Below are 115343 nucleotides of genomic sequence, written 5' to 3'. Positions count from 1 at the left end.
AGTAGTCCTCCCAGACCGACTCGTCGCGGTCGAGCATCCGAAGATGCCGGTGGATCTCCTCATAGCCGTAGCGGGGAGCGGCACGCGCCCTCCCCTCCGGCAGAAGGGTCCCGTCCAGGATCCAGACACCGGTCTGCTCGGCCATCGTGTACGACACGGCCTGCCGCAACCGGTCCCTGCGCCGGATCCAGATGTACCGGGGTGCCTGGAGGACGTCGTACGGGTCGACCTCCAGGCCTGCGAGGTGCCCCGCGTGGATCCGCAGCCCGAACACGCCGTTGGGGCTGGTGCGGTACGTCATCAGTCGGCGCGCATAGCTCACTGCCAACTCCTGCGGATCGCCGGAATCGAATCCCCACCGCTCGAAGTAGTCCAGCACGAAGGCGTCGGCGAAGTAGTCCTCGGCGAAGCCGGCCAGCCCGGTGCGCCACAGGGCACGGGCGAGCATGTTGCTGCCGCAGCGGGGGGTCGACGCCAGCACGTAACGGACCGGCGGCAGACCGGGGAAGGGCGGGAAGTCGAACTCCGGACCGTTGGTCCGATAGCGCAGCACCATGCGAACACCCTCGCCCCGGCGCCGCTTGCTGTCACCGGGGACTCGGCCCTGGGTACGTGCACAACAGCGACGGCACTCCCTTATCAACCGCTTGGCCTTGTTTGGGTCGTACGGGTAACACCTCTCGACTGCGGGGGCTGTAGCCGTCATAGCCGGGCAGCGCGGGCCGGGATACCGGGGCCTCGTACTCGCCGTAGACCGCCCTGGTAATCGCGGCACGGTCGACGGCGAAGTCCAGGGCCTGGATCACCCGCACGTCGAATGTCCTCCGGATAACGGAACAGCGGGTTGTGTCCTTGCTGCGGAGTCAGGTGGCGTAGCCGGCCCAGAAGTCGACCGGGCCGGCAGCCGTTGGATCAGGGGCACAGGCCTCTGTCGGAGTTGTAGTAGATGTCGATCGCGCCGCTCCAGGTCATGCACAGGCCGGGTTTGGGGAGGTCCTTGTACACCGGGCCGGCGAAGGTCGTGTAGGAGCCGGCGTCCCTCGCCGGGGTACTGCTGGTCGGCCAGGTATCCAGAGTGACCTCCATGAACACGCGGGCGCCGGGCTTGTTGCGCACCGTGACGGCGCACCACTGCTTGTCCACGGAGCTGTAGGCCACGTACGTGGTGGCGGCCACGGTGGTCTGCGAGGACGTGATCGGAGTTGACGTGAAGACCTCGTACCCTTTGCCGCACGCTCCGTTGTACGCGCCGGCTGCAGCGGCCGAAGCCGGGGCAATCGCCGCGAGCGTGCCGCCCAGAGCCACAACGGCAAGAGCGCCGGCGGTGGCTGCCTTACGGCGGGTCGACTTCATGGTGTTCCCCCTGTTGGTCTCATGACGGGACGGCCGGACATTGCCGTCCGCGCAGAGTGGGATTGGTGTGATTCGCTGACGGTTCAGGGCTCTCATTCGCTGCCTCGGCGACCGAGCAGGCCCAGCTTTCAGCCCCGAGCGCCGAAGTTCTTGCAGGAAGAATTCCGTCCGGCCGCCCGCAGCGTGAGGCTTCGCGCTGCGGGCGGCCGCCCTGTCGGTCTTTTCCGGGATCATGTGCCGGTCGCCCGGCGCCGCAGGTGCTCCCAGCAGGACCGTTGCCCTATCAGTCGTGCGCTGTCCCCTCGCGGGCGAGCCACCGGCCAGTCGCGCCTCAGCAGGGCTTCACCCACCAGACCCAGGACCAGTCGGCAGAGGCATCCGAGTCGTAGGCACCGGCATCCGACCAGCGCGTCACGTGGTCGGAACTCCTGAATTGCGCGCGGGTCCCCGGGGTCTGGTTGTTGATCCACGACCCGACACCTGACCACGGAATCTCGTATTCGCGGCAATTGAACATGAGAATAGGCGTTCCGATGAAATTCTCTCCCGGGTACGCGCAGAAGTACTTGTACGGGCAGCTGACTGCCGCTGCGCCGGCCCCGGCACTTTCTGCGGCTGCATCGGCGGTGGAGGCCATTGTGAGAACGGCCGAAAAGCCGGCGACGACTGCCACCATGCTACGCACCCATGTCCGACGGCTCTCGCCGCGGTTTTCAGTCATAGTCAAACTCTCCTTGAAGAGACCCTGTCTGCTGACTTCACCGAATCTAGGAGTGCCGAAGGAACGACGCATCACCTTTCGGGCTCACCCGAATCGCAGGTCGTACCCGCGGCATCGTGCCGGCCATCGCCCGCGCGGTACGCGGCCCAGCACCGGCCTGAGCACGTTCGGGTGGACGATCCGTTTGGCTGACAACGGCTAACACAGTGAGCCGAGTTGTCGGTGGGTGATGAGGCAGCAGGCGAGTTTGAGGAATGCTTCGTGTATGTCGGCTCTCCGTTCCCACCGGATCCGCAGACGCCGGAAGCCGTGCAACCACGCGAGACTCCTCTCCACGACCCACCGGTAGGTGCCCAGTCCCGTGCCGTGCAGAGCGCCGCGTCTGCCGACGGCGGGCACGACCCCGCGGGCTCGGACCTGGCCGCGGTAGATGTCGTGGTGCCGTGCCCTTCGGTGATCAGATGGTGTTTCGAGCCGACTCGATCCAGGCAAGCCAGAGGTGGCATGTCGAAGGGGCCCACGCCTGGCAGAGCGCCTTCCAGCGTCTCGCCCGCCGCTATGAGCGCCGGGCCACCACTGTCATCGACGCCTTCTTCGACCTGGTCGACACCGTCATCGCCGTACGAAGACTGGGCTTGAACCGCTTTGACGGACATCCGAGATCAGGGGTTCTGCCCCGGGAGGATGTCCATCATGGAGAGCATGGGGAAGAAGAAGCCTCGGCCTCGCCGTTCGTTCACGCCGGAGTTCAAGGCCGAGATCGTCGAGCTGTGCCGGCGCGGTGACCGCTCGGTCGGTCAGATCGCCAAGGACTTCGATCTGACCGAGACGGCAGTGCGGCTGTGGGTCAGCCAGGCCGAAGTCGACGCGGGCGAACGCGACGGACTGACCAGCAGTGAACGCGAGGAACTGGCCGCGTTGCGGCGGGAGAACCGCCGGCTGCGCGAGGACGTCGAGGTCCTCAAGCGGGCGACAGCTTTCTTCGCGAAGGAGTCTCAATGACGAAGTCAAGCCGCTTGCGTGACCGGTGGGGCGGGGGTGAAGAGCCGTCCGTCACGCAACAGGGCCCACAGCACGCTCGCTCGTCGACGGGCCAGAGCGATGACGGCCTGGACGTGTTTGCAGCCCTCGCCGCGTTTCTTGAGGTAGAAGTCCCGGTTCGGTCCCTCGCGCATCATGCTGGTCTGCGCGGACATGTAGAACACCCGTCGCAGACGGCGGCTGTAGCGCTTGGGCCGGTGGAAGCTGCCCGTGCGGCGTCCGGAGTCACGCGGAACGGGCACCAGTCCGGCCGCGGAGGCAAGGTGGCCGGCATCGGTGTAGGCCGACAGGTCTCCAGCCGCGACGACGAACTCGGCTCCGAGTATCGGGCCCATGCCGGGCAGAGACTCGATGATCTCCGCCTGCGGGTGGCTGCGGAACGTCTCATGGATCTGCTTGTCGATCCGCTTGAGGCGATCGTCCAGGGCCAGGATCTGAGCTGCCAGGTCGGCGACGATCTGCGCGGCGACATCTTCGCCGGGCAGTGCGGTCGGCTGGGCCTGAGCAGCCTCCACGGCAGTCACAGCGACCGTGTCTGCGCCCCTAACGCTGCGGTTGGCCAGCCAAGCCGTCAGCCGGGCCCGCCCACGGCGGCGGATGGCTGCCGGGGTCTGGTAGCCGGTCAGCAGGACCAGGGCGCCTTTGTGATGCGAGTAGTCGAAGGCCCGCTCCAGAGCGGGGAAGACCCCGGTCAGCACGTCACGCAGCCGGTTGATCATCCGAACCCGGTCGGCCACCAGGTCCGATCGGTGGGCGGTCAGCAGAGCCAGATCGGCGGCCAGCTGGGCGGGCACGTCGATCGTGGCGAAGTCGCTGCGGTGACGGGAGGTCTCGGCGATGACGTAGGCGTCACGGGCGTCGGTCTTCGCCTCACCCCGGTAGGCGCCCGACATGCGGTTGACCGTGCGTCCGGGCACGTAGACGGCCCGCTGGCCGTGGGCTGCGAGCAAGGCCAGCAGCAGCGCGGAGGACGTCCCGGAGATGTCCACCGCCCAGCAGACCTCGTCCGCCAGGTCCAGGATTTCGCCAAGCGCGGCAAAGATCGCCGACTCGTCGTTGTCGATCTTCCTCGACCACAGCGTGGTACCGGTCTCGTCGACCACCGCCGCCCAGTGATGGCCCTTGCCGGCGTCCACGCCTGCCCAGACCTGGTGCCTTCGATCGCTCACTCGCCCCTCCTCAAGCCGAACAGCCTGCCGTCGGCCCAAGGAACACCCCGCTGTCATCTCCGTAATCAGCGACCGCACGAAGCGCGCACATCTCAATCAGCAGCCAGGGCGCCCCGGAGAGCCGGACGGCCACTCCTTCGGAGCCACAACTGGCAAGAACCGGTCAGCCACATCCGGCCCTCCCGGGCCGCCTAACAACTTACGGAGACCCGGTGACGGTACACCCGTTCATCGAGGCGGAAAAGCATGGCGGTCACAGCGTCAAGCGGGCGTGTGAACTGCTGCAGGTCTCCCGAACCGCCTTCTACGCCCGCCGCACCGCCAAGCCCGGTCCGCGGGCAGTCCGGGACACCGAGCTCACCGAGAAGATCACGGAAGTCCACGAGCGGTCCCGTGGAACCTACGGGGTCCCGCGGGTCCATGCCGCCCTGCAACGACAGGGCGAGGACTGCGGACGGCGCCGCGTCGCCCGACTGATGCGCGACGCCGGGCTGCAGGGCCGCCACCGCAGACGACGGCGGCTGACGACGATCCCCGACCCGCGGGCCGCCGCCCGGCCCGACCTCGTCGCCCGCAACTTCGCACCCGACCCGGACGGCCTCGACACCCGCTGGTGCGGCGACATCACCTACGTTGCCACCGACGAGGGCTGGCTCTATCTGGCCACCGTCATCGACATCGCCTCCCGCCGCGTGGTCGGCTGGGCGACCGCCGACCACCTGCGGACCGAACTGGTCGCCGACGCCCTCACGGCGGCCTGCCGCGAGCGTCGCCCCGCGCGGCCGGTGATCTTCCACTCGGATCGCGGCTGCCAGTACACCAGTCAGCAATTCGCCACACTGGCAAGGGAGTTCGGCGTCCGCCTGTCCGTCGGCCGCACCGGTCAGTGCTGGGACAACGCGCTCGCCGAGTCGTTCTTCGCCACCATCAAACGGGAGTTGCTCGACACGAGCTCCTGGCCCAGCCGGGCCGCTGCCCGCACCGCGATCTTCGACTTCATCGAGGGCTGGTACAACTTGCACCGACTGCACAGCAGCCTCGGCTACCGCAGTCCCGCCGAATACGAGACCGCGCTCGCAGCCTGACCGCCACACCGATGGTGTCCGTCAAAGCGGAACAAGCTCAGACAGATCCGTCGGGCATGGACGACCCACCGCTGGGACGAACGCCCCAACCGCCCTCCATGACCACACGCCTACCTACGTGACCTCCGAGCTCAGCGCATTCCGCTCCGCCTGGTCTCCTTCACACTGCGCCCGGGGCGGCGTGCTTCTCCTGGTGGTCTGCCAGGAAATCGGTGATCCGGTGGTTCGTCTGCGCCGGCGCGGCGGTGGGCATGGCGAAGTGGGTGAACTCGGCGAGGATCTCGATCCGGGCGTCCGGTACAGCCTTGCGGGCGCGGGCTGCGACGTTCGCGGCGTTGTGGGTGCCACTGCGGGCGGCGAGGAGGACCAGGAGCGGGACGTTCAGCGCCGTGGGGTCCGGGCGACGGCCGACGACCAGTTTCCGGTTCGTGAAGCCCGAGACCGCCAAGGCGTAGACCCGCTTCCAGTCCAGGTCGGTGTCGGTCCCCGCGGTCTCGCGGTCCAGGTAGGCGCGCGCACGGGCTTGGGTCGGGCGCAGCAGTATCGGCAGCGAGCGCAGCAGGAAACTCGGGCGGAAGTTGGCGAAGCACTGGGTCGGGTCGAGCAGTACCAGCCGATCGACCCGCCGTGCGGCGTGCAGGGCGTAGGTGAGAGCGATCCAGCCGCCGTAGGAGTGGCCCAGCAGGTGTGTGCGGGACACGGTGAGGCCGTCGAGCAGTGCGTCCAGCCAGGCCATCAGGTCAGCGGTGGTGCGCAGTGGGCGCCCGCCGGGGATGCTGCGTCCGGCGTCGCCGAGGATGTCGACGGCCAGTACCCGGTGGTGCGTGCCGAGTGCCGGGGCGTTGGCGAACCAGACCGCGCCGGTGGAGCCGCCGCCGTGCAGAAGGAGGATTGGGGTGGCGTCTGCAGGACCGTAGGCGTGGACACGGGTGGTGCCGTACGGGGTGGGAACGTCGATCTCGGTGGTGCCGGTGGGCCAGCGGGCGAGGAGTGCGTCGTAGGCGGCGAAGAAGTCTTGGGATGAGGGCACGGTGAGCCTCCCGAGGAATCGTCTCGTTGACCTAGTATCTCGCTCAGCGAGATACTAGCCCGGTGAGTGATCCCATCGACCCCGTGATGCGGCTGGTCCACCTGCTGCGCGCAGTAACCGTGGAATTCGATCTGCGCGGCGCCGAGTTCGCCGCGCGAAACGGCCTGCACCCGACCGATCTGCGGGCCCTCATCCACCTGCTTGACGCCGACCGGGCGGGCACCGACGTCACCCCGGGACGACTCGGTACGGCGCTGCGGCTCAACTCCGCCGGCACCACCGCCCTGCTCGACCGTCTGGAGCGCCTTGGGCTCGTCCGTCGCAGGCGCGATGAGAACGACCGACGACGCGTCGTGCTGACGGTGGAACAGAAAGCCGTGGAGCTGGGCCGGTCCTTCTTCGGCCCGCTCATCGCCAACCTGGTCGAGGCCGCCGAAGACTTCACTCCGGGCGAACTGGACATCGTTCACCGCTACCTGACCACTGCCCTTCAAGCAGCTGCTCCCGGCCACGACACGTCGACGCCTGCGGCCACCGCTGGGATGTCGCCAACACCACAGGCGTTCCCACAGCGGTTCGGTCAACCGTGATGGCGGCGCGGGCACAGGAACTCCGGTGGTCGCAGAGCGTCGCAACTCCATGATCATGCAACTGTGCCGGTCCCCGTCTGCCGACCGCCTGTACGCGCGACCTCCAAGAAGTTCCAGGTGTTGTCGCCGCGTCTCGAAGGTGCCTCGGCAAGGCCGACTCACCGTTCGTCTGGGCCCTGCCCCTGGGGGACCACTACTGTTCCTGTCGGCGGTCCTCCTGTGGCGGCGCGGGGTCAACCGCCATTCCAGCACCAGTTCTTGCGGAGCGTTCCGGTGTCGAGGTGGAGCAGCGCGGTGAGCTCGGGCAGGGTGTGACGATCGGTCTCCAGGTCACGGTGCCAGCCCTCCTCGGCCCTCAGCCCCATGGGCGCACTCGGGCGAACCCCATGTGGAAGTTGATGTCGGGTCCCTGAGGTACCGGGAGCGTTCCTCCTGGGTGAGGTCTCGGAGAACGGCGTCGCAGATCATGTCGATGGCCTGAAGCGGGCGGGGCAGCGCGAGCTTCCAACGCTGGATCGTGCCGTCGCTGTTGCCGGCCGCGAGTGTGTGTCCGTCAGGACTGACAGCCAACGCGTACACGGCATGTCGAGGCCCACTCAAGGTGGCGCGGACCGTGCGTGTGGCCAGGTCCCACACTCGCACTGTCCCGTCGGCGTGCCCAGCCAGGAGGGTGCGGCCGTCGGGGCTGAACGCCAGCGAGCTTGCCAGGTCGGTGAGGACGGCATGTCTCGCGCCGGTGGCGAGGTTCCATGTCTGTACCTTGCCGTCGGCGCCGGCGGAGGCAAGTATCTGTCCGTCCGGGCTGAAGGCGAGAGACACCACGACGTCTGTCTGTCTGTCGAAGACGGCCCGGCTCCTCCCTGTGGCTACGTCCCACAGACGCATACGCGCGCCCGTCCCGCCGGTGACGAGAACGCGCCCGTCGGGACTCAGCGCCGTCGCCAGCAGTGTGTCGGAAGGGGGGCGGCGGCGCACGACCGTGCGGAGCATGCGGGTTCGCGCATCCCATACTTGTACGGAGCGGCCGTCACCGGTGATCAAGGCGGCCATCGTCTGACCGCTCGGACGACGAATCAGTGACGACACGGTGCCGACACCAACAGTGCGGGTGCCGCGCGGCCGTTCGCCGGCCGTGTCCCAGAAACGCGCTGTTCCACGGACATCACCGGTCGCAAATGTGCGTCCGTCCTCAGCGAAGGCGATGCTCGACAACGAGGCGGACCCCGTTCGCCTGCTGTCGGGCGTCTGCCGAGCAAGATCCCACAGCCGGACTGTGCGGTCACGGCTTCCGGTGGCCAGCGTGCTGCCGTCCGCACTGAACGCCATCGACAAAACGCTGTCGAGGTGGCCGGTGAGGACGGCCCGACTCGTGCCGGTGGCCGCTTCCCACAGCCGCACCGTGCGGTCGTCACCGCCCGTGGCCACCAGGCGTCCGTCCGGGCTGAACGCCAGCGCCCGCACCGGCCCGTCGTGCCCGGCGAACCGGGTACGGAGATCCCCCGTCGTCACGTCAGACAGCTGCACCAGAGCGTCGACACCGCCGACGGCCAGTAGGCGGCTGTCGGGACTGAAAGCCATCGATGACACTGAGCCGGCCTCCTCTCGCCGGATCACACGGGTGGTGCCGTGAACCAGGTCGCGCAACCGGACAGTTCCACCCGAGTCGCCGACGGCCAGCAGGTGGCCGTCCGGGCTGAAGGCGATCGACGTCACGCCAGGCGGGGAGACGGAGAAGGCGTCGCGAACCGTACCCGTCTTCGTATTCCACAGCCGTACACGCCCGTCGGAACCGCCGGCAGCCACTGAACTGCCGTCAGAGCTGACGGCCGCCGGTCCCGGATCGCTTGCATGATCCTTAACGGTCCAGACCTTCCGGGCCACCGCAACGTTCCCCATGTGCAGCATCCCGTGGGCATCGCCGACGGCCAGGAGGCGGTCGTCCGGACGGTAGGCCAGACCTGTGACGCCTCCTGCGAAAGCGGGGTAGACCGTGCGAAGGCTGCCGGTCGCCGTATTCCACATCCGTACTTGGCCATGGGAACTACCGGCAGCCACCGAACGGCCGTCGGAGCTGAATGCCACCGCACTGACAGGGGCATCGGAACCGGTCAGCCGGTGCCGAAGCGGGAGGGCGGCCGCGGAGTACAGGGTGGAGACGGCCTCTGCCGTGGGACGGGTCTGGTAAGCCTGCACGGCCAGAAGCATGGCGAGATCGGGGTCGTCGCCCAGGAGAGCCGCTGACTGCGCGGCCAGCTGACGGGACACAGCGGTTTTCTGTGCGGTCAGGGCTTCATCCCGTCGATGTTCACTCACTCCATACTGTTTCCAGGCGACCGCACTCGCGGTGAGAGCGACCACGAGCAGGACGGACAGTGTGGCGCTGAAGCGGCGCAGACGGCGGGTCGTGCGCGCGGCAACGAAGCGCTCACGGTCGCGAGCGGTCGTGCTGCTGAAGAGGAAGTCCCGTTCCAGACCGTTCAGATCCTCGGCTGTGCCTGGATCGGCGAAGGCTTCCTCGGCGGCGGCGAGGCGGGCGCCGCGGTACAAGGCCCCCGGGTCGCGGCCCAGGGAGTTCCATGCGCGGGCGGCTTCCCTGAGCTGATGTTGGAGGTGAATGCGTTCCCGTGCCGCATCGACCCACCCCCGCAACCTGGGCCAGGCGGAGATAAGAGCCTCGTGCGCCAGGTCGACGGTGCCCCCGTCGACCGTGATCAGCCGCGCCTTGACCAACAGCTCAAGCACGTCCGCGGCCACGGGAGAGCTTTCGGCATCGAGTTCTTCGCGGTGCGCCGGGCGCCTTGTATCTTGCGTGCCTTCACCGGTGGCGATCAGGCGCAGCAGGAATCGGCGGGCGTGCCTGGCTTCGGGTGCTGACAGCCGAGCGTAGAGGTCTTCCGCTGTTCGGGCGATGGCGCCTTCGACGCCGCCCACCGCCTGGTAGGCGGCGAGAGTCAGAGCACGGCCTCTGCGGCGGCGCCAGGTTTCCAGCAGGGCGTGGGACATCAACGGTAGACCGCCCGGTCGTTCGTTGACATCCTCGATGATCTTCGCGGTCAGTTCTCGCTCGACGATCAGTCCCTCGGCAGTTGCCGGCTTGACGATGGCATCGCGAAGTTCGGCGGGGCCCATCGGGTCGACGAGCAGGGCGGAGTCACGTAATGCAGCAGCCAGTTGATGGTGTTCCGCGCAGTGGCCGAAGAAGTCCGCGCGCACCGCGATCACCACCCGCAGCCCGCTCATCGGCTCCGTGGCCGTCACCAGCCGGTCGAGGAAGGCCGAGCGTTGGGCGCGATCGGAGCACAGGGTGAAGAGTTCCTCGAACTGGTCGAGGATGACGACCGTGTCGCCGCGTCCCGGAGAGGGCGTGATCGCGGTGGCATGGACCGACATCGGCTGTGCCCCTGGGGTGAGGATCCGGATACCTGTCGGGCGGCGGTCAAGGGGCTCCTCCCGCTGCAGCGCGGGGATGAGCCCTGCGCGCAGCAACGAGGACTTGCCACTTCCAGAAGCGCCGACGAGGGCGACCAGACGGCGAGTGCGCATCCGCTCGACGAGCTGAGCCACCAGCTCGTCCCGCCCGAAGTACACACCCGCGTCCACGGCTTCGAAACGGGCCAGCCCACGGTACGGCGCCTGCATGTCCTCATCGGTTCTCCGCACGGCAGCCGCTTCCTCGGCTGCCGTGCGCCAGCGCCACTCCCATTCCGCCCCGTCCGCACCGCAGGCCCGCGCGTAGGCCAGTGCCACGTCGAGAGACGGCAGCTGCTCTCCGGCTGCCGCTCGTGACAACGTCGCCACGGAATAGCCCGCGCGCTCCGCCATGGTCCGGTAGGTCAAGCCGCCCGCTTCCTGGCGCAGCGTGCGCAACGCGAAAGCGAAACGTTGCACCGGACCAGCTTCCGGATCCAGTGCCCCCTCTCGGCGGCCCATCCCCATCCCCCTGTCGACCTTGTCGATGCACCCAACCTCGACCCACTGTGCATCAAGTTCACCTATGACCAGCGCGTTTCAGTCGAAGAGCAGCTCCGGCCAGCCGCCTGGCGAGTTGTTTCACGCGGCGCCTGGGTGTGCGCAACAAGGATCCCGCAGGGAAGCTGGTTTCCGGTCGGCACCGAACAGCAGTCCGAGGAGCCGATGTTGACACCGCATCTCCCTGCAGGGCCGCTAACGCTTGCCACCTCGCGGTGGGTTGATTCCCGCGCGGCATCCGTCGGCTTCTCGTCTTGACCTGGAAATCGCGCGCATCGTCTTGTTGGAGGTTTTTTGTCAGGCTCGGAGCAGTCACAACAGCAGGCAGGACCCCGGCCGTGCGCGACCTGGCGAAGTCCGGGCCTACGGGAGATCCGAACTGTTCGGTCTTCATTCCGGTCGACGCGATGGACGCAGAGGTGAACCGCCCAGACATCGGAGTGCCGGTCATTCCGGCCCACTTGTGGGGCTTCAGTGGGCACCGGCCAACCGTCGAAATCGGCCGGCCGGGCGAGCAGCGGGAACGTAAGCCGGACACCGTCGCGAGCCAAGGTGTCAGTGCAGTCCGCCTACCGGTACGTCGCTCATGCGGCCGACGCCGCCCGTGGAACAGCTGCTCCCTGAGTTCGCACACTGGATGGAGACGCCGGCCCACCTTGTGCATTTCGCCCGTGACCGCTCGATACGAACCCGGGTACAGCAGCCACCAGAACCGAGCCCGCGACGTCCATCGGCGTTCTCCGGGAGGAGAGCAGGACAACCCCGCGGTTGTCCTGAGGCCACGCACCACGCACGGGATCACTACGGGCGTGTTGCCGCCTTTCGGTGACCTTTCGCGCACCTTCGATCGACGAGTGATGCGCAAACTCAGTGACAGGCGCCATCCGTTGATGCCTGCGAGCCAGTCGGTGTCGGCCGCAGAACACACGAGGACTCGGCGGCAGCCAGCTGTATGTCAACGGGAGCCTGCGCCATGACATTTCGCATCGAATTCAGTCAACGGGACCTGGGCCGGCTGGCGATCGGCCGCCCGGTGCATCTACCCGTGAGCGAGGCTGTGATGAGCCTGCAGGTCCTGCGGCGCGGGGACCGGGCTATGCGCTTCCAAGCGTGGCAGGAGGCCATTCGTACGCGTGGCATCCAGCCTGGTGCGGTGCTCAAGGCCCTGGTACCTGCAGACGGGTGGGTGCCCGATTTCCTCACACCGGTTGACCGTGCCTGGCCCGAAGCAGGAGCGTTCGACGCTATCAGGGCCACACCCCGCCTACGCGTCCGCCGAGAATTGGCCCGGCTGTCCGGCCATCACCCGTTACCCGATTGGGGCGGCCGACTGGCCGAGGCCGGGGACCCGCAACTGGATGTCCTCGTCGACGATCTCGAGGCCTACTACGACGCTGCGGTACGCTCGTTCGCTCCCGCGATTCGGACGGTGCTCGACGCAGATCGTGCGCTGCGTGCCGAAACACTCGCCTCCAAAGGGGTGGACGCGTTCCTGCACACACTGCACCCGTCCGTCACCTGGAAACCTCCGTTCCTCGTCCTGCCGTCCCGTCACGAATCCACGTTCCGGCTGCAGGGGCGCGGTCTGATCATCAGCGGTCACTTCTTCTGCTGGCCGAGCCCACGGGTACAGCTGAACGACTGTGACACGCCGGTCCTCGTTCATCCCGCTTCCTGGGATCCAGCCCACCATTCGGCACCGGGCAGAGGCAGCCTCGACACCCGAATCGACCGGGGCCTGGCAGCGGCACTCGGGCGTACTCGGGCCCGTGTCCTGTTGGCCCTCGCGCAGGCGCCGCACAGCAGCACGGCCGAACTCGCCCGGCAACTGGACATCTCCGCGGCTTCCGCATCGGAACACGCGACTGTCCTGCGGCAGGCAGGACTTACCGACAGCCGTCGGCAACAACGCACCGTGCGCCACTCCCTGACCCCTTTGGGAAACGACCTCCTCAACCACCCGAGGCACCCGATCACGCGGCTCTCGGCGCATTGAACCGCGGCTGAGCGTCGGCATCGCACGTGGCGATGCGTTGCCGGTTATTGCCGGTCGTGATGCTTCACGGTGCTCAATCAGGGGCGATTTCGCAGATCAGAAGGGCGCACGGGACGACGCGGCGGATACAGACGGACTGCCGCATTTTCACAGGGGCCGCTTCCTGGATGAATGAGTCCAAGGGGTGCTGTTGCGGTCAGACGTCATCCGCAGAGGTCCATGAGGCCCGCCTCGCAGTGTTCCGGTGGGTCACCCGCTACCACGCCCCCCGGTCATCACAACAATGCTCATGACGCTTCCTTAAGAATGTTGGGCGGTCCGGGAGGACCGGGTGTGGCTGATGACGGTTTGCCGTTGATGGCTCCAGGAGAATGGCCGCCCGGTCCTCTGGGACGCTCCGACTGCTGATTGAGAACTGCGGGCATCGCTGGTTAAGGACCTGTCGGCGGAGTGTTCTTCGGGCCGTGGAAGTGCTGGTCACGGAGGAACGGAGCGACGCGGTTGACTACCCGGCACGCGCGGATATGGGTCGGCATCGACGCCGGCAAGGGCCACCACTGGGCGGTGGCGGTGGACACCGGCGGCGAGGCGCTGTTCTCGACGAAGGTGATCAACGACGAGGCCCAGATCCTGACTCTGATCGACACGGCCCGAGAGAAGGCCGACGAGGTGCGGTGGGCCGTGGACATCTCCGGCCGGGCCTCCGCCCTGCTGCTGGCCCTGCTCATCGCGCACGGCCAGCAAGTCGTCTACGTGCCCGGCCGCACCGTCAACCGGATGACCGGCGCCTACCGCGGCGAGGGAAAGACCGACGCCAAGGACGCCCTGGTCATCGCCGACCAGGCCCGCATGCGCCGCGACTTCACCCCGATCGAGACTCCGCCGGAGCTGGTCTCCACGCTGCAGCTGCTGACCGGCTACCGGCGCGACCTGATCGCCGACCGGGTCCGGCTCGTCAACCGGCTGCGCGACTTGCTGGTGGGCATCTGCCCTGCGCTGGAACGGGCCTTCGACTACTCCGCGGCCAGAGGCCCGGTGGTGATGCTGACCGAATACCAGACCCCGGCCGCACTGCGCCGGATCGGCGTCAAGCGGCTGACCACCTGGCTGGAACGCCGCAAGGTTCGCGGCGCCGGTGACATCGCGGCCAAGGCCGTCGAGGCCGCCCAGTCCCAGCACACCGCCCTGCCCGGCGAGGGGCAGGCGGCCAAGCTGGTGCGCGACCTCGCCCACCAGCTCCTGGCCCTGGACGAGCGGATCAAGGACAACGACCGGGAGATCCGCGAGACCTTCCGCGCCGACGACCGCGCCGAGATCATCGAGTCGATGCCGGGCATGGGCCCGATCCTGGGCGCCGAGTTCGTCGCCATCGTCGGTGACCTGTCCGGCTACCGCGACGCCGGGCGCCTGGCCTCGCATGCCGGCCTGGCCCCAGTGCCCCGCGACTCCGGCCGCCGCACCGGCAACCACCACCGCCCCAAACGCTACAACCGGCGCCTGCGCTGGCTGTTCTACATGTCCGCACAGTCCGCGATGATGCGACCGGGCCCGTCGCGGGACTACTACCTCAAGAAACGCGCCGAAGGCATGATCCACACTCAGGCGCTGCTCGCGCTCGCCCGCCGCCGGGTCGACGTCCTGTGGGCCATGCTGCGTGACATGAGGCTGTTCACCTCCGTCCCGCCGGTCACGCAGGCGGCTTGACACGGTCATTGAGATTCTCCTTGAGGTGTTTCGACAGCCCTCGAATGTCAGACGAGGTCGGCGAGGTCTTCTTCGCTGAGGGTGATTCCGGCGACGGCCATGTTCTCCTCCAGGTGGGAGAGGGAGCCTGTGCCGGGGATGGCCAGGGTCACTGGGGAGGAGGTCAGCAGCCAGGCCAGGCCTGTCTGCGACACGGTGACGCCGTGCCGGGCCGCGACCTTGGCCAGTCGCTCGTCGTCGAGTTCCCTGCCACCACCCATCGGGAAGAAGGGCACGAACGCGATGCCGGCCCTCTCACAGGCGGCCAGCAGCTGCATGTCATCGCGCTTGGCGGCGTGGAACTGGTTCTGCACTGCCACGACCGGGGCGATCTCGCGGGCCTCCGCCAGATGTGCGGTGTCGATGTTGCTGAGGCCGAGGTGACGGATCAGGCCCTCCTTCCGCAACGCGGCGAGCGCCTCGAAGCGCTCGGCGAGTGACTCGCCCTGCGGGGGTGTCATGCGCCCGATGCGCAGGTAGACGAGATCGAGACAGTCCACACCCAGGCGATTGAGGTTGGCTTCCACGAGGCCGCGCATGTCGGCCGGGGCGGCTGGGCGGAAGCCGTCGGGGCCGGCGATGGGGCCCACCTTGGTGGCGATGACCAGGTCGGACGCGTAAGGATGAAGCGCCTCACGGATCAGGGTGTTCGCGCGCACCGCACCACCGGCGCTGACGTAGAAATCGGCGGTGTCGATGAGGTTGACGCCCAGCTCGACGGCACGGCGCAGTACGGCACGGCCGGTCTCGGGGTCGCGGGCCGGACCACCCATGCCTTCCTTGGACGGGAGACGCATGGTGCCGAAGCCGAGCCGGTTGACGGCCAGGTCGCCGCCGAGGCGGAATACATTGCTCATGGCCCCAGCCTGCATGTCCCGCAACCTGTCGGCGAGGCTGTGGCAGCTTGCTGCCAGAGGCACAATGAGCGCATGCCCCAGCACATGGCCCTCAAAGGCGATCTTGAGCTCGACGCGCGGATCAAGCCCTTGGTGGAGTCGTTCGACGCGGAATGGGCGAGCGCCGCGCGGGACCTCGACACCTGGCCGAAGGCCCGCGAGTCCGTCCGCCTGCGGATACGACGTGACGGAACAGCTCAGGCCCGCAAGTTGTACAGTCCCGCCGTGCTCGCCGACGAGCGCGACCGGGAGGTACTGCGCGAGATGACCGCCTGCGGCATGCAGGTGCGGATCACCGCTACCCCGCTGTCCCAGGGAACGGTCTTCATCGACCGGCGAACCATGTTCCTCACCGACCCCGTGCCCTCGCCCTCGCCCACTCACGTTCGCCGGCACCGTACGTACACGATGAGCGCCGAACCCGCCCTGGTCAGCGGGGTGTACGCGCTGTTCGAAGCCGTGTGGGAGTCGGCCACCGACCTGGCGGCCTTCTTCGACGCCGACCGGCCCCGGATCGAGCCTCGAGCCCGCGAGGTGCTGTACGCACTGGGCTCGGGAATGACCGACGTGACAGCCTCACGCGAACTTGGCCTGTCGCTGCGCACCTACCGCCGCAGAGTCGCCGAGCTCCTTGTCACCCTGGGCGCGGACTCACGCTTCCAGGCCGGACTGCGCGCGGGCGAATTGGGCCTGACCCGCGGGTGAGCAGACCTTCGCCCAAGCCGAAGCGAGTCAGGCGTCGAGGTTCGGGCCGTAGCGGTGGAGGTCCCGTCCGACCGAAGTCGGCGGTGCCTCGGGCCCGACGTCCTCTGGTGTCCGGTGGTGTCCTGTCCGGCGACCAATCACCATCGCCAGGCCGACCGCATGCCCGGCGTCTTCTACTTCCGTGTGGTGACGGTCGCCGGGGTGGTGCCATCCGCCGACCCGGTTGCACATCCCGGCCTCAGTGCCTGTGTCAGGTCCTTGCATGACAAGTCGAGTGGTCTGTTGATGCAGTTCAGGGACTCGTTGTTTCGGGCGGACCCGCCCGGAGCGACGGCTGGGCCGCAGGTGTCGCTCGCCGTACGGTGGTCGTATGGGCAGGGACGGGGTACCCCGGCTGCGTCTGGTCGCCGTCGCGGTTGAGGGGCGCGGGCCGAGGTTGTGCCGAGGGTGCGGTGGGCCGTTGATGCCGTCGGCGAGGTCGACGGCGGTGTTCTGTGAGGACGCGTGCCGTTCGAGGCACTGGCGGCGGATGCGTCGGGCTCGGTCGAGGACCGAGGCGGTGAAGGCCGACTTGACGGCCTCGTGTCCGCAGTGCGGGGCGGTGTGGAGGGTCGGGGTCGACCATCCGGTCTCGGCGGTCTACTGCTCTCCCGCATGCCGCAAACGGTCCTGGCACGTGCAGCGCGCGCGGCCCGGCGATATGACCGGGATGGTCGGCAGTGTGACCCGGCAGCGCTACGACGAGCTGGTCACGCTGGGGCGGGACTGGGTCGGGACGATGAGCAGCGTCCAGTGGCAGCTCGGACGAGCTCTCAGACCTTGTGCCGCTGTTCTGCCGAGGCGGCAGACGCTGGTGGCTGCGTCCAGCGCGGCCGGGCAGGGCGATCACGACCTCATCGGTCGGATGGGGCTCAGACGAGCGAAACGGATCGCGACCTGCCACCCGCGAGCAACGAGTGGGAAACGAGGCGAGCATGTCCGTCTCGTCCCTGAGTACAGGGTGGGGGTATTCAAAAGGCCCCATCACCAACGCGCCGCCGCTGCCGTTCGGACCAGCGACCATCGACGCCCAGCCGAACGGCAAACGGGATCACTATCATCCTTCCTGCCTCGTGACCTGCGCAAAGAGGATGTGACACAGGCACTCAGCGGGCGTGATCGCCTGGGCGTCGTCCGGGCGGAGCCGCGAGCCCACCTTTGGTCATCGCCGGCCAGTTGCCTCTCCGTGGGCCGTTGTCTTGACCGCATCGTCGGCCGCTTCGCGAGGAAGGTCATCCGTCCTCCCCCGCGCATAGAATCTGCTCATGGTAGAGAACCGCCCCGTGAAGCGGACCCGCAGCGCACCCGCCGGCGAAGACAGCCCTGGCGCGCAAGCCGAGTCGGCAGGGGGCGGCGAGGCCGCGGAACCGATCCGGTGGCTGACCGAGGAGGAGCTCCACGCCTGGATGGCCCTGGCCGGCATGGTCACCAAGCTGCCTGCGGCACTGGATCGGCAGCTCCAGCGCGACGCCGGGCTCACGCACTTCGAGTACCAGGTCCTCGTAGGGCTGTCTCGGGCCCCCGAACGCACCCTCCGCATGAGCGAGTTGGCTGACTTCACCGGGGGTCAGCTGCCGCGTCTGTCACAGGTCGCGACCCGCATGGAGCGACGCGGCTGGCTCACCCGCCGCCCCGACCCCACCGACGGCCGTTACACACTGGCCTGCCTGACCGACGCGGGGACGGCCAAGCTCGAGCTCAGCGCCCCGGGCCACGTCACCGCGGTTCGCCGCCTCATCTTCGACTGCCTCTCCCCCGCACAGGTGCGTCAGATGGCCCAGATCGCGAGGCGCATCGCGCAGGCCGCGGGCAGCGCCGAGTTCCGCTGAGCCCGAGGCCGTGACGCCCCGCTTCGATCCCGTGGCATCACTTCACGCATGAAGTAGATCACTTCGCGGAATCAGTTGCGCCGTGAAGCGACATCCCGATATAACTTCACGCATGAAGTGATCGGCGGGGCGTGGCACCCACGCCATCACCCGCCGTTCGGGCCAGCCATCCATGGTCACGGGCATCAATCCGCCCGTCGACGCGGGCATGACGCCCAAAAACGGCCCTGAGATGCGTACGAGCCTTCCACGCAGAGACACAGGAGCAAGCCATGACAGAGGAATCCGGTAACACCGCAGCCACGAGACGCGGAATGCTCGGGATAGCGGGAGCAGTAGCGGGCGGGCTGGCGATCAGCCAGATGGCTGCCGGCAACGCCTCTGCCGCCACCGGCAGCGGTGGATCGATCGCGACGCGGACGATCAGCCTCGCCCAGGCTCAGCGGCTCACCGAGGCGGCCGTCCGGTACGTGCGGGACAAGAAGCTTCCCCCCATGTATGTGCTGGTCGTCGACTCCGCCGGTGAAGCCAAGGCGTCCCTTCGCATGGACAACAACAGCTCGGCGGCGGCCGAGTTGGTACCGCACAAAGCACACACCGCGCGCACCTACCGGACCGCCACCGCCGACCTGGCCACCAACATCAAGGACCCAGGCCAGATCGCCTCCTTCGTAGCCAGCGGTGCCAGCCTGCTGCCCGGCGGTCGGCCGATCTTCGAGAACGGCCAGTTCATCGGCGCCCTCGCCGTCGGCGGAGGCACCCCGGCCCAGGACGACGAGGTAGCCCGCGCCGCGCTGAGCGCACTCTGACTTTCGTCCGCCCATCGCCAGGCCGTGGGCGGGAGACCTGGAAGCCCCGCGCGGCCGGCTCCAGTGGCCAGACGTTCTCGACCGCACAGCTCGTCGAGCGAGGCGACCAGTCTCGGGCAAGAGTGCACGACTGAAAGTCACGAGGCCTTCCGGTTCGGTGCGGACCTCACAATCCACACCAAACCGGAAGGCCCTTATCTGTTCAAGATCCCTCAGCCGGTGTTGCGGCTGTGCCCGATCGAGAGGAAGTGTGCTGATGTCCGCACCGCCTGCGCCCACAGGAACGGGCACCGACAGGGTGCCCCGGCTGGAGGACGATCCGAGCATCGTCAAGTTCGTCCGCACCGACCCGGTTCAGTACGAGGGCGACTGGACGCCGGACAAGTACGACCCGGACCTTGCACAGGAGGCGATGGAGAGCGCGCTCGACGACGCGGTCGAGGCTGAACGGCTCGGATACGACGGGCTCATGCTCACCGAGCACCATTTCGACGCGTGGACGCTCGCTCCCTCACCCATGCTGTATCTCGCGGCCCTCGCAGCCCGGACCAGCAGGCTCCGGCTCGGCCAGTCCGTGAGCATCCTGCCGTTCCACAACCCGTGGCGGCTCGCCGAGGAGGCGGGCATGCTCGACATCCTCAGCAACGGACGAGCCGAGATCGGCGTCGGCAAGGGCAACTTCGCGGTTGAGCGTGCCCGCTACGGCCTGAGCGCAGAGGACAGCGAGGAACGGTTCAACGAGGGCATCGAACTCCTCAGGAGGGCCTTGAGCGAGCCCGGGGTGACGTTCGAGGGGAAGTTCAACCGCATCGACGTGCCGTCAACGGTCTATCCCAAGGCATTCGGCGACCCGCTCCGCCCATGGGTTGCGGGATTCAAGCCCGAGTCGGTCACCAAGATCGGCCGCGAAGGGGACAACCTCTTCGGCATACTCGGTCCGCACGCGGGGGCCATCCTGCAGCGCTATCTGGAGGCGGCCTACGAGGCAGGCCACGAACGCAGCGGCGCGAACTGCATGGCCGCGACCGGAATCATCGTCGCGCCGACCGACAAGGAAGCGGCGGAGATCGCCGAACGAGCCTACGAGTACGGCCTGAAGACAATGATCGACCGCAGAGCTCCGGAGTCCGACAGGTCCTATCTACCGGTATTCACCGGTGGCGGATTCCACGGTTCACCTTCGACGGTGCTCGACAAGATGGCAGGCAGCGTGCAGGCAAGCGGTATCCGCCGACTGATCCTTGTGATGCGCTCGCGGTTCATCCCGCGGGAGCAGTCGCGCCAGACGATGCATCTGTTCGCCGAAGATGTCATGCCACACCTGCGACACCTCGCGGCCCAGCCCTGACGGGTTTCCGGGTTCCGGCAGGCCGATTTCGGGCAAAGAGCATCCGTGGCCGTGTTCAATGCACTCACCGTGGTGTTCCTCGTGGTGGTGGGGCTCTTCGCCGTCCTGGGTTGCCTCGTGGCGTGCGGTGTTCTCAGGGAAAGCAGCCGACGCCGACGAGTTGTACGCATCGGCAGGCGCACTACGGCCCGCTGTGTCCGTTCCTGCCACAAGGCTCCCCAGCCTGCTCACGCTCAACCGGATCGGGTTCGTCCGCCAAAGAAGCGTTTCGTCCTCGAATTTGCTGGCCCTGATAGCGACCCCATACGCTTCGAAGACCCGTCACCCCCTGCGACAACCCGCGTAGGTGACGAACTGACGGTCGCCTATCTGCCTGACCAGCCTGCGAGCGCCGTGGTTGTGGCCGAGCGCGAAAGGACGGCCCTCGCTGAGTTGTTGCAGATCCTTGCCATCCTCGGTGTCTTCCTCATCGTGTTGGCGGGCATCGCCTCCATCGGAGTGATGGTTCTCCAGGCTTACGCGTCGGCCGCCGCCGATCCAAACATATGGATCGAACCATGAAGTGAGATGCCCCGGGAGTGTCCGGCCACGCAGGGCTCCGGTGGTAGCCGGGCGGCACCCGGTTCGTGACGATCTGCCAGTTCAGCGGTGCCCCGGAACGCGACAGGCGCGGCCTCCGAGATCTCCGAGATCATGGAAGTTCTCTACGCCCCGTGATCCGAGTGGAAAACCGTGCCTGTCGACGTATCGTCGTGATCCCGCCTGCCCTGGGACAGCTCCGCGAGCATCGAGAGGCCGTATCCGCCGAGGTGCCGGGCCTGCTGGAACGGCTGGGCGAGGTGCCCGACCCGCGAGACGACCCAGGCGGCCTACGGCACGCTCCGGTCACCGTGCTCGCGCTGACCGCGTGCGCGGTTCCGGCGGGGACGACCTCCCTGTCGGCGGTCGGCGAGTGGATCACCGACGCCCCGCCGAATATCCTGGTGCATCTCGGCATACGCCTCGCCCCGTTGTTCCCGAAGCGGCTCCTGCCTGCGGAAACGACGGTCCGGCGGCTGCCGGACCGCATCGACGGCGCCGCACTGGACCGGGCAGTCGGAGGCCGGCTCGCCGACCGACGCCTGGAGGCGACCGGGCTGCGCGGCCTCGCGGTCGACAGCAAAGGCCTGCGCGGCGCTGCCAAGGCGAAGGGCCGCAAGATCCACCTGCTCGCCGCACTGGAGCACACCACCGGCCTGGTCCTGGCCCAACTCGACGTCGGCGAGAAGACGAACGAGATCACCTGCTTCCAGCCACTGCTGGACACCGTCGGCGACCTGGCAGGAACCGTCGTCACCAGCGACGCACTTCACACCCAGCGCGAGCACGCCGACTGCGTCCTCGGCCCGGGCGCCCACTACATCGTGATCGCCAAGGCCATCCAGAGAAGGCTGCACCGACAGCTCAAGTCCCTTCCCTGGATGGACATCCCGCTTCAGCAACACACCCAGGCCACCGCGACCCAGCTCGCCGCTCCGATCCGCGGTCACCGCAAGATCGAGGCACCGCACCATGTCCGCGACACAACGTTCACCGAGGACCCCTCCCAGCTGCGAACCGGCAACGCACCCCACGCCATGGCCACCTGACGCAACCTCGCCAAGGGCGGGATGCCAGGATGAGGCCCTCTCCCACCGCTGTGACCAGGGTGGTCTCGCTGGGGTCGAAGGCGCGGAACGGCGGGCCCCGTGGAACGCGGTTGCCCTGACATGTGTCAGGACCCTCGGCGTCCGGTGTCTGGCTAGGGTCTGTCCACGTCGCCGGCCGCAGGTCAGCGACGTGCCCCGCCCGAACCACGTGTTCCGGGCCGTGCCCGCGCCGACCGTCACCACTCCCAAGGAGAAGTCACTCATGATCCGTTCCCTGAAAGCCGCCGCCGTGGCCATGGCATCCACCGTCGCCGCCACCGCGGGCCTCGTCGTCGGCGCGGCGGGCGCCGCCCACGCGACCGGTCACGGCGAGGGTTTCTACGGCGTGTGGGGCTCCGGTATCAACGTCCGGGCCGGCGGCGGAGAGCAGTGCTACCTGTACCCGTCGGCCTCCAACTGCCCGGATGTGCAGACCACGGTGGGCAGCCCGGCCCAGGTGTACGTGTACTGCCAGCAGGAGGGCGCGCAGGTCGTCGGCGGAAACCCGTACTGGGTGTGGGTCCTCACCGCGAGCGGCCACCGTGGCTACATGGCCAGCTACTACATCGTCAACACCACCAACTGGATCGACGGCGTTCCGGCCTGCTGACTCCGCGTAGCAAAACCCGGCCGCTGCACGGCAGTTCGCGAGCGACTGCCGGTGTGCCGGGCGACAGGGTCCGGACGGACATCACGGGCGACGGCGGGACGGGCCGGCTGCGGGGGTGCGGCCCGTCCCCTGCCTACGACTGCGAGTTCGGCGGGCTGTTGATCCTGCCGTCCCGTCCGTCCCGTTCCCGCCCGCACCGGAGATCGTGAAAGGACACAGCGCGGCCGACCAGATGGTCATCGAGGCACAGAAGTTCATCAACTCCCACTACGCGGCGGGAATACCGAGGGTCGAGGAGAACGGCCGCACCGGTTGACCCGGATTTCGGCCAAGGGATCCCCGCGCCTGCTCCCACTCGCGCTTGCGGGATTTGACGTAGAGAGCCCGGCGGTAGGTGTGGCGAATGGCCGTGTGACGACCCGGAGGCAAGACAGGCACGAGCCTGGGTGATCATGGAGTTCTTGACGCTCAGTGATCGCCAGAGGGCTCGTGCCTGTCCTGCCATCATGCCTGGTCAAACCTCTGTGGCACCAGTTCGCAGCGCTGCTGCCCGAGCACGTCGATACCCGTCCGCTCGGCTGCTACAACCCGCGCATCCCGGACCGGATTGTCTTCGAGCGCGTCATCGCCGCCGTGGTGCACGGCTCCGGATACGAGCGGATCGCCGACCGACAGTGCTCCGACCGCACCATCCGACGCCCCGTCAAGTACTGGTCACAGCTGGGCATGGCCGAGCAGGTCCACGGGCTGGCCGTGCAGGCGTACGACCTCATGACCGGCCTCCAACTCCATGAGCTGTCCGTCGACGGGTGCGTCACCAAGGCTCCCTGTGGCGGCGAGAGAGCCGGACGCTCCCCGGTCGACCGGGGCAGGCAGGGCCTGAAGCACTCGGTGGCCACCGAAGCCCGCGGCGTGCCGAGTGACAAGACCCGAGCCGCGCTCGAGGAACCGGGCTTCACCGGCGAGATCGGCCGCAAGGGCGTGCCCGCACCGTCCAGGCCGGCAAGAGGCGGGTCGTGGAGCGCAGCCACGCACGGATGAACGGCTTCGGCAAGCTCGGCCGCTGCACCGAGAAGCGCCAGTGCGCTGTGGACTTCTACCTCTACCTGTCCGCCGCAATCGTCACGCTCCGCATGCTCATCCGCCGCGCGACCCCGCTCTACCGCTGAGACGGACGGCCCACCACCAAGAGACTCAAGTGACGCCTGCCGACGGCCGTCCGTCTGTGTCGGGCGGACAAGCACTGCCGCATGCCTGGGGAAGGCGCGCTGCTCAACGAGGGCAGGGCCGGCCCGCGCTCCTGGCTGTGGCAGCCGTGGTGATGATGGCGTCGAGCCGGTCCCGGGTTTTCACCAGAGTGCTGACCTGCGTATCGATGCGGTCCCGCTCGGCCGACAGCCGGTCGAGCAGCGCGGGGGTCACGTCACCGGTCTCGACGCACGGCAGCAGTTCCAGAATCGCCCTGCTCGGCAGCCCTGCGGAGTACAACTGCTGAATCAGCTGGACGCGGTCGACCGCACTGTCCGGGTACTGCCGCTGACCGCTGGGGCTGCGCACCGAGGCGAGCAGGTCCTGCTCTTCGTAGTAGCGCAGCGCCCGCACGCTCACGCCCACCCTTGAGGCCAGCTCACCGATGCGCACCAACGCCCCCTCTATGACCTGGATCACGTTTCTTGCCTCTGACGTCAACGTCAGGTTCTAGCGTAGCCCGTGAACAGCCCGGACAGCACGGGCAGGAATCACCTCACCACTGCCAGGAGACTCCCCATGAAGATCACCGGTTCCGTCGCCCTCGTCACCGGCGCCAACCGCGGCATCGGCAGGCACTTCGCCCAACAGCTCCTGCACCGGGGCGCCACCAAGGTCTACGCGACCGCGCGCACCCCCCGCCTCGTCGACCTCCCCGGTGTGGAGGTGCTGCCGCTGGACATCACCGATCCGGCTTCGGTTGCCGCCGCGGCGGGCACGGCCTCGGACGTCACCCTCCTGATCAACAACGCCGGCGTCTTCACCCAGCAGAACCTCGTCACCGGGGACCCCGAGAAGATCCGGCTGGAGATGGACACCAACTACTTCGGCACCCTCAACGTGGTCCGGGCGTTCACCCCCGTCCTGGCCGCCAACGGCGGCGGGGCCATCCTCAACGTCCTGTCGGCGATGTCCTGGCTCGCCTACGACGGGGCCAACGCCTACAGCGCGTCGAAGGCGGCGGCGTGGAGCCTCACCAACGGCATCCGCCTCGAACTCGCGGGCCAGGGAACCGCGGTGACGGGCCTGCACCTGGCCAGTACCGACACCGACATGATGGCCGGGTGGGACGTGGAGAAGAACGACCCCGCCGATGTCGTGCGCGCCGCCCTCGACGGTATCGAGGCCGGGAAGATGGAGATCCTCGCCGACAACAACTCCGTCCAGCTCAAGTCGGCCCTGTCCGCCGACCCGAGCGTGCTCTATCCGCAGGCGGTTCCCGCCGCCTGACCCTCCGGCAGCAGCCCGCCCGGCCAGGCGTCAGCCGACGTTCGAGGACCTACGGATCAGCCGGGCGCGGCCATGTGTACTCGTCACGCTCCGCACGCGCGTCCGCCGCGCGTCCGCCGCGCGACAGCTGGGACACCTACCCACCACGAGAAGACTCAAGTGACGCCTACCGCCGGGCTCTCGTAGTGCCCTTGGCCGAGACATGGGCGACCAAGGGAGGCGGCACGGTCCAGTAACTGGCGGACGTGATGTTGACGATCCGTCCCGTGGCTTCGTAGGTGACGGTTGGGATCAGGCACACATTCCGTGAGGTCGATCACCGAGGTCGGGCTCTGTCCCATGGGCGTCGACGGTGTTCAGACTGCCCACCCGCCGGTGTTCGAGTACGACTCGTAGGAGTACCGAGTGCGGCGGTCCCATTCCTCGCCGGTGATGCGTTCGTAGGCGTGGTCTGGCGTGTAGAGCAGGCTATCGGCCCAGATGAGGTTGGTGGCGAACGGTTCGAAGGCCCTCGGATCCTGGAGTACGCCTTCGAATGCTTCACGGCCGGCGGCGACGACTGCGCAGCGTGTGTAGAGGAATGCGTCACCGGACAGGCCATGTCCGAGTTCCTCGCGGTCCAAGCGGTAAAGGGCCCAGGACAGTTGCTCGGCGAAGCCGGTGACGACGAACATCGGGGACTGAGCTAGGCGCTCTGTCAGCGCGACTGCCAGTTGTTCGGAATCAGGGTCCGGCCCGGTGGGTGTGCATTCCTCGATGAGCTGCCAGAAGGCGTCTTCGTTCATGCCGGCGAGCATGACGCAGGCGTCTGACACTCCGCCTACTTGGTTACCTGTTCGCTGCCGCTGTGAGGAGGACCCGCTTGCGGAGCAGGGGGAACTTGGCGCGGCCGAACATCTGACGTTTGATCATCTTGATGTGGTTGACCCGGCCTTCGACGGGGCCGGAGTTCCAGTGGGTGGTCAGTCCCTGGAGGACGGCGTCCCAGTCCTTCTCCAGGCCGTGCGCAAAACTGTGGAGTTCGGGGAGGTCCTCGGCCTGGGCGGCGAGGATCCTGTCCTCGCGCTCCTCGTCCCGCAGGCGGTCGGGGTGGCGCATCAGCCAGCCGGTGACCTGGCGGACGCCCGGCGGCGCCGATCCGACGACGCGGATGCGCCGTCGGCGGCGGGGCCGCAGGTAGTCGCTGATGATCTGGTAGCTGCCCTGACAGCCAAGCTCTTTGAGCTAGTCGTGCAGGTGGATGGCGTTGGTGTGGCCCTCGGCCCAGCGCCGGTCCAGGTGTGCCTTGAAGGGGTCAAGCTGGCTGGGCCGGGGCTGGTGACGGCCGTTGAGCATCTGCTCGGGTGTTTCCGCTCGGGCGGCCCGGCGGACGGAATTGCCGCCCATGTGCAGTTCCCGGGCGATCTCCCGGATGCCGTGTCCCTGGTCAAGGAGGGCGTGGACGATCGCGTGGCGTTCACGCTGTCGGGCCTCGATGGGAGACATCGCCTTCGTCGTGTTCTCCGGCTCGGCGAAGGAGATGTTCACGATGCCGTTTGCGTCGGCGTCAGGCGGTTTGAGGCATGCGTTGTGCTGGCGCACGCAGCGTTCCACCGCGGTGCCGAGGTTCTGCAGCAGGTGGAAGGGGTCTGCGACCTGGACCGCGTGGGGTGCTCCGGAGCGGGCGCCGTCGGCGTAGGACCCGGCCCGGTCCCGGCAGATGACCTCCGAGCCGGGATGGGCCAGCAGCCAGGCGGCCAGTGTCCCGGCGTCCCGGCCGGGCAGCAGGTCCAGGGGCTGACCAGTCTCGCAGTCGATGATGACGGTGCCGTAGTGCTGCCCGCGGCGTGTAGCGAAGTCGTCCACCCCCAGCGCCTTCGGAACAGCCCAAACGGGATCGGGCACGGCCATCACCAGCCGGAGCAACGTCATCCGGCTCACGACACTGTGCAGGGCCTTGGCGAAACGAGCCCCGGAGCGGCCGGCGAGAGCCACGGCCACCGCCTCCAGCACCCTGCGGAAGCCGGAGTCCGCCTGCCGTACCGCACGGTGAGTCCATCGACCTGCTCGGCGAACGTACGGCGCGGACAACCAGCGTTCTCGCAGTACAACCGTCGGACGGACAGATTGATCCGTACCGCCTGATCACCCACCGGGCCATCGGCAAGATGCCGTTCGTAGGTGCTGTGTATCCGCTCGGACGGCGTCGCGCGGTCGGGACAACTCACGACGACGTTCCGGGTTCTGGCCACAACGTGGACCGCACCGGCCGCCGGGACGGCCGAGGTGGTCCGGCAGTGACGCCGGTTCCTGCAGCAGCGCATCGCGCGCAAGGAGACGTCCATGGTTCAGTTCGATTCCCCCAGTGCGGCAAAGGGAGAGGGCGGCAGGTACACACTCGCTTCCGGCGCGGGCTGGCCTCCACCTGGGGCACCCTGCCCACCCAGGGAAAAGCCGTGTGGTTCTCGCTCCCCCCTGCCCTCCTCCTCTCACCACCGGGACGAAGCCACGTCGGCAGACACGAGCGGCGCTCCGGAGTCACCGCTGCTGACCGTGGCGCGAGTCCCGGTCTCCGCACCGCTTGCGGGGCTACTCCGCCCCTGGTCGGCTTGCGCCAGGCGGATCGATCGCCGAACATCGAACGGGCGTACGCGGGCAGCGGCAGGGCTCGTGGGACGATAACGCCCATGGGGAGCCTGTGAGTTACTCGATGTTCATCTTCCACGCCAACGCTGCGCACGCCCACGACCTGCAGCAGGACACCTTCATGGCGCTCGCCGCGATGTACGTCGAGGCCAGTCCGGCCTACCGGGAGGTCGCGTGGCTGCGGGACTGGCAGGCCTTCTGGATCGAGGCAGCGGGAAACCAGGGGAACGGCTGCAGCGATCTCGACCCTCAGAAGTATCTGACCGATGAAGATCGCATCGGACTGTTCCGGGAGTTCCTCAGCGACTACAGGTCCTGGGTGAAAGCCACCGCCGCGTCCCTGCGGTTGATCACCGGGTACGACGCGGACAAGCTCGTCGACTTCACCGAGACCATGGAAGCCGTGATCACCGGCGACAAGACCAACCCCAGAGTCGTTCCGAGCAACTCTGTGCCTTTCGGCGACTGGATGAACGAAACCTTCGCAGGCCCCTGAGGATGACCCGCTCGGCGGTCAGAGAATCGACCCGGCTTCCTTCGCACCACCGAACTGGAGCCCGCTGAGCAGGCCGCGCTCGGGCAGGGGTGACCGTACGGCGCGGCCAGGGCTGCACCTGCGCGTCACCGCGTTCTCCGCGATGGACCGTCGGCTCCTCGACGCTCCCGAACCTTCGACGGCACCCGGGGGAACACGGCGGTCCCGGCCCAGCGCAAGTACGCTGAACCGCGTCAGCACCCTCGCGGGCGACACCCCGTCTTCAGCCGATCCCGGGTGGACCGCAGGTCTGAGCCGCGTGGAGCGGCATGACCAGGGTCAGCACAACGGTGGCGGCAATAGTGGCGAGCCATACCGCGTACAGCGCTATGGGCCGCGCCCTGTGACCTGAGACAACCCAGGCGATCCACCCGGCCAACGAACCGGCGGCCAGCGCCGCCACGAGGCACAGGGCCACCATGTTCCACGAGACCGGATCCACGGGCGCGTTCCCCGTGCAGTAGTCGGCGTCGTTCGTCAGCGAGGTGTCGAGCACCACTACGAAGATCGCGAGCGCCGACACAGGCCAGGCCACGGCGGCCAGAACCCGGTACGGCTTCCTGGGCCAGGACCGCAGAGCGCCTGCCAGCACGGCGCACATCAGCAGGAGCGGCACCGCCATCTTCTTGAACGGCCACACCATCGCCTGCGTCAATCCCCCCAGGCCTTCGCGGTGCTGGCTGACCTGGGGGTCGTCAGCCCAGTAGAAGCCTTTGAACGCCGCACACATCGAGGCGACGACTACCAGTACGGCCAGCGCATACGCGTGGACCCGGGCGCGGGGCGCTTCCGGGAAGGTCAGGGGCCAGACGATGTCCTGGAACCGGCCTTCCACCCCCGGGCCAGGGGCAGCTCTACGGCGACCTGTGATCATCAGTCTCACGTCCCGCTCCTCCTTCGTCCGCGCCTACCCACACCGCGCTGCGGCCGTCGGTCTCGATCTCCCCGGATACCGCCTCAGTTGATGCGGCGGGCAACCACCCACTCGCCTGTCGGTGACTGCGCCGGTGCGGCGGGCGTCCCTGAGAAAGACACGCGGTCCCGCTCGCGGTCGGCGTGGCCGCCCCTCAACCGGAGAGGCTGAACTCACCCACAACGCACACCAGTTCAACCAGCCCTCCCCAACACCCCTTCTCCTATCGCGGACGACGACGCGCGGCAGCCTCGGCACCCTCCACCCAGTGGAGGTACCAACGTGCGAATCCCACCGGCGTCCGCGGCTCCCCGACAGGGCGGAACTCGCCGTCCCCCGGGCGGTCGTCCGCCCACATACGGCCGCTCTCCGGGCCCGTCAGCACAAGCCAGTCGCAGTAACCGCAGCCCTCGTGACTGAGCTTCAGCGCACCGGAAGTGACCCGGTCGAAGAGCTCGTCACCCGCGGTCATCCAGGCGCTGTACGCCGCGAAGTACGCCTCTTCGTCGTCGAAGCCGGACAGAAGTGGTTGCCTGTCGTCGTGCTCCGCCTGAACCCGCCACCGCTCCTCCTCCGTCAGAAACGGAAGCCGCAGGTAGTCGTGGCGCAGGGAGCGATCTACATTGGTCCACAACCATCCCCCGTCCGTCCGGCGCAGGACGCTGAGCCCGTAACCCGGCCCTGCACCGCCGGCACCGACCTCAAGCAGGAAACCCCGGTACTCCGCCGGCAGCGAGAGACCCCACTGCTCCTCCGCCTCGCAGACCTCCGGCTCCGACAGCGGATCCGTGAACCGGAAGTGATGACCCGATCCCCCGGCCAGGTCCCAGGCCCCGAAGACCTGCTGTGCCTCGTCCACCCGGGCCAGCGCCTCCACCCGCTCGCGGACCCCACTCCACATCGTCACCCCCATGAGTCGAACTGTAGACCGAGGCAACGGCGCTCTCACCCGATAAAGTCGCCCCGGGTGCGCTGGCGTAGGCGGCCGCCGCCTCGCCCGGAGCGTACGGCTCGGTCCGCTTCGCCGGGTCCAGACGCGCGTGACGCGCCCGCGCCTGACGGACCACCAGCTCGCCGCGCTCCGTCAGCACGGGCAGCCACAGCGCGGCGAGCGTGCGGGATCCGGCAACGGCAAGAGGCGGCCGCCCCGCCTCGTTCCGACTCGTGCGGTAGCCGACGCGGTCGAGGGCGGTCCGTCCCTTTTCCTCTCTGGTGTCACATCGTGCGACGCCGAACCGCACTCTCCACGTGCACCTTGTTCATGAGAGTGGGTCCCCTTCAGCCCTTGCCTTTGCCCGGCGCTGCGGCCGAACTCATGGTGTCCGCAATGGACTTGATGCCGCCGTGTGCGGTGAGGCCGCCATCGACCGGGATCTCTGCTCCCGTGATGAACGAGGACTCGTCGGACAGCAGGAAGACGACGAGCGGGGCGACCTCATCGACCGTACCGGTGCGGCCGAGCGGGGTCTCTCGGATGTTCGCCTCGCGGAAGACGGGCGCCGCGGAGGCGGTCATCTCGGTCTCGATGAAACCGGGGTGGATCGTGTTGACGCGGATGCCGCGCGGGCCGAGCTCCATGGCGGCCGTCTTCGACAAGCCGCGCAGCGCCCATTTACTGGTCGTGTAGGCGACCGCGTAGTGACCGGTGAGCGCGGCGGTGGAGCCGACGTTGACGACGGACGCTCCGGGCGGCATCAGTGGTGCGAGATGCTGGATACCCAGCAGCGGGCCGGTGACGTTGACGGCGTGGACGCGGGCGAGGTCGTCGGGGGTGACGTCGCCGACGCGGGCCCGCCAGGTGATGCCCGCGTTGTTGACCAGGCCGTGTATCCGCCCGTACGTCGCGTGCAGTTCGGCAGCGAGTTCCGCCCACTGTCTGTCGTCGGTGACGTCGAGGAGGCGGCAGCCGGGGGCCTCGGTCACGTCGGTGGCGATGACGTGGGCGCCCTCGCGCGTCAGGGCCTCGGCCTCGGCGGCGCCCTGGCCGCGCGCGGCGCCGGTGACGACGAGGACCTTGCCGAGCAGTCTCTTGGGGTGCGGGGCGGTCACGGCCGCTCCCGGGGGCGACGGCGGGCTGTCGGCAGCGGCAGCGGGTCGCTGCCGACGACCACGGTGTTGGAGACGGCGCCGATGCCGTCCACCGTGAGCGTGACCGTGTCGCCGGGCTTCAGGGGAGGCGGTGACTGCTCGCCCCGCACGCCCCACAGTTCAGCGAGGCAGCCGCCGTTGCCGCAGGTGCCCGATCCGAGTACGTCGCCCGGGCGGACGAGGGTGCCTCGGGAGGCGTAAGCCACCATCTCCTCGAAGGTCCAGCTCATGTTGGACAGCAGGTCCTTGCCGACGACCTCGCCGTTGACGGCGGCGGTGAGCCCGAGGCGCAGGAACCCGTCGGTGTCCCGGTACGACTCCAGCTCGTCGGCGGTCACCAGGTACGGGCCGAGGGTGGCGGCGGTGTCCTTGCCCTTGCACGGGCCGAGGCGGACCTGCATCTCACGGGACTGCAGGTCACGCGCGGACCAGTCGTTGAAGATGGTGTAACCGACGATGTGGTCGCGTGCCTGCCGGGCGCTGAGATCCCGGCCTTCCCGGCCGATGACGGCGGCGACTTCCAGCTCGAAGTCGAGCACGCTGCTCCCGGGCGGCACGGGAACGTCGTCGTGGGCACCGATCAGCGCGTAGGGGTTGGTGAAGTAGAAGGTCGGCGCGTCGTACCAGGCGTCGGGCACACCCCCCACGCCGTCCACGGACCGCCGTACGCCCTCGACGTGCTCCTCGAAGGTGACGAAGTCCCGAACGGTGGGCGGCTCCAGCGGCGGCAGCAGCCGCACCTCTGAGGCATGGGGCCCCGGCGGGAGGTCGAGTGTGGTGGCGCCGGCGTTCAGCAGTGCGCCGAGTCCGTCACCGGAGCGGATCAGCTCCGTGAGCGAGTGCGCCCCGGGAACCGGGTGCAGGGTGCCGTCCTCCGCGACGACGGCGACCTGGCGGTGGTCTCTGTGTTCATAGGTGGCGAAACGCATGGACGGCTCCGGGCTCCGACAGTTGGCTGGGGCGAATGGACCGGGGACGCGGCTGGGGAGTCAGGGGAGTTGACAGGGCCGCCGCGTCCCCGGGGTTCGGGGTTCGGGCCGGTGGTGGGTCAGACCGGCGGGGCGACGAACACGCCGCGGTCGACGTCGTTGAAGGACTCCTTGGCGACCAGCTCGTTCATCGGGTTGGCGGTGCCCCACTGGTCGGCGACCTCTGGCTGTGAGAAGTCGTAGACGTGCGGGTGCCAGGTGTCCTCGTCGAGCAGCTCCAGCTCGGTGGTGTACTCGACGGTGTTGCCGTGCGGGTCGAGGAAGTAGCTGAAGGTGTTGTCGCCCGCCAGGTGCCGACCCGGGCCCCAGACCTTCTTGACACCCGCCTGGATCACCCGGCCGGTGCCGCGCATGTACTCGTCGATGCCCCGCAGCTCGAAGGAGACGTGGTGCAGGGCGGTGTGCGGGCCCTGGGCGATGGCCATGGAGTGGTGCTGGTTGCTTATCCGCATGAAGTGCATCGCCTCGCCCATTCGCGGGTGCATGAGGGTGTCGGAGAGGCGGAAGCCGAGGTGGGTCTCGTACCACTCCCGGGTGCGGTTCAGGTCCGGGGAGTTGAGGACGACGTGGGACAGCTTGACCGGGATCGACTCCTTCTCCTCGATCCTGCGGTGCTGCCGTACGGCGACGTCCGCGGAGACCTCGATGGTGCGGCCGTCGATGTCGAAGAAGCGGAAGCCGTAGCCGCCGCCGGGGGTGTCGACCTTGTCCGGCTGGGAGATCAACTGCACACCCGACACGAGCAGTTGACCGGCGAGGGTGTCCACGTCGGCGACGCTCGCGGCGCCGTACGAGACGAGGTCGAGGCGCTTCTCGTCGGCCTTGCGCAGCCGCACGACGTACTGCTCCGGGGAGCCCTCGGCGGCCAGGAAGGAGATGCCGGAGTCCTCGGCGACCTTGGTCAGGCCCCAGACGCCGGCGTAGAAGTCGAGTTGCTTGTCGTAGTCGGGCACGGCGAGGTCGACGTGCCGGAGGTGGGTGAGCAGGCGTGCGCTCATGGTGGGGGTTCCTTCTCGTGTCGAGATTCAGGTCAGGCGCAGCAGGGTCGCCGCGTTGCGGCTGCGGACGGCGTGGAAGTCGGCGTCCGGGAGATGCGCGGCGCGCAACGCCCCGACGGGGTCCTCCGTGCCCATGTCGAAGGGGAAGTCGGAGCCGAGCAGGACCCGGTCGGCGCCGACGACGTGGATCAACTCCCGCAGGACGCGCGGGTCGTGGACCAGGGAGTCGAACCAGATCCGCTGGAGGTAGCTGCTCGGCAGGTGGGCGCAGCCCGCTCCCGCGTCCGAGCGAGCGGACCAGGCGTGGTCGGAGCGGCCGATGTGGGTGGGCAGGTAGCCGCCGCCGTGTGCGGCGATCAGCTTCAGTTCCGGGTGCCGGTCGAGGACGCCGGAGAAGATGAGATGGGACAGGGCGACCGCGTTCTCCGTGGGCTGCCCGACGGTGTTGGACAGGTACCACTGGTCGAGGCGCTCGTCGAGTGTGCAGCCGAAGGGGTGCAGGAAGAGGATCGCGCCCGTCTCCTCGGCCCGGCTCCAGAAGGGTTCGTACGCCGGGTCCGACAGCTCGCGGCCCGGCGCGTGGGAGGAGATCTCGACGCCCAGCAGGCCGGTTCCCATGGCGTGCTCGAGCGCTCGCACCGCCAGCTGGGGGTGTTGCAGCGGAACGAGCCCGAGGCCGCGCAGCCGGCCGGGCGCCTGCGCGCAGTGCGCGGCAGTCGCCTCGTTCGCGAGGAGGCACAGCTTCTCGGCCGTGTTCTCGTCCGCCCAGTAGTGGTAGTGCGACGGGGAAGGGCTGACCAGCTGGATGTCCACGCCCTGCGCGTCCATGGCCGCGAGGCGCACGGTGACGTCGGTCAGCTTCGGGATGCGCGCGCGCACCATGGGGCCGCTGACGGTGAGGGCTGCCTGTCCGTTGCGGCGGGCGTCCAGTGCCCGGGCCTCGGCGAGGCCGGGCTTGTCGGCCACCAGGGCCTCGGCCTCGGGAAGCAGGACGTGTGCGTGGACGTCGACCGTCGGGGTGGGGCGGGTGCCGGCGTCGGGACTGTGGACTGTCACGGCAGCTCCCTGAGCGTGGCCATGATGGGATCGATCAGCCCGGGCAGGTCACCGCGCACACCGTCGAGCTGCCACTGCCCGATCCGCACGGACGCGTCGACGACCATCCGTACCCGGTCGATCCGACGCTCGTAGTAGCGCGTGAGCGTCTCGGTGTCCCACGGGGGTCCCTCGGTCAGGATCTGGGCCAGCACCCAGGCGTCCTCCAGGGCCATGGCCGCGCCCAGCGCCATGGTGGGCGGACAGCAGTGCGCGGCGTCACCGATGAGGATGACCCGGCCGCGGTGCCAGGAACCCTTCACCAGCAGTTGATCGAACCAGGTGTAGTTGACCTGCGCGGGGTCGGTGATCGACTCGCGGATCTCCTCCCAGACACCGCCGTAGCCCTCGGCGAGTCGGCGCATCTCCCGCGCGTAGGTCTCGGGCGGGATCGTGGCGCGGTCCCGGGAGCGCTCCACCAGGATGGCGTAGATCGTGTTCTCACTGGTGGGGGTGTAGCCGGCGATGAAGCAGGGGCCTCCGAAGGTGAGGTCACTGCGTCTTACTCCGGCCGGGCGGGGCGCCGGGGTGCGCCAGATGGCCATGCCGGTCGGCTCGGGCTTGTCGTCGATGCCGATGGCGGCGCGGGTCGTGGAGTTGAGGCCGTCGGCGGCGACGACGAGGTCGTAGCGGCCCTCGGTACCGTCACTGAAGCGGACGGTCACCGACGCGTCGTCCTGGTCGACGATCTCGGTGCCGGTGCCGAGGCGGACGTTCGCGCCGGAGGCCCGGACGGCCTCGATGAGGATGCGCTGCAGCACCGGGCGTTGCATGCCCAGGGTGGCGGGCAGTTCGTCCCCGCCGGTGCGGACGACCTCGCCGACGTGGAACACTGTGCCGTCGGGCGCGGCCATGCCCAGGGTGTCGAAACCGAAGCCGTGTTCGCGGACCTCGTCCCAGACACCGGTCTCGCGCAGTACGCGCAGGGCGTTGCCCTGGAGGGTGATGCCGGAGCCGCGTACGTTCCAGTCCGGCTTGATCTCGACGAGGTCGACGTCGATTCCGGCCCGGCGCAGCAGGACGGTCAGGACGTTGCCCGACATGCCCCCTCCGATGACCAGGACCTTCTTCGCTCTCTTGCTTTCCATCGCCAACTCCTTTGTTGGACTGGTCATTTGACGGCGACCGGGTTGACGGGGGAGCCGACGGCGCCGGTGATGGGCAGGGGTGCGGCGGTGAGCCAGAACTCGTACACGCCGTCGGCCGCGCAGTCGGCGGCGAGTGCGTCCGGGTCCCACATCTCGCCGATCAGCAGCCCGATGTTGGGGATGGCGACCTGGTGCAGCGGCTGGAAGGCGCCGTCGAATTCGTTCGGGCGTACCTCGAAGCCCCAGGTGTCGGTGGCGATCGCGGCGATCTCGCTCGTGTGCAGCCAGCCGGCCGTGGTGAAGGACAGGCCGGGTGAGTCACCGCCCGCGTAGTCGCCCCAGCCCTCGCGGCGGGCGCGCGTCAGCCGTCCGGTCCGGACGATCACGAGGTCCCCGCGACCGACGGTCACGCCGTGCGCCTCGACGGTCGCGGTGAGGTGTTCGTCGGTGATGGCGAACCCGTCAGGCAGCTCTCCCCCACCGGTCCCGAGGACCCGTCCCACGTCGAGCAGCACGCCGCGGCCGGCGACGTACGGCGCCATGTGTTCGATGCCGGTGACGAGGTCGCCGTCGGAGGTGACGACCTTCTCGGCGTCCCGGCCGTTCCACGCCTTGCCGTGGTCGAAGATGTGCCCGAGCCCGTCCCACTGGGTGGAGCACTGCAGCGGCATCGCGATCACGTCGTCGGCGCCGCCGATGCCGTGCGGGAAGCCCTGGTTGCCGAGGGCGGCGTCGGTGCCGGTGTCGAGCATGGTGTGGACGGGGTTCGTGCGCCGACGCCAGCCCTTCTGCGGGCCGTTCATGTCGAACCGCTGCGACAGGGAGAAGCTGACGCCCCGGCGGACCAGGGCGGCACCCTCGCGGCGCTTGGCATCGTCCAGGAAGTTCAGGGTGCCGAGGACGTCGTCCGCGCCCCAACGCCCCCAGTTCGAGCAGCGCTTGGCCGCCTCGGCGATCGCCTCCTCGGGATCGCGCCGGTTCAGGCTCATGCCGGTCCCTCCGCCACACAGCGGGTGCGCTGCACGCCGAGCCCGGTGATGGAGCCCTCCATGACGTCGCCGTCGCGCAGCAGGCGTCCCCAGTGGAGGCCGTTGCCGGCGGGGCTGCCGGTCAGCACCAGGTCGCCGGGCAGGAGACGGGACGTCCTGGAGATGTACGACACCAGGCGGGCGACGCCGAAGAGCATGTCCTTCGTCGACTCGTCCTGCATGGTGCTGCCGTTGAGCGTCAGCGTGACCTGCAGGTCCGCCGGGTCGGCGACCGACTCGGCGGGGACGATCCACGGCCCGAGCGGCGTGAAACCGGGAGCGTTCTTGCAGCGCAGCCAGTCCGTTCCGATGGCCTTCATGTCCCGGCGGAACACGGTGGCGCGGTCGGTGAGGTCGTTGGCGATGGTGTAGCCGGCGACGTACTCCAGCGCCTCCTCGACGGACAGCCGGTAGGCCGGCTTGCCGATGACGGCCGCCAACTCCAGCTCCCAGTCGGGCTGTTCGGCCCAGTTCGGGAGTACGACATCGTCGTAGGGGCCTGCGATCGTGCTCGGGAGGCCGATGAACACGTACGGCAGGTCCTCGGCCGCCCGTCGGTCCATGACCGCGGCGATCTCGGCGCGCGCCTCCTCGACGGTGCGCGGATCGTCGGGAGAGCGGTGGGCGGCCTCCAGGTCGATCACGTGCTGCCGGTAGTTGGCACCGGACTGGAAGATCTGCCGCGGCTCGACGGGGGCGTGCACCCGCAGGCCCTCCAGGGGCTGCCACGCGGCCGACTCGTCGGACGCGAGGTCGCGCAGGCGAGGGAGCAGCTCCTCCCAGCGTTCGAAGACCTCCCGGCCGGTCAGGGCGGGTTCCTTGAGAGCGGTGCGCAGATCCAGCACACGGTCTCCGGGCACGACCAGACCGGGATACGGGGGTCCGTCGGGGGCGGAGAGGGTGCCGAGGGCGAAGGGTCCGGAGAAGGACTGGGAAGCGGCTGCGGGTTTCACGGGGATGTCCTCCAGATTGCGATGCACACAATCTGGCGCGCATCTCTTAATCTGGGAAATAGATTCTTTAGATGTTGATCATCTGCCTGGTAGATGCAACTGTGACCAGCAGCCACGCTCTGGAGGCGTCGTGTCCCTTTCCGGCCTCGACCTCAATCTCGTCATGTCCCTGCGGGCGCTGCTGGAGGAACGCAACGTCACCCGCGCCGGGCAGCGCGTCGGACTCAGCCAGCCGGCGATGAGCGCGGCCCTGGCCCGCCTGCGCCGTCACTTCGACGACGACCTGCTGTCCCGCGTCGGCAGGAGTTACGAACTGACCGCCCTCGGCCGCGCTCTTCTGGATCGCACCTCGACCGCCTGCGACCTGCTGGAACGCGTCTTCAGCAGCAGGGCCGACTTCGCCCCGGGCAGCGAGGAGTACGAGTTCACCGTACTCACCTCCGACTACGCGCTCACCGTGTTCGGCGCCGAACTCGCCCGGACCGTGCACGCCGAGGCCCCAGGAGTGCGGCTGCGTTTCCAGCGCACGCCCGGCGACGTCACCGAGGACACCGCCAACCTGCTCAGCACGGCCGACGGGCTCCTGATGCCGCACGGCGTCATCAGCGGCTTCCCCGCCGTCGACCTCTTCACCGACCGCTGGGCCTTCCTGGTCGCCGACACGAACGACGAGGTCGGCGACCGGCTCACCATGGACGACCTCGCGCGGCTGCCCTGGGTCGTCTACCAGCGCGCCCACGACGCCCCCGCCGCGCGGCAGCTCAGCATGCTCGGCGTCGACCCCCACGTGGAGATCTTCGTGGACAGCTTTCAGGCACTGCCCTTCATGGTCGCCGGCACCCGTCGGATCGCGCTGATACAGCAGCGCCTGGCCGAGCTGCTGAGCGGTGTGGCCCCGGTACGCCTCATGGAACCGCCCTTCTCGGTGGTTCCGCTCCAGGAGGCGCTGTGGTGGCATCCGGTGCACACCCACGACGCGGCGCACATCTGGCTGCGCGAGATCACAGCGCGTGTCGGGGCCGAGCTCACCGTGTCGGAGCCCGGCCGTCTTACCGCATCGCCATCGACATAGCGGGATCCACATGGCGGGATCGACACAGCGCGCTGTCAGAAGCGCCCAGCATCCAGACCTTGGATGATCCACATCTTGGATATCGATCGGACGAGGGCTAGGCAGGCCCTGCCCGTTGGCCCATAGTCGTCTCAACCCGGCGCCGGAGCCGCACCGTCACCCCGCTGCCGGGAGCGCGCAGGCGCCCGGCAGTCCTAGGCGCCCCCTGAACATCCTCCACGGGTGCCGGACGGCCGACCATGACGGCCGCACCACCCGTACCCTCCCGACACGCCACGTGGAGTTCCCGCATGCCTGCACCCCTGCTTCCGCTTCCCGGTCCGCCCTCCCATGCCGTGGCGGACACCCCGTCCGAGCAGGTCGTGTCCGGCCCCGGACATCGGCTTCGCGTCACGCTGCTGATGGCCGGCGCCTGTCTGCCCATCCTCGGCGCGGTGCTCATCGCCCCCGTCCTGCCCCGGATGCGGGACCACTTCGCCGACGTGCCGGGTGCCGACGTACTCGTCCCCATGGCGCTGACGATTCCCGCCCTGTCGCTGGCACTGCTGGCCCCCTTCGCCGGGGTTCTCGTGGACCGGCTGGGCCGCAAGCGCCTGCTCGTCGTCGCGACCGTGCTCTACGCGCTCCTCGGCACCGCCCCCCTGTGGCTGGACTCCCTCGGAGCCATCGTCGTCAGCCGCGCCCTCGTCGGCGTCACCGAAGCCGCCATCATGACCTGCTGCACCACCCTCATCGGCGACTACTACTCCGGACGGCAACGCGACCGCTACCTCGCGATGCAGACGATGTGCGCCGCGATCTCCGCGACGGCCTTCCTCATCCTGGGCGGGGCGGCCGGATCAGCCGGCTGGCGCGCACCGTTCTGGGCCTACGCCGGGAGCCTGCTGCTCGCCCCCGCCATGGCCGCCTTCCTGCCCCGGCCCCAACCCGACGACCACACGAACGCCCCCTCCCCCACCGTCTCCGAACCGACAGCCGGACGGCCCTTCCCCTGGCGTCCACTGGCCGGCACATGCGCCCTGACGGTCTTCGGCGCCGTCCTTTTCTACACACTCCAGGTGGAGATGGCCTTCCTCCTCGATGACATGGGCGTGACCGAGACCGGCAAGATCGGACTGGCCACCGCCATCACCAGTGCCGCGATCGTGGCCGGCTCCGTCGCCTTCGCCAAGGCCGGCCGCGGCCCGCAGGACTGGCTGCCCATCGCCTTCAGCCTGTGTGCCCTCGGCTTCGCGGTGGTCTGGCTCGCCCCCAACCCCGTCGTGCTGACCATCGGAGCCGTCATCAACTGCCTGGGCAGCGGCCTCATGCTGCCGAGCCTCCTCACCCTCGCCATGTCCAAACTCCACTACGCCGACCGCGGCCGTGGTACCGGCCTGTGGACAGGATCCTTCTTCCTGGGCCAGTTCCTCTGTCCCCTGGTGGTGCTCGCGCTGACCGCCCTCGTCGGCTCCACCGCGAACTCCATGGGCGTACTGGCCCTCTTCGGGGCCGTCGCGGGCGCCGTCCTCGGCCTCGCCGCCCGTCGCCGTGCCGTGGCCGCCTCCGCACCGATCCAGCAGATCGCGGGCATCCCCGCGATGCCCTCCCACCTCGCCCCCAGGAAGACCACCGAATGCTGACCCTGATCGCCGCCGTCCGCCGCAAGCCGGGCATGACGCGGCAGGCGTTCGCGCACTACCTCCGGCATGTGCACGGCCCCCTGTCCGCCGCGAAGCCGCTCGGGGTTCGGCGTTACGTCCAGAACCACGTCTTCGACGCGTCCTTCGGCAGCGAGGAGGACCTTTCGTACCTGACCGACTTCGGCCGGGACGCCGTCACCGAGCTCCAGTTCGACGACCTGAACGCACTGGCCGCGACGATGTCCGACCCGTACACGCGCGAGGTCATCGGCCCCGACGGCGCCCACTTCAACGACATGCCCTCCGCCCTGGCCCTGCCGGCCCGGCCCGTGGCGGCGACACCGCCAGCACCGTCCGAGGACGACGGACGGGTCAAGGTGCTGCACTTCCTGAGCAGGGCGGACGGTGTGAGCCCGGACGACTTCACCCAACGGTCGCTCGCCGCCCACGAGGTCGCCCTCTCCCAGGACGAGCCGCACACCAAGGTGATACTCGGAAACGCCCAGCACGTGCGGGTACCGGGAGCCGAGCAGGCACTGCGCCACTTCGGCGGTGCGCGACAGCCTGTGTACGAGGCGGTCACCACCCTGTACTACGACTCCGCGGACGAGGCCCTGACCCACTTCCCCGCGTACGAGCGGTCGCTGCGCGAGCTGTCGGCGGAGAGCGGCCGCTTCTACGACCCGTCCCGCTCGTTCGTTCTGTACTGCCGCGAGGTGACGATCTTCGAACAGCCATGACCGCAAGCGGGTTCGTCAGAGCCGTACGACAGCGGTCGAGAGGCCACCGCCCTGCGCGCCGCCGCAGTTTCTCCGCGGAGGTGGCGTGTGAGCGCCGGGCCAGGCCGCAGCAGGGCCGCTCGCGCAGGTCCGTGGGCAGGCAGACCTTCGTCGCCCGCACACACCGGGTGCTCAACGCCGTCCAGGAGCTGCACGCGGAGATCGCCTCGCTCGACGGGCCCGTGCGAGGGAGGCCGCAGATCGGCTCGGGACGCTCACGGCAGGGAACATCGACCAGCTCGGCCTGCTTCGGGATCCCAAGTCCGTTTCATCCAGCACTGATACACCGGTCGGCCGTCACGGTCGCCGATGGCCCGCAAGCTGTGCGACGACGCTGCCGGGTGGCTGCGCAGTGACCACTGTGCGGCCACGCCGGGCCAGGAACGCACCCCTGCTCAGGACCCCGGCGAGTCCCGAACCGGCTCGCCGGGCTTCGACGCCACCTTGTCGAGAACTGTCAGGACGACTCCCGGACGACCAGCTCTGTGCGGAGGATGACGTGGCGCCAGGCCACGGACTGTTCCTCCATCTCCTCCAGCAGCAGCCTGATCATGGCCCGCCCCATCTGCTCCACCGGCTGTCGCACGGTGGTCAGTGGCGGCTCGGTGCGCCGGGCCAGTGGAAAGTCGTCGAAACCGATGACGGCGACGTCCTCGGGTACCCGCCGTCCGGCCGCGCGCAGTGTGTGCAGTGCCCCGGCCGCCGAGGTGTCCGACGCGGCGAGGACGGCGTCGATCTCGGGGTGCCGTCCGAGGAGTTCCGCCATGGCGCGACGACCGCTCTCCTCGGAGAAGTCACCCTCCGCCACCCAGGACCGTGACGCCTTCAGACCGGCCAGCGCCAGCGCTTCCTGATAGCCGCGCAGTCGGCACTGCGCGACGTACATGTCCAACGGGCCCGTGATGGTGGAGATCGCCGTACGGCCCTGTTTCACAAGGTGGGAGACGGCGTTTCGGGCGCCGCCCACGTTGTCGGCGTCGACGTAGCTCACGTACTCGTCGCCCGAGCGGCGCCCCAGCAGCACGGTCGGCAGCCGTGCCTCGGCGAGCATGTCCGGCAGCCTGTCGTCCGCGTGTACCGACATCAGCAGGGCTCCGTCGACCCGGCCGCCGCGCGCGTACTCCAGGAAGCGCTGCCGTTCGGTCTCCGAGCGGACCAGGGTCAGCATCAGCTGCATCCCGGTGTCCGCCAGCGCGTCGCCGAGCGAACGGACGACCTCCGAGAAGAACGGCTCCGCGAACTGTCTCCAGTCCGGCTCCGTCAGCACGAGGGCCACGGCGTCCGCACGCTGCCCGGCCAGGGACCGGGCCGCGAGATTGGGCACGTACCCCAGTTCTTCGACAGCGCGTTGTACCGCCCGGCGCGTCGACTCCTTCACACCAGCCGCGTTGTTGATGACCCGGGAGACCGTGCCCCGTCCTACCCCGGCGTGGGTGGCCACCTCCTCCAGAGTCGGCGCTCCAGGTCGTCGCCTGGCCATGACCGTCTCCCCCCACCCGCCAGATCACCGATCTTACGGGGCGGAGGACCGGGGCACTTGCCTTCCGCACATGATCGACCGGTCTCGGTGGTGAGGGAAGCCTCGACAGCGGTGGTCCGGTGCGTCAGAGCCCGCCGAAACCCGGCAAGCGACCGCGGATCCACCCGGCCGGGCAGAGATGCCGGCCGAGTGGATCCGCGGTGCCGGGTGCGTGCGGTCGGACGCGGGCAGGCCGTCAGGACAGCGGCTCAGGCTGCCCGTCCCGGTACCCTCACGCGATGGCGCAGGACGTGCCCTTCAGGCTGAACGCGGCCGGCTTGGCGAAGGCGCCGTCATAGGTGCCCTGGAACCCGAAGGAGACCTGGCCGCCCGGTGCGATGGACGCGTTGTAGGCCATACCGCCGGCCGTCACAGCTCCAGACGAGGGTGAGATCTCGGCGCTCCACACACTCGTGACCTTCTGCCCGGCCGGCAACGTGAACCCGAGTTTCCAGGCGTCGACGGGTGACGAGCCCGTGTTGGTCACGGTGACGTCCGCCGTGAACCCTCCCTGCCACACGTTCGTGCCGTAGGCCACCTTGCAGGCCGGCGAGCCACCCGTACCGCCGCCACCGCCACCCGTACCGCCGCCGAGGTTCACACTGGACGAGAACGAGGTGACCGCCAGCCCCGCGCCGTTCTGCCAGGGTTCGAAGCCCGCCTGAACGCTCGTCAGGTACCAGTTGTCCTGGGCGAGTCCGCGGGAGACGGCCTGCCGGACGAAGTCCATGACGTCGAAGTTCCAGCTGTCGATCGCCGACGGCGCGACGAAGGACAGAACGTCGTTGGAGCCGTTGTTGCCGGACCACACCTGCCACTGGCGTCCGGCCACGGTGGCGGAGCCGACGGGCGAGCCCACCGGCTGCACGGACCCCACACGGTTGAACCAGATCATGATCTCGGTGCGGTTCACGCCGTCGGTACGGGGGGTCGGGTCCAGCCAGATGTCGTAGGCGGCGTCGTAGGCGGCGCCGCTCACGTAGCTGTAGGAGATGCCCGAGGGCGCGCTCGCGATGGAGCCGATCCGGGCCGGGAGGTTCGTGCCGGGCGAGCAGCTGGTGTAGTGGCAGCCGTTGTACACGGCCGGGTACGACTTCGGGGCGCCGTTCGTCGGGACCGAGCCGTCGGCCTGGGTGACCCTGAAGCCCGAGTCCGTGACCGAGATGCACTGGGCGGCGCTGGTGCCCCAGCGGTTGTTCATGACGACGTAGCGGCCCTGGATCGTGGTGGTGCCGAACGCCTCACAGATCGTGGTGTCGGCCTGCGACGCGGGAGCGGCGGTGAGAAGTGCCGCGAGTGCGACGAGAGAGGTCAGCACGGCGCCCCACAGGGCTCGCGTTCCTGACTTGTGCTGTACGGGTTGCATGCAGTTCCTCCGCGGGTGCTTTCAAGAACTGACAGATCATTGGCCAAAGATTTGGGAGCGCTCCCAAAACTCGGACGATTGCAATTATGTGCATGCCCCTGACAAGACCGTAAGGGGTGCGCCCTGGGGCAGTCCATGTGCGCTGTACCGGATTCCGGGGAGCCGGACGGCCCCGAAGGGTGGGGGCCGTCCGGCCGCGCGACCCCGTCCGCATGCGACGGAGTCAGGTACGCGGAGCCGCGGCGGGGGCTATTCGAGGAGCTCCGCGTACGAGCCCATGGCCAGTGCGATGTCGGCCTGGGCCCAGAACCGGTGGTAGGTGAAGACGGGGGCGGCGCCGCCCTTCAGGTAGGCCTCGATCTTCGACCAGGCCGGGTCGTTCTTGTAGAAGGACCGGAGGGAAAGGAAGGTCGACGAGGAGCTGATCGCGTCACCGTTCGGCATCTTGCCGGTCCAGCCGCTCGGCACGTAGACGCTGTCATTGAACCTGCTGTAGTCGGTACGGGTCTCGGGGACGGCGATCCCCAGGCTGTCCCGGTAGTTGTTCCACATGCCGTCCAGCAGCGCCTTCGCCGTCGCCTTGGCCACCGCGTCGCCGGATTTGGCGCCGTAGTAGCTCAGGGTCTTGGCGTACGCGGCGGCCACTCCGACATCGTTGGTGTAGTCGGCGACGGTGACGTGAAGCCCGCTGTTGGCGCCGGGACTTGAGGAGGTCCAGGTGTCCGGCTTGCCCGACCACTGGAGCGTGGAAGGAATCCGGTAGGTGCCGTCCGGGTTGATCGTGGTCTTGGACAGCGCCCACTTGACCCACTTGTCGAGGACCTCCTTCGCCTGGAGGTTGCCCGTCTGCTGGTAGAGCTCGGCCACCCGCTCCATGGACCACGCCTGGAAGCCGAACCACTGGTTGGAGGGCGGGTCGTGGTAGACGGGCTGCTCGTCGTAGTACATCCCGTAGAAGGTCGGTGTGCCCGACGGCGGCGTGGCGTAACGGCCCTGCCAGCTGTTGGTCGCGCCGCCCGCGATGGCCCCCTCGTCCGACTGCAGCCACCGGTAGAACTCGATCTGACGCTGCAGTGACTTGCTCCAGTCGCTCGCACCGGTCGCCGACTTCGGCTTCAGGTCGGCGTAGGAGCTGAGCGCATAGGCCGCGAGAGGGTTCTGGTAGCCACTGTGGGAGTGGCTCGAGCCGATGCGCCAGGCCCAGCCGGCGCTGGTGTCGGCGGCGCCGCCCCAGGCGTAGTACCAGGACAGCAGGTAGTGCGAGGCGTCCTTGCCGGTGCCGGCCGGGCAGGTGGTCGGGCCTGCACAGTTGCCGATCTTCTTGAAGTACTTGTCGAACATGGCGTACCGCAGGTAGTCGCCCATCTTCGACGCCTTGGCGACGGTGGCCGACACATCGCCGCCCTTGCCCTGTTCCTTCGCCCAGACGTCCGCCCAGTACGCGGCCTGCACCGCACGCGCGTCGGCGTCCGGGGCGTCCGTGTACTTCCACTGCTTGGCGTAGGAGCTGTCACCGGTGAAGAGGTCCAGATACCCGTTCCTGCCGCCGTACTTGAAGGCGTCACAGGTCGGCTGTGGCACCGTCTCCCAGACCGATTCCTGAGGACCGCGCTGGAAGGTGTTCAGGTACGACGCTCCGCTCGCCGTGGGCCCGGCCTCGCAACTGCCACCGGGCGTGTTCCCGAAGCCGTAGACGTTGTCGACGTCCTCGATCCAGTGCATGCCGTACACGTCGTCCGTGCCGTAGGCGGACTTCAGCTCACCGGCGATCGGGTCCGTCCCGACGGAGACCGACGAATCGAGCTTCACCGGGTACTCGTTCGGCGTGTCCGCCTCCGGCGCGTAGGTGGCCGGCTTGGAGGCGTTGTAGAAACCGCTGGTGGGCTGGTCGGCGTGGGTGGGAATCATGTACTTCTCCATCAGGGACCACGCACCGTTGAACTTGGACCAGTCCCCCGTGACCCTGCCGTACATCGCCTGCAGCCACAGCAGATAGCCGTAGGCCTCCGACGTCGTCTCGTGGCCCTGGTCCGGCGCCTCGACGATCAGCGTCTCCACCGAGTGGTACGGAATGCCCTGCGGAGAGAAGTAGCCGTTCGCCGGGTTGGTGATCTTGCCGTAGAGGTCCAGGAAGCGCGCGTCGTACGTCTTGGACGCGGCCAGCTCCGTGACGGTGACCGTCGCCTTGGCGTAGCCGGCGGCCGATGCCGTGAACGTGGCGGCGCCGGTCCCCGAGGCGTCCGCCGTCACCGTCACCTGCTGCGCGGTGCTCCAGTTGGACGGTGTGAAGGTCAGCGACGATCCGCTGGTCACCGACAGTCCCGTGTTGCCGCTGGAACGCTCCACGCTCACGGCCACGTTCGAGGTCGGCTGCGTCGAGAGCTTCACGGAGAAGTCTGCCGACTTGCCCTGCTGCACGGCGAGTTGACTGGGCGACAGCACAAGTGCCGGTCCCGTCGAGACGGTGATGCCGACCGGCGTGGACTCACCGGACGCGCCCAGGCTGTCGTACGCCTTCGCCACCAGGGAATGACCGCCCACGGCCAAGTCCGACACGGACAGCGAGAACGGCGCGCTCGAATCGGCACCGAGCAGGGTGGTGTCGTCGTAGAACTCGACCTTGCTGATCGCCGCGTTGTCGGCGGCCGCCGCGGTCGCCGCGAGCGGGACCGGGTCCCCCTTGGCGTAGACGGCACCCGGCTTGGGGCTGGTCAGGACGGTCATCGGCGGCTGGTGCGCACCGTTGCAGGGAGTGCCGTTCACCGCGAAGGAGGTGGGTGCCGCGTTCGCTCCGCTGTAGCCGAACTGCGCGCCCGCGGACACCGCGGCACCTGCGGCGATGGTCCCGTTGTACGAGGCGTTCTGCGCGGTGACCGTCTGCCCGGACTGCGACCAGGTACCGTTCCAGCCGTTCACGAGCTTCTGGTTGCCCGTGTAGCCGTATGTCACGGTCCAGCCGTTGATGGCGTCGGTTCCGCGATTGGTGAGGGTGAGATCGACCGTGAAGCCGGAGCCCCAGTCGTTGGTCCTGTAGTCGACACGGCACTGAACACCCGCCGCCTGGGCGGGTGTTGGGCCAGCGGCGAGCATCGACAGGGGCAGGGCGAACGCGGCCGCCACAGCGGTCCACAACCGCCGCGCGGCTCTGCGCTTACGTCCGGGATCCATGTGCTGGTTCCTCCTTGCCGTATGCGGCTCGGTGGGGGGTGAAGGCATGAACCAGTGGGAGCGCTCCCATCTTGAGGACGGACACCGTTCAGGTCAAGACGTTGAGGAAATGAATCGTTCGAACCGATTCGCCGTACAGAAAGTTAAGCAACCACCCTGTGAAAACGCGGCAGTTGGCGCTAGCGTCCGTCGCACCAGTGGGAGCGGTTCCATCACTGGGCGCAGCCATCACAACGCGCCCGGATGAAAGGAGTCGCTCATGCGACACCCTCCGCGTACAGCACCTTTCATCGCCGCCCATGCGGGCTGCGCTCACTTCGGCCTTGTCGGCCCGTGGGACACGTGCCGACGGTCGACGAACCCCCGTACGGCGGCCGCCTCGGTGCGGATCAGCGCCTGACAGCAGGCCGCACAGCACGCCATCACATCAACGTCTGTCCTCCAACGCCTGTCCTCCACAGGGCACATGGCCGGGGCACCGGTATCACGCGGGACGGCTTCGTTCCGTGTGCACCTCGCTCGAACGCCTGGCCGTGCCGTGCCCCGGTGGCGGCAGTTACCCCCAACCGCTCCGGGCACGCGATCGCCTGCTCGCTCTCAGAGCCGCCCGCACCCAGAAGAAGAAGGAACCCCTCTCATGAGTCGCACACGAATGTCACTGCTCAGCGCGCTGGCGCTGCTCGCCGGGACCTCCGGCGCCGCCGTCGTCGCCGGCCCGGCCGGTGCCGCCGCCGCAGCCGCGCCCTGCACCGTGGACTACAAGGTGCAGAACCAGTGGGACACCGGCTTCACCGCCGCCGTCACGATCACCAACAACGGTGCGGCCAAGTCGAGTTGGTCGCTGAAGTGGTCGTACGCCGGCAACCAGGCGATCAGCAACGGCTGGAACGCGAAGGTCAGCCAGAGCGGCACCGCCGTGACGGCCGCCAACGAGAGCTACAACGGCACGCTCGGCACCGGAGGTTCGGCCGCCTTCGGATTCCAGGCGTCCTACAACGGAACCAACGCCATCCCGGCCACGTTCACCCTCGACGGCGCGACCTGCAACGTCGACGGCGGCGGACCGACCGACCCGGGACCGACGGATCCGGGACCGACCGACCCCGGCCCGGGTGGGCCGAAGGCCGCCAACCCCTATGTCGGTGCCAAGGTCTACGTGAACCCGGAGTGGTCCGCGAAGGCTGCCGCCGAACCCGGCGGCAGCCGCATCTCCAACCAACCCACCGCCGTGTGGCTGGACCGGATCGCCGCCGTCAACGGCGTGAACGGCGGCATGGGCCTGCGGGCACACCTGGACGAGGCGCTGAAGCAGAAGGGGAGCGGGGAACTCGTCGTCCAGCTGGTCATCTACGACCTGCCGGGCCGTGACTGCGCCGCCCTCGCCTCCAACGGCGAACTCGGTCCGAACGACCTTGCCAAGTACAAGTCCCAGTACATCGACCCGATCACCTCGCTGCTGGCCGAGTCGAAGTACGCGGGCCTGCGGATCGCCACCGTCATCGAGCCCGACTCGCTGCCCAACCTGGTCACCAACGCCGGCGGCACGCCCACCACCACCGACGCCTGCGTGACCATGAAGAGCAACGGCAACTACGAGAAGGGTGTCTCCTACGCCCTCGACAAGCTCGGCGCCCTCTCCAACGTCTACAACTACATCGACGCCGGCCACCACGGCTGGCTCGGCTGGGACAGCAACCTCGGCCCGTCCGTGCAGGAGTTCGCCAAGGTCGCCACGACCAACGGCGCGAGCGTGAGCGATGTGGCCGGGTTCATCGTCAACACCGCCAACTACAGCCCCGCCAAGGAGCCCAACCTCAAGGTCACCGACATGGTGAACGGGCAGACCATACGTCAGGCGAAGTGGGTGGACTGGAACCAGTACGTGGACGAGCAGTCGTTCGCGCTCGGGCTGCGGGACAAGCTGGTGGCAGCCGGGTTCGACTCCGGCCTCGGCATGCTGATCGACACCTCCCGCAACGGCTGGGGCGGTTCCGCCCGGCCCGCCGGACCCGGTCCGTCGACCTCGGTGGACGCATACGTCGACGCCGGCCGCATCGACCGGCGTCTCCACGCCGGCAACTGGTGCAACCAGAGCGGTGCCGGAATCGGTGAGCGTCCCACCGCCGCTCCCGCCACCGGCGTCGACGCCTACGTGTGGGTCAAGCCGCCGGGTGAGTCCGACGGCAACAGCGCCGCCGTGCCCAACGACGAGGGCAAGGGCTTCGACCGCATGTGCGACCCCACCTACGGCGGCAACGCCCGCAACGGCAACAACCCCACGGGCTCCCTGCCGAACGCACCCCTCGCCGGACACTGGTTCTCCGCCCAGTTCCAGCAGCTCACGCAGAACGCCTACCCACCCCTGCCGTAACCCTGTGACACGGTGAGTGGCCGCCGGGGCCGGTCGTACGGCGACCGGTCCCGGCGCAGGCGTGCGGCATCTTCCTGACGTCAGCGATGCTCGGCGAAGACCAGGTGAAGCTCGGCTCGCCGGACAGAGCGGTGGTCCATTCGCCTGGTCATCGCCGTGGTCCGAGCAGCAGTCTGATTCCCGCTTCGTCGATGTGGACGGCGACGTCATGGTGGCCCGCTGCCCGTCGTTCTCGGCTTGGTGCCGGCCGAGAACGGCAGCAGGGCCTGACAGTTACAAGACCGACAGCGGACGACGAGGCCCAGGGCGGTTGTTGCTCACAGGAGCCACGGTCAGACGTGAGGGCGCATCCCGCGCCCGACGTCATGACAACGCACGGACAGGCATGAGGGAGATTATCTGCCTGGTCAGAGGGCTCCGGACTCCACGGCGCGATCGCGCAGGGTCCGCAGGCTGGTGCGCATGCCGCCTTCGTCCTCGACGTGCCATTCGTTCATGCCCTGGCAGGTTTTGGTGCCGCGGGCGACGGCGCCCGCTTCGTCAGCCCGTCCGTAGGGGGTGCCGCCGGTCGCGGTGAGGATGATGCCGCCACTCTCGTCGATGGTGGCCCAGTGGTCGGCGGAACGATAGGTGAGCACGATCCGTGTGCCGACGGTGAGGACTTGGGCGTCGATCATCCTGGCGACATCCGTGCGACGGCCCCCTGTGACCGGTCTGCGCCGGGATGTGGTCTGCCGGGCGTGGCTGGACGGCTCGTTGCGGTCGTTCTGCGCGGTCGGCAGGTCGACGGGCATACCCAGGCGCTGGGGGTCCCAGATGCGTTCGAACAGACTCAGGTACAGCTCCTGGCGAGTCGCGATGACCGTGGTCATGCTCTCGCTGGGCCCGAACGACCGGAGGGTCTTGTCGAGCTGGTGCGTCTTGACGAGATCGCGCAGGAGCGGGTTCCGGCGGTCGTAGCCAGGAGCGATGATGCCCAGCAGGACGTTGCTGCGGGCGTAGAGGGCGGCTTTGTCGTGGAGCGGCAGGTCGTTGATGCTGGAGTTCTCGCGTCCCATCAACAGGCCCAGGCCGCCGAGTTGGTTGCGCAGGCTGCGGAAGACGACCCCGTCGGGGATCTCCTTCTCCACCCTGTGGTGATGTTTCGCCCACAGGTGCTCGATGTGGAACCGATCCCTGTCGAGGTACGCGAGCACGTCGTAGGGCCGCCGGCAGGCCTCTTCGACGTATGCGGTGGCGCGGGCCAGCAGGTAGCGGATCTGGTGGGCGTTGTTGCCGCGCAGCCCCAAGGTGCCCGCGTCCCGGATCGAGCCTGCGTCGTGCAGTACCAGATCCCCCAGTACGCGGGCGACGTCGGTGACCGTGCGGCACCTGCGCAGGAGGGGGACGAGGGTGGCGTGGACGAGGGTGTCGGCATCCGCAGACTGGACAGGCAGGTCCTGGAGAACACGCAGGGCGTACCAGCGGTCCAGGTAGGCGGCGACGAGACGGCCCTTGTCCTTGGCGTCGGACGGCTGGTCGTCGGAACGCATGGCGGCGAGAACGGCGACGGCCTGGACACTGAGGCCGTTGCGTTCGTTGAAGAGCACCGCCTCCAGGCGATCGCCGTCCTTTTTGAGTTCACGGCCGGCCGCGAGGATGGGCCGAAACAGCCTGGCCGTCTTCAGCATGTCCTGGACGAACCGCACGAAGTTGTCGGGGCGTTCGGGGACCAGGCCGAGGTGGAGGGCGTTCTGTCGCACCCACACATTGAGGTTGGTTGCGATCTGCCGACGGTCGTCGTCAAGACCCTCCCGTGCGCAGCGGGCCAGAAGGTAGGCCTTGATGAAACGGGAGGCCGCTGTGGAATCCTCCCGGTCGGTGGTCAGCTCCCGCAGCATCTCGTGCCACTGTGCGTTGAGCTGGTCCTCGCCCGAACCGACGTGGGACAGCAGGTGGCTCTTGAGGAGGTCAACGGCGGTGAGGCGGGCGCCTCGGTCGTTCATCGTCTCGAACATGCGGTAGCCGTGGTCCGCGTTGGCCGCCCGGATCCCGACCAGGACCACCCGGTCCAGCAACCACTCGGTGAACCGGTGAAGCTTCTCCGCGTCGAGTTCCTCCACAAGCTGGGATTCGATCTGCTGGCCGCGTGCCCACACATTGCGGCGCGAGAGCGAGTCGCCCACGCCTGTCTCGTACTTGCGGCCCTCGCTGACTGCCCGCAGGACCGGGTCGTGATCGGTGATGCCGACCGAGAACTGGTCGCCATCGGTCGTGATCACGCGGTTCAACCGGTCAACCGCCCTGGGGTATCCGGCCTCCTGCGCCCACAGCCGCAGTTGCAGGAAGATCAGATGGAGGGTGACGAACCGCTGCTGCCCGTCGACGAGGTAGCGCTGGTTCTTCGACGGCTCGTAGTAGACGAAGGGCCCGAGAAAGTACTGCGGAGCTGTGTGGGGACGGCGCAGATGGACCGGATCCGCCGACCAGGTCCGGAAGGAGTCGCACAAGTCCCGTAACAGGGTGCGGACCTCGTCCTCGCCCCATGTGTAGTCACGCTGGTAGTAGTCGATCTCATAGGCCACATCACGGAACAGTTCCTTCAGGCTGAAGCCCTGGGATCTGATCTCGTCCGGACCCATGCAACCACCCCCACCTGCTCGGTGCACCTCCCTCATCGTCCCAACTGATCCCACCGCAGTACAGACGGCGTACACAGACCCGCGGGAAGAACTCCTGGTCTCACGGTCCGGCTCAGGGGGCGGGGCGGTGGGGACGAAGGGTGCGAGGAGAACAGTCCGTACAGGACGTTCTCAGGGGCGCGGACGGCGCGGTTTCCTGGGCCGGGAGACGGAACGCGCTGCGTTCACAGAGAACTTCGCCGTCGCCCCCAGGGGATGAGCATCATCGCATCCTGTTTCACATCGACCAGCAGTTCGGCCACTTTGGCCTTCCCTGTCCGCGCGCAGGTGACCACCCCTTCGCCCGTCACGGCATCACCAGCGCCCCCTTGGTGGTAGCCCCCGACTCGTCGGTACCCCTGGCCGGCTCAGGCAGCGGGACGAGCATGCACGCTGACCGCGTAACCGCCGTCCTGGTCAAAGGGATCGCCGCCCCAGGTGGCGTACCGGTGTCGCAGGGTCAGTCCGGCCTCGGTGCACCAGTGATCGAAGTCCGGCAGGGTGACGGACGGGTCCGGCAGTGGCAGGTGGGCCGCGTCCAGTCCCATGCCGGTGACCAGCAGTCCGCCGGGGCGCAGTACGGCAGCCAGTTGTCGGACGACGGTCGGTTCGGTGCCGGGGGCCAGCAGGGGGATGACGTTTCCGGCGGCGAGCACCAGGTCGAAGCCCGCGTTCAGACCCAGGGCGTCCAAGTGGGCCAGGTCGCTGTGGAGCCATTCCAGCGTGGGCGCGTCGCGGCGGGCCACGGCCAGCATCGAGGGGTCGACGTCGACGCCGACGCAGGCGTAGCCCAGTTCGGCCAGCCGGATCGCGACCCGGCCGGTGCCGCAGCCGGCGTCGAGTACCCGGGCGGGCGGCTTCAGCAGTGCGGCGCAGAAGGTGGCCTCACCGTGGATGTCGTGGCCCGATGCGGCGAGTTGCGCGAAACGCTCCGCATACTCTTCCCCGGCTTGTCCGCCGGTCAGTTCAGCCCACCGATCGCGTTGTCCGGTCATGTGCTCCTGTCCTCCTCGACAGCAGGGCCAACAAGGTTGTCCATGTCGCGATCCCTCCGGTCCGACCGGCGCCACCAGGGACGCCTACAGGGCTCGCCACCACTCAGGTCAGGCCAGCAGGACATCCTCGCCCGCCGTCACGGGGACAACCTGATCGGCCGGGGGCACCTCGGCCTTCACCGGCGTCCCGAAGTCCGACAGTGTCATCGTCGTCATCGCCTTCATACCGCCGAAGAAGGACAGCCGGGCCTGGACGGCGCGCCCCTTCCCGTCGACCCACACGTCTGCGTAGACGGGCATGTCGTCGCCCAGCTTCTCGCGCAGGTCATCCATCTTCTGCTTCGTCTCCGTCGCCATCCGGAGCGTCGCGGTGGCGTGGTCGATCGTGCCCCGGTAGTGCACCGCAGGGACGCCGTTCACCCGCTCGTCGCCCTCGTTCGACACCTGCCGCATCGCCTTCAGCTGGCGGAACAGATGCTCGGGGTCGTTCAGCGGCGCCCGCAGGAAATAGCGGGTCACGGCCTCGCTCCTGGCAGCCGCGGCCCATTTGCCCTCGTCCACCGCCCGCGAGCCCTGTACGTAGACGGTGTCGCCCGCGAAGACCTCCTCGACGGGGTCCATGCCGCTGTCCTTGAGTTCCACCGTGAGCCGGCCCCTGTCGCCCGCCAGGTCGAAGGCGCCGGCGATCGCGAAGACGTACGTCGTGGGGTTGTCCGCGGACCGCAGTTCGATCTGCTCGTCGACCCGGGCACTGGTCGCGCTCGTCTTCTCGATCGCGGCGCGCACGGCCGCCCCGTGGTCCACGGCCTTCTTCGCGCTCTGCGCCGAGTCGCTGTCCGCACCGCCGGAGCAGGCAGTGCAGAACAGAAGGACGGCGGTGGCGAGGAGGTGGGCGTGGCGCATGGGCGCTCCGGGGAATCGATACTGCGGCAGGTGGAGCCCGATGGGGCCTGTAGATCTTCGCACGAAATCCGTGGCAGGCCCCGAGGGTTTCGTCCCTGTCACCCACGCGTCCGTCCGCCGAAGCCCGCCCACCCGGCGCGGTCACCGCCCGGCGTCGTCCGGATCCACGAGCTTCTCGAAGAAGAACTCGTGCTTCAGGAACGACACGTCGTATTCGTGTCCCGGATACGGCGGGATCAGCTGAGACGCCTGGATGAGGCGCCAGCCGTCGCACAGGGCGGCAAGGCCCGTCTCGTAGGGAGGCTCGTCGCTGTCGCCGGTGGTGGGGGACGTGCGGCCGGTGCCGTCATAGAGCGACCAGCCGACGACCGGGGAGTCCAGGGCCGACGTGCCCAGGTACAGCACCAGCACCTGCTGGCGGACCGCGGAGGCGGCAGGGGCAGGGGCGGTTGGGGGTCCGGGGGTGGTCGTGGTCATGCGGAAACCTCCTGCGGTCGGTTGGAGACGCGGGTGACCCAGTGATCAAGGTCGAAGCCCTCGTCGCCGGTCAGCGCACGCCACAGCAGGACGCGGTTGATGAGTTCCAGGCGACCGGTCGCCTGCTCGTACCAGGGGAAGCCGGTGTTCAGCTCCTGGGCCACACCCGGGTCCGACAGGTCCGAGGTGTCCCACAGCCTCAACTGCCGTACCGTCGGGTTGAAGCGGATCTTGAACATGAAGCGGCGGGTGTCGCTGTCGTTGCGACGGCCGCCGTGCCAGAGGCCATGGTGCAGAAGCACCACAGTGCCCGCCGGGCAGACCAGCCGGCTCTGACCACGCAGGTTCTGGTAGCGGCCGGTGTCGCTCTCGTTCGTGCGCCGCAGATGGCTGCCGGGCACGCTGAGCGTGCCGCCCATCTCCAGCGTCACCCGCTGCGGGTAGTACATGAGCTGCACGTCGAACGCGTCGGGCCGGACGTCGATGACCGCGTCCCCGTGCAACGGCTGTGCCGCGCCCTCTCGGGGCTCCCGGACGTGCACGAAGTGATGGTCGATGTTCGGCTCGGGTCCGACGAGACTGCGCAGCGCGCCCGCGACCTCGGGTACTTCGACGAGCCGCCGTACGAAGGATCCCTCGGGGTATGCCTCGGAAACCGGCGTGCCGTAGGGCACCGACGGGATGCCGGCGGCGAAGACGTCCATGGCCTCGGTGTTCATCTCCGCGGGCACCACGGCGTCCATGCGCAGCGAGCCATGGGCGACGAAGTGCGCCATCCGCACAGAGCTCAGCAGGCGCTCTCTTGTTGTCGTCATGTCCACCACGGTAGGGAACGCGCCAGGTCCGGCGCGTGGGTCCGGCTCACCACCACTGGTGGATTTTCACCGAAGGTGACTTCCTGGTTCACCTCGGCTGATCAGTGCGCTTCGGCCCTGTCCACGCAGTTGCTCGGCCAGCCCGACAATGATGCCCTCCGGTCCGCGGACATAGCAGAGCAGATAGCTGTCCTCGTACTGGGCGATCTCTCCGACGAGTTCGGCGCCGTGAGGGCGCAGGCGGGCAACCGTGTCCTTGAGGTCGTCGACGGCGAACATGACGCGGTGCGTGCCCAGAATGTTGTGCGGCTGGTCGCGCGGGCCGGAGCTGACCGCCGCAGGGCTGCGGTACTTCGCCAGTTCGAGTCGGCTGTGACCGTCCGGGGTCCGGACCATCGCGATGTCACATCGGACGCCGTCGAGTCCGGTGCACTGGTCGGCGACGAGGCCCTCGACCTCCGCCCTGCCCTCAAGCTCCATACCGAGTTCCACGAAGAACGCGACGGCGGCGTCCAGGTCCTCGACGACGATGCCGACGTTGTCCATCCGCTGAATCGCCATGGCGGCTTCCTTAAGAATGTTGGGCGGTCCGGGAGGACCGGGTGTGGCTGATGACGGTTTGCCGTTGATGGCTCCAGGAGAATGGCCGCCCGGTCCTCTGGGACGCTCCGACTGCTGATTGAGAACTGCGGGCATCGCTGGTTAAGGACCTGTCGGCGGAGTGTTCTTCGGGCCGTGGAAGTGCTGGTCACGGAGGAACGGAGCGACGCGGTTGACTACCCGGCACGCGCGGATATGGGTCGGCATCGACGCCGGCAAGGGCCACCACTGGGCGGTGGCGGTGGACACCGGCGGCGAGGCGCTGTTCTCGACGAAGGTGATCAACGACGAGGCCCAGATCCTGACTCTGATCGACACGGCCCGAGAGAAGGCCGACGAGGTGCGGTGGGCCGTGGACATCTCCGGCCGGGCCTCCGCCCTGCTGCTGGCCCTGCTCATCGCGCACGGCCAGCAAGTCGTCTACGTGCCCGGCCGCACCGTCAACCGGATGACCGGCGCCTACCGCGGCGAGGGAAAGACCGACGCCAAGGACGCCCTGGTCATCGCCGACCAGGCCCGCATGCGCCGCGACTTCACCCCGATCGAGACTCCGCCGGAGCTGGTCTCCACGCTGCAGCTGCTGACCGGCTACCGGCGCGACCTGATCGCCGACCGGGTCCGGCTCGTCAACCGGCTGCGCGACTTGCTGGTGGGCATCTGCCCTGCGCTGGAACGGGCCTTCGACTACTCCGCGGCCAGAGGCCCGGTGGTGATGCTGACCGAATACCAGACCCCGGCCGCACTGCGCCGGATCGGCGTCAAGCGGCTGACCACCTGGCTGGAACGCCGCAAGGTTCGCGGCGCCGGTGACATCGCGGCCAAGGCCGTCGAGGCCGCCCAGTCCCAGCACACCGCCCTGCCCGGCGAGGGGCAGGCGGCCAAGCTGGTGCGCGACCTCGCCCACCAGCTCCTGGCCCTGGACGAGCGGATCAAGGACAACGACCGGGAGATCCGCGAGACCTTCCGCGCCGACGACCGCGCCGAGATCATCGAGTCGATGCCGGGCATGGGCCCGATCCTGGGCGCCGAGTTCGTCGCCATCGTCGGTGACCTGTCCGGCTACCGCGACGCCGGGCGCCTGGCCTCGCATGCCGGCCTGGCCCCAGTGCCCCGCGACTCCGGCCGCCGCACCGGCAACCACCACCGCCCCAAACGCTACAACCGGCGCCTGCGCTGGCTGTTCTACATGTCCGCACAGTCCGCGATGATGCGACCGGGCCCGTCGCGGGACTACTACCTCAAGAAACGCGCCGAAGGCATGATCCACACTCAGGCGCTGCTCGCGCTCGCCCGCCGCCGGGTCGACGTCCTGTGGGCCATGCTGCGTGACATGAGGCTGTTCACCTCCGTCCCGCCGGTCACGCAGGCGGCTTGACACGGTCATTGAGATTCTCCTTCTCCCTCGTGCGGCCGGTGGTGGCCGCTGATGCCCCTGGGACGGAGCCGATGGCACGTTATCGACATCCCCGGACCGCCGACCTCCGAAAATTCTCACCCTCTTTCAGGTCGGACCGAGGTGGACGGCTCAGGGCCGTCCGCGCCCGTGACACGCGATGTGGCCGTCACCGGTCGTAGTGATGGAAGCCCTGGCCCGTCTTGCGTCCCAGCATGCCGGTCTCGACCATGCGTCGTAGGAGCGGAGGCGGGGCGTAGTGGGGCTCCCGGAACTCCTCGTGGAGGGTTTCCGCGATGGAGGCGACCACGTCCAGGCCGATGAGGTCGGCGAGCCGCAGCGGGCCCATCGGGTGGGAGCAGCCGAGTGTCATCGCGTCGTCCACGGTGTCCGCCGACACGTGGCCCGACTCGACCATCCTGACGGCGGACAGGAGGTACGGGATGAGCAGGGCGTTGACCGTGAAGCCGGCCCGGTCGGGAGACCTGATGATCCGCTTGCCGAGGACTCCCGTCACGAACTCCTCCGCCCGTACGGCGGTCTTCTCGTCCGTGAGCAGCGTGCTGACCATCTCCACGAGCGGCAGGGCGGTCACCGGGTTGAAGAAGTGCATCCCGATCACCCGGCCGCCGTCGACGGTGGCCCTGGCCAGGCCGAGGACCGAGATGGAGGAGGTGTTGGAGGCGAGGACGGCTTCGGGATCCTGAATCACCCGGTCCAACCGTGCGAACAGCTCGCGTTTGGCCGGCTCGCTCTCGCTGATCGACTCGACGACCAGCTGCCGGTCCGCCAAGTCCTCCAGGTCGCTGGTGTACGACACGCGGGCGAGTGCGTTCTCGTGGTCCTGAGAGGTGATTTTCCCCTTGCCCAGAGCTCGGTCGAATGATCCGGTGAGCCGCGCTCTCCCTCTGTCGAGCGAGGCGCCCGAGGCCGCCGCGACCATGACATCGAGCCCGGCGAGGGCGCAGACCTGCGCGATGCCCGACCCCATGGTGCCGCAGCCGACGACTCCGACCCGCTGGATGGTGATGCTCATCGCCTCGTCCCTTTCAGCATTCCGGTCCGTGTTGTCGTTTGCGCCGTTCGGGTGGCTCATGTCGTGCGCGTCATCGGGCCGTGGCGGCGGCTACCGGGGTGGCCACGGGCGGCGGAGCGGAGTCCGTCCGTGCCGGGTTGCCGGTGTCGCGCAGCGGGTTCAGCCTCTGCTCGCCGATGCGGTTGCGCAGGTGCTGGTCGGTCACTCCGAGCCCAGGCCGGGGTGCCATGCACAGCACGCCCACCTTGCCGGTGTGCCGGTTGGTCTGTACGAGCCGGGCGGCCTCGGCCGTGTCGGCGAGCGGGTAGACGGTGGAGAGGACCGGAACCAGGTGACCGAGGCGGAACAGCCGGTTGCACTCCGACTGCTCCTGCAGGTTCGCGGCGTGACTGCCCACGATCCGTTTCAGGTGCATCCACAAGTACCGGTTGTCGAAGTGGTGTTGATAGCCGGTGCTGGATCCGCAGGTGACCACGGTCCCGCCGCGGCGGACGACGAAGACCGAGAGGGCGAACGTGGCTTGGCCTATGTAGTCGAACACGACGTGCGGGTCCTCGCCGGTCTCGGCGCGGATGATCCTTCCGAGGCGTTTGCCCGCATCAATGCTCGCGTCCGGACGGTCGCCGAGGTCGCCGTCGAGGCCGATGTCGGCGCGGTTGATGACCACGTCGCAGCCGAGCTGACGCGCCCGTCGGGCCTTCTCCTCCGTACTGACCACGCCCACGGCGATGCCACCACCGTTCTTGACGAGTTGCACGGCGTAGGCGCCGAGTCCGCCGGTGGCACCCCAGATCAGTACGACGTCGCCCTGTTTGATGCGGGCCCCCCGGTCGCTCACGAGCATCCGGTAGGAGGTCGCCGCGCACAGCATCATCGAGGCGGCTTCCTCCCAGGTCAGGTGGGCCGGCTTCGGCAGTAGCTGACCGGCTCGCACCACCGCGTAGTGGGCCAGCCCGCCGAAGTTCGTCTCGAAGCCCCAGATCCGCTGCTCGGCGCCGAGCATGCCGTCGGCGTGCGTGGCGGGTTCCTGGTCGTCCACCTGGACGCAGCTGACGACGACGTGGTCACCCACTCCCCAGCGCCGTACGCCTGCCCCGGTGCGGACGACGACTCCGGCGGCATCCGAACCGACGACGTGCTGTGGCAGGTCGTGCCGGGCGGCGAAACCGCCCTGTCGGCCGAGCTTTCGCAGGAAGTTGAAGGTCGGCACCGGCTCGAAGGTCGCCGACCACACCGTGTTGTAGTTGATCGAGCTGGCCATCACCGCGACCAGCACTTCGTCCACGGCCAGTTCGGGCATGGGCACCGGTCCGACCCGCAGGGTACGGCGGACATCCCTGTCGGAGGCGTCACCGAACACGTCCAGGTCGTCGACGCTCAGATGGACGGCGGTGTACTCGCGGGGCACGGGTTCCTGCGCCAGCTGTTCCGGGGGCGCGCCGGCGAGCACCGCTTCGGCCAGGGTGTCCATGGTGGGGCTCCTCGATTGTCATCACTGGTTGCCCGCGGGCGGGCACGGAAGGGCCGTGGGACGGCCGGACGGGAGACGACGGCTGCGGGAGAAGGAAGGGATCGCCCGGCGCCCGCGAGCGGGGTCACCGGGTGCCGTGCCGCGGTGCGGACTTCGGCGGTACGCGGTGGTACGGGCTTCGGCGGTCGGGCCGACTGCCCCCGTACCCCGTGATGCCGGCGACGCTATGGGGGTCAGGGAGGGCTGCCAACCCTTGGCGGCGGCCCCCTACCAGCGTCCCGGCCTGCCGTGACGTGCCTGCCGCCCCCGGAGGGGCGGGGCGCGTCTGCGACGGCGGATCATCCGGAGGCCGCGCGCGGCAGGGCGTGCGACGGCAGGAGTGCCCGCAGTTCGCCGACCAACTGTCGGCCGACCGCTTCGAGGCCTGTCCGCTCCGCCTCGGCAAGGGCCTCGACGAGTCCCGCGCGGTCGTCGTCGGTCCACTCCGCGGTCGGTCTGCGCGGCAGGTACGTCCGCTCGGGAACCCCCGACGCGAAGGGGCGGGCGTCCCGGTCGAGGGTGCGGAGATACCACCGGAGCAGACAGCGCAGTGATCTCACCCGCTGGTCCAGGCTCTCCTCGTCCTCGGCGCGTTCCAGGGCGTATGCCCTCACCAGGGCGTCCAGGTGGTAGCGGGCCTGGTCGTGCTCGCGCAGCAGGTGTGCGTCCACCAGCACGTCGAGTACGTCCTCCACGTTCTCCTCGGAGCAGTTGAGCAGCTCCGCCGCCGCGTCACGGCGGACGTAGGAGGTGTTGCCGGCGCCGAGCGTGCGGAATGCGGCAGCGAGGTCGATGCCGTGTACGGACCTGTCGCGCAGGGTGGCGTACCCGGTGTCCAGGCCGGTTCGCACCGCGAGGTCGCCGACGTGCAGTTCGTCGAGCAGCCGCCGGTTTCCGAGCAGGCGGTGGGCGAGGGCGCCGAGGCTGCGGCGGGGGCGGTCACGGAGGCGGCAGCCGACGATGCGCAGGGCCAGGGGCACACCGGCGCAGGCGGCGACGAGCCGCCGGGCGGCCGGCCGTTCGGCGTCGACCCGCCGACGGCCGGTGATCCGTTCCAGCAGCTCCAGCGAGGCGTCCTCGTCGAGGGCGTGGAGCGCGACACCGTGCGCGCCTTCGAGGTCCGCGAGGCGGTGGCGGCTGGTGACGATCACCCGGCTTCCGCCGCTGCCGGGGATGAGGGGCCGGACCTGTGCGGCGTTCGCGGCGTCGTCGAGCACGATGAGCATCCGGCGGTCGGCGACCAGGGACCGGAAGAGGGAGATCCGGTTGGCCATGGTCTTCGGCACCGCGACGTCGGGTACGCCCAGTCCGACGAGCAACCGGGTGAGAACCTCGGCGGGTTGGGCGGTGTGTCCGGTGCTGCCCTCCAGATCCACATAGATCTGCCCGTCGGCGAAGTCGGCGCGCACGGCGTGCGCCACGTGCAGGGCCAGTGCGGTCTTGCCGATTCCGCCGGCTCCGGTGACCACGACCGTCGTGGCCGGACCGACGGGGGACGCCTCGCCGCGCAGCAGACGTCCCAGCTCGCCGGTCTCCTCGGCGCGGGCGGTGAAGTCCGTGATCCCCTGCGGCAGTTGGGCCGGTGTCGGCCAGCCCGGCCAGGATCGTCCCGGCCCGCCCCGTCCTTCCCCGTGCTCGTGGAAGTCGCCCCGGTGCTGCGGCGGTTCGTCCTCGGCCCGCAGTATGCGCCGTTGGACGGCGCGCAGTTCGGAGCCGGGTTCGGTCCCCAGCTGGTCGATCAGCGCGGCTCGGGTGCGCTGGAACAGGTCGAGGGCTTCCGGCTGCTGACCGGAACGGAAGAGCGCCAGCATGAGACGGCCGATGAGTCCCTCGTGGAGCGGGTGTTCCCGCGCCATCTGCCACAGGTCGGGCAGGATCTCGGCGTGGCGCTGCAGTTCGAGGTCCAGGTCCACCCGCCAGATACGGGTCTGCAGGTGGAGTCGCTGCAGATGGGAGGCCTCGACGTCGTGGAGGGTGCGGGAGGGTACGTCCATCAGCGGGTCGTGCCGCCACAGGGCGAGCGCCCTGCCGAGTTCCTCGACAGCCTCCGCGGTCCGGCCCGACTCGGCCAGGGCGCCCGCCGCCTTTCGGTGGGCGGTGAACCGTCCCAGGTCGGTCTCGTCGTCATCCAGCTCGATCAGGTAGCCGGGGGCGCGGGTGGTGATGCGCGCCCGCCCGGCGTTGCCCAGCACCTGACGCAGCCTCATGACGTACGTACGGATGGTTGCGGCGGCGCTGGGCGGCGGGGTGCCGTCCCAGACGAAGCTGGCGATGTTGTCCACGGGGACCACACGGTTCGCGTTGAGCACGAGGGCCGCGAGGATGACCCGCTGCCTGGGGGCGGGCACCCTCAACTCGTTCCCGCCCGACCGGATGACCAGAGGACCTAGCAACAAGAACTCCATGAACTGCTCACCCCTACGAAAAACGTGACGCGATTTCCGCCGACCGTGCGATCCCCCGTGGCATGCCGCGCGCGCATGCGCCACACGACCGGACAGTGGGCGGAACCTTTCTTCTCGCAGCCGTCACCCCGGTCCGGGCGCCGGGGCGGGCAGCACGACGACGGCAAGGGACAGCCCGCCGCCCACCATCCAGCGGCCGGTGAGTTCCGTCAGCCGGCGGGGGCCGGGCACCAGGAGCCGGGCGGCGAAGACGCCCGACACATACCCCGGGGTGCGTTCCCGGGGGTCGAAGGTGACGCTGGCCTCCTCGAAGTCCAGTTCCCGGCCCGTGAGCGGGTACCAGACCTTGAAGACGGCTTCCTTGGCGCCGAACAGAAGCCGGTCCCAGCACACGCCTGAGCCGCTGTCGGCACCAGCGATCCAGGAGCGTTCCTCGGGCCGGGCCACCACGTCCAGCACCCCGTCCGGCAGGGCCTGGTGGGGTTCGGCGTCGATCCCGACGGCGGCGATGTCGGTCGCACGGGCGACGGCGGCGGCACGGTAACCGGCGCAGTGCGTCATGCTGCCGACCACGCCGTCCGGCCACCGCGGCGCCCCCCGGTGTCCCGGGACGACCGGGGCCGGATCCAGGCCCAGCTGCGCCAGGGCGCGGCGGGCGCAGGCCCGTACGGTGGTGTACTCCCGGCGGCGCCTGTCCACCGCGTCCCCGAGCGCCGCTTCCTCCTCGGGGAACAGCCGGGTGTCGGTGAGGTCCTCCCGGGCCCAGGCGGAGGCGGTGGTGGCGGGCAGAAGTCGGTCGATCACGAGGGTGTCACCGCCGGAAGAATCTGGCGCAGGACGCCTCGGGGCATCCCGCGCTGCCGGTGTTCGCGGGGGTAGCCGACCGAGACCTCCTCGAATCGGACTCCGTCGTGCCAGGTCGTGCGGGGGATGTGCAGATGCCCGTAGACCACTGCCGTGGCGTTGTACCGCAGATGCCACTTGGCGGTCTGTTCGGTTCCGCACCACTGGGCGAATTCCGGATGGAACAGGACCCTTGTCGGGTCCCGTACCAAGGGGTAGTGGTTGACGAGAACGGTCGACAGCTCCGGATCGCGTTCGGCGAGCCGGCGTTCCGTCTCCGTCACCCGGGCCTGGCACCACGCCTCGCGGCTCGGGTACGGATCGGGGTGCAGGAGCATTTCGTCGGTGCACACCACGCCGGCCTCGTACGCCTGGGCCAGCGCCTGCTCCTTGGTCGTGGCTGTGGGGGTGCGGAAGCTGTAGTCGTACAGAACGAAGAGGGGGGCGATCGTGACGGGGCCGCCCGGCCCCTCCCACACGGGGTAGGGGTCCTCAGGTGTGAGCACCCCGAGCCGACGGCAGATGTCGACGAGGTGGAGGTAACGTTCTTCGCCGCGCAACTGGACGGGGTCACTCGCGGGAGTCCACAGTTCGTGGTTGCCAGGTGCCCAGATAACAGTGTCGAAACGTTCCCTCAACAACTTCAGCGCCCACGTGAAGTCCTCGGTAATCTCCCCGACATCACCGGCCACGATGAGCCAGTCGGCGTCGGATTGAGGACGTATACCGGCTGTGAGCCGCCGGTTCTCCGGATAGGCCACATGTAGATCGCTTGTTGCCATGAGCCTGCCTGATGCCTGTCCGGAAGATCTCATACGGCACTTTCTACCGGGCGGCACCCGCACCGAGGCAGTGGATCTGGGGTGGCCCGCGAGAACTCTGGGGGCTGTAGGGGTTGGCTAGGGGTGGCCGCTGCCGGGCAGGGCTGCCTAACCTCCGTATCGTGCCGAAAGGCGCATGACCTACTCGGACGGAGGACAGGCGGACGATGGATCGTAGCGCCGACGAACCGGACCTGTGGCTCCGGTGCTTCGTGGCTGCCCCCGAGGCCCGGACACAGCTGGTCTGTTTCCCCCATGCCGGCGGATCGGCGAGTTCCTTCCACGCCATGTCGGGTGCGCTGGCGCCGACGGCGGAAGTACTGTCCGTGCAGTACCCGGGCAGGCAGGACCGGTGGTCCGAGAAGTGCGTCGACAACGTGCCCGAGCTGGTCGACCGGCTGCTGCCGGTACTGACGGAGCGGGCCGACGACCGGCCGCTGGCGCTGTTCGGCCACAGCATGGGCGCCACCCTCGCCTACGAGGTGGCACGCCGTCTGGAGCGCGCGGGCGGGGCGAACAGCCCGGTCACCGTGTTCCTTTCGGGGCGCCGGGCGCCACACTTCGAGCGCAGTGAGTACATCCACCAGCGCGACGACCGGGGAATCCTGCGGGAGTTGGAACTGCTGGGCGGCTCCGCCGCCGTGGCGCTGGCCGATCCGGAGATCCTGCAGATGGTCATGCCCGCCATCCGCGGCGACTACCGCGCGGCGGAGACGTACGTACACGTACCGGGACCGCCGTTGCGCTGCCCGGTCGTGGCACTGACCGGGGACGCTGACCCGCGCGCGTCCGTGCGGGAGGTCGAGGCCTGGAGCGAGTACGCCGAAGGGCCGTTCGTCACGCATGTCTTCAAGGGCGGCCACTTCTTTCTGAACGATCATCCGGAGGCGGTGCACGGCACCGTCCGCGACCATCTCAGCTCGCTCCCGGTCTTCGGCGCGGGCACCGCTTAGGCCGAGACGGAGGGGCATCATGTCCGGAGCTGACATCGGAGAACTGCTCGGCACCATCGACCGGCTGGCCCGCTGCGTCGACTCGATGCGATCGTCCAGGCTCGGTGAGCCGACCGTGTTCCTCAAACTCGTCGACGACGTGGAGCGGCTGCGTGTCAACGTCGCCGCACTCGTCGGTGAACTTGTCGGCGGGTCGCCCGCGCACCCGGCGGCGGGCGACCGGTCCGCCGTGAAGGTGTCCGACATGCCCTACGACTCCGGCCTGTGGCACGGCGCCGACGACGAGGGCGTCGGCGGCCACCGCCCTCAGGTCTCCCCGCGTCTCGGGCCCGCCGGCGCCTGAGACCCCCGGTGCCGGGCGGATCGGGCCGGGACCTGCCCTCGTACGGACCTCCACCTGACGTCGACGCCCGGCGCCTGTGCCTGCTCCCGCACGGAATCCCCGCGCGGCTCACGTTCCACGCCGACTCCCACCGGGACGGAGATTCACTCATGGCTGAGCAGATCGGTATGACCCCACGGCTTCTCGACTACGTCAGGGAGACCTCACTGCGCGAGGACGACGTCCTGCGCGAGTTGCGGGAGGTGACCGCCGGGCTGCCCGCCGGCACGGCCATGCAGGTGCCCGCCGAGGAGGGGCAGTTGCTCGCGTTGCTGGTCCGTCTCACCGGGGCGAACGCGGTGCTGGAGATCGGCACCTTCACCGGCTACAGCACCCTGTGCATGGCCCGTGCCCTGCCTCTCGGTGGACGGCTGGTGACCTGCGACATCACCGACCGATGGCCGTCGATCGGCGCGGAGTACTGGAAGCGGGCCGGGGTGGACTCCGTGATCGACCTGCGGGTGGGCGACGCGGCCGAAACCCTGGCGGGGCTGCTCGCCGACGAGGGCGCGAGGACCTTCGACCTGGTGTTCATCGACGCGGACAAGGCGAACTATCCGCGGTACTACGAACTGTCCCTGGAGCTGCTCAGGCCCGGCGGCCTCGTCGTGGTCGACAACACGCTCTTCTTCGGCCGGGTCGCCGATCCCGGGTTCACGGACGCCGACACCGCCGGTGTGCGTGAACTCAACGCCCGGCTGCGTGAGGACGAACGGGTGGAGCTGAGCATGCTCACCATGGCCGACGGCATCACGCTCGCACGGCGCAAGGACGTCTGACGGCGCCCACAGCGCTGTACTCGTGCCTCGGACCTCGCCGCGTGTTTCCACGCGGCGAGGTCTTCTGTCGCACGGTCAGGCCCCGGCAGCCACCGAGGTGTCGGCGGCGGGCCGCACGGCCAGGTCGGGCGCGACCAGTCGGATCGTCGCGGAGAGGGGCTGGGGTGCCGCGGCCAGGTGCAGCCGCTCGGCCTCTTCCGCTCCCCCGGTCCGCGCGTGCGCGGTCACCACGGCGTCCCGGCAGGCGCAGGGCTCCTCGTCGAATCCCGCGAACCGGTAGGCGACCTCCATCATGCGGTTGCGGTCCGTCCTGCGGAAGTCGGCCACCAGATGGACCCCGGCCGCGGCGGCCTGGCTCACCAGCCAGTTCAGGATGACCGATCCGGCGCCGAAGGAGACCACACGGCAGGACGTGGCAAGCAGCTTCAGATGCCACACGGCCGGGTGCTTCTCCAACAGCATCACGCCGACGGCTCCATGGGGTCCGAACCTGTCGGTGAGGCTGGTGACCAGGACCTCGTGGTCGGGATCCGCCAACAGGTCGCGCAGCGCCCGGTCCGAGTAGTGCACTCCGGTGGCGTTCATCTGGCTGGTGCGCAGGGTGAGTTCCTCGACGCGGGTGATCTCCTCCGCGGTGGCCCGCTCGATGCGCATCACCAGTTCGAGGGAACGCAGGAACTCCTGGTCGGGCCCGTCGAAGTCGGACCGTTCGCTCTCCCTGCGGAAACCGGCCTGGTACATCTCCCGCCGGCGCCGGGAGTCCACCGTGCTGACGGCGGGGCTGAACTCGGGCAGGTCGGTGAGGGCCAGTGCCTCCTCGGCCGGGTAGCAGCGTACGTCCGGGAGGTGGTAGGCCACTTCGGCCCGCTCCGCGGGCTGGTCGTCGATGAAGGCGATGGTCCGGTGGGCGAAGTTCAGGCCTTCGGCGATGCGTCTGACCGCCTCGGACTTGGGGCCCCAGCCGATCTCGGGCAGGACGAAGTACTCGGCGATGCCCAGCTCTTCCAGGCGCGCCCAGGCGAGGTCGTGGTCGTTGCGGCTGCACACGGACTGCAGGATGCCTCGCGAGTCCAGTTCGACGACGGCCGTTCGTATCGCGTCGGGCAGCCGTACCTCCGCGTCCTCCAGCAGTGTGCCCTGCCAGAGGGTGTTGTCCAGATCCCAGACCAGGCACTTCACCATGGCCGGCGCTTCGGCGCCGGTCTTGTCGCTCATGACCGCTCCACAGTTGTCAACGCGTGTTGGGCGAGCATCAGTTCACACATCTCGTTGCTGCCCTCGATGAGTTCCATCAGCTTGGCGTCCCGGAAGGCACGGGCCACCGGGTGGCCGTCCTGGGCGCCCGCCGAGGCCATGACCTGCACGGCCGACGCGGCGCCGCGGGCCGCGTGGCCGGCGCTGACGTGCTTGGCGAGGATGGTGGAGATCACCATGTCCGGCGAACCGTTGTCCCAGCAGTCGCTGGCGTGTTCACAGGCGCGGGTGGCGACCTGCTCCCCGACGAACAGGTCGGCCAGGTGTCTGGCGACGAGCTGGTGGCGGGCGAGCGGCTGCCCGAACTGCGTGCGGGACGAGGCGTGCCGGGTGGTGGCGGCCAGACAGGCGCGCAGGATTCCGACGCACCCCCAGGCGACCGACATCCGCCCGTAGGCCAGGGCGGTGGTCACGAGCAGCGGCAGGGACAGGCCCTCGCCTCCCAGCACGCTGTCGGCGGGGAGGCGCACCGAGTCGAGGCGGACCTCGGCGTGTCCGGCGGCGCGGCAGCCGAGTGGATCGGCGACCCGTCGCACGTGGACGCCGGGTGCCCGGGCGGGCACGATCACGGCGGCGCCGCCTTCGCCCAGCCGCCCGAAGACGATGAGGAGGTCGGCGTAGTGAGCCGCCGTCATCCATACCTTGTGACCGTCGACCACGACGCCGTCGCCGTCCGCGGTGATCCGGGTGTCGATGCCGGACAGGTCGCTGCCGGCCTGGGGCTCGCTGAAGCCGACGGCGGCCAGTTCGCCCGAGGTGAGACGGGGCAGCAGTTCCCGGCGCTGTGCGTCGGTGCCCAGCCGTTCGATGGTCCAGGCGGCCATGCCCTGGGAGGTCATGACACTGCGCAGCGAACTGCACAGGCTGCCGACGTGCGCGGTGAACTCGCCGCCGGTGCGGCTGTCCCAGCCCAGGCCGCCGAGTTCGGCGGGCACGCCGGTGCACAACTGCCCGGCGGCGCCCAGCTTTCTCAGCAGTTCGGCCGGGAGCAGACCCGACCGGTCCCAGTCACCGGCCCGGTCACCGACCAGGCCGGTGACCGAGGCCGTCGCCTCGGCAAGACGGTCACTCACCGGTGTCCCCTGCGGCCGCTCGCAGCCGGCGGACCAGGGCCGCCATGCCCTCGACCGTACGGAAGTTGTCCAGCCGCAGGTCGGCTCCCCGGATCGAGATGTCGTACGACTTCTCCAGATGGACGACGAGTTCCATCGCGAACAGGGACGAGAGCCCGCCGGACGCGAAGAGGTCCGTGTCCGCCTCCCACACGGTCTTGGTGCGGACCTCAAGGAAGTCGAGGAGTTCCTTCTCCACGGTCTCCGATGGCATGGTCATGACCTTCACCCTTCGTATGCGTAGAAACCACGGCCGGACTTCCGGCCGATGTCGCCTGCCCGCACCTTCTCCAGCAGCAGGTCGCAGGGACGGCAGCCGCCGTCGCCGGTGCGCTCGTACAGCACGTTCAGCGAGTCGACGAGGTTGTCGATGCCGATGAGGTCCGCGGTGCGCAACGGGCCGGTGGCGTGCCCCAGGCAGCCCTGCATGAGCGCGTCGACGTCCTCCGCGGTCGCCGTGCCCTCCTGCACCACCCGCGCCGCGTCGTTGATCATCGGGTGGAGGACCCGGCTGGTGACGAAGCCCGGGGCGTCCCGCACCACGACGGCCTGGCGGCGGAGGGTGGCGAGCAGGTCCCGTACGGCGTCCATGGCCGCTTCGCCGGTGCGGGCGCCACGAATGACCTCGACCGTGCGGATGAGATAGGACGGATTCATGAAATGCGTGCCGACGAGTTCCGCCGGACGCACGGCCGCCGAGGCCAGTTCATCAATCGGAATGGACGACGTGTTGGATATCAGGAGAGTACCAGGTGAAACAGCGGCAGAAACCTCCGCGATCACTTTCTCCTTGAGTTCCGCGATTTCCGTGACGGCCTCTACCACCGCGATGGAACCGGCCGCGTCCGACACCGAATCACCGATCACGAGTTCCCCGGCGGGAACGTCGTCCGGCAGCGCGCCCATCAGTCGCGCCAGCCGCAGTTCGTGGGCGATCCGGCCCTCCGCCTCCTCGCGTTTGACCTGGTCGACGTCGACGAGTGTCACCGGCACACCGTGGCCGATCGCGAGGGTGGTGATACCCACGCCCATGACGCCGGCGCCCAGGACGGTGATGCGTGACGCCGTCCGCACATCACCTGAATTGTTCTCAGACATTTCGCTCCACTTCATTTCCAAAAGGTTCGGAAAGACGTTTCACCGGCTCCGGCCGAATTCGGGAACCGTCGACTCGAGCCATCCGGTGACGGCTTCGACCGTCGTCTCCAGATGCTGTTCCATCATTGACCAGTGATTTCCGGGTACGTCCAGGACGGAATGCGCGGACGGCCATGAGGCCCGCCAGTCGATGTCGCTGTCCGGGGCCGGCGTCGCGAGCGGACGTGAGGCGCGGACGAGCAGGACGGGCGCCTTGACGGGGGGCGGCGCCCAGTCGTCGAGGAGTTGGAAGTAGCGGCCCATCGCGGTCAGCCGGGTGCCGTCCATGGGGGCGGCGCGGTCCTCTCGTTCGAACATGCCACTGACCAGCACATCGTCGAACTGGGTCATGGCCCGGTCGTCGGACAGATAGGTGTCCAGCAGTACGACCGCGACCGGGCCGGCGCCGAGGGCTTCGAGACGGGCGGCGGCGGCGTGGGCGAGCGTGCCGCCCGAGGAGGAGCCGAGCAGGACCTTCGGGCGGTCGCCGAGGCGCCGTCGGAGTACCTCGGTCTGGAAGTCCAGCAGCGCGGACATGTCGGCGGGCAGCGGCTCGTCGGGGGCGAAGCCCGGCGCGTCCAGCGCGCTGACGCCGTACCGGCCCTGGAAGGCGGACGCGAAGCGGCTGTACTGGTGGGCTCCGCCGAGCGCCACCACCGAGGCGAAGCAGACCAGTTCCGGCGCGTCGTCACGGACGTGCAGCCGTAGCAGCTCAGGCCGTCGGCCGGGCGAGAGCGGCAGGTCGGCCCCGGACCCGAAGTCGGGGCGGAGTTTCGCGGCCTGCTGGAGGATCTGGATGCCGGCGTGGATCCGGCCCGCCTCGCACGCCTGCCGGAACAGGGCGCTGACCGGGTCGTGCCGCGGTTCACCGGCCGGCTGTCCGGCTCCCGGCGCGGAACTCCGGGCGAGTTCCGCCCGTAGGTACTCGGCCAGCCGGGCCGGGGTCGCGGAGTCGAGTACGGCGGTGGGGCGCAGCCGTAGCCCGAGCCCGGCCGCGAGGCGGTTGCGCAGTTCGACGGCGGTCAGCGAGTCGAAGCCGGCCTCCAGGAACGCGTCGCCCGGGGACAGCGCGTCCGGGTCGGCGTGGCCGAGCACCTCGGCCGCGTGCGTCCGCACCAGCCGCAGCAGGATCTCGCCCTGCTCCGCCTCCGGGGCGGCGGCCAGCCGGGGCCGCAGGGACACGTCGGGGTCCTGGCCGCGGCGGCGGGCCGCGGGGGTCCGGATCAGCGAGCGCAGCAGGGGCGGCACGGGGCCGCCGCCGCGCTGGGCTCTCAGCTCCAGGCCCACCGGTGCGAGTACGGGGTCGTCGCCCGCCAGCGCCGCGTCGAACAGGGCCAAACCCTCCTCGGTGGGCAGCGCGCGCACCCCGCCGCGTGCCATCCGCCGCAGGTCGGTTTCGCTGAGGGCCGCGGTGAGGGCGGTGCGCCGCTCCCACAGGCCCCAGGCGAGGGACGTGCCGGGCAGCCCCGCCCGGTGGCGGGCGGCGGCCAGGGCGTCGGTGAAGGCGTTGGCGGCCGCGTAGGCGGACTGGCCGGGGCTGCCGAAGACACCGGCGGAGGAGGAGAACAGGACGAATGCCGTCAGGTCGTGGTCCCGGGTCAGCTCGTGCAGATTCCAGGCGCCGTCGGCCTTGGGGCGCAGCACGGCCGCCAGGCGTCGCGGGGTGAGCGCCTCCAGCGTGCCGTCGTCCAGTACGCCGGCCGTGTGCACCACGGCACGCAGCGGGTGCTCCGGGGGGATCGCCGCGAGTACGCCGGCCAGCGCCTCCCGGTCGGCCACGTCACAGGCCGCGACGGTGACCTCGGCTCCGGCGGCGGTCAGTTCGCCGGTGAGTTCGGCGATGCCCTCGGTCGCGGTGCCCCGGCGGCCGAGCAGCAGCAGGTGCCGTACACCGTGGGAGGTGACCAGATGCCGGGCCACCAGTCCGCCGAGGGTGCCCGCGCCGCCGGTGATCAGGACGGTCCCGGCGGGGTCGAACGCCGGGGCCCGGCCGGGGGCGGCGGGCGGACGGACCAGGCGGGGTGCGTACAAGACGCCGTCGCGAAGGGCCAGTTGGGGCTCCCCCTCGGCCAGGGCGGTGGCGATAGCGGCTTCGAGGCCGTCGCCGCCGTCGGTGTCCAGCAGCACGAAGCGGCCGGGGTGCTCCAGTTGGGCGGTGCGCAGCAGTCCCCAGACCGCGGCGCCCGCGAGGTCCGCCTCCGTACCGTCGAGGTCGACCGCGCCACGGGTGAGCACCACCAGCGGGGTGTCGGTGAACCGGGGCGCCGCCAGCCAGCGTTGGAGCAGGGCCAGTAGCGCGCCCACGGCGGTTCGGGCCCCCTCGGGGCCCGGGATCGCGGCGGGCGGGCACAGGGCCAGCACCACGTCGGACGTGTCGGGCACGTCGGCGAGGTCGGGGCACCGGTCGGCCCGGAATCCGGCCGGCAGCAGCTCGCCGTCGGACACGCCGAGCGTGACGGCCCGGGTGCCGGTGGACGGCTCGGTGGCGGGCAGCGGTGTCCAGTCGAGCCGGAACAGCGACCGTTCGGCCGCGGCGGGGGCGCCCGCCGCCGCCCGCAGGGTCAGGGCGCCGACCGTGACGACCGGGCGTCCGGTGCGGTCGGTGACCCGCACCGACACGGCGTCACCGCCCTGCTCCGCCGGCCGCAGCACGACCCGCAGGACCGGGTCGGCCGCCGGGGCGAGGGTGACGTCGTGCCACGAGAACGGCAGCGGAACGTCTCCCGGACGGCCGGAGTCGGTGGCGTCGGGGCGCAGGGCGACCGTTTGCAGCGCGGCGTCGAGCAGAGCCGGGTGGACGGCGAAGCCGCTCTCGCGGACACCCGGCGCGGACTCCGGCAGGGCCACCTCGGCGTGGATCTCGTCACCGCTCCGCCAGGCGGCGCGCAGTCCCTGGAAGAGGGGCCCGTAGTGGACCCCGGCCGCCTCGAAGTCCGCGTACAGGCTGTCGAGGTCCAGTTGCCGGGCGCCGTCGCCGGGCGGCCATCGCCGGGCGTCTCCGGGCGCGGGTAGGGGGATGTCCGCGAGGGTGCCCGCCGCGTGGCGTACCCAGGGTTCGGCGGAGTCGGGGTCGTCGGGGCGGGAGTACAGCGCCACCGTCCGGCGGCCGTCGGGGCCGGGCGCGTCCACGGTCAGCCGCAGCCGCCGGGCCTCGTCGGGGGCGAGCACCAGGGGTGCGGCCAGGGTGAGTTCCTCCACCGTGGTACAGCCGACATGGGCGGCGGCGTGGGCGGCCATCTCCACGAAGGCGACACCGGGCAGCAGCACCGTGCCCGACACCGCGTGGTCCGCGAGCCACGGATGGGTGCGCGGCGAGAGACGCCCGGTGAACAGGACGCCGTCGCCGTCCGGCAGGTCCACGGCGGCGGTCAGCAGCGGATGCCCCGTCTCCGTCTGGCCCGCCGACTCGGGATCCCCGGCGTGCGTGGGTACGTCGAGCCAGTAGTGCGTGCGCTGGAAGGCGTACGTCGGCAGGTCGGTGCGGCGCGCCCCGGTGCCGTCGAACGCGCGCCGCCAGTCGACGCCCACGCCGTTCGCGTGTGCCTCGCCGAGCGCCAGCAGCATCCGGTTCAGGCCTCCCTCGTCGCGGCGCAGGGTGCCCAGCGCCACGGCGTCGTCCGCGCCGGCGTCGGCGGCTGTGTCACCGATGCCGTAGGTGAGCAGCGGGTGCGGGCTGACCTCGACGAAGGTGCGGTGCCCGGCGTCGAGGAGCAGACGGATCGCGTCGTGGAAGCGGACGGTCTGACGGAGGTTGCGGTACCAGTAGTCGTGGGTGAGGTCACCGGCGCCGATCCAGTCGGCGTCCACCGTGGACATCAGGGGTACGGCGGGGGCGCCGGGGGTGAGACCGGCCAGGTCCTCGCCCAGCCGGTCCCGTACGGTGCTGACGTCGTCGGAGTGCGAGGCGTAGTCCACGGGGATGCGCCAGGCCATGACGCCCTCGGCGGCGAGTTCGTCGACCAGGGCCCCGACCTCGTCGCCCGGCCCGGCGACGACCAGCACACGCGGGCCGTTGACCGCGGCGACCGTCACCTTGCCCGAGCGGCGTTCCAGGTAGGGGGCGAGTTCGGCCCGGGACAGGACCACGGTGGCCATGCCGCCGCCTCCGGCGAGGCCGGCCAGTGCCCGGCTGCGCAGCGCCACCACCCGGGCCGCGTCCTCCAGGCTGAGGGCGCCCGCGACACAGGCGGCGGCGACCTCGCCCTGGCTGTGGCCGACGACCGCCGCCGGCTCGACCCCGTACGACCGCCAGAGCGCCGCCAGCGACACCATCACGGAGAACAGGACGGGCTGCAGGACGTCCACCCGGTCCAGGCCCGGTGCGTCCGGCTCGCCGCGCAGCACCGCCGTGACCGGCCAGTCGAGGTACGGGGCGAGGGCCTGTTCGCACTCCGCGATGCGTGCGGCGAACTCCGGTGACTCGTCCAGGAGTCGCGCGGCCATGCCGGGCCACTGGGAGCCGAGGCCGGGAAAGACGAAGACTGCCTTCCGTCCGGGCCGGGCGCGGGCGCTGACGACCGCCGGGTGGGGCCGTCCGGCGGCCAGCCTGGCCAGGCCGGACAGCAGGGCGGGGCGGTCGTCGCCGACGACGACGGCGCGGTCGGCGAAGCGGGACCTGCTGGTGGCCAGCGAGAACCCGATGTCCAGGGGACGTGCCCGCAGGTCGTCGGTGAGGTGCGCGTGCAGGGCGGCGGCCTGGGCGCGCAGCGCCGTCTCTCCCTTGGCCGAGAGCAGCCAGGCGACGGGGGCGGGGGCCGCGTCCCCGGCGTCCGTGGGCGTCTCCGGCTCGGCGGGCGGCGCCTCCAGGACCGTGTGGGCGTTGGTGCCGCTGGCGCCGAAGGAGGAGACGCCGGCGCGGCGCGGGTGGTCGTTGTCCGGCCAGGGGGTGGCGGTGGTGAGCAGGGCGATGTCGCCCTCGGTCCAGTCCACCTGGGGGGTGGGCCGGTCGATGTGCAGGGTGCGGGGCAGCAGGCCGTGGCGCATCGCGAGCACCATCTTCATGATGCCGCCGACCCCGGCGGCGGCCTGGGTGTGGGTCAGGTTGGACTTGAGCGAGCCGAGCAGCAGCGGCCGGTCCGCCGGGCGGCCCCTGCCGTAGGTGGCGAGCAGTGCCTGCGCCTCGATGGGGTCGCCGAGGACGGTGCCCGTGCCGTGCGCCTCCACCGCGTCGACCTCCGCGGGCGGGATTCCCGCGGCCGCCAGCGCCTGTTGGATCACCCGCTGCTGGGAGGGCCCGTTGGGGGCCGTCATGCCGTTGCTGGCACCGTCCTGGTTGACCGCCGAGCCGCGGACCAGGGCCAGCACGGGGTGGCCGTTGCGCCGGGCGTCCGACAGCCGTTCCAGGAGGAGGACACCGACGCCCTCGCCGAACCCGGCTCCGTCGGCGGCCGCGGCGAACGACTTGCTGCGGCCGTCGGGCGCGAGGCCGCGCTGGCGGCTGAACCCGACGTACAGGCTCGGTGTGGACATCACCGTGACGCCGCCCGCCAGGGCGAGGCCGATCTCCCCTGCCCGCAGCGCCTGGCAGGCCAGGTGGAGGGCGACCAGCGACGACGAGCACGCGGTGTCGATCGTGACGGCCGGGCCCTCCAGGCCGAGGGTGTAGGCGATCCGGCCGGTGACCACGCTGGGTACGGTGCCGGTGCCGATGAACGCCTCGACGTCCTCGGGTATCCGGCCCAGCCGGGCGCCGTACTCGTTGTACATGACGCCCGCGTACACCCCGGTGCGGCTGCCGCGCAGGGACAGCGGGTCGATGCCGCCGCGTTCGACGGCCTCCCAGCAGGTCTCCAGGAGCAGCCGCTGCTGTGGGTCCATGGCCAGTGCCTCGCGCGGCGAGATCCCGAAGAAGCCGGCGTCGAAGCCGCAGGCGTCGTGCAGGAAGCCGCCCTCCCGGGTGTAGGAGGTGCCCGGGGTGTCCGGGTCGGGGTCGTACAGGTCGGCGGCGTCCCAGCCCCGGTCGGCCGGGAACTCGCTGACGGCGTCGCGTTCCTCGGCCAGCAGCCGCCACAGGTCCTCCGGGGTACGGACCCCGCCGGGGTAGCGGCAGCTCATGGCGACGATGGCGACCGGTTCCCGGGACTCGTCGCGGAGCCGCCCGTTCTCCCCGCGCAGCCGCTCGTTCTCCAGCAGGGAGGCGCGCAGTGCCTCGACCACCTTGTGCGTGGACATCTCTCTCCTCACATCCCGTTCCGGGCCGGTGCGCGGTCAGGCACTCTCGCTCCCCAGTGCCAGCCGTACGAGGTCGTCCTCGTCCATCTCCTTGATGACGGCCGCCCGGTCGGACGCCTGCGATGCGCCGCTCTCCTGGTCCGGTCCGGCCAGCTTCAGCAGTGCGTCCAGCAGGCCGGAGCCGCGCAGCCTGTCCAGCGGGATCGCGGACAGGGCGCGGGTGATCACGTCGTCGGCCACGGCCGGCTCCGGGGCCTGCGGGGCTCCGGCGGGGGCGAGACGTTCGAGGCAGTACCCGGCGACGGCGGCCGGGCTCGGGTAGTCGAACACCAGGGTCGCGGGGAGCCGCAGGCCGGTCGCCGCGTTGAGGCGGTTGCGCAGTTCCACGGCGGTCAGGGAGTCGAAGCCGAGCTGCCGGAAGGCGCGTTCGGGGTCGACGGCCGAGGCCCCGGCGTGGCCGAGCACATCGGCGGCGTGCGCGCACACCAGGTCGGCGAGCACGGCGTGGGCGTCGTCGGCGCCCAGACCGGCCAGCCGCCCGCGCAGCGCGTCCGCGCCGTCGTGGCCGCCGCCGGTGGCGGCCGTCCGGCGTACGGCGCCGCGTATCAAGGTCCGGAAGAGGGCGGGTACGGCGGCGCTGCCCGCCCTGGCGCGCAGTCTGGCCAGGTCGAGCCGGACCGGCACCAGTACGGCGTCGTCCCGTTCGAGGGCGGTGTCGAAGAGGGCGAGTCCCTCGTCGGAGGTGAGTGCCCCCACGCCGCCGCGGGAGATGCGCCGCAGGTCGACCTCGTCGAGGGTGCCGGTCAGGGTGGAGCGCTCGGCCCACATGCCCCAGGCGAGCGACTGTCCCGGCAGACCCTGGGCACGCCGGTGCTGGGCCAGGGCGTCCAGGAAGGCGTTGGCCGCGGCGTAGTTGCCCTGGCCGGGGCTGCCGACGGTGCCGGAGGCGGACGAGAAGAGCACGAAGGCGGACAACGGCAGGTCGCGGGTCAGTTCGTGCAGGTTGAGCGCGGCGTCCGCCTTGGGGCGCAGGACGTGGTCGATGCGCTCGGGGGTGAGTGACCCGATGACTCCGTCGTCCAGGGTGCCGGCCGAGTGGACCACCGCGGTGAGCGGGTGGGCGTCGGGGACACCGGCGAGCAGTACGGCCACCGCGTCGCGGTCGGCGGTGTCGCAGGCGGCGGCCTCCACCCGGGCGCCCAGAGCGGTGAGTTCGTCGACCAGGGCGGTCGCCTCGGGCGTGTCGGCGCCGCGCCGCCCGGTCAGCAGCAGGTGACGTACACCGTGCCGGGTGACGAGGTGACGGGCCACCAGGCCGCCGAGGACGCCGAAGGCGCCGGTGACGAGCACCGTGCCCTCGGGGTCCCACGGCTTGACGGCGGCGCCGTCGGTGTCCGCGGCCGGGGTCCTGGTCAGGCGGGGCGCGAGGGTACGCCCGCCCCGTATCGCGAGTTGGGGTTCCGCGGCGGCGAGCGCGGCGGGCAGGGCCTTGAGGGCGTCGGCCGGTTCCTCGGTGTCGACGAGGACGAACCGGTCGGGGTGTTCGGACTGCGCGGAGCGCACCAGCCCCCACACGGCGGCGGCGGCCAGGTCACCGATGTCCTCGCCGGGTGCGGTGGCGACACCACCCCGGGTGATCAGGACCAGCCGGGTGTCGGCCCAGCGGTCGTCGGCCAGCCAGGTCTGGAGCAGACGCAGGGTGTCGGCGAGCGCGGTGCGTGCCGCGTCCGCGCTGTTGCCACCGGGCGGGCAGACCGTGACGACCACGTCGGGCGCGGTGGCACCCGACTCCACGGCACCCGACTCCACGGCGGCGGTCAGCGCGTCGAGGTCCTGGTGGGTCTCGGGCAGCGGTACACCCGCGCCGAGCGCCGCCCACCGGCCGACGGGCGGCTCGGTGACGGCGGGCAGGGCGGTCCAGTCGAGCCGGAACAGCGAGTCGCGGCTCTGGGCGGCGGCGCCACGCAGTGCGTCCACGGCGATCGGGCGGATGGCGAGCGCGGCCACGTCGGCGACCGGCCGACCGGCCTGGTCGGCGGCGGAGAGGGCGACCGAGCCGGTGTCGTCGTAGCTGAGCCGTACGCGCAGTTCGGTCGCCCCGGAGGCGTGCAGGCGGACGCCCTCCCAGGAGAAGGGCAGCCGGGCTGTGCCGGGCTCGTCGCTCTGTTCGGTGCCCTCCGGGGTGGCGAGCCACAGGCCGTGCAGGGCGGCGTCCAGCAGCGCGGGGTGCAGACCGAAGCCGGCGGCCCCGGTGTGCTGGTCCTCGGGGAGCCGTACCTCCACATAGACGTCCCGGCCCAGCCGCCAGGCGGCGTGCAGGCCGTGGAAGGCGGGACCGTAGCCGTAGCCGGCGTCCGCGAACCGCTCGTAGAGGCCGTCGACGGGCACGGGTTCCGCTCCGGCGGGCGGCCAGGCCGCGCCGTACGGGTGGGCCGCCTGGTCATCGGCCGGGGCGGGGGCGAGGACGCCGGTGGCGTGGCCGGTCCACGGGGTGCCGGTGCCGTCCTCGGCCCGGGAGAACACGCCGAGTGTGCGCCGCCCGGTGTCGTCGGGCGCACCGACCCGCACCTGGAGCTGGACGGCAGCGTCCCGGTCGAACACCAGCGGTGCCTGGAGGGTCAGTTCCTCCACCTGGGGGCAGCCGGCCTCGTCGGCGGCGCGGACGGCCAGTTCGACGAAGCCGGTGCCGGGCAGCAGGACCACGCCGGAGACCGCGTGGTCCGCGAGCCAGGGGTGGGTGCGGGTCGACAGGCTGCCGGTGAGCACGAGGTCCCCGGTGTCGGCGACCTCGACGGCCGCGGCGAGCAGCGGATGACCGGTGGCGCCGGCTCCACGGGGTGTCGCGGCGGGCGGCTGGATCCAGTAGCGGCGCCGTTGGAAGGCGTACGTCGGCAGCTGGGCCGTGTTCTCGCCGGGGAACGCGGCGGTCCAGTCGACCACTCCCCCGCGCACCCACAGTTCGGCCGCCGACAGCAGGACCCGTCGTAGTCCGCCCTCGTCGCGGCGCAGGGTGCCGAGGACGACGGTCTCGTGTCCGGCGGCCTCGGCGGTCTCCTCGACGGCCATGGTGAGCACGGGGTGCGGGCTGACCTCGACGAAGGAGGTGAACCCTTCGGCGGCCAGGGCACGGACGGCGGGGTCGAAGCCGACGGTCCGGCGCAGGTTTCGGTACCAGTAGCCGGCGTGCATGCCGGTGGTGTCCAGCCAGCCGCCGCCCTCGACCGTGGAGTAGAGCGGCACCTTGGCAGGCATCGGTTCGATGCCTGCGAGGGTGTCCATGAGCACGTCGTGGATCTCCTCGACGTGCCCGGAGTGCGAGGCGTAGTCGACGTCGATGCGGCGGGCGCGTACGCCCTTGGCCTCGCAGTCCGCGAGCAGGGCGGTCAGTGCTTCGGAGTCGCCCGCGACGACGGTGGTGGCGGGCCCGTTCAGCGCCGCCACCGACAGGGCGCCGGCCCAGGGGGCGAGGGCGGTCTCCGTCTCGTCCGCGGGTAGGGACAGCGAGGCCATGCCGCCGCGTCCGGCCAGCGCGTCGAGGGTCCGGCTGCGCAGGGCCACGACCTTGGCCCCGTCCTCCAGGGACAGCGCGCCCGCCACCACAGCGGCGGCGATCTCACCCTGCGAGTGCCCCACGACGGCGTCCGGTACGACACCGAACGACCGCCAGACCTCCGCCAGCGACACCATCACCGCGAACAGCGCGGGCTGCACCACATCGACCCGGTCCCACGCGCTGCCCGAGCGCACGGCATCCAGCAACGACCAGTCCACGAAGGGAGCGAGCGCCCGCTCGCACTCCCCCATCCGCGCCGCGAACACCGGCGACTCGTCCAGCAACTCCCCTGCCATACCGGCCCATTGGGAACCCTGACCGGGAAAGACGAAGACCGTACGGCCCACGGTGTCCGCGACGCCACGTACCAGGTCGGGGGCGGTTCCGCCGTCGGCGAGCGCGGTCAGCGCGGCCGGGAGCCGGGTGCTGTCGCCGACGAGGACGGCGCGGTGCTCGAACGCCGTGCGGGTGGCCAGGGTTCGGCCGATGTCGGCGGATGTGTCGTCCGGCGTCCGGGCCAGGTGGGTGGTCAGGCGCGCGGCCTGGCCGAGCAGCGCGTCCGGTGACTTCGCGGAGAGCGGCCAGGCGACGGGCAGAGCGGGCAACCGGTCGGACGCCTGCCGCGGGGCCGACTCCGGGGCCTCTTCGAGGATCGCGTGCACATTGGTGCCGCTCATGCCGAACGCGGAGATCCCGGCGCGGCGCGGGCGGCCGGTACGCGGCCACGGGGTCGGGTCGGTGACCACGTCGACGGCACCTGCCGTCCAGTCGACCTGGGTCGAGGGCCGGTCGACGTGCAGGGTGGGCGGCACCTGTCCGTGCTGGAGGGCCAGGACGGTCTTGATGACGCCGGCCACGCCCGCGGCGGCCTGGGTGTGGCCGATGTTGGACTTCAGGGAGCCGATCAACAGCGGGCGGCCGTCGGCGCGTTCCTGGCCGTACGTGGCGAGCAGGGCCTGGGCCTCGATGGGGTCGCCGAGCTTCGTACCGGTGCCGTGGGCCTCGACGACGTCGACGTCTGCCGCCGAGAGCCGGGCGTTGGCGAGGGCGGAGCGGATGACGCGCTGCTGTGAGGGGCCGTTGGGCGCGGTGAGGCCGTTGCTGGCGCCGTCCTGGTTGACGGCGCTGCCGCGCAGCACGGCCAGTACGGGGTGCCCGCGCCGCTGTGCCTCGGAGAGCCGTTCCAGCAGGATCACCCCGACGCCCTCGGCCATGCCCATGCCGTCGGCGGCGTCGGAGAACGCCTTGCAGCGGCCGTCGGCGGCCAGACCGCGCTGGCGGGCGAAGCTGATGATGGCGCCGGGGCTGGACATCACCGCGACACCCCCCGCGAGGGCGAGCGAGCAGTCACCGGCACGCAGGGCCTGGGCCGCGAGGTGCACGGCGACGAGGGAGGCGGAGCAGGCGGTGTCGACGGTGACCGCCGGGCCCTCCAGGCCCAGGGTGTAGGAGATGCGGCCGGAGATCACGCTGGCCGCGCTGCCGGTGAGCAGGTGGCCCTCGTTCTCCTGGGTCTGGGCGACCGAGGCGCCGTAGTCCTGGTAGTTGACGCCGGTGAAGACGCCGGTGTCGCTGCCGCGCAGCAGATCCGGGTCGATGCCGGCGCGTTCGAAGGTCTCCCAGGACGTCTCCAGGAGCAGCCGCTGCTGGGGGTCCATGGCGACGGCCTCGCGCGGGGAGATGCCGAAGAAGTCGGCGTCGAACTCACCGGCGTCGTAGAGGAATCCGCCGTGCCGCACATAGCTGGTGCCGGGCTGGTCCGGGTCGGGGTCGAACATGGACTCCAGCGGCCAGCCGCGGTCGGTCGGGAACTCCGAGACGACGTCGCCGCCTTCCTCCAGCAGCCGCCACAGTTGCTCCGGTGTGTGCACCCCGCCGGGGAAGCGGCAGCTCATCGCGACGATGGCGATCGGTTCGTCGGCCGCCGCGCTGCCGGCGGGCACGGGTGCCCGGTCGGCGGGCGCCCGGCGCTCGCCGAGTACCTCGGCGCGGATGTGCTCGGCGAGCACGGCCGCGGACGGGTAGTCGAAGACGAGGGTGGCGGGCAGCCGCAGACCGGTGGCGGTGCGCAGCCGGTTGCGCAGTTCGACGGCGGTCAGCGAGTCGAAGCCGAGTTCCTGGAACGCCTTGCCGGGCCGCAGCTCCTGCGGCGAGTCGTGCCCGAGGACGGCCGCCGCGTGGGTGCGTACGAGGTCCAGGGTGACGCGGCGCTGTTCGGCGTCGGCCAGGCCGTCCAGGCGCTCGCGCAGCACGCTCGCGGCCGGGGTCGCGTCCGTGCCGGGCGCGGTGGCCTCCTCCAGTTGCCGCCTGGCCTCCGGTACGCCGGTGAGCAGTCGGCTGGGGCGTACGGAGCCGAAGACCGCCGCGAACTGCTCCCAGTCGACGTTGGCGAGGGCGATGACCGTCTCGTCGTCGTCGAGTGCCTGCTGGAGTCCGGCGAGCGCGAGGTCGGGCTCGATGAGTGGCAGGCCCTGCTTCTGGACGCGGTAGAAGTCGGAGTCGTCGACGGTGTCGCGGACGGTCCAGGGGTTGGCGGCCGACCAGACACCCCAGTCGACGGTGGTGGCGCTCAGACCCCGCGCCCTGCGGTGTTCGGCGAGGGCGTCGAGGTAGGCGTTGCCGGCGGTGTAGGCGGCGTGGTTGCTGCTGCCCCAGACGCCGGCGATGGAGGAGAACATGACGAAGGCGTCGAGTTCGCGGTCGAGCAGTTCGTCCAGGTGCCGGGCCCCGTCCGCCTTCGCGGCGACGACCTCGGCGAAGGCGTCGAGCGGGGTGTCGTCCAGGGAGGCGAGCTGGATGTAGGCGGCGGCGTGGAACACCGCGGTGACGGGCGTGCCCCGCTCCTCCAGTCCGGCGAGCAGGCCCGCGATCTGGTCGCGGTCCGCGAAGTCGCACGCGGGCAGGGACAACTCGGTGCCCAGTTCGGCGAGTTCGGCGCGCAGTTCGTCCGCGCCGGGTACGTCGGCGCCGCGCCGTCCTGGCAGGACGAGGTGCTCGGCGCCGCCCCGGGCGAGCCAGCGGGCGAGGTGCGGGCCGAGGGCGCCCGTGCCGCCGGTGACGAGGACGGTGCCCCGGGGCTTCCACGCGGGCCGGTTACCCGGCAGGCGCGGGGCGCGGACCAGACGGCGGGCGAGCAGTCCGGCGGTACGGACGGCGAGCTGGTCCTCGCCGGTGGCCCCGGCGAGGATCGCGCGAAGGCGGTCCCGGGAGCGGGAGTCGAGGGCCGTCGGCAGGTCGACGAGGCCGCCCCAGCGGGTGGGGTGCTCCAGCGCCGCGACCATGCCGGTGCCCCAGATCAGCGCCTGGTCGGGGGCGGTGAGGGTGTCCGTGTCGCCGGTGGCGACGGCGCCGTGGGTGGCGCACCACAGCGGGGCCTCGATACCGAGGTCGCCGAGTGCCTGGACGAGGACGAGGGTGAGCGCCGACCCCGTGGAGACGGCGGGGTGGTCGGGGTGCGGGTGTCCGGCGACCGCGAGGAGCGACAGGGCGCCCTGCGGGGTACGGCCGTCCAGTGCGGCGGCGAGCCGGTCCGCGAGGGCGGCACGGTCGACGTCGGCGTCCGCGAGGAGCACGGTCACGGCCTCGGCACCGGCTTCGGTGACGGTCAGGACGGCGTCCCGTACGAGTTCGTTGTCCGCGTGTCCTTCGGGCAGGACGACGAGCCAGGTGCCGGACAGGGCGGCGGCGGGCGGGTCGGTGACGGGCTGCCAGTCGACGCGGTAGCGCCAGTTGTCGACGGCGGCGCCGTCTCGCTGCCTGCGGCGCCAGGCGTTCAGGGCGGGCAGGACCGTGCCGAGTGTCTCGGCGTCCACGGCCAGGTTCCCGGCGGCCTCCTCGGCGTCGCCGCGCTCGACGATCCGCCAGAACTCGGAGTCCGCCTCGTCCTCGACGCCCGCCCGCGCGACGGGTTCGGCGCCCTGGAGCCAGTAGCGCTTGTGCTCGAACGGGTAGGTGGGCAGGTCGGTTCGGCGGGCGCCGGTGCCCTGGAAGAGGGCCGGCCACCGCACCGGGACGCCACGCACCCACAGTTCGGCGGCCGAGGTGAGGGCGCGGGCGAGGCCGCCCTCGTCGCGGCGGAGTGTGCCGGTCACCACGGTCTGCGAGGCCTCCGCGTCCTCCAGGGTGTCCTGGACGGACATGGTGAGCACCGGGTGCGGCGACACCTCGACGAAGACCTGGTGGCGCTGCTCGGCGAGGGCGCGTACGGCGGCGTCGAACTCGACGGTCTCGCGCAGGTTCCGGTACCAGTACCCGGCGTCCATCGCGGTCGTGTCGAGCCAGTCCCCGGTGAGGGTGGAGAACAGCGGCACCTGACCGGCGACGGGCTCGATGCCGGCCAGCGCCGCCAGCAGTTCCTCGTGGATGCGTTCGACGTGCGCGGAGTGGGAGGCGTAGTCCACCGCGATGGTGCGGGCCCGTACACCGTCCTCCTCGCAAGCCGCGATCAACTCGCGCAGCGCCTCGGAGTCACCGGAGACGACCACGGCGGACGGTCCGTTGACGGCGGCGACGGAGAGGCGCCCCGACCACCGGGCGACCAGTTCGACGGCGCGCTCGCGCGGGACCGCCACGGAGACCATGCCGCCGTGCCCGGCGAGGGAGAGGATCGCGCGGCTGCGCAGGGCCACGACCTTGGCGCCGTCGTCCAGGGAGAGAGCGCCGGCGACCACGGCGGCGGCGATCTCGCCCTGGCTGTGGCCCAGTACGGCGTCGGGCTCGACGCCCCAGGAGCGCCACAGGGCGGCCAGTGAAACCATCACGGCCCACAGCGCCGGCTGGACCACGTCGACCCGTTCGAAGGGCGGGGTGTCCGGGGCGCCGCGCAGCACGGCGTCGAGCGACCAGTCGACGTAGGGCCTGAGGGCCTGCTCGCAGGCGGCCACGGAGGAGGCGAACACCGGTGAGGTGTCCAGCAGTTCGACCGCCATGCCGGCCCACTGGGCGCCCTGGCCCGGGAAGACGAAGACTCGGCGGCCGTCGGTGTCGGCCGCGCCACGGATCAGCCCGGGGGCGTCCTCGCCGCCGGCCAGACCGTCGAGGGCGGCCGTCGGGGTGCCGTCCCCGGCGGCGAACAGCACCGCGCGGTGTTCGAAGGGGGCGCGGCCGGTCGCCAGGGAGTAGCCGGTGTCCAGCGGGGCGGAGGCGCCGCCCCGGGCGCGGTGGTCGCGCAGCCGCTGGGCCTGGTGTGCCAGGGCCTGCGGCGACTTGGCCGAGAGCACCCAGGGCAGGACGGGCGCGGCGGGCGCGGGCTGCGGCGCGGTTTCCTCGGATGCGGGCGGGGCCTGTTCGAGGATGGCGTGCACGTTGGTGCCGCTGAAGCCGAAGGAGGAGATGCCCGCGCGGCGGGGAGCGCCGGTCTCCGGCCAGTCTCGGGCCTCGGTGAGCAGTTCGACGTCGCCCGAGACCCAGTCGACGTGCGGGGAGGGCTCCTCGGCGTGCAGGGTGCGCGGGAGCACACCGTGCCGCAGGGAGAGCACCGTCTTGATCACTCCGGCGACTCCGGACGCGGCCTGGGTGTGGCCGATGTTGGACTTGAGCGCGCCGAGCCACAGCGGGCGGCCGTGCGGGCGGTCCTGTCCGTAGGTGGCGAGCAGGGCGTCGGCCTCGATGGGGTCACCGAGAGTGGTGCCGGTGCCGTGCGCCTCGACGACGTCGATGTCGGCGCCGGTCAGGCCTGCGTTGCTCAGCGCGTGCCGGATGACCCGTTGCTGGGCGAGGCCGTTGGGTGCGGACAGGCCGTTGCTGGCGCCGTCCTGGTTGACGGCGCTGCCTCGCATGACGGCCAGCACCGGGTGGCCGTTGCGGCGGGCGTCCGAGAGACGCTCCAGGAGCACCACCCCGACGCCCTCGGCGAGACCCATGCCGTCCGCCGAGGCGCCGAACGCCTTGCAGCGGCCGTCGGCGGCGAGGCCCCGCTGCCGGGAGAAGCCGACGAACACACCGGGGGTGGCCATGACGGCGACGCCGCCGGCCAGGGCGAGCGAGCAGTCGCCGCCGCGCAGGGCCTGGGCGGCGAGGTGCATCGCGACCAGTGAGGAGGAGCAGGCCGTGTCGACGGTGACCGCCGGGCCCTCCAGACCGAGGGTGTAGGCGACTCGCCCGGAGACCACGCTGGCGGCGCCGCCCGCGACCAGGTGTCCCTCGCCGCCCTCGGGCGACGAGCCCGCGAGCGAGGTGTAGTCCTGGTAGTTGACGCCGGCGAAGACACCGGTGGAGGTGGTGCGCAGGGAGGTCGGGTCGATGCCGGCCCGTTCGACGGCCTCCCAGGAGGTTTCCAGGAGGAGCCGCTGCTGGGGGTCCATGGCGACGGCCTCGCGGGGCGAGATGCCGAAGAAGGCCGGATCGAAGTCGCCCGCGTCGTGCAGGAAGCTGCCTTCCCGGACGTACGAGGTGCCCTGGTTGTCCGGGTCGGGGTGGTAGAGGCGGTCCAGCGGCCAGCCGCGGTCGGCCGGCATGCCGGACAGCACCTCGCCGCCGTCGGAGAGCAGCTGCCACAGCCGTTCCGGGGTGTCGATGCCGCCGGGGAAGCGGCAGCTCATGGCGACGATCGCGATGGGCTCGTCGGGGTCCGCGACGGGGACGACGGCCGTCGAGGCCGCCTCCGGGGCGGTGTCGCCGAGGAGTTCGGTGCGCAGGTGCTCGGCGAGGAGGGCCGCGCAGGAGTAGTCGAAGACGACGGTGGCGCGCAGCCGCAGGCCGGTGACCGTGTTGAGCCGGTTGCGCAGTTCGACGGCGATCAGCGAGTCGAAGCCCAGTTCACGGAAAGCCCGGTCGGGCAGCACCGCGTCGGCGGACTCGTGGCCCAGGACGGCCGCGGCGTTGGTGCGGACGAGCTCCAGCAGGGTCCGGCGCACCTCGGGACCGGGCAGTCCGGCCAGGCTGCGGCGCAGTGTGGAGGCGTCGTCGGTGTCGCCCGGGGCCGCTTCGCCGCTGTCCTCGGCAAGGGCGCGGACGTCGGGGAGACCGGCGATGAGAGGGCTGGGCCGTACGGAGGTGAACACGGGCACGAAGCGGGCCCAGTCGACGTCGGCGACCACGACGACGGTCTCGTCGTCGTCCAGGACGCGCTGGAGTCCGGTGACGGCCAGGCGCGGGTCCATGAAGGGGATCCCGCGTTCCAGCAGTTCGCGTTCGAGGTCGCTGGTGGCGAGGCCGCCGCCCTCGGCGCTCCAGATGCCCCAGACCACGGAGGTGGCGGCGAGACCCCGGCCCCGGCGGTTCGCGGCGAGGGCGTCGAGGTAGGCGTTGCCGGCCGCGTAGGCCGCGTGGTCGGCGCTGCCCCACACGCCGGAGACGGAGGAGTACAGGACGAAGGCGTCGAGGTCGGTGTCGCCGAGGACGGCGTCGAGGTTGGCGGCGCCCTGGACCTTCGCGGCCAGGGTGGCGTTCATGCTCGCCGGGCTCTCGTCGCGTACGGGGACCAGCTGGGCGGCGGCCGCGGTGTGCAGGACGGCGCGGACGGGGTGGCCGTCGTCGGCGACCCGGTGGACGAGCGCGGCGAGCGCCTCGCGGTCGGTGATGTCGCAGGCGGCCAGGGTCACCCCGGTGCCCAGGGCGATGAGTTCGGCCTCCAGCTCGACGGCGCCGGGGGCGTCGGCACCACGGCGGCTGACGAGGACGAGGTGCTGGGCGCCGCCCCGGGCGAGCCAGCGGGCGGCGTGGGCGCCGAGCCCGCCGGTCCCGCCGGTGACGAGGACCGTGCCGGAGGGCCGCCACGGAGCGGACGCGGCGGCGGAGGGGGTGGCGCGGACGAGGCGGCGGGCGTACGCGCCGGAGGAACGGATCGCGATCTGGTCCTCGTCGCCCGCTCCGGCCAGGAGGTCGGCGAGCAGGTGTCCGGCGCGTGCGTCGCACTGCTCCGGCAGGTCGATCAGACCGCCCCACAGGCCCGGGTGTTCCAGCGCCGCTGTGCGGCCGAAGCCCCAGGTGAGGGCCTGCTCCGGATGGGGGACCGGTTCGGAAGGGCGCACCGGGACGGCGCCCGTGGTCACACACCAGAGCGTGCTCCGCGCCCCTAGATCGTCCAGCGCCTGGACGAGCGCGGTGGTGAGCGCCAGGCCCACGGGCAGGGCGGGCAGCCCGTCGAGGGGCCGCTCGTCGAGGGCCAGCAGGGAGAGGACACCGGCGGGCGCGGGCGCCGTACCGGAGGTGTCGGAGGACCCGGAGGAGTCGGGTGCTTCCGCCAGCAGCTCGCGCAGGCGGTCGGTGAGTCTTGTCCGGTCGGTGTGGGTGTGGTCGAGGACGACGAGTTCGGGGTCGGCGCCGCGCTCGCGGAGAGCCTCGACGGCACGGGTGACCGTGTCGTCACCGGCGTGGCCGTCCGGGACGAGGACCGGCCAGCGGCCCGTCAGCGGCGCGGCGGCACGGGCGGTGAGCCGCTGCCAGTCGACGTGGTAACGCCAGCCGTCGAGGACGGCACGGTCCCGGCGGCCGCGGCGCCAGGTGGAGAGGGCGGGCAGGACGTCGCTCCAACTGGCGGCCTCGACGCCGAGCGTGGCGGCGACGGCGGTCACGTCCTCGCGTTCGACGGCGGCCCAGAAGGCGGCGTCCGCCGGGTCGGTGGCCTCCGGGCCGGCGCCGGGCACGGTCTGCGGCTCCAGCCAGAAGCGCCGGTTCTGGAAGGCGTACGTCGGCAGTTCGACCTGCTCGGGCCGGTGCGCGGCGAACACGGCCGCCCAGTCCACCCGTACGCCGTGCACATGTACCTGGGCGAGGGCGGTGAGAACCCGGTGCAGGCCGCCCTCGTCCCGGCGCAGGGTGCCGGTGACCAGGGTCGGCGGAGCCGGGACCGCCGCGTCGGGGTCGGCGAGATCGTCGAGGATGTCCTGCGTCGGCACAGCGAGCACCGGGTGCGGGCTGACCTCGACGAAGACGCGGTGACCACGTGCGACGAGGTCGCGTACGGCGGCGTCGAAGTCGACGGTCTGCCGCATGTTGCGGAACCAGTACTCGGCGTCCAGGCCGGTCGTGTCGAGCGGTCCGCCCGTCACCGTGGAACAGAACGGGATCACGGAGGGTGCCGGCCGTACTCGGGCGAGTGCGTCGAGCATGCGGTCGCCGAGCGGGTCCATGTGCGCGGAGTGGCCCGCCACGTCGGCGGCGACCCGCCGTACCCGCACCTCGCGTTCCTCGCACTGCAGGAGGAACTCGTCCAGGGCCTCGGGGTCCCCGGAGACGACCGCGGAGGCCGGGCCGTTGACGGCGGCGACCGACAGCCGGCCGTCCCAGGCCCGCAGGCGCTCCAGCAGGGTGTCCGCGGGCAGCGCCACGGAGGCCATGCCGCCGGTACCGGAGAGTTCCAGCTGGGCCCGGCTGCGTACGGCGACGATGAGGGCGGCGTCGGCGAGGGTGAGGGCACCGGCGACGTACGCGGCGGCGATCTCGCCCTGGGAGTGGCCCACGACGGCATCGGGCTCGACACCGAAGGACTGCCACACCGCCGCGAGCGAGACCATGACGGCGAACAGCACGGGCTGTACGACGTCGATGCGGTCCAGCGGCGCGGCGTCCGGCTCCGCGCGCACCACCGCCGACACCGACCAGTCCAGGTGCGGGGCGAGTGCCTGTTCACACTCGGCCATGCGGGCGGCGAACACCGGTGACTCGTCGAGGAGTTGCCGTGCCATACCCACCCACTGGGAGCCCTGGCCGGGGAAGACGAACACGGTCTTGCCGTCGCCCGCGCCGGTGCGGCCGGTGACGGTCTCGGCGGCGCTGCCGCCCGCCGCGACGGCCGAGAGTCCGCGCAGGAAGCCGTCGGACCGGTCGGCCACGACGACGGCCCGGTGCTCGAAGGCCGAGCGGGAGACCGCGAGGGAGTGGCCCACGTCCGCCGGGCGCAGGCCGGGGCGGTCGGCGAGCCAGGAGGCGAGGTGGGCGGCCTGGTCGCGCAACGCCTCGGGGCTGCGGCCGGAGAGCAGCCAGGGCACGGTTGTCCCGGGGGTCGCGGCCGGCGCGCCCTGCGGCTCGACGGCGTCGTGTTCGGGTGCCTCGTCTTCCTCGGGTGCCTGCTCGATGATGACGTGTGCGTTGGTGCCGCTCATGCCGAACGACGAGACGCCCGCACGGCGCGGCCTGCCGGTCTCGGGCCAGTCGAGCCGCTCGGTGAGCAGCCGTACCCCGCCGGAGCTCCAGTCCACGTGCGGGGTCGGCGCGTCGACGTGCAGGGTCTGCGGCAGGACACCCTGCCGGATCGCCATGACGACCTTGATGACACCGGCCAGGCCCGCGGCGGCCTGGGTGTGGCCGATGTTGGACTTGATCGAGCCGAGCCACAACGGCTGGTCCTCGGCACGGTCCTGGCCGTAGGCGGCGAGCAGGGCGTCGGCCTCGATGGGGTCGCCGAGCCGGGTGCCGGTGCCGTGCGCCTCGACGACGTCGACCTCGGCCGGTGAGAGCTGGGCGTCGGCGAGGGCGGAGCGGATGACGCGCTGCTGGGAGGGACCGTTGGGCGCGGTGAGGCCGTTGCTGGCGCCGTCCTGGTTGATGGCGCTGCCGCGCAGCACGGCGAGCACCGGGTGGCCGCTCGCTCGGGCGTCGGAGAGCCGTTCCACCAAGAGCACGCCGACGCCCTCGCCCCAGCCGGTGCCGTCGGCCGCCGCCGCGAAGGGCTTGCTGCGGCCGTCGGCGGCGAGGCCGCCCTGGCGGGAGATCTCCACGAAGGCGCCCGGCAGGGCCATCACGTTGACGCCGCCGACGAGGGCCAGCGTGCACTCGTCGTTGCGCAGGGACCGCGCGGCGAGGTGCAGTGCGACCAGGGAGGCGGAGCAGGCCGTGTCGACCGTGACCGAGGGCCCCTCCAGCCCCATGACGTAGGAGACACGCCCGGACATCACGCTGACCGCGTTGCCGGTCATCAGGAAGCCCTGGACGCCCTCGGGCGCGCCGTCGGCCAGGGACATGTAGCCCTGGTCGATGGAGGCGGCGAACACGCCCGTACGGCTGCCGCGCAGCGAGACGGGGTCGATGCCGCCCCGTTCGACGGCCTCCCAGCAGGCCTGGAGCATCAGCCGCTGCTGCGGGTCCATGGCCAGCGCCTCACGGGGCGAGATGCCGAAGAAGTCCGGGTCGAAGCCGCCGGCGTCGTCCAGGAAGGCCCCGGTGACGGGTACGCCGTCGCCGGCCAGCCGGGCGGCGTCCCAGCCCCGGTCGGCGGGGATTCCCGCGTAGGTGTCGCGGCCGTCCGCCACCAGTTCCCACAGGTCCTCGGGGCTGTGTACGCCGCCGGGGAAGTGGCAGCTCATCGCGACGACGGCGATGGGTTCCCGGCTGCGCTCCTCGGCGTCCCGCAGTCGTCGCCGGGTCTGCTGGAGGTCGATCGTCACACGGTTGAGGTAGTCGCGGAGCTTCTGCTCGGTCTGGTCACTCACTGGGCATCCTCGCCTTCTCCTGGAAACGGCCGTACGTGGATCCGGGGCGTCACGAGATGCCCAGCTGGTTGTCGATGAGGTCGAAGATCTCGTCGTGTGTGGCGGACTCGATGCGGTCCGCGGTGACCCGGCCGTTCTCCTCTCCGTCGGGTTCGGCGGCTTCGAGGCGGGCCAGCACCTCGCGCAGCCGCTGGGAGAGCCGGTCGCGGTCGGGGGCGTCCGGCGCGAGGCCGGCGACCAGTTCCGCGAACCGGTCCAGCTCCGCGAGGGGCGCGGGAGCCGCTGTCTGTCGGCGCCGGCCGGTGGTCGCGACGAGGTGGCGGGCGAGTACTTCGGGGGTCGGGTGGTCGAAGACCATGCCCGCCGGCAGCCGTACGCCGGTCGCGGACGACAGCCGGTTGCGCAGCTCCACGCCGGTGAGGGAGTCGAAGCCGAGTTCCTTGAACGCCCGGGTGGGCTGGACCAGCTCGGGCGACGGGTGGCCGAGGACGGCGGCGGCGTGGCCGCGGACCAGGTCCAGGAGCGTGCGCTGGGCGTCCGCCTCGGACAGCCGGGCGAGCCGGTCCGTGAGCCCCGCGGCCTCCCCGCTGCCACCGCCGTTGCCGTTCGCCGCGGTGACCCGCCGACGGGGAGTCCGGACCAGACCGCTGAGCAGTGCGGGTACCTCCTGTCCGCCGCCGGCGCGCAGGGCGGCGGTGTCCAGCCGCGCGGCCAGCAGATAGGCGTCCTCGGCCAGGAGAGCCGCGTCGAACAGGGCCAGTCCTTCGGCCGAGGTCAGCGGGGTGACCCCGCTGCGGTTCATGCGCCGTAGGTCCACCTCGCCGAGATGGCCGGTCATACCACTGCGTTCCTCCCACATGCCCCAGCCGATGGACAGACCCGGCAGTCCCTCGGCACGGCGGCGCTCGGCGAGCGCGTCCAGGGCCGCGTTGGCGGCGGCGTAGTTGGCCTGGCCGCCACCGCCGAGCAGGGCGGCGGCGGAGGAGAACAGGACGAAGGCGGCCAGGTCGTCGTCGCGGGTCAGCTCGTGCAGGTTCAGCGCCGCGTCCGTCTTCGGGCGCAGCACGCGCTCCAGCCGGTCGGTGGTGAGGGAGGAGACCACGGCGTCGTCGAGCACACCGGCCGCGTGCACCACGGCCGTCAGCGGATGCGCGGCGGATATGCCGGCCAGGACCTCGGCGAGCCGGTCGCGGTCGGCGGCGTCACAGGCGACGACACCCACCTCGGCGCCGAGCGCGGCCAGTTCGTCGCACAGCTCGGCCGCACCGGGAGCCTCGGGACCGCTGCGGCTGGTCAGCAGCAGATGCCGGATCCCGTGTCCGGTGACGAGGTGCCGGGCCACCAGGCGGCCGAGGGTTCCGGTGCCACCGGTGATCAGTGCGGTGCCGTCGGGGTTCGGGGCGGTGGGCGTCAGCAGCACGTTCTTGCCGGTGTGCCGGGCCTGGCCGACGTATCGGAACGCCTCCGGGGCCCGGCGCACGTCCCAGCAGGTGAGCGGCAGCGGGGTGAGGGCGCCCTGCCGGAACAGGTCGAGGATCAGGTCGAGCGTCTCCGCGATGCGCTCCGGGCCCGCCTCCGCCAGGTCGTACGCCTGGTAGCGGACCCCGGGGTGGGCGGCGGCCACGGCGTCGGCGTCACGGATGTCGGTCTTGCCCATCTCCAGGAACCGGCCGCCGCGCGGCAGCAGCCGCAGGGAGGCGTCGACGAACTCCCGTGCCAGACAGTCCAGTACGACGTCGACGCCACGTCCGTCGGTCTCGGCGAGGAAGCGGTCGGCGAAGTCGAGGGTGCGGGAGGAGGCGATGTGGGCGTCGTCGAAGCCGAGGCCGTGCAGGACGTCCCACTTGCCGGGGCTCGCGGTGCCGTACACCTCGGCTCCGGCGTGCCGGGCGAGCTGGACGGCGGCCATGCCGACACCGCCGGCCGCGGAGTGGACCACGACCGTCTCCCCCGCCTTCAGGCCGCCCAGGTCGAACAGGCCGTAGTGGGCGGTGAGGAAGGCGATCGGTACGGAGGCGGCCTGGGCGTAGGACCAACCCGGCGGGATCGGGGCGAGGACGCGCCGGTCTGCGACCGCGACGGGGCCGAAGGCACCGCCGAAGACCCCGAACACCCGGTCGCCGGGGGCGATATCCGTAACCCCGGGGCCGGTCTCCAGGACGGTGCCCGCTCCTTCGCTGCCGAGGATCCGCTGGTTGGGGGCGAGGCCGAGGCTGACACCGATGTCCCGGAAGTTCAGACCGGCGGCGCGGACGGCCACCCGGACCTCTCCGGGGGCCAGCGGGGCGCTCGCCTCCGGGGAGGGCACGAGGGCCAGGTCGTCGAGACTGCCCCCACCGGTGATGTCCAGCCGCCAGGCCGGTTCGCCGGGCGGTGGCGTGAGCGTCCCGGAGCGTCCCGACCTGGCCAGCCGGGGCACGAGCGGGTTCCCGGCGCGTACGGCCAGCTGCGGCTCCCCCGCGCCGAGGGCCCAGCCGAGCGCTCGGGGCAGGGCGTCCGCCGACTCGGCGGTGTCGTCCAGGTCCAGCAGGACGAAACGGCCCGGGTGTTCGGTCTGGGCGGCCCGGACGAGCCCCCAGGCCGCGGCCTGCGCGGGGTCTGCCGGGTGTCCGCCGGGCCCGGTGGCGACCGCGTCGCGGGTGACGACCACGAGCGGGGCGTCACCCGAGCGGGGGTCCGAGGGCCACCGCTGTACGACGTCGAGGGTGGCGGCGGCGGTGTCGCGGACCCGGGCGGCCTCGTCGGGGCGGGTGCGGGCCGGGCAGGTCCAGACGACCGCCGTCGGTGCGCCGGAGCCCGGGTGGTCGTGGGACACCCAGCCGGTGAGCGGGGCGGTGGTCCTGGCGCTGCCGGGGGCCGGGGTCCAGTCCAGGCGGTACAACCCGTCCCGGCTCGCGGCAGCCGCGGCCGACAGGTTGGCGGACGGTGGGCGCAGGACCAGGGATTCGGCGGACAGGACCGCCTGCCCGGTCGGGTCCCAGGCGTCCAGGCTCACCGCGTCGGGGCCGGCCGGGCCGATCCGGATCCGCAGGGCGGACGCCCCGGTGGCGTGGGCGGTGACTCCGTTCCACGAGAACGGCAGCCGGGCCGGGCCGGGCCGGTCGCCGAGCAGCGCGGACGCCTGGAGGGCGCCGTCCAGCAGGGCCGGGTGGAGAAGGTAGCCGCCGCTGTCCGACTGCCGTTCGAGTGCGACCTCCGCGTACACGTCGGTGCCGTCGCGCCAGGCTGCGCGCAGCCCCTGGAAGGCGGGGCCGTAGCGGAAGCCGGCTTCGGCGAAGCGGTCGTACACTCCGTCCAGGTCGACGGGTTCGGTGCCGGCCGGCGGCCAGGCGGCGGGCGCGGGCGGGCCGTCGGAGCGGTCGCCCGGGGCCAGGGTTCCGGTGGCGTGCGAGATCCAGTCCGCGCCCGTGTCGGTCTCGGGCCGGGAGTGCAGGCCGAGAAGGCGCCTGCCGTCGGCGTCGGGCGGTCCGACGCGCAGCTGGATGTGGACGGCGTCCCGTTCGGGGAGGATCAGCGGGGCCTGCAGGGTCAGTTCGTCGACCAGGGTGCTGTCCACCTCGTCCGCGGCGCGCAGGGCGAGTTCGAGGAAGGCGGTGCCGGGCAGCAGGTTCGTCCCGGAGACGACGTGATCGGCGAGCCAGGGGTGTGTCCTGGTCGACAGCCGTCCGGTGAGCACCTGCTCCCCCGAGTCGGCCAGTTCCACGGCCGCCCCCAGCAGCGCGTGGTCCGTGGCACCCAGTCCGGCGGCGGCCACGTCACCGGTGCGGACGGGGGCGTCGAGCCAGTAGCGGGTGCGCTGGAAGGCGTACGTGGGGAGGTCCACAGGCCGGGGTTGTGCGTCCGCCGGCCGGGATGTCCCGCCGGTGCGGCCGAGGGCCGGGGTCCAGTCCACGGGGACGCCCTGGGCGTGGGCCTCGCCCAGCGAGAGCAGAAGCCGCTCCTGGCCGCCGTCGTCGCGGCGCAGGGAGCCGACCACCACTCCGGTGGACCCGGTGTCCTCCAGTACCTCCTGAACGGCCGGGACGAGCACGGGGTGCGGGCTCGACTCGACGAAGGTGGTGAATCCGGCGCCGGTCAGGGCCCGGACGGCGGGCTCGAACTCGACGGTGCCCCGCAGATTGCGGAACCAGTACTCGGCGGTGAGTTCGGGGCCCCCGATCCAGTCGGCCTCCAGGGTGGAGAACATCCGGGTGCCCGACGTGGTGGGGGCGATACCGGCGAGAACGCCGAGCAGTTCGTCCCGGAGAGTGTCCATGCCGGCGGAGTGGGACGCGTAGTCGACCTCGATGCGCCGGGCGCGTACACCGTCCTTCCCGCAGGCGTCGAGCAGTTCCGTCAGCGCCACGGTCTCGCCGGCGACCACGGTGGAGCGCGGGCCGTTCACCGCGGCGACCGAGATCCTCTCGCCCCAGGGGGCGAGCAGTTCGCGGACACGGTCGGCGGGCAGGGCCACCGAAGCCATGCCGCCGTTCCCGGCGACGGCTCGCAGCAGCTTGCTCCGCAGGGCGACGACCTTGGCGCCGTCCTCCAGGGTGAGCGCGCCGGCGACGACGGCGGCCGCGATCTCGCCTTGGCTGTGGCCGAGTACGGCATCGGGCTCGACCCCGTACGACCGCCAGACCTCGGCCAGCGAGACCATGACGGCCCACAGGGCGGGCTGGACCACGTCGACCCGTTCCAGGTCCGGGGCGGAGGCCAGAACACCGGTCAGCGACCAGTCGACGTGCGGGGCCAGGGCCCGTTCGCAGGCGGCCATGCGGGCGGCGAAGACCGGTGAGGAGTCGAGCAGTTCCAGTGCCATCCCGGTCCACTGGGCGCCCTGTCCGGGGAAGACGAACACGGTGCGGCCTACGGCGGTAGCGGTGCCCTTTGCCCCGGTGGCCAGGGGTGCGTCGGTGGCCAGCGCCCGGAGACCGGCGGTCAGTCGCTCACGGTCTCCGACGAGGACAGCGCGGTGGTCGTGGCGCGTGCGGGTGGTGGCGAGGGCGCGGCCGACGGCTGCGGCGCCGTGGTCCGGCCGGGCGTCGGCGTGGTCGGCGAGCCGTTCGGCCTGGGCGCGCAGTGCCTCGGGGGTGTGGCCGGAGACAACCCAGGGGACGGGGTGTCCTTCGGCGGCGGGCTCGGGTCCTTCTTCGTCTTCCGCCAGGTGCTCCAGTACCAGGTGGGCGTTGGTGCCGCTCATGCCGAAGGAGGAGACTCCGGCGCGACGCGGGCGGTCGGGGTCGGCGGGCCAGGAACGCTCCTCGGTCAGGAGTTCCACCGCGCCCGCCGACCAGTCGACCTGCGGGCTCGGCGCGTCCACGTGCAGCGTCCGGGGCAGGACCCCGTGCCGCATCGCCTCCACCATCTTGATGACCCCGCCCACCCCGGCTGCGGCCGAGGTGTGCCCGACATTCGACTTCAACGAGCCCAGCCACAGGGGCTCTTCACGGTCCTGGCCGTACGTCGCCAGGACGGCCTGCGCCTCGATCGGGTCGCCGAGCCGGGTCCCCGTGCCATGCGCCTCGACGACGTCCACGTCACCGGGCGACAGCCGGGCGTCGGCCAGCGCCGCCCGGATGACTCGCTGCTGCGAGGGACCGTTCGGCGCGGTCAGACCATTGCTCGCCCCGTCCTGGTTCACCGCACTGCCACGCACCACCGCCAACACCCGATGACCGTTGCGACGCGCGTCGGACAGCCGCTCCAGCAGCACCATGCCGACGCCCTCGCCGAAGCCGACTCCGTCGGCGGCCTCGGCGAAGGGTTTGGAGCGGCCGTCGGCGGCCAGCCCGCGCTGGCGGCTGAACTCGACGAACAGTTCGGGGCTGGACATGATGGTGACGCCACCGGCCAGGGCCAGGGCGCACTCGCCGGAGCGCAGCGCGCGCACCGCGAGATGCAGGGCCACCAGCGACGACGAGCACGCCGTGTCGACGGTCACCGCCGGGCCCTCCAGGCCCAGGACGTAGCTGACGCGGCCCGAGACGACACTGCCCGAGTTGCCGGCGCCGAGAAAGCCCTCGACCTCCTCGGGGATGTGGGGCAGCAGCCGGGCGGCGTAGTCCTGGTGCATCACCCCGACGAAGACTCCGGTGGCACTGCCGCGCAGTGTCGTCGGGTCGATGCCGGCACGTTCCAGCGTCTCCCAGGAGGTCTCCAGGAGCAGCCGTTGCTGCGGGTCCATCGCCAGGGCCTCACGCGGGGATATACCGAAGAAGCCCGCGTCGAACTCCCCCGCGTCGTACAGGAAGCCGCCCTCGCGCGCGTACGAGGTGCCGTGTCGCTCGGTGTCGGGGTCGTGGAGGGCGTCCAGGTCCCAGCCCCGGTCGGCGGGGAAGGCGTCGATGCCGTCGGTGCCGGCGGCGACCAGGTTCCAGAGGTCCTCGGGCGAGCGGACGCCGCCGGGGTAGCGGCAGCCCATGGCGACGACGACGATCGGGTCTCCTTCGGCCGCCGTGCCGCCACCGCTGGTGGTGCGGCCGGTGGTGGCGGCCGGGCGGGCGGTGTCCGCGCCGAGCAGTTCGCCGCCGAGGTGGGCGGCGAGGACCTCGGGGGTCGGGTGGTCGAAGACGAGGGTGGCGGGCAGCCGCAGCCCCGTGGCGTTGCTCAGCCGGTTGCGCAGGTCGACGGCGGCCAGCGAGTCGAAACCGAGGTCCCGGAAGGCGCGGCCGGCCTCGACCGCTTCGGGCGTCGGATGGCCGAGTACGGCGGCGACCTGACCGCGCACCAGGTCGAGGAGTTCGCGGCGGCGGCCCGGGGCGTCCAGGGCGGCGAGCCGTTCCGCCAACGGGCTCCTGTCATCGTCGGCGGCGGCGAGGGCGGCCTGCCGGCGGGCGGGCAGCCGGACCACGCCGTGCAGCAGACGGGGTACGGGTTCGCTCTCGGCCCGGGCGCGCAGCGCGGCGGTGTCCAGCCGGAGGGCCACCAGGAGCGGTTCGTCCACGGCGAGTGCGGCGTCGAGAAGAGCGAGACCCTGCTCGTCGGTCAGGGGCGGCAGGCCCGAGCGGGCGATCCGGCGGACCTCGTCGTCGCCGAGGTGGCCGGTCATCGCGCTGCGCCGCTCCCACAGCGTCCAGGCGATGGACCGGCCCGCCCGGCCCTGTGCCCGGCGGTGATGGGCCAGGGCGTCCAGGAAGGCGTTGGCAGCCGCGTAGTTGCCCTGCCCGGGGCCGCCGAAGGTGCCGGCGGCCGAGGAGAAGAGCACGAAGTCCGCCAGGTCCATGTCGGCGGTGAGCCGGTGCAGGTTGAGCGCCGCGTCGGTCTTGGGCCGCAGGACGGTGTCGACGCGGTCGGGGGTGAGGGAGGAGACCACTCCGTCGTCGAGTACTCCGGCGGTGTGCACCACGGCCGTCAGGGGATGCTCGGGCCGTATGTCCGCCAGGACTTCCGCGAGCCGTCCCTCGTCGGCCGCGTCGCAGGCGACGACGCTCACCTCGGCACCGAGCGCCGCGAGTTCGTCGCGCAGCTCGGCCGCGCCGGGGGCCTCGGGACCACTGCGGCTGGTCAGCAGCAGATGCCGTACGCCGTGTTCGCTGACGAGGTGCCGGGCTACGCGGGCGCCGAGCAGACCGGTGCCCCCGGTGATCAGGACGGTGCGATCGGGGTCCAGCGTCGGCGCCGGGTCGTTCTGTACGGGGATCCTGGCCAGCCTCGGTACGAGGATCTCGGTGCCGCGCACGGCGAACTGGGTCTCGCCGGTGGCGGTGAGCACGGCGGCGAGGGCGGCGGACACGTCGGCGTCCGGGTCGAGGTCGACGAGGTGGAGGCGGTCCGGGTGTTCGGTCTGCGCGGAGCGCACCAGCCCCCATACCGCGCTGTGCGGCAGGTTCGGCACGTCCGCGCCGGGCCGGGCCGCGATCGCGCCCCGGGTGACCAGGACGAGCCGGGCCCCCGTGAACCGGTTGTCGGCGAGCCAGTCCTGGAGGAGCGCGAGGGTGTCGTGCACGGCGGTGCGGGTGGTGTCGGCGAGCCCCTCGGCGTGGTCGTCGGGGGCCGTGCCGAGGTCGGCGAGGACGAACTCCGGCAGATCGGCGCCGGCTTGCCGGAGCTCGGTGAGGTCCGCGTAGGCGCTGACGTCCGGGGTGTCCGAGGCGGGGCCCAGGATCGCCCAGGAGGCCGAGGTGGGGCCGGGTACCGCGCGGACGGGTGTCCAGTCGAGGCGGAAGAGGGAGTCGTGGTGGCGGCCGGCGGCCGGGGCCATGAGGTTGCCGGCGGCGACCGGCCGCAGGGCGAGGCCCGTGACGGTCAGGACGGGCCGTCCGGCCTGGTCGAAGGCGTTCAGCGACACCGTGTCCGGTCCGGCGGGGGCGATCCGCAGCCGCAGACCGGTCGCGCCCTGTGCGTGGAGGACGGCTCCGGTCCAGGCGAACGGCATCCGGCCCTCGGCGGCCTCACCGAGGCCGGTCGCGTGCAGGGCGCCGTCGAGGAGCGCGGGATGCAGCCCGAACCGCGCGGCCTCCGCCCGCTGCTCCGGCGGAAGAGTCGCCTCCGCGTACACCTCCTCCCCCAACCGCCACGCCGCGCGCAGCCCCTGGAACGCGGGCCCGTAGGCGAAGCCGCCCTCCGTGAACCGTTCGTACAGTCCGTCCAGTTCCACCGGTTCGGCGCCCGTCGGCGGCCACGCCGCCGACTCGTCCCGTGCCGGGTCCCCGGCCGCCGGGACCAGCAGTCCCCGCGCGTGGCACGTCCACGGCACGTCGTCCGTGCCGTCCGGGCGGGCGTGCAGGCTCAGCGGGCGCCGCCCGTCCCGGTCGGGGGCGCCGACGGCGAGCTGCACGGCGACGCCGCCCTCCGTCGGCAGGACGAGCGGGGCCTCCAGGGTGAGTTCCTCGACCTGGCCGCAGCCGACCTGGTCGCCCGCCCGGACCGCCAGCTCCAGGAAGGCGGTGCCGGGCAGCAGGACGGCGCCCTGGACCGCGTGGTCGGCGAGCCACGGGTGGGTGCGGGTGGAGAGACGGCCGGTGAGAAGCAGGCCGTCGCCGTCGGCGAGGGCGACGACCGCGCCGAGCAGGGGGTGGTCGGCGGCGGCGAGGCCGGCCGAGGCCATGTCGCCCTGGGGCGCGGCGGCGTCCTCCAGCCAGTACCGGCTGCGCTGGAACGCGTAGGTGGGCAGTTCGGCCCGTTGGGTGCCCCAACCGGCGTAGGCGGCCCGCCAGTCGACGGGTACGCCGTGCACATACAGCTCGCCGACAGCGGTGAGGAACCTGTCCCGGCCGCCGTCGTCGCGGCGCAGCGTGCCGATGACCACGGCCTCCTCGGCCCCGGCCGCGCGGGCGGTCTCCTCGATCGGGACGGTGAGCACCGGGTGCGGGCTGACCTCGACGAGGACATGGTGCCCGGCGGTCAGCAGGGCGCGGGTGGTCTGTTCGAACTCGACGGTCTGCCGCAGGTTCCGGTACCAGTAGCCGGCGTCCAGGCCGGTGGTGTCGAACGGTTCGCCGGTGACGGTCGAGTAGAAGGGGATGTCGGAGGGGCGGGGGCGGATGCCGGCCAGGACAGTGAGCAGTTCGTCGCGGATGCGCTCGACGTGGGCGCTGTGCGAGGCGTAGTCCACGGGGATGCGCCGTACCCGGAGGTCGCGGGCGGTGAGTCGGTCGATCAGCTGGTCCAGCGCCTGCTGGTCGCCGGAGACGACCACGGAGGCGGGCCCGTTGACGGCCGCGACGGACAGGCGGCCGTCCCCGTCGGTCAGCAGGGCGCGGACCTCGTCGACCGGCAGCGGTACGGACGCCATGCCGCCGGCGCCGGCGAGCGCGGCGATCGCTTTGCTGCGCAGCGCGACGACCTGGGCGCCGTCCTCCAGGGACAGTGCTCCGGCGACCACGGCGGCGGCGATCTCGCCCTGGCTGTGGCCCGCTACAGCGGACGGTTCGACGCCGTAGGACCGCCAGAGCGCGGCCAGCGACACCATCACGGCCCACAGCGCGGGCTGGACCACGTCGACGCGGTCCAGCGGCGGGGTGCCGGGGGCGTCGCGCAGTACGTCGGTCAGGGACCAGTCGGTGTGGGGGGCGAGGGCGAGGGCGCAGTCGGCGATCCGCTCCGCGAAGACCGGGGCGGAGTCGAGCAGTTCGGCGGCCATGCCGGTCCACTGCGATCCCTGGCCGGGGAAGACGAAGGCGGTGTCGGCGCCGGGGGTGCCGGTGCCGCGCGGCACTCCGGGGTCGGGGGTGTCCTCGGCCAGGGACCGCAGACCGCGCAGGAACCCGTCCTCGTCTGCGGCGATGACGACGGCACGGTGTTCGAGGGCGGCCCGGGTCGTGGCCAGGGCGTGGCCGACGTCCAGGGGCCGCTGTCCGGGGTGGGCGGCGAGGTGGGCGGCGAGGCGGCGGGCCTGGGCACGCAGGGCCTCGCGGCTGCGGGCGGAGACGGGCCAGGGCAGGGCGGCCGGGAGGCCGGGCTCGGCGGTGGCGTCGGACGGGTCGGTCTCGCCTTGAGGAGCCGCCTCGGGCTCGGTGCCGGCCTGTTCGAGGACGACGTGGCCATTGGTGCCGCTGATGCCGAAGGACGACACGGACGCGCGGCGCGGGGCGCCGGTCTCCGGCCAGGGCACGGCCTCGGTGACCAGTTCCACGGCGCCGGCGGACCAGTCGACCGTCGGGGTGGGCCGATCGGCGTGCAGCGTGGGCGGCACCGTCCCGTGCCGCATCGCCATGACCATCTTGATGATGCCGCCGACGCCCGCCGCGGCCTGGGTGTGGCCCATGTTGGACTTCAGCGAGCCGAGCAGAAGGGGCCGGTCGGCGGGCCGGTCCTGGCCGTAGGTGGCCAGCAGCGCCTGTGCCTCGATGGGGTCGCCGAGCGGGGTGCCGGTGCCGTGCGCCTCGACCACGTCGACCTCGGCGGCGGTGAGCCCGGCGTCGGCGAGCGCCCGCCTGATGACCCGTTGCTGGGCGGGCCCGTTGGGGGCGGTCAGGCGGCTGCTCGCGCCGTCCTGGTTCACGGCGGTGCCGCGTACCAGGGCGAGCACGGGGTGGTTGTTGCGGCGGGCGTCCGAGAGGCGTTCGAGGAGCAGCATGCCGACGCCCTCGCCCCAGCCGGTGCCGTCGGCCCCGGCGGCGAAGGACTTGCAGCGGCCGTCGGCGGCGAGCCCGCCCTGGCGGCTCATCTCGACGAACGGCACCGGCGTCGACATGATCATGGCGCCGCCGGCCAGTGCCAGCCCGCACTCCCCCCGGCGCAGGGCCTGGGCGGCCAGGTGGAGGGCGACGAGGGAGGACGAGCAGGCGGTGTCCACCGTCACCGCCGGGCCCTCCAGGCCGAAGGTGTAGGAGAGGCGGCCGGAGGCGACGCTGTCGGAGTTGCCGTTGCCGATGTACCCCTGGATGTCGTCGGGGACCCGGCGCAGCCGCAGGGCGTAGTCCTGGTACATCACGCCGACGAAGACGCCGGTGTCGCTGCCGCGCAGCCCGCCCGGGTCGAGGCCGGCACGTTCGAAGGACTCCCAGGTGGTCTCCAGGAGCAGCCGCTGCTGGGGGTCCATGGCGAGGGCCTCGCGGGGCGAGATGCCGAAGAAGGCCGGGTCGAAGTCGGCGGCGCCGTCGAGGAATCCGCCTTCGGCGGCGTACGTCGTGCCGGGGCGTTCCCGGGTGGGGTCGTGCAGGGCGCCGAGGTCCCAGCCGCGGTCGGCGGGGAAGCCGGCGACCGCGTCGGTGCCGGAGGCGACGAGCTGCCACAGGTCCTCCGGGGAGGCGACCTGGCCCGGGTAGCGGCAGCTCATGCCGACGATGGCGACCGGTTCCTGCTGCTGGGCCTCCACCTCCTGCAGCCGCCGCCGGGTGCGGTGCAGGTCGGCGGCGACCCGCTTGAGGTAGTCGCGGAGCTTTTCGTCGTTCAGCGTGGCGTCAGTCACTGTGCACCGTCACCTTCGGGGCCTTCGAGCGGGCGGGCCCGGGCGTGGGGAGTCGCCGGGTCGCGGATGTGGGCGTGGGGTTCACGACATGCCGAGTTCGTTGTCGATGAACTCGAAGAGCTCGTCGTCGCTGGCCGTGTCCATCCGCTCCTCCAGGCGGTCCTCGGCCGCGTCACCGGTTCCCGGGCGCAGCCTGCCGATCAGTTCCTGGAGCCGGTTGATCAGCTCCGGTGCGGCCGTGCCGCTGTCCAGGGCGCCTTCGAGCAGGCCGAGTTCGGCCAGGCCTGCCGTGTCGGCGGGGTCGGGGCCGGTGTCGTCGGGGGCGAGTTCGAGGGCCAGTTGGCGGGCGATGGCACCTGAGGTGGGGTGGTCGAACAGCAGGGTGGCGGGCAGCCTCAGGCCGGTGGCGGCGCCGATCCGGTTGCGCAGCTCGACGGCGGTGAGCGAGTCGAAGCCCAGTTCCAGCAGCCCTCGTTCGGCGTCGACCGAGGCGGGACCGGGGAAGCCGAGCACGATGGCGGCGTGCCCGCGCACCAGGTCGAGCAGGGTGCGTGCCCGTCGGTGCTCGGGCTGTCCGGCGAGGGTCCGCAGAAGCATGTCGGCCGCGTCCGGTGCCGCTTCGCCCTCCGCCGCGCTGCGGCGCGCGGGCGGGCGTACGAGGCCGCGCAGCAGAACGGGGACGCCGCCGGCGTCGGTCTGGGCGGCCAGGGCGGTGGTGTCGAGCCGCAGGGGCAGCACGACGGGCTCACCGGTGGCGGTCGCCGTGTCGAACAGGGCGGCGCCCTCGGCCGGGGAGAAGGCGATGATGCCGCCCCTGGCGATGCGCCGGAAGTCGGCCTCGTCGAGGCCGCCGCTCATGCCGCCCTTGTTGGCCCACAGGCCCCAGGCGAGCGACGCGGCGGGCAGGCCGAGTGCCCGGCGGTGGTGGGCCAGCGCGTCCAGGAAGGAGTTGGCCGCCGCGTAGTTGCCCTGCCCCATGCCGCCGAAGATTCCGGCGATGGAGGAGAACACGACGAACGCGGACAGGTCCATGCCCTCGGTCAGTTCGTGGAGGTTCCAGGCCGCGTCGACCTTGGGCCGCAGGGCGGTGTCCAGCTGGACCGGCGTCATCGCGTCCACGACACCGTCGGCGATCGTTCCCGCGGCGTGCACCACGGCGGTCAGTGGATGCTCGTCGGGCAGTGAGCCGAGCAGCCGGGCCAGCGCGTCCCGGTCGGCGGCGTCGCAGGCCACGATCTCCGCATGGGCGCCCAGTGCGGCGAGGTCGACGACCAGGTCGGCGGCGCCCTCGGCGGCGGGTCCCCGGCGGCTGGTGAGCAGCAGGCGCTTCACCCCGTGGACGGCTGCCAGGTGACGGGCGAGCACGGAGCCGATGGCGCCGGTGCCGCCGGTGATCAGAACCGTGCCGGGGCGCCCCCAGTCGGGCGTCTCCGGTTGCTCGGCGGCGGGTACGCGGGCCAGTCGGGCGATGTGCGCCCGGCCCTCGCGCAGCGCGAGTTGGGGCTCGCCGCCGGCGACGGCGGAGACGAGAGCGTCCTGCGAGGCGTCGTCGAGGTCGGCCAGGACGAAGCGGCCCGGGTTCTCGGTCTGCGCGGACCGCACCAGCCCCCACACGGCGGCGTGGGTCAGGTCCGGCGCACCGTCGTCGGCCGTCACCGGTACCCCGCCCCGGGTGACGAGCACGAGCTTGGCGTCGGCGAACGTGTCGTCGGCGAGCCAGTCCCGTACGAGGGCGAGCGTGCGGCCGGTCACGTGCCGTACGGCGTCGGCCTGTCCCAGTCCGGCCGGTGCGGCGGGGACATGGGCGAGGACGACCGCGGGCGGGGTGACGCCCCCGGCTGCCCCTGCTCCCCCTGTCCCCTCCGCTCCCCCGGTGACCGCGCGGGACAGCGCTTGGAGGTCGGGGGCGGAGCGAGTGATGCCGTGTGCCGCCCAGTCGGTCGCCTCGGCGCCGATGACGGCCCACCCGTCGGGGGTGGCGGCGGTCGGCCTGGGCAGCGTGGGCCACTCGACGCGGTACAGGTCGTCGTGGTGGGCGGTCCGGGCGGCGCGTACCTGGTCGGGGTTGACCGGGCGGAGCACCAGGGACCGGATGGAGGCGACCGGTTGGCCGGCGGTGTCGGTCGCCCGCACCGATACCGCCTTGTTGCCCGCGGGCGTCAGCCGGATGCGCAGGGCGCGGGCGCCGGAGGCGTGCAGCTGTACGCCGTTCCAGGAGAACGGCAGCCATCCTTGGGTGGTTCCTTCGAGGACGCCGAAGATCAGCGAGTGCAGGGCGCTGTCGAGGAGCGCGGGATGCAGCCCGAACTTCGCGGCCTCGGCCTGCTGTTCGGCCGGCAGGCCCGCCTCCGCGTACACCTCGTCGCCGAGCCGCCACACCTCGCGCAGTCCCTGGAAGACTGGCCCGTATCCGAAGCCGCCCTCGGCGAACCGCTCGTACAGTCCGTCCAGTTCCACGGGTTCCGCTCCGGCCGGCGGCCAGCTCATGGACTCGGCCGGTTCGGTCTCCTCGGTGGTGGGGACGAGCAGTCCCCGGGCGTGGCACGTCCACGCCGCGTTGTCCGTGTCCCCCGGCCGGGTGTGGACGCTGACCGGGCGGGCGCCGGTGGCGTCCGGGGCGCCGACGGAGAGCTGCAGCGCCACCGAGCCCCGGGCGGGGATCACCAGCGGGGCCTCCAGGGTGAGTTCCTCGACCTGGCCGCAGCCGACCTGGTCGCCCGCCCGTACCGCCAGTTCCAGCAGGGCGGTGGCGGGGAGCAGGGCGGTGCCGAAGACGCCGTGGTCGGCCAGCCACGGGTGGGTGCGTACGGAGAGCCTGCTGGTGAACAGGACTCCGTCGGTGTCGGCGAGCGGGACGGCGGCGCCGAGCAGCGGGTGGTCGGCCGGGAGGATCCCGGCGGCGGCCATACCGCCGGCGGCTGCCGTCGCCTCCAGCCAGTAGCGCTCACGCTGGAAGGCGTAGGTGGGCAGTTCGACCTGCCGGGCCGTCCCGGTGGCAGCGGCGGTGGCTTCCATGACCTTGGGCCAGTCCACGGCCGTGCCGCGCACGTGCAGGTGGGCGAGGGCGTCGGTGACGGCCCGGGTCTCGCTGCGGTCCTTGCGCAGCAGCGGGACGAGCTCGCCCGCGGCCGCCGGGTCCCCGAACTCGGACCGGTCGTCGTCGGCGAGGCAGTCGCGTCCCATGGCGGTCAGCGAGCCGTCGGGACCGAGTTCGAGGTAGGTCACGGTGCCTTCGGCGGCGAGGCAGCGCATGCCGTCGTGGAAACGCACCGCCTCCCGGACGTGGCGCACCCAGTACTCGGGCGAACTCAGTTGTTCGGGGGTGGCCGGTTCGCCGGTGACGTCGGAGATCAGCGGGATGCGCGGTGCCCGGAAGTCCAGGCCCTCGGCGACCCGCCGGAACTCGTCGAGCATGGCGTCCATGTGCGGCGAGTGGAACGCGTGACTGACCGTGAGTCGTCGGGCCTTGCCGCCCCGGCCACGCCACTGTGCGGCGATGTCGAGGACGGCGTCCTCGTCGCCGGAGACGACGACGGAGGCCGGACCGTTGACGGCGGCCACCGCGACCCGGCCCTCGTAGGGGCTCAGCAGCTCCGCGACCTCCGCCTCGGACGCGGTCAGCGCGACCATGGCGCCGCCCTCGGGCAGTGCCTGCATCAGCCGGCCCCGGGCCGCGACCAGCGCGGCGGCGTCGGGCGCCGACAGCACCCCGGCCACATGGGCGGCGGCAAGTTCGCCGATCGAGTGCCCGAGCAGCAGGTCCGGTACCACGCCCCAGTGCTCGACGAGCCGGAAGAGGGCGACCTCGACCGCGAAGAGGGCCGGCTGGGTGTACTCCGTGCGGTCCAGCAGGGCCGCCGCGTCCGAACCGGCCGGGGCGAAGACCACCTCGCGCAGCGGCCGGTCCAGCAGGGGGTCCAGCTCGGCGCAGATCTCGTCGAAGGCGTCCGCGAAGACGGGGTGGCGGGCGTACAGTTCGGCGCCCATTCCGGGGCGCTGGCTGCCCTGTCCGGCGAAGAGGAACGCGGTCCTGCCCGCCACGGCCGTGCCCTGGGTGACGCCGGGTGCGTCGCCTGCGGTGGCGAGGGCCTTCAGGCCGCCGATCAGCACCTCGCGGCTGTCGCCCACGACGGTGCCCCGGTACTCGAAGGTGCCGCGGGCGGTGGCCAGTGTGTACGCGATGTCCGCCGGGCGCAGGCCGGGACGGGCGTCGGCGTGTTCCAGCAGCCGCTGGGCCTGGGCCTTCAGAGCGGGCCCGCTACGGGCCGACAGCAGCCAGGGCAGGACGACCCCGTCACCGTCGTCGCCCGTCCCGGTCGCGTCGGCGTTCTCCGGCTCCGCCGCGCCGTCCGCGACGTACTCGTCCGGCACGTGTTCCAGAATCGTGTGCGCGTTGGTGCCGCTGACGCCGAAGGACGAGATCCCGGCCCGGCGCGGACGGCCGTTGTCCGGCCACGGGGTGTCCTCGGTGAGCAGTGACACCGCGCCCGCCGACCAGTCGACGAAGGGGGTCGGCGCATCGACGTGCAGGGTCCGGGGCAGGACCCCGTGCCGCATGGCCAGCACCATCTTCTGCAGGCCCGCGATACCGGCGGCGGCCTGGGCGTGTCCCATGTTGGACTTGAGGGAGCCCAGCAGCAGCGGCCGGTCGGTGGGCCGGTCCTGGCCGTACGTCGCCAGCAGGGCCTGCGCCTCGATCGGGTCGCCGAGCCGCGTGCCGGTGCCGTGCGCCTCCACCGCGTCGACGTCGGCGCTGCCGAGCCCCGCGGAGGCGAGTGCCTGGCGGATGACCCGCTGCTGGGAGGGGCCGTTGGGTGCGGTGAGCCCGTTGCTCGCGCCGTCCTGGTTGACCGCGGAGCCCCGCACCAGGGCGAGCACCGGGTGGCCGTTGCGCCGTGCGTCCGACAGCCGTTCCAGTACGACCATGCCGGCGCCCTCGGCCCAGGCGGTGCCGTCGGCGGCGGCGGCGAAGGGCTTGCAGCGGCCGTCGGCGGCGAGTCCGCGCTGCCTGCTGAACTCGATGAACGCGCCGGGGGTGGACATCACCGTGACACCGCCGGCCAGCGCGAGGGTGCACTCGCCGGAGCGCAGCGCCTGGGCCGCGAGGTGCACGGCGACGAGCGAGGACGAGCAGGCCGTGTCGACGGTGACCGCCGGGCCCTCCAGGCCGAAGGTGTAGGAGATACGGCCCGAGGCGACGCTGCCGGCGCTGCCTATGCCGAGGTAGCCCTCGGTCTCCTCGGTGGGCTGCTGGACGCGGGAGCCGTAGTCGCGGTAGCTGGAGCCCACGAAGACCCCGGCCCGGCTGCCCTTCAGCGTCGCCGGGTCGATTCCGGCCCGTTCGAACGCCTCCCAGGAGATCTCCAGGAGCAGCCGTTGCTGCGGGTCGATGGCCAGTGCCTCACGCGGGGAGATACCGAAGAACGCCGGGTCGAAGTGGTCCGCGTCGTGCAGGAACCCGCCCTCGCGGGCGTAGGTCCGGCCGATCTTGTCGGGGTCGGGGTCGTACAGCTCGTCGAGGTCCCAGCCACGGCCGGTGGGGAACTCGGTGATGGCGTCGGAGCCCGACGTCACCAGCCGCCACAGCTCCTCCGGGGTCGTGACTCCCCCGGGATAGCGGCAGCTCATCGCGACGACGGCGATGGCGTCTTCCTCAACCAGCGCGGACGGCGCGGACGGTGAGCCGGACAGCGCCGGTGCCGAGGCCGGTGCCACTGCCGTGCCGCCCAGTTCGGACCGTACGTGGTCCACCAGGGCGGTGACCGTGGGGTGGTCGAAGACCAGGGTCACCGACAGCCGCAGCCCGGTGACCTCGGAGAGGCGGTTGCGCAGGTCGACGGCGGTGAGCGAGTCGAAGCCGAGGTCCTTGAAGACCCGGTCGGGGTCGATGCCGGCGGGGTCGGCGTAGCCGAGGACGGAGGCGACTTCGGTGCGGACCAGGCGGGTCAGTTCCTCCTGCCGTTCCTGCGCGGTCAGTGCCGCGAGGCGTCCGGCGAGGGAGTCACCTTCCGTGTCCTGCCGGTCGGCTCCGGCGGCGGCCAGGATGTCGCGGGCCTCGGGCAGGTCACGCAGGATCGCGCTGGGCCGCAGCGCGGTGTAGGCGGGCGCGAAGCGGTCCCAGGCGAAGTCGCAGAGCACCAGCCTGTTCTCGGCCCGGTCCAGGGCCTGTTCGAGGGCGGTGACGGCCAGTTCGCAGTCCATCGGCGGGAGGCCGTTGCGTACGAGCCGTTCGCGGGCGGAGTCGGCGGCGCTGTCGCCCGCCCAGAGGCCCCAGGCCACGGCGGTGGCCGGCAGGCCGAGTGAGCGTCGCTGTTCGGCGAGCGCGTCGAGGAACGCGTTGGCGGCGGCGTAGCTGCCCTGTCCGGTGCCGCCGAGGGTGCCGGCCAGCGAGGAGAACAGGACGAACGCGGTCAGGTCCAGGTCGCGGGTGAGGGTGTCCAGGTTGCGGGCGGCGTCCATCTTGGGGCGCATGACGGCGGCGGCCCGTTCGGGGGTGAGGGTGTCGAGGACGCCGTCGTCCAGGACGCCGGCGGCGTGCACGACGGCGCGCAGGGGCCGGTCCTCGGGGATGTCGGCGAGCAGGGCGGCGAGCGCGTCCGGGTCGGCGGCGTCACAGGCGGCGACCCGGGCCTCGGCGCCGAGGTCGGCAAGTTCGGTGACGAGTTCTGCGGCGCCGGGTGTGCCGGGGCCCCGGCGGCCGGTGAGCAGCAGGTGCCGGGCGCCGGTGCGGGCGAGCCGGCGGGCGACGTGGGCGCCGAGGGCGCCGGTGCCGCCGGTGATCAGTACGGTGCCCTCGGGCTTCCAGCCGCCCGGTGTCGTCGCCTCGGCAGGCAGGGCCCGGACGAGCCTGCGTCCGTAGACCCCGGAGGGCCGGACGGCGACCTGGTCCTCGCCGTCGAGGCCGGCCAGTACGGCCGCGAGCCGGCTGCCGGCGCGGTCGTCCGGGTCGGCCGGCAGGTCGATCAGTCCGGCCCAGCGTTCCGGGTACTCGACGCCCGCCACGGCGCCGAGCCCCCACAGGGTGGCCTGGGCCGGCGCGGTGAGGGCGTCGGAGCGTCCGACGGACACCGCGCCGCTGGTGGCGGACCACAGCGGGGCGTTGATCCCGGCGTCGCCGAGCGCCTGCAGCAGGGTGGTGGTGAGGGCGAGTCCGGTCGGCAGCGCGGAGCCGTCGGCGTACGGGGTCTCGGCGAGGGCGAGCAGGGAGAGCACGCCGCCGTCGGGGGTGGTCAGGGCGCCCAGCCGGGCGGCGAGTACGGCCCGGTCGGCGTCGGCGGTGCCGACCTCGACGGGTACGGCCGAGGCGCCGTGCCGTTCCAGGGCCCGTAGCGCGCCCTTCACCACCGGGTCGGTGGCCGCGCCCGCCGGTACGACGACCCACCAGGTGCCGGTGAGGACGGGTGTGCCGGGGGCGAGGTGCAGGGCCTTGAAGGTGACGCGGTAGCGCCAGCCGTCGATGGTGCCGCGTCCTCGGCGTCCGCGCTGCCAGTCGGCGAGTGCGGGGAGCACACCGCCCAGGGAGTCGCGGGCGGTCTCGTCCTCGTCCGGCAGGTTCAGGGCGGTCGCGACGGTGCGGAGGTCGCCGCGCTCGACGGCGTCCCAGAAGGCGGTGTCGGCCGGCTGCGCACTGCCCTGGGTCCCGGTTGCCTCGGTGTGCGTGGCGGTGGGTTCCAGCCAGTACCGCTGCCGCTGGAAGGCGTAGGTGGGCAGTTCGACGGGGCGGGCGCCGGCGCCGGCGAACACGGCGCGCCAGTCCACCGGGACGCCGTGGACGTGCGGCCCGGCCAGCGCGGTCAGGAACCGGTCGGGGCCGCCGTGGTCGGTGTGCAGGGTTCCGGTGACGCGTCCGGCGACGTCGGCGGCCTCCAGGCTCCGCTCGATCCAGACGGTCAGCACCGGATGCGGGCTGGCCTCGACGAAGGTGTCGTGCCCGGCGTCGATCAGCGCGGCGACGGTCTTGTGGAACTCCACGGGCTCACGGAGGTTCCGGTACCAGTACTCGGCGTCCAGGGCCGTGGTGTCCAGGGCCTCCCCGGTCACGGTGGAGTAGAAGGCGATCGGGGAGCGGCGCGGTGAGATCCCGGCGAGCGCGTCCAGCAACTCGTGGCGCAACTCGTCCACCTGGGGCGAATGCCCGGCGAACGTCACGCCCGGGATCATCCACCGCATCACGCCGTCCTCGGACAGCTGCTCGCCGAACTCCTCCAGGGCCTGCGGGTCGCCGGAGACGGTCACGGAGGAGGGCCCGTTGACGGCGGCGACGGACAGCTTCTCGCCCCAGGGCACGAGGCGTTCGCGTACGTCCGGGTCGGGGAGGGCGACGAAGAGCATCGCGCCCCGGCCGACCAGTGCGGTCAGGATCCGGCTGCGCAGGGCGACGACCTTGGCGCCGTCCTCCAGCGACAGCGCCCCCGCCACCACGGCGGCCGCGATCTCACCCTGGCTGTGCCCGACCACGGCCGACGGCTCGACACCGTACGACCGCCACAGCGCCGCCAAGGACACCATCACGGCCCACAACACCGGCTGCACCACATCAACCCGGTCCAACGCCGGCGCACCTGGCTCATCGCGCAGCACAGCGGTCAACGACCAGTCCACATACGGCGACAACGCCCGCTCGCACTCCGCGACGCGCGCCGCGAAGACAGGAGCGGTATCGAGCAGTTCCACCGCCATCCCCACCCACTGCGAACCCTGGCCCGGGAAGACGAAGACGGTCCGGCCGGGGGTGGTGGCGGTGCCGCGCACCACGGCGGGGTTCTTCTGTCCGGCGGCTAGTGCGGCCAGACCGGTCAGCAGGGTGTCGCGGTCGGTGCCGACGACGACGGCACGGTGCTCGAACGGGGACCTGGTGGTGGCCAGCGTGTGGCCGACGTCGACGGGCGTCAGCTCCGGACGGTCCGTCAGCCGTGAGTGCAGCCGCGCGGCCTGCTCGCGCAGCGCCTCCGGGGTCCGGGCGGAGAGCGGCCACGGCACGGCGGCCCCGAGCGAGCTCCCCGCAGGTGCGTCGTCCGGCTCCTCGTCGTTCGGCTGCTCGGGGGGCTGCTCGATGATCACGTGGGCGTTGGTGCCGCTGAGTCCGAAGGAGGAGACGCCGGCCCGGCGCGGGTGGCCGTTGCGGGTCCACGGCCTGGGCTCCGTCAGGAGTTCCACGGCGCCGGCCGACCAGTCGACGTTGGGGGTGGGCTCGTCGGCGTGCAGGGTGCGGGGCAGTACCTCGTGGCGCATCGCCTGGACCATCTTGATGATCCCGGCGACGCCCGCGGCGGCCTGGCTGTGCCCGATGTTGGACTTCAGCGAGCCCAGCAGCAGCGGCCGGTCGACGGGACGGTCCTGGCCGTACGTCGCCAGCAGCGCCTGCGCCTCGATCGGGTCCCCGAGCCGCGTTCCCGTGCCGTGCGCCTCCACGACGTCCACCTCGGCGGGTGGGACGCCCGCGCCGGCGAGCGCGCTGCGGATGACCCGCTGCTGCGCCAGGCCGCTGGGCGCGGTCAGCCCGTTGCTGGCGCCGTCCTGGTTGACCGCCGAGCCCCGGACGAGGGCCAGGACGGGGTGGCCGTTGCGGCGGGCGTCCGACAGCCGTTCCAGCAGAAGCAGTCCGATGCCCTCGGCCATGCCGAAGCCGTCGGCGCCGGCGGCGAAGGACTTGCAGCGGCCGTCGGCGGCGAGGCCGCGCTGTCTGCTGAAGCCGGTGAAGGACAGCGGGGTGCCCATCACCGTCGCCCCGCCCGCGAACGCCAGCGTGCACTCGCCGGAGCGCAGTGCCTGGGCCGCCAGGTGGACGGCGACCAGGGAGGACGAGCAGGCCGTGTCGACGGTGACGGCCGGACCTTCGAGGCCGAGGGTGTAGGCGATACGACCGGACAGGATGCTGGTGGAGATACCGGCGATGAGATGGCCCTCCACCTCCTCGGGGACGTCGCTCAGGCCGCCGTAGCCCTGGTAGGCGGCACCGGCGAACACGCCGACCTGGCCCCCGCGCAGGGCGGCGGGGTCGATACCGGCCCGCTCCAGGGCCTCCCAGGACGTCTCCAGGAGCAGTCGTTGCTGCGGGTCCATGGCCAGCGCCTCGCGCGGCGAGATGCCGAAGAAGGCGGGGTCGAACTGACCGGCGTCGTAGAGGAATCCGCCTTCGGCGCTGTAGGTGGTGCCGGGCCGGTCGGGATCGGTGTCGTACAGGCCGTCCAGGTCCCAGCCCCGGTCGGCGGGCAGCCCGGAGATGACGTCCCGGCCCTCGTCGACGAGCCGCCAGAGGTCCTCCGGGCTCCGGACGTCGCCGGGGTAGCGGCAGCTCATGGCGACGATGGCGATCGGGTCGTCGGCGTCGGCGCGCACATGGGCGGGGACGGCCGGCAGAGCCGGGGCGACGGTGTCGGGGCCGAGGAGTTCCTCGCGCAGATGCCGGGCGAGCGCGGCGGCCGAGGCGTAGTCGAACAGGACCGTGAGCGGAAGGCGCAGGCCGGTGGCCGCGTTCAGCCGGTTGCGCATCTCCACGGCGGTCAGCGAGTCGAAGCCCAGCTCCCGGAAGGCGCGTTCGGGGGCGATGGCGTCGGCGGACCCGTGGCCCAGTACGCCTGCCGCGTGACCGCGTACGAGGTCGGTCAGCAGGCGGTCGCGGTCCGCCGGCGGCAGGTCCGCCATCCGGTCGCGCAACGAGGAGGCGGTCGCGTCGCCGACCTCGCCGGGGGCGGTCTCCTCGGCGAGTGCGCGGCGGACCTCGGGCAGGTCGCCGATGAGCGGGCTGGGCCGGGCCGAGGTGAAGACGGGGGCGAAGCGGTCCCAGTCGACGGCGGTGACGAGGACGACGGTCTCGTCGTCGGTCAGGACCTGCTGGAGGCCGGTCAGCGCGACCTGGGGGGCCATGAAGGGGATGCCTCGGCCGCGCAGCTGCTCCTCGACGAGGTTGGCCGCCATGCCCGCGCCGCCCTCGGGGTCCCAGATGCCCCACACGACGGAGGTGGCGGTGCGGCCCCGGGCGCGGCGCCGGTCGGCGAGTGCGTCGAGGTAGGCGTTGGCGGAGGCGTAGGCGCCGTGGTCGGCGCTGCCCCAGACGCCGGAGATGGAGGAGAACAGGACGAAGGCTTCCAGGTCGTCCCGGTCGAAGACGGCGTCGAGGTTCTCCGCGCCGGCGACCTTGGCGTAGAGGATGCCGGCGAACTCGTCGGGGTCGGTGTCGGACAGCGGGACGAGTTGGCCGGTGCCGGCGGCGTGGATGACGGTCCTGATCCGGGAGCCGTCCTGTTCGAGCCCGGCGACCAGGTCGGCGAGCCGGTCGCGGTCGGCGACGTCGCAGGCGGCGACGGTGACCCTGGTGCCGAGCGCGGTCAGCTCGGCGGCCAGGTCGGCCGCGCCGGGGGCGTCGGCGCCCCGGCGCCCGACCAGCACGAGGTGTTCGGCGCCGCCCTCGGCCAGCCTGCGCGCGAGGTGCGCGCCGACACCGCCGGTGCCGCCGGTGACCAGGACGGTGCCGCGCGGCTGCCAGGCGTCGGTGCCGACGGGCGCGGCGGGGGCCGCGCGGACCAGCCGTCTGCCGTATGTGCCGGAGTGGCGTAGGGCGACCTGGTCCTCGCCGGCTCCGTCGGTCCGGCCGGCGAGGATGCCGCACAGCCGGGCGGCGGTGCGCTCGTCGAGCGTGTCGGGCAGGTCGACGAGACCTCCCCAGCGCTGCGGGTGCTCCAGCGCGGCGCATCGGCCCAGGCCCCACACCAGGTGCTGTCCGGGGCTGGTCACCGCGTCGTCGCGGCCCGTCGTGACCGCTCCCCGGGTGGTGGACCAGAGGGGTGCGGTGACCCCGCTGTCGCCCAGTGCCTGTACGAGGGTGAGGGTGAGCGCGGTTCCGAGGGGGAGGTGGGGGTGACGGGGGTGCGGGCGTTCGTCGAGGGCGACGAGGGAGAGGACGCCGGAAACCGGGCCCGGCCCGGCTGCCGCCGCCTCGGACAGACGTACGGTCAGCGCGGTCCGGTCCGTGTCGGCCTCGGTCAGGACGACCGGTACGGGGACGGCTCCGGCCTCGCGGAGCGCCCGGAGGACGGCTTCCCGCGACGGGTCCGCGTCCGTGCCGTCGGTGACGGCGACCAGCCAGGTGCCGGTCAGGGTGGCGGTGCGGCCGGCCGGGGCGTCGGCGAGGGGCCGCCAGTCGATCCGGTAGCGCCAGGAGTCCACGGTCGCGCGTTCGTCGCGCCGTCTGCGCCAGTCGGCCAGGGCGGGCAGTACGACGGTCAGCGGGTCGTCGGCGCTGACGCCGAGCGTGGTGGCGAGCGCCGGGAGGTCCTGCCCGCCGACGCTCTTCCAGAAGGCCGCGTCCGCGGGGTCGGCGACCGCGCCCTCCGCTTCGACCGAAGGGCGCTCCAGCCAGTACCTGCGTCGTTGGAAGGGGTACGTGGGCAGGTCCACGGCGTCGGTCGGGTGCCCGGCGAGCAGGGTGTCCCAGTCCGGCGCGAGTCCGCCGGTGTGGGCCTCGGCGAGGGAGAGCAGGAAGCGGTCCAGGCCGCCCTGGTCCCGGCGGAGGGTGCCGACGGCGACGGCGTCGGACTCCTCGGCCTCGGCCGTCTGGCTGATGCCGACGGTGAGCACCGGATGGGCGCTGGACTCGACGAAGTACCGGAAGCCCTGGGCGAGGAGGGTCCGGGTGGCCTCCTCGAAGCGCACCGTCCGGCGCAGGTTGCGGTACCAGTACTCGGAGTCCAGCGCGGCGGCGTCCTGCCAGCGCAGGTCCACGGTGGAGAAGAACGGCACCCGGCCGGTCACCGGCTCGATGTCCGCGAGGCTTTCCAGGATCCGCTCCCGGATCTCCTCGACGTGCGCGGAGTGTGAGGCGTAGTCGACGGGGATGCGACGGGCCCGTACGTCCTCGGCCTGGAGCTGGGCCACGATGCCGTCGATCGCCTCGGTGTCGCCCGACAGCACGGTGGCGGCCGGGCCGTTGGCGGCGGCGACGGAGAGCCGGCCGTCCCACTGGGCGAGCCGGTCGGTCAACTCCCCCGGCGGCAGCGGCACGGAGGCCATCGCGCCCCGTCCGGCCAGCGTGACGATCGCCTGGCTGCGCAGGGCGA

General features: G+C 71.2%; 64 protein-coding genes and 4 pseudogenes (2 of these 68 running past the window's edge). 24 read left to right on the top strand and 44 right to left on the bottom strand.

All coding sequences use genetic code 11. The features are described 5' to 3' along the window. From PV734_RS03820 to PV734_RS03805, 4 genes and pseudogenes are all read right to left on the bottom strand, one after another. Positions 1–556: the 5' portion of a Stf0 family sulfotransferase gene (locus tag PV734_RS03820; protein WP_319098819.1), read on the bottom strand. 212 nt of this gene lie to the left of the window's left edge; the window shows 556 of its 768 coding nt (coding positions 1–556); the start codon lies at positions 554–556; the stop codon falls past the left edge of the window. Between the two features lie 356 nt (positions 557–912). Further along, positions 913–1353 carry a hypothetical protein gene (locus PV734_RS03815; protein WP_319288749.1) on the bottom strand — a complete coding sequence of 147 codons (441 nt, stop codon included), beginning with the start codon at positions 1351–1353 and terminating at the stop codon, positions 913–915. Positions 1354–1684: 331 nt separating this feature from the next. Further along, positions 1685–2074: a hypothetical protein gene (locus PV734_RS03810; RefSeq protein WP_319098821.1), complete on the bottom strand. Its 390-nt coding sequence runs from the start codon at positions 2072–2074 to the stop codon at positions 1685–1687. Between the two features lie 198 nt (positions 2075–2272). After that, positions 2273–2503: pseudogene (locus tag PV734_RS03805) on the bottom strand (transposase); the annotation flags it as partial. 53 nt (positions 2504–2556) lie between these two features. On the opposite strand from PV734_RS03805, the pseudogene PV734_RS03800 reads away from it, so the two are divergent. Further along, positions 2557–2706 (top strand): annotated as a pseudogene (locus tag PV734_RS03800) (IS5/IS1182 family transposase); the annotation flags it as partial. Between the two features lie 61 nt (positions 2707–2767). Further along, complete coding sequence (locus PV734_RS03795) at positions 2768–3076, top strand: transposase (RefSeq protein ID WP_415924141.1); 309 nt, start codon at positions 2768–2770, stop codon at positions 3074–3076. A 5-nt stretch (positions 3077–3081) separates the two neighbouring features. Here the strand turns inward: PV734_RS03795 and PV734_RS03790 are convergent, their stop codons facing one another. Beyond that, positions 3082–4284, bottom strand: a complete 1203-nt coding sequence (locus PV734_RS03790; RefSeq protein ID WP_319288748.1) for an IS110 family transposase — start codon at positions 4282–4284, stop codon at positions 3082–3084. A gap of 212 nt (positions 4285–4496) precedes the next feature. On the opposite strand from PV734_RS03790, the gene PV734_RS03785 reads away from it, so the two are divergent. Then, complete coding sequence (locus PV734_RS03785) at positions 4497–5369, top strand: IS3 family transposase (protein ID WP_319288747.1); 873 nt, start codon at positions 4497–4499, stop codon at positions 5367–5369. 160 nt (positions 5370–5529) lie between these two features. Here the strand turns inward: PV734_RS03785 and PV734_RS03780 are convergent, their stop codons facing one another. Then, the gene (locus PV734_RS03780) at positions 5530–6399 is read right to left on the bottom strand and encodes an alpha/beta hydrolase (RefSeq protein ID WP_319288746.1); all 870 of its coding nucleotides are present in this window, start codon (positions 6397–6399) and stop codon (positions 5530–5532) included. An 86-nt stretch (positions 6400–6485) separates the two neighbouring features. Between PV734_RS03780 and PV734_RS03775 the strand changes: the two genes are divergently transcribed. Further along, positions 6486–6989, top strand: coding sequence for a MarR family transcriptional regulator (locus tag PV734_RS03775; RefSeq protein WP_319288773.1), 504 nt, complete (start codon positions 6486–6488; stop codon positions 6987–6989). Positions 6990–7222: 233 nt separating this feature from the next. On the opposite strand, the gene PV734_RS03770 is transcribed toward PV734_RS03775, so the two are convergent. Together PV734_RS03770 and PV734_RS03765 are read right to left on the bottom strand one after the other, a co-directional pair. Continuing rightward, entirely contained in the window at positions 7223–7354 is a 132-nt protein-coding gene (locus PV734_RS03770; RefSeq protein WP_319098823.1) for a hypothetical protein, read from the bottom strand. Beyond that, positions 7320–10919, bottom strand: coding sequence for a helix-turn-helix domain-containing protein (locus PV734_RS03765; RefSeq protein WP_319288745.1), 3600 nt, complete (start codon positions 10917–10919; stop codon positions 7320–7322). Before PV734_RS03765 ends, PV734_RS03770 begins: the two co-directional genes overlap by 35 nt. 1012 nt (positions 10920–11931) lie before the next feature. Here PV734_RS03765 and PV734_RS03760 point away from each other — a divergent pair. Both PV734_RS03760 and PV734_RS03755 read left to right on the top strand, forming a co-directional pair. Next, positions 11932–12954: a winged helix-turn-helix domain-containing protein gene (locus PV734_RS03760; protein ID WP_319098826.1), complete on the top strand. Its 1023-nt coding sequence runs from the start codon at positions 11932–11934 to the stop codon at positions 12952–12954. Positions 12955–13455: 501 nt separating this feature from the next. Continuing rightward, complete coding sequence (locus PV734_RS03755; RefSeq protein WP_319288733.1) at positions 13456–14658, top strand: IS110 family transposase; 1203 nt, start codon at positions 13456–13458, stop codon at positions 14656–14658. A 47-nt stretch (positions 14659–14705) separates the two neighbouring features. On the opposite strand, the gene PV734_RS03750 is transcribed toward PV734_RS03755, so the two are convergent. Beyond that, entirely contained in the window at positions 14706–15554 is an 849-nt protein-coding gene (locus tag PV734_RS03750) for an aldo/keto reductase (protein ID WP_319098859.1), read from the bottom strand. Positions 15555–15626: 72 nt separating this feature from the next. Between PV734_RS03750 and PV734_RS03745 the strand changes: the two genes are divergently transcribed. The 8 genes and pseudogenes from PV734_RS03745 (at position 15627) to PV734_RS03710 (ending at position 23769) form a co-directional block, all read left to right on the top strand. Beyond that, a complete protein-coding gene (locus PV734_RS03745; RefSeq protein WP_319288744.1) occupies positions 15627–16298 on the top strand; it encodes a DNA-binding response regulator in 672 nt (223 codons plus the stop codon). Positions 16299–17602: 1304 nt separating this feature from the next. After that, on the top strand, positions 17603–18166 hold the full coding sequence (locus PV734_RS03740; protein WP_319098861.1) for a MarR family winged helix-turn-helix transcriptional regulator: 564 nt from the start codon (positions 17603–17605) through the stop codon (positions 18164–18166). Positions 18167–18438: 272 nt separating this feature from the next. Next, positions 18439–18975 carry a heme-binding protein gene (locus PV734_RS03735; protein WP_319098862.1) on the top strand — a complete coding sequence of 179 codons (537 nt, stop codon included), beginning with the start codon at positions 18439–18441 and terminating at the stop codon, positions 18973–18975. 298 nt (positions 18976–19273) lie between these two features. Continuing rightward, positions 19274–20323 (top strand): LLM class flavin-dependent oxidoreductase, encoded by a 1050-nt coding sequence (locus PV734_RS03730; RefSeq protein WP_319288743.1) that lies wholly within the window; start codon positions 19274–19276, stop codon positions 20321–20323. Between the two features lie 45 nt (positions 20324–20368). Then, a complete protein-coding gene (locus PV734_RS03725; RefSeq protein WP_319098864.1) occupies positions 20369–20884 on the top strand; it encodes a DUF3592 domain-containing protein in 516 nt (171 codons plus the stop codon). A 65-nt stretch (positions 20885–20949) separates the two neighbouring features. After that, positions 20950–21873 (top strand): annotated as a pseudogene (locus PV734_RS03720) (ISAs1 family transposase); the annotation flags it as partial. A gap of 340 nt (positions 21874–22213) precedes the next feature. Next, positions 22214–22600, top strand: coding sequence for a hypothetical protein (locus PV734_RS03715; RefSeq protein ID WP_319098738.1), 387 nt, complete (start codon positions 22214–22216; stop codon positions 22598–22600). Positions 22601–23089: 489 nt separating this feature from the next. Next, positions 23090–23769 (top strand): annotated as a pseudogene (locus PV734_RS03710) (IS5/IS1182 family transposase). Between the two features lie 103 nt (positions 23770–23872). Here the strand turns inward: PV734_RS03710 and PV734_RS03705 are convergent. Then, positions 23873–24241 carry a MerR family transcriptional regulator gene (locus PV734_RS03705; RefSeq protein WP_319098761.1) on the bottom strand — a complete coding sequence of 123 codons (369 nt, stop codon included), beginning with the start codon at positions 24239–24241 and terminating at the stop codon, positions 23873–23875. Between the two features lie 126 nt (positions 24242–24367). Between PV734_RS03705 and PV734_RS03700 the strand changes: the two genes are divergently transcribed. Continuing rightward, positions 24368–25078, top strand: a complete 711-nt coding sequence (locus PV734_RS03700) for an SDR family oxidoreductase (protein ID WP_319098739.1) — start codon at positions 24368–24370, stop codon at positions 25076–25078. Positions 25079–25434: 356 nt separating this feature from the next. Here PV734_RS03700 and PV734_RS03695 read toward each other — a convergent pair whose 3' ends face one another. The 3 genes from PV734_RS03695 to PV734_RS03685 all read right to left on the bottom strand — a co-directional run bounded on the left by PV734_RS03695 (position 25435) and on the right by PV734_RS03685 (position 27052). Next, positions 25435–25863: a DUF4240 domain-containing protein gene (locus PV734_RS03695; protein WP_319288742.1), complete on the bottom strand. Its 429-nt coding sequence runs from the start codon at positions 25861–25863 to the stop codon at positions 25435–25437. Between the two features lie 43 nt (positions 25864–25906). Continuing rightward, the gene (locus PV734_RS03690; protein ID WP_319098741.1) at positions 25907–26176 is read right to left on the bottom strand and encodes a transposase; all 270 of its coding nucleotides are present in this window, start codon (positions 26174–26176) and stop codon (positions 25907–25909) included. A 126-nt stretch (positions 26177–26302) separates the two neighbouring features. Next, a complete protein-coding gene (locus PV734_RS03685) occupies positions 26303–27052 on the bottom strand; it encodes a transposase (RefSeq protein ID WP_319288741.1) in 750 nt (249 codons plus the stop codon). A 703-nt stretch (positions 27053–27755) separates the two neighbouring features. Between PV734_RS03685 and PV734_RS03680 the strand changes: the two genes are divergently transcribed. After that, positions 27756–28199: a hypothetical protein gene (locus PV734_RS03680; protein WP_319098743.1), complete on the top strand. Its 444-nt coding sequence runs from the start codon at positions 27756–27758 to the stop codon at positions 28197–28199. A 262-nt stretch (positions 28200–28461) separates the two neighbouring features. Here PV734_RS03680 and PV734_RS03675 read toward each other — a convergent pair whose 3' ends face one another. The 9 genes from PV734_RS03675 to PV734_RS03635 form a co-directional block, all read right to left on the bottom strand. Beyond that, complete coding sequence (locus PV734_RS03675; protein ID WP_319098744.1) at positions 28462–29121, bottom strand: hypothetical protein; 660 nt, start codon at positions 29119–29121, stop codon at positions 28462–28464. Positions 29122–29374: 253 nt separating this feature from the next. Then, entirely contained in the window at positions 29375–30064 is a 690-nt protein-coding gene (locus PV734_RS03670; RefSeq protein ID WP_319098745.1) for an SMI1/KNR4 family protein, read from the bottom strand. A gap of 365 nt (positions 30065–30429) precedes the next feature. Then, positions 30430–31200 (bottom strand): SDR family oxidoreductase, encoded by a 771-nt coding sequence (locus PV734_RS03665; RefSeq protein ID WP_319098746.1) that lies wholly within the window; start codon positions 31198–31200, stop codon positions 30430–30432. Next, a complete protein-coding gene (locus PV734_RS03660) occupies positions 31197–32168 on the bottom strand; it encodes a fumarylacetoacetate hydrolase family protein (protein WP_319098747.1) in 972 nt (323 codons plus the stop codon). The genes PV734_RS03665 and PV734_RS03660 overlap by 4 nt, the downstream gene beginning before the upstream one ends. 119 nt (positions 32169–32287) lie before the next feature. After that, entirely contained in the window at positions 32288–33226 is a 939-nt protein-coding gene (locus PV734_RS03655; RefSeq protein WP_319098748.1) for a VOC family protein, read from the bottom strand. Positions 33227–33253: 27 nt separating this feature from the next. Next, a complete protein-coding gene (locus tag PV734_RS03650; RefSeq protein WP_319098749.1) occupies positions 33254–34282 on the bottom strand; it encodes an amidohydrolase family protein in 1029 nt (342 codons plus the stop codon). Then, positions 34279–35409 carry an FAD-dependent oxidoreductase gene (locus PV734_RS03645; protein WP_319098750.1) on the bottom strand — a complete coding sequence of 377 codons (1131 nt, stop codon included), beginning with the start codon at positions 35407–35409 and terminating at the stop codon, positions 34279–34281. The genes PV734_RS03650 and PV734_RS03645 overlap by 4 nt, the downstream gene beginning before the upstream one ends. A gap of 23 nt (positions 35410–35432) precedes the next feature. Continuing rightward, a complete protein-coding gene (locus tag PV734_RS03640; RefSeq protein ID WP_319288740.1) occupies positions 35433–36398 on the bottom strand; it encodes a cyclase family protein in 966 nt (321 codons plus the stop codon). Next, on the bottom strand, positions 36395–37390 hold the full coding sequence (locus PV734_RS03635; protein WP_319288739.1) for a fumarylacetoacetate hydrolase family protein: 996 nt from the start codon (positions 37388–37390) through the stop codon (positions 36395–36397). Before PV734_RS03635 ends, PV734_RS03640 begins: the two co-directional genes overlap by 4 nt. A 130-nt stretch (positions 37391–37520) precedes the next feature. Between PV734_RS03635 and PV734_RS03630 the strand changes: the two genes are divergently transcribed. From PV734_RS03630 to PV734_RS03620, 3 genes are all read left to right on the top strand, one after another. Beyond that, positions 37521–38462 carry a LysR family transcriptional regulator gene (locus tag PV734_RS03630; RefSeq protein WP_319288738.1) on the top strand — a complete coding sequence of 314 codons (942 nt, stop codon included), beginning with the start codon at positions 37521–37523 and terminating at the stop codon, positions 38460–38462. Positions 38463–38752: 290 nt separating this feature from the next. Continuing rightward, entirely contained in the window at positions 38753–40084 is a 1332-nt protein-coding gene (locus PV734_RS03625) for an MFS transporter (protein ID WP_319288737.1), read from the top strand. Continuing rightward, the gene (locus tag PV734_RS03620) at positions 40078–40824 is read left to right on the top strand and encodes an EthD domain-containing protein (protein WP_319098755.1); all 747 of its coding nucleotides are present in this window, start codon (positions 40078–40080) and stop codon (positions 40822–40824) included. Before PV734_RS03625 ends, PV734_RS03620 begins: the two co-directional genes overlap by 7 nt. 496 nt (positions 40825–41320) lie before the next feature. On the opposite strand, the gene PV734_RS03615 is transcribed toward PV734_RS03620, so the two are convergent. From PV734_RS03615 to PV734_RS03605, 3 genes are all read right to left on the bottom strand, one after another. Further along, positions 41321–42343 (bottom strand): LacI family DNA-binding transcriptional regulator, encoded by a 1023-nt coding sequence (locus tag PV734_RS03615; RefSeq protein WP_319098756.1) that lies wholly within the window; start codon positions 42341–42343, stop codon positions 41321–41323. A gap of 271 nt (positions 42344–42614) precedes the next feature. Beyond that, the gene (locus PV734_RS03610) at positions 42615–43748 is read right to left on the bottom strand and encodes a GH12 family glycosyl hydrolase domain-containing protein (RefSeq protein WP_319288736.1); all 1134 of its coding nucleotides are present in this window, start codon (positions 43746–43748) and stop codon (positions 42615–42617) included. Between the two features lie 249 nt (positions 43749–43997). Beyond that, the gene (locus PV734_RS03605) at positions 43998–46916 is read right to left on the bottom strand and encodes a glycoside hydrolase family 48 protein (RefSeq protein WP_319288735.1); all 2919 of its coding nucleotides are present in this window, start codon (positions 46914–46916) and stop codon (positions 43998–44000) included. A gap of 637 nt (positions 46917–47553) precedes the next feature. Here PV734_RS03605 and PV734_RS03600 point away from each other — a divergent pair. After that, positions 47554–49287: a glycoside hydrolase family 6 protein gene (locus PV734_RS03600; RefSeq protein ID WP_319098760.1), complete on the top strand. Its 1734-nt coding sequence runs from the start codon at positions 47554–47556 to the stop codon at positions 49285–49287. A gap of 407 nt (positions 49288–49694) precedes the next feature. On the opposite strand, the gene PV734_RS03595 is transcribed toward PV734_RS03600, so the two are convergent. The 6 genes from PV734_RS03595 to PV734_RS03570 all read right to left on the bottom strand — a co-directional run bounded on the left by PV734_RS03595 (position 49695) and on the right by PV734_RS03570 (position 55698). Further along, positions 49695–51908 (bottom strand): DUF262 domain-containing protein, encoded by a 2214-nt coding sequence (locus PV734_RS03595; protein ID WP_319288734.1) that lies wholly within the window; start codon positions 51906–51908, stop codon positions 49695–49697. A 407-nt stretch (positions 51909–52315) separates the two neighbouring features. After that, positions 52316–52942: a class I SAM-dependent methyltransferase gene (locus PV734_RS03590; RefSeq protein ID WP_319098881.1), complete on the bottom strand. Its 627-nt coding sequence runs from the start codon at positions 52940–52942 to the stop codon at positions 52316–52318. Positions 52943–53050: 108 nt separating this feature from the next. Then, on the bottom strand, positions 53051–53845 hold the full coding sequence (locus PV734_RS03585; protein ID WP_319098880.1) for an LppX_LprAFG lipoprotein: 795 nt from the start codon (positions 53843–53845) through the stop codon (positions 53051–53053). Positions 53846–53986: 141 nt separating this feature from the next. Then, complete coding sequence (locus PV734_RS03580; protein WP_319098879.1) at positions 53987–54322, bottom strand: hypothetical protein; 336 nt, start codon at positions 54320–54322, stop codon at positions 53987–53989. Then, positions 54319–55137: a phytanoyl-CoA dioxygenase family protein gene (locus tag PV734_RS03575; RefSeq protein ID WP_319098878.1), complete on the bottom strand. Its 819-nt coding sequence runs from the start codon at positions 55135–55137 to the stop codon at positions 54319–54321. The genes PV734_RS03580 and PV734_RS03575 overlap by 4 nt, the downstream gene beginning before the upstream one ends. A 66-nt stretch (positions 55138–55203) precedes the next feature. Continuing rightward, a complete protein-coding gene (locus tag PV734_RS03570) occupies positions 55204–55698 on the bottom strand; it encodes a VOC family protein (protein WP_319098877.1) in 495 nt (164 codons plus the stop codon). Positions 55699–55909: 211 nt separating this feature from the next. Here PV734_RS03570 and PV734_RS03565 point away from each other — a divergent pair, with 211 nt between their 5' ends. Next, positions 55910–57112: an IS110 family transposase gene (locus PV734_RS03565; protein WP_319288733.1), complete on the top strand. Its 1203-nt coding sequence runs from the start codon at positions 55910–55912 to the stop codon at positions 57110–57112. Between the two features lie 187 nt (positions 57113–57299). On the opposite strand, the gene PV734_RS03560 is transcribed toward PV734_RS03565, so the two are convergent. From PV734_RS03560 to PV734_RS03540, 5 genes are all read right to left on the bottom strand, one after another. Next, positions 57300–58166, bottom strand: a complete 867-nt coding sequence (locus PV734_RS03560; protein ID WP_319098587.1) for a 3-hydroxybutyryl-CoA dehydrogenase — start codon at positions 58164–58166, stop codon at positions 57300–57302. Between the two features lie 70 nt (positions 58167–58236). After that, a complete protein-coding gene (gene ccrA / locus PV734_RS03555; protein WP_319098586.1) occupies positions 58237–59637 on the bottom strand; it encodes a crotonyl-CoA carboxylase/reductase in 1401 nt (466 codons plus the stop codon). Positions 59638–59975: 338 nt separating this feature from the next. Continuing rightward, positions 59976–62024 carry a BTAD domain-containing putative transcriptional regulator gene (locus PV734_RS03550; protein WP_319098585.1) on the bottom strand — a complete coding sequence of 683 codons (2049 nt, stop codon included), beginning with the start codon at positions 62022–62024 and terminating at the stop codon, positions 59976–59978. A gap of 180 nt (positions 62025–62204) precedes the next feature. After that, positions 62205–62885, bottom strand: coding sequence for a 4'-phosphopantetheinyl transferase family protein (locus PV734_RS03545; RefSeq protein ID WP_319098584.1), 681 nt, complete (start codon positions 62883–62885; stop codon positions 62205–62207). Further along, entirely contained in the window at positions 62882–63739 is an 858-nt protein-coding gene (locus tag PV734_RS03540; RefSeq protein WP_319098583.1) for a metallophosphoesterase, read from the bottom strand. The genes PV734_RS03545 and PV734_RS03540 overlap by 4 nt, the downstream gene beginning before the upstream one ends. Positions 63740–63912: 173 nt before the next feature. Between PV734_RS03540 and PV734_RS03535 the strand changes: the two genes are divergently transcribed. From PV734_RS03535 to PV734_RS03525, 3 genes are all read left to right on the top strand, one after another. Then, the gene (locus PV734_RS03535) at positions 63913–64698 is read left to right on the top strand and encodes a thioesterase II family protein (RefSeq protein ID WP_319098582.1); all 786 of its coding nucleotides are present in this window, start codon (positions 63913–63915) and stop codon (positions 64696–64698) included. 19 nt (positions 64699–64717) lie between these two features. Continuing rightward, on the top strand, positions 64718–65041 hold the full coding sequence (locus PV734_RS03530; RefSeq protein ID WP_319098580.1) for a hypothetical protein: 324 nt from the start codon (positions 64718–64720) through the stop codon (positions 65039–65041). Positions 65042–65190: 149 nt separating this feature from the next. After that, on the top strand, positions 65191–65859 hold the full coding sequence (locus PV734_RS03525; RefSeq protein ID WP_319098579.1) for an O-methyltransferase: 669 nt from the start codon (positions 65191–65193) through the stop codon (positions 65857–65859). Positions 65860–65934: 75 nt separating this feature from the next. Here PV734_RS03525 and PV734_RS03520 read toward each other — a convergent pair whose 3' ends face one another. The 8 genes from PV734_RS03520 to PV734_RS03485 form a co-directional block, all read right to left on the bottom strand. Continuing rightward, complete coding sequence (locus tag PV734_RS03520; protein WP_319288732.1) at positions 65935–67074, bottom strand: HAD-IIIC family phosphatase; 1140 nt, start codon at positions 67072–67074, stop codon at positions 65935–65937. Further along, the gene (locus tag PV734_RS03515; RefSeq protein ID WP_319098577.1) at positions 67071–68186 is read right to left on the bottom strand and encodes an acyl-CoA dehydrogenase family protein; all 1116 of its coding nucleotides are present in this window, start codon (positions 68184–68186) and stop codon (positions 67071–67073) included. The genes PV734_RS03520 and PV734_RS03515 overlap by 4 nt, the downstream gene beginning before the upstream one ends. Beyond that, positions 68179–68445, bottom strand: a complete 267-nt coding sequence (locus PV734_RS03510; protein ID WP_319098576.1) for an acyl carrier protein — start codon at positions 68443–68445, stop codon at positions 68179–68181. The genes PV734_RS03515 and PV734_RS03510 overlap by 8 nt, the downstream gene beginning before the upstream one ends. Positions 68446–68450: 5 nt before the next feature. Beyond that, on the bottom strand, positions 68451–69323 hold the full coding sequence (locus PV734_RS03505) for a 3-hydroxyacyl-CoA dehydrogenase family protein (protein WP_319098575.1): 873 nt from the start codon (positions 69321–69323) through the stop codon (positions 68451–68453). A gap of 39 nt (positions 69324–69362) precedes the next feature. After that, on the bottom strand, positions 69363–75533 hold the full coding sequence (locus PV734_RS03500; protein ID WP_319288731.1) for a type I polyketide synthase: 6171 nt from the start codon (positions 75531–75533) through the stop codon (positions 69363–69365). Positions 75534–75569: 36 nt separating this feature from the next. Further along, positions 75570–90455 carry a type I polyketide synthase gene (locus tag PV734_RS03495; protein ID WP_319288730.1) on the bottom strand — a complete coding sequence of 4962 codons (14886 nt, stop codon included), beginning with the start codon at positions 90453–90455 and terminating at the stop codon, positions 75570–75572. 49 nt (positions 90456–90504) lie between these two features. After that, entirely contained in the window at positions 90505–102288 is an 11784-nt protein-coding gene (locus tag PV734_RS03490; RefSeq protein ID WP_319288729.1) for an SDR family NAD(P)-dependent oxidoreductase, read from the bottom strand. An 81-nt stretch (positions 102289–102369) separates the two neighbouring features. Next, a protein-coding gene (locus PV734_RS03485) for a type I polyketide synthase (protein ID WP_319288728.1) crosses the window boundary here: on the bottom strand, positions 102370–115343 show its 3' portion. Its footprint extends 2032 nt past the window's final position; only the last 12974 of its 15006 coding nucleotides appear in the window; the start codon falls outside the window, past its right edge — the gene reads right to left on this strand; it ends in the stop codon at positions 102370–102372.

Origin of the sequence: Streptomyces sp. AK08-02 (assembly GCF_033795085.1) — a bacterium.
In the GTDB taxonomy this organism is placed as follows: Bacteria; Actinomycetota; Actinomycetes; order Streptomycetales; family Streptomycetaceae; genus Streptomyces; species Streptomyces echiniscabiei.
The sequence above is the reverse complement of the archived record's forward strand: the minus strand, read 5'-3'. Positions and strand labels throughout refer to the sequence as shown.

What these genes read in the sequence shown, in the direction of transcription:
- PV734_RS03585 (WP_319098880.1), bottom strand. Translation starts at nt 53,845, where the DNA reads ATGCGCCACGCCCACCTCCTCGCCACCGCCGTCCTTCTGTTCTGCACT.
- PV734_RS03670 (WP_319098745.1), bottom strand. Translation starts at nt 30,064, where the DNA reads ATGGGGGTGACGATGTGGAGTGGGGTCCGCGAGCGGGTGGAGGCGCTG.
- PV734_RS03535 (WP_319098582.1), top strand. Translation starts at nt 63,913, where the DNA reads ATGGATCGTAGCGCCGACGAACCGGACCTGTGGCTCCGGTGCTTCGTG.
- PV734_RS03815 (WP_319288749.1), bottom strand. Translation starts at nt 1,353, where the DNA reads ATGAAGTCGACCCGCCGTAAGGCAGCCACCGCCGGCGCTCTTGCCGTT.
- PV734_RS03560 (WP_319098587.1), bottom strand. Translation starts at nt 58,166, where the DNA reads ATGAGCATCACCATCCAGCGGGTCGGAGTCGTCGGCTGCGGCACCATG.
- PV734_RS03775 (WP_319288773.1), top strand. Translation starts at nt 6,486, where the DNA reads ATGCGGCTGGTCCACCTGCTGCGCGCAGTAACCGTGGAATTCGATCTG.
- PV734_RS03745 (WP_319288744.1), top strand. Translation starts at nt 15,627, where the DNA reads ATGCCCCAGCACATGGCCCTCAAAGGCGATCTTGAGCTCGACGCGCGG.
- PV734_RS03615 (WP_319098756.1), bottom strand. Translation starts at nt 42,343, where the DNA reads ATGGCCAGGCGACGACCTGGAGCGCCGACTCTGGAGGAGGTGGCCACC.
- PV734_RS03625 (WP_319288737.1), top strand. Translation starts at nt 38,753, where the DNA reads ATGCCTGCACCCCTGCTTCCGCTTCCCGGTCCGCCCTCCCATGCCGTG.
- ccrA (WP_319098586.1), bottom strand. Translation starts at nt 59,637, where the DNA reads ATGGACACCCTGGCCGAAGCGGTGCTCGCCGGCGCGCCCCCGGAACAG.
- PV734_RS03735 (WP_319098862.1), top strand. Translation starts at nt 18,439, where the DNA reads ATGACAGAGGAATCCGGTAACACCGCAGCCACGAGACGCGGAATGCTC.
- PV734_RS03570 (WP_319098877.1), bottom strand. Translation starts at nt 55,698, where the DNA reads ATGGCGATTCAGCGGATGGACAACGTCGGCATCGTCGTCGAGGACCTG.
- PV734_RS03605 (WP_319288735.1), bottom strand. Translation starts at nt 46,916, where the DNA reads ATGGATCCCGGACGTAAGCGCAGAGCCGCGCGGCGGTTGTGGACCGCT.
- PV734_RS03520 (WP_319288732.1), bottom strand. Translation starts at nt 67,074, where the DNA reads ATGAGCGACAAGACCGGCGCCGAAGCGCCGGCCATGGTGAAGTGCCTG.
- PV734_RS03510 (WP_319098576.1), bottom strand. Translation starts at nt 68,445, where the DNA reads ATGACCATGCCATCGGAGACCGTGGAGAAGGAACTCCTCGACTTCCTT.
- PV734_RS03645 (WP_319098750.1), bottom strand. Translation starts at nt 35,409, where the DNA reads ATGGAAAGCAAGAGAGCGAAGAAGGTCCTGGTCATCGGAGGGGGCATG.
- PV734_RS03590 (WP_319098881.1), bottom strand. Translation starts at nt 52,942, where the DNA reads ATGACCGGACAACGCGATCGGTGGGCTGAACTGACCGGCGGACAAGCC.
- PV734_RS03620 (WP_319098755.1), top strand. Translation starts at nt 40,078, where the DNA reads ATGCTGACCCTGATCGCCGCCGTCCGCCGCAAGCCGGGCATGACGCGG.
- PV734_RS03770 (WP_319098823.1), bottom strand. Translation starts at nt 7,354, where the DNA reads ATGGGGCTGAGGGCCGAGGAGGGCTGGCACCGTGACCTGGAGACCGAT.
- PV734_RS03655 (WP_319098748.1), bottom strand. Translation starts at nt 33,226, where the DNA reads ATGAGCGCACGCCTGCTCACCCACCTCCGGCACGTCGACCTCGCCGTG.
- PV734_RS03595 (WP_319288734.1), bottom strand. Translation starts at nt 51,908, where the DNA reads ATGGGTCCGGACGAGATCAGATCCCAGGGCTTCAGCCTGAAGGAACTG.
- PV734_RS03500 (WP_319288731.1), bottom strand. Translation starts at nt 75,533, where the DNA reads ATGTCCACGCACAAGGTGGTCGAGGCACTGCGCGCCTCCCTGCTGGAG.
- PV734_RS03610 (WP_319288736.1), bottom strand. Translation starts at nt 43,748, where the DNA reads ATGCAACCCGTACAGCACAAGTCAGGAACGCGAGCCCTGTGGGGCGCC.
- PV734_RS03540 (WP_319098583.1), bottom strand. Translation starts at nt 63,739, where the DNA reads ATGAGATCTTCCGGACAGGCATCAGGCAGGCTCATGGCAACAAGCGAT.
- PV734_RS03700 (WP_319098739.1), top strand. Translation starts at nt 24,368, where the DNA reads ATGAAGATCACCGGTTCCGTCGCCCTCGTCACCGGCGCCAACCGCGGC.
- PV734_RS03660 (WP_319098747.1), bottom strand. Translation starts at nt 32,168, where the DNA reads ATGCGTTTCGCCACCTATGAACACAGAGACCACCGCCAGGTCGCCGTC.
- PV734_RS03740 (WP_319098861.1), top strand. Translation starts at nt 17,603, where the DNA reads ATGGTAGAGAACCGCCCCGTGAAGCGGACCCGCAGCGCACCCGCCGGC.
- PV734_RS03810 (WP_319098821.1), bottom strand. Translation starts at nt 2,074, where the DNA reads ATGACTGAAAACCGCGGCGAGAGCCGTCGGACATGGGTGCGTAGCATG.
- PV734_RS03760 (WP_319098826.1), top strand. Translation starts at nt 11,932, where the DNA reads ATGACATTTCGCATCGAATTCAGTCAACGGGACCTGGGCCGGCTGGCG.
- PV734_RS03715 (WP_319098738.1), top strand. Translation starts at nt 22,214, where the DNA reads ATGATCCGTTCCCTGAAAGCCGCCGCCGTGGCCATGGCATCCACCGTC.
- PV734_RS03695 (WP_319288742.1), bottom strand. Translation starts at nt 25,863, where the DNA reads ATGAACGAAGACGCCTTCTGGCAGCTCATCGAGGAATGCACACCCACC.
- PV734_RS03600 (WP_319098760.1), top strand. Translation starts at nt 47,554, where the DNA reads ATGAGTCGCACACGAATGTCACTGCTCAGCGCGCTGGCGCTGCTCGCC.
- PV734_RS03530 (WP_319098580.1), top strand. Translation starts at nt 64,718, where the DNA reads ATGTCCGGAGCTGACATCGGAGAACTGCTCGGCACCATCGACCGGCTG.
- PV734_RS03640 (WP_319288740.1), bottom strand. Translation starts at nt 36,398, where the DNA reads ATGAGCCTGAACCGGCGCGATCCCGAGGAGGCGATCGCCGAGGCGGCC.
- PV734_RS03795 (WP_415924141.1), top strand. Translation starts at nt 2,768, where the DNA reads ATGGAGAGCATGGGGAAGAAGAAGCCTCGGCCTCGCCGTTCGTTCACG.
- PV734_RS03690 (WP_319098741.1), bottom strand. Translation starts at nt 26,176, where the DNA reads ATGCGCCACCCCGACCGCCTGCGGGACGAGGAGCGCGAGGACAGGATC.
- PV734_RS03750 (WP_319098859.1), bottom strand. Translation starts at nt 15,554, where the DNA reads ATGAGCAATGTATTCCGCCTCGGCGGCGACCTGGCCGTCAACCGGCTC.
- PV734_RS03525 (WP_319098579.1), top strand. Translation starts at nt 65,191, where the DNA reads ATGGCTGAGCAGATCGGTATGACCCCACGGCTTCTCGACTACGTCAGG.
- PV734_RS03505 (WP_319098575.1), bottom strand. Translation starts at nt 69,323, where the DNA reads ATGTCTGAGAACAATTCAGGTGATGTGCGGACGGCGTCACGCATCACC.
- PV734_RS03765 (WP_319288745.1), bottom strand. Translation starts at nt 10,919, where the DNA reads ATGGGCCGCCGAGAGGGGGCACTGGATCCGGAAGCTGGTCCGGTGCAA.
- PV734_RS03580 (WP_319098879.1), bottom strand. Translation starts at nt 54,322, where the DNA reads ATGACCACGACCACCCCCGGACCCCCAACCGCCCCTGCCCCTGCCGCC.
- PV734_RS03575 (WP_319098878.1), bottom strand. Translation starts at nt 55,137, where the DNA reads ATGACGACAACAAGAGAGCGCCTGCTGAGCTCTGTGCGGATGGCGCAC.